Here is a 115,343-nt window from a genome sequence, read left to right on the forward strand (position 1 = left end):
ACTCCCCTGATATACATCGCGCTTCTTACACAAAAAAATGCCTCGTTACTGATAACGAGGCATTGCAAATATTACGCTTCGTAACCAAATGGGTCATCGATTGAGTGCGCAGGCTTGGTGAACCATACTGGGCCTGTTTCACTCATATAGAAGTGGTCTTCATGGCGCACACCGAACTCGCCCGGTACACATAACATAGGTTCATTACTGAAACACATACCCGCAGCAAGAGGAGTATGGTCGTTAAGTACTAAATACGGCCATTCATGGATATCAAGGCCGACACCGTGACCTGTGCGATGTGGAAGACCCGGTACATCATAGCCTGGACCAAAACCTGCTGCTTCCAGTACATCACGGGCAGCGCGATCAACGCTGGCACACGTAGCGCCAATTTGCGCCGCTTCAAAACCTGCGATTTGCGATGCTTGCTCAAACTGCCATAATTCACGTTGACGTGGGCTAGGCTCACCATAAACGTAAGTACGGGTAATATCCGAGTTATAACCGTATAACTGACAACCGGTATCAATCAATACGGTGTCATTTAGCTCTAGTGCTTTAGGTGATTTAACCCCATGCGGGTAGGCACTGTCCTCACCAAACAGCACGATACAGAAATATGAGCCTGCAGGAATACCCACTTTAATGTGCGCAGCATTGATAAAGGCTTCCACTTCACTGGTGGTAATGCCTTCATGCAAAATACGCGCAACGGCTTTGTGTACTTCCATGGTCATATCTTTAGCGCGCTGCAACAAACTCAGCTCAACCGCAGATTTAATCATGCGGCAACCAGCTGTTACTGGCTTAGCGTTAACATAGTTATACTGCGGGTGCGCTTGACGCATGCCATCAAAGATAAAGAAAGCAGCAGATTCGTCGATGCCTATATCACCGGCTGTAATTCCCATGTTGGCTAATACATTGCCAAAAAGTGCAAATGGGCTTTCATCTTCTTGCCAAGTATTAACTTTACCGCCAATGACCATGTAACCGTTTAACGTATCAACTTCAAATGCTGGAGCGATATATTCAACGTCACCTGTTGCAGGAAGGATCGCTCCCACCATGCGCTCGCTAGCGTACCAGCGCGTGCCAGTGTAATAGTAAAGGTTAGTGCCTGCGTTTAGGTAAATGGCAGCAATTCCCTGCTCGCTCATGATGGCTTGCGCCTTGGCGATACGAGCTTGGTACTCTTCACGACTAATAGGATCTGCACCTTGAGTCATGTCTGTTAACTTTGCTAATTCCTGCTCTGCGGTAGAACCGCCAACACCTATGGTCATATACTTACCTTTCAAATTTGATTATTTATATTGTCATGCAGCCACTACTTAAAAGTAGTTTTCACAAGCGCCATATTTACAATGGCTCACGGTATGCCACACTTTCTAGCATAAAATATACAATCAGTCAGTAACTAATAGGGAAAAGTGCAAATAATTGTCGATGGTCGCGAGTTATATGTTGAGTAAAAGTGGCTTATTAGGCGATAAAAAACACCTGAATTAGCAATCAGAGCTTTTACATTGAGGCAATAAAAAGAGCAACGTCCTTGATGAAGGTTGCCCTTTTTATTTAATGGCTTACTATTTTAAAATTACTTATTCAGCATCACTTTAAGACCGCGGCAAACCATGGTTTCACGGTCATCAACACGGTTAACCTTTACCTTTGCCATAGGAATGGGTAATGCCATCTCTTTAATTGCAGCAACACACGCTTGGTAATAATGCGGGTTATCCATCAAACTACCCGCTAAGTAGATATGGGATGGGTTAAACAGATTAACCACCCAAGCTAAACTTTGGCCGATGTAACTGCCTGCACGTGCAATATCTTCATTGCGGGTCCAATTACGACGCTTAATCGCAGCGCCACTGGCTAGTTGCTCAAGACTAAACTCGCCAGACTCAGTCATCATACGACAATGCCCTAACTCGCCGGCCATACCTGATGCACCAGTGAATGGAATACCGTTTACCGCGATAGACATACCAATACCCATATCGCACATAACAAGTAACTCACAATCTTGCTTAGTGTCCATTAATGCTTGCAGGCCAGCATCGCTGTCATTAGCAATAATGACCTGCTTAGCTTTAGTCAATAGGTCATCAACACTCAATCCTTTTAGCCCCTGTAGCGATTGGCAGGACACCAATTGCTGCGCTTGCACTAACCCCGGAACGGCTATGCCTAACCCGTAACCTTCTAAGCCGTAGTCTTGTTCTAATTCAGCGATCTGCGTATTTAAATTATTAATATTAAATCCGTCTGTTATCGCTATTTTATATTGCTCTACTCGCCCTTGTGTTTCTATTTCAAATAAGGCTTTTGAACCACTAATATCGATTGTTAATGTTTGCACTTAGCACTCCCATGAGCATGGCTACACCACGACTAATCGCATCCTAACGACAAACAAAATTCTAACATAATAGAGACTTACACCATATAGCTGCTTAGATATTAACGACCTATAGAATATCGATTAACTGTAAACAATTCGATTAATTGAAATTTAAAACCAAGCTTTATCGCATTAATCACTCGACTTTGGCTAAAACGCTGACTAAACAACATTGTTGATTTAAGGAACTGCAAACCTTTTTGTCCAGTTTGGTTCACACTAGCGACCAGCTAACTACACGGTTAATCCTATAGGGTGACTGCCATGCACCGGGCATTTATGCTAACCTCCGCCCTAAATTCGTACAAAAAGAAATAGCCTCGAGCTCAGTAACTTTCTAGCTTGAACGCTAATAATGGAGTTTGAATGTCAAATACTATTGCAGCACGCTTAACAGCCATCCGCAGCGAAATGGCTAAATTAAACCTAGACGCATTTATTATTCCAAGAGCTGATGAATATCTAGGTGAGTATGTTCCTGAACATAACGAGCGTATGTTATGGGCCAGTGGATTTACCGGTTCTGCTGGCGCGATTATTGTCCTTAAGGAAAGCGCGGCAATCTTTGTCGATGGTCGTTACACAGTACAGGTTCGCCAACAAGTCGATGGCAGTTTATTCGAATACTTAAGCTTACATGATACCCCGCAAGCTCAATGGCTAATTGAACAGCTTGGTGCCAATGCTCAAGTGGGTTTTGACGCCCGTTTGCATACCTTAGCTTGGTTTAATCAAACTCAAGCTGAGCTTGCTAAAGCGCAAATCACGCTAACTACAGTTGCGCACAACCCTATCGATGTAAATTGGACCGACAGACCTGCGCCAACATCCGATCCTATTATGCTATTTAGCGAGCAAAGCGCCGGACGCAGCAGCTTAGAGAAACGCACTACAATTGGTGCGGATATCAAAGCCCAGGGCGCTGATGTGGCAATTATTTCAGCATTAGACTCATTTTGCTGGCTGCTCAACATACGCGGTAAAGACATTCCTTGTTTGCCAGTTGTACTTGGCACAGCATTGCTGCACGCCAATGGCGACATGGTGCTGTTCACCGACACCAAAAAGCTACCTGAAAATATCAACGAGCATGTTGGCACTGGCGTTAGCTTTAAAAATGAAGCAGAACTTGCTGCAGAGCTCGCCAAACTAGAAGGCAGAAAAGTGCTTGCTAGCCCAGATAACAGTAATGCATGGCTACAACTTACAGCGCAAGAAGCTGGCGCGCAGCTTATTGCTGGTAGTGACCCTGTGGCATTACCAAAAGCACAAAAGAATGCAGCTGAGCTTGCAGGTATCAAGGCGTGCCATATTCGTGATGGCGTTGCTGTTAGTCGCTTTCTTGCTTGGTTAGACCGCGAAGTTGATGCTAATCGGCTTTACGATGAAGCTGTACTGGCAGATAAGCTAGAAAGCTTCCGTTTAAGCGATCCTATGTACCAAGAGCCAAGCTTCGATACTATTTCGGCGACAGGCGGTAACGCAGCGATGTGCCACTACAATCATAACAATGGCACGCCAGCGCAGATGCAGATGAACAGCATCTATCTGGTTGACTCTGGCGCCCAGTATTTAGACGGCACAACCGACGTTACCCGCACTATCGCTATCGGTGATGTCACCGATGAGCAGAGAAAAATGGTGACTTTGGTACTAAAAGGCCATATTGCTATCGATCAAGCTAAGTTCCCTAAAGGCACCAGCGGTATGCAACTTGACGCGTTCGCGCGCCAGTACTTATGGCAACATGGCTATGACTTTGACCATGGCACTGGCCACGGCGTTGGTCATTACCTCAGTGTGCATGAGGGTCCGCAGGGCATAGCTAAGGGGCGTTCAAATGTGCCATTACTCGACGGTATGGTGTTGTCTAATGAGCCTGGCTACTACCGCGCTGAAGAATTTGGTATTCGACTAGAGAACTTAGTTGCCGTACGTCCATGCGCTGCACTTGCCAACATTGAGCGTGAAATGTTTGAGTTTGAAGCACTCACTTTCATTCCAATGGATGCACGCCTAATCGATAAACAATATCTAACCGAGCCTGAGATTAATTGGTTTAACCAATATCACCAGCAAGTTAAAGACAAGCTAACGCCGTTTATGCAAGGTGAAGATCTAGATTGGTTAAATAAGGTCACTGCGGCCATTTAATTGCGTGTTTTGTTCCATAATTAAAGCAGCGCTTAAGCGCTGCTTTTTATTGCGTACTCGTTAGGCACAAAATTGCCAAAGTACAGGTTTTAATCTAATACCAGTCAGTATAAAAGTTTGCTATACTCCGCGGCCGCCATTTTAATGGTATTAGAAAATGCTAGCGTACCTGTTAGCAATTGAATTGTTGAACATAGGACTCCTCAATCATGAGATTTGAATCATTTAGTTTTGCTCCTGAGATTTTGCGTGCAATCTCTGAATGTGGTTATGAAAAAATGACACCAATTCAGCAGCAAGCCATCCCTGCCGTACGCCGCGGCCAAGATGTACTTGCTAGTGCGCAAACAGGTACGGGTAAAACGGCTGCGTTTGCATTGCCAATTTTACAAAAGATGCTTGATAACCCAAGCACTACCGGCCGCTCAAATGCACGGGCGTTGATCTTAACCCCAACCCGCGAGCTTGCAGCGCAAATTGCCGATAACGTTAATGATTACGCTAAGTACTTAGACATCTCTGTAGTCACCATTTTTGGTGGCGTTAAAATGGATACTCAGGCAACTAAGCTAAAGCGTGGCGCGGATATCATTATCGCCACTCCGGGCCGACTGCTTGAGCACATTGTGGCTTGTAACTTAAGCCTGTCTAACGTCGAGTCTTTAGTCCTAGACGAAGCCGACCGTATGCTAGATATGGGCTTTAGTGCCGATATTCAAAAGATTCTGCAAGCCGTTAATAAGAAACGTCAGAATCTATTGTTCTCGGCAACCTTCTCAACTGCGGTTAAGCAACTAGCTAACACGATGATGGTTAAACCAAACGTGATCACTGCTGATAAGCAAAACACTACTGCGATTACTGTTAGCCAAGTGGTTTACCCAGTTGAACAGCGCCGTAAGCGTGAGCTACTGTCAGAGCTTATTGGTAAGAAAAACTGGCGCCAAGTGCTAGTGTTTACCGCGACACGTGATGCGGCAGATAAGCTTGAAAAAGAGCTTAATCTAGATGGTATTCCAACTGCTGTTGTTCATGGTGAGAAGGCACAAGGTAGCCGTCGCCGTGCTCTACGTGAGTTTAAAGAAGGTAAAATGCGCGTGTTAGTGGCAACCGAAGTTGCTGCACGTGGTCTGGATATTCAAGGCTTAGAGTACGTAGTTAACTACGACTTACCTTTCCTTGCTGAAGATTATGTTCACCGTATTGGTCGTACTGGCCGTGCAGGTAAATCAGGCGTTGCTATCTCATTTGTAAGTCGTGAAGAAGAGCGCACACTTGCTGATATCGAGAAGTTAATTGGTCAGCAACTGCGCCGTATTAGCATTCCTGGTTATGAAGTGGGTAGCCGCGATCTATTGATCAAACAGCTACAAAAACGCCGTAGTTTTGCTAAGAAACAGCAGCGTGTAGACAATGCTGGCGCGCAGGTTATTGCAGAGAAGAACATGCAAGGCCGCCGTGTTAAAGTGAAAAATGCCTCACCAGCAAAAATTAAGAAGATAAAATAATCGCTGTACGGACACCGAATTATTTTATAAACAAAAAAGGCACCTAATGGTGCCTTTTTTGAACGCAACGTTTATTCCTTAAGCGACGAAAGCAAATTGCGGCTTACGCGGTCTTGTCAAACACAAGCTCATTTTGCTTTTAAAAAGGAATAATAATGCTAAGAAATACCTTTGCAGTACTAGCGCTAATAATCAGCAGTGCTGCGCTAAGTCATGCAGCGAATGCTAAACCCATCGCCAGTGATGAACTCAATGTGATGCCGCTAATGAACGGCCAAACGATCCCTTCTACCAACCTAAAAGATCTTAACGATCGCACTATTGATATTGCCAAGATCACCCAAGGCAAACCAAGCGTGATCTTTTTCTACCGTGGTGGTTGGTGCCCCTTTTGTAATTCGCAAATGGGACAACTTAAAGCCATCGAGCCGAAACTCATTGAAATGGGGTTTCAGCTAATCGGCATATCGCCCGACACGCCTGCCAAACTTAAACAGTCTATGACCGAACAAGAACTCTCATACACCTTACTATCTGACGCTAACCTTGATGTGAGTAAAGCGTTCGGTTTGGCCTACTTTACCAGTGAAAAAGTCACCAATCGCTACCTAAGTAAAATAAAGCTTGAAAACAAGCTTTGGCAAACACCCGAGGGCGAACAACGCTTAGTGTTACCAGTGCCTGCAGTCTACATTATTGATGGCAATGGCTTAGTGCATTTTCAATATGTTAACCCTAACTTTAGAGTACGCCCTGCACCGGAGTTGATAATGACAGCTGCCCGCCTAGTCAAACAATAGCGGCTTCTTTGTTCGTTATAAGCTCTGGTAACCAACATAATCCCTGTTATCGGCAGACTTATAACGAACAACTCAATTTAGACTTACTACGCCACTATTTTTATACTGATTGGTATTAGGTATAATCCCCTCAGCCGTCACCTTTTATTACTTCCACGCGGCGGAGAATCAATGTCAGATATCACTTATAATCAAGCCGTTTTAGCGTTCGCTATTGCGGGTCTCGATGCTCTTGCAGAAGCCAGTGCTAAAAGTAGCAGCGTCAGAACTCCTGCAGCAGAAAGCCACTTTCTATGTAGTTGGATGGTCACAGCATTAAAGCAGCGTACTTTCTCAAAGTTAGTCGCCGAAGACCTAACCATGTGGATCCGCCAAGGTCGCAGTATGGGGGCAGGTGCAGAGCTAAAAACACTGCTTGAGAAGATTAAGGCGCAATATAGTTATATTAGCGACAAGCAAACAGGCTTAGGCGCTTCGATAAATAACATGATTGCAGAGCTTGAGTCACAAGAGTGGCTAATCATTACCGATCAAGAAGTGACTAAAAAACTCAAACTTGATAGCGATGGCTGCAATAGCTTAATCATTTCAGATGATCAGTTCACTCAGCGTATCGTCGGTGATGAGTTAATTAAACCTATCACTATTTTTGTTCGTGCCGATGAAGCTTTACTGGCTAAAATAGCATACCAGCATAATTTGCTACTTAGCCCAGGTAATAAAAAAGCTTCTTTGATTAAGCACCATAAAGCTTACCAAGTTTGGCCTAGGAATGAGCAGCCAGCGTTGACAATATTGCAAGCCCTGCAAGCGTAAAGCCATAACAGCTAATCACAACTTAAATAAAAAGGCCTGCTAATGCAGGCCTTTTTATGATTCTTATAAAAGTTATTTAAACTAACCATCTATCGGTGTTGCTTGCCAAACTCGACCTTTGCGTTTAACCAATACAACAAGGGTGCCTTCAGTAAATTCAACTTCAGTGTTCACTGGCTCAACAAATACATGATGTTCTTGCTGGTTTTTATCTACCACGATGGCAGCTCCTGGATAACCCAGCATTGCTCTTCCAAACTCAAGCTTTGCTACGCTACCGTTAAGATCTTCAATAGAGATAACATTAGAGATATTGCGCTGCAATCTATCAGCAATCGCAGCACCAAAGTAGTGACAAGATAGTGCCATCAGAAACAATGCGAAAGGCAGGGAAACGAGCTGAGGTTGCAATACGAGCAGCCAACGCATAGACACAGCATTTATCACAAAACCCGCCATGCTAAAACTGAGTAAAGCTAACGCAAACCAAAGTAATACAGGCAAACGATTCATGCTAAGCCAACTAGCAAAACTCAGCATAACGCTAGAGTTCTTATTACTGAGCTCTATATTATCGACCACTTCTGCAGGGTGTAATAACCCGACAAGACTAGCGCCTATGACTAAAGATAATGTTTCAAGTAAACCAAAGAGCAGCACTAACCCTAACGAGATTGCGTAAGGTAAATTCTCTTGGCTCAACAAAAAGTCGACCATTAATCCTCCATGAATAAGTCAGTTGCACATCCCATACAACTTCATATAAGCCAAGCTTATATTTAACATTATGCTAACACAAAGAGGTGCGATAACAAGTAACAATACTTTTGATTATTAATGATTAACAGGCACTGTATCAAACACGACTTAATAACTCATTAAGTGTAGCCAATCCCCTCACTTTCTAAACTGATTAACATTGAGCCCCATTCGGATATTTAGCTGCTAGCACTTAGCTGCACTGTACTTACGTGCTAGCATAAAGCATATTTATCTTTTTATAGCCGATTACATTATGAGCGCTAACAATAACCAGCACTACCTTACCCTTGCGAAACACTTTCAAAGCATTAGTCATTTTGAGCATTTAAGTGCCTTAGGAGATTGGGATCAAGCTACTATGATGCCAACTGGTGGTGGAGAAGCTCGTGGTGCTGCAATGGCTGAACTCGCAAAGCATATTCACAGCCTTAAAACGTCTCCTATGCTTGCAGAGACAATAGCCAAGGCTCAAGAGCTCACATTAACAGCCCAGCAGCAAGCCAATTTACGTGAAATCAATTATCAATATTTGCAAGCTAATGCTGTGCCAGCAGCTTTAGTCGAAGCCAAAACAAAAGCGGCCTACCATTGCGAACAAGCTTGGCGAGACCAGCGAAAAAACAATGATTGGCAAGGGTTTAAGCCAAACCTTGAACAGCTAATGAACCTAGTAAAAGAAGAAGCTGGTATTCGTGCAGAAGTGCTTAACGTTAGCCCTTATGACGCCTTACTCGATAAGTTTGAACCGGGTATGACGACTGCTAGTATTGAAGCTATTTTTAACCAGGTGAAAAGCTGGTTACCCGATCTAATACAACAAGTTCAAAATAAACAGGCATCAGAGCCAAGCTATGCAATTCCAGAGACAAGCGCAGAAAGCCAAGCTAAGTTAGGTCAACAGGTGATGCAAATTTTAGGGTTTGATTTTAATCATGGCCGCCTCGATATCAGCAGTCATCCTTTCTGCGGTGGTGTTGCCAGCGATGTTCGCCTAACCACCCGTTATGATGAAACTGACTTCACTAGTGGATTAATGGGAATTGTTCATGAAACAGGTCATGCTAAATATGAACAAGGCTTGCCGCTTGCTTGGCGTGGACAACCTGCAGGCCTTGCACGCTCAATGGCGCTGCATGAGAGTCAAAGCCTGTTTTGTGAAATGCAGGTTGGCCGTGGCAGTGGCTTTTTAAAACTAATTCAACCTCACCTAAAAACCTTACTAGGTTGCGAGTTATCGCATCAGCAACTCACTAATATATACACTCGAGTCAAGCCTGGTCATATTCGAGTTGATGCCGATGAAGTAACCTACCCTTGCCACATTTTACTGCGTTTTGAAGCCGAAAAAGCCCTAGTGTCTGGTGAACTTGCAGTTGCGGATCTACCAGACTTCTGGTCTAGTCAGATGCAATCTTTATTAAGCATAAATACCGACGGCGATTACAAAAATGGCTGTATGCAAGACATACATTGGGCGGTAGGCGAGCTAGGTTATTTCCCCAGCTATACTCTAGGTGCAATGTACGCTGCCCAGTTTAAAAGCGCTATGGAAAGCCAAATTGGCAATGTGGAAAGCCTTATTGAGGCCGGCCGTCTTAATGATGTGATGCATTGGCTACAAACTCATGTTTGGTCGCAAGGTAGTCTATTAGAAATCAACGAGCTTATGCGTCAAGCAACAGGTGAGCCCCTTAATCCGGCTCATTTCAAGCATCATTTGGAAAGTCGTTACTTATAGCTGTTATACTATTATCAGCCCTGCTGTAGTTAGGCTTAGCAGGGCTAGAGAGACCCCTTTACTACAAGAGTAAAAATGATGACGCTACGATCCATTCAACCGTCTGACTGGCCATATATTCTCGATATTCAAATAGAATGCTATCCACAAATTGAACCCGAATCGCTCGAGGTTTTACAAAGCAAATGGCTCACGTCGCCAGAAAGCTGCTTTGCCCTAACTTCTGAAGGTAGTGTTATTGGCTATTGTCTAGCCCACCCTTGGCATATAGATATGCCACCATCGCTCGAACAAGTATTGGGTACAATAGACCAAGCTAATACCCTTTATTTACATGATATAGCTCTATCAGCAAAGGCGCAGGGCAAGGGGTTGGGTAGCCTCGCATTAAAAGCACTTATCGAGTTTGCAGAGACGAATAACCTCAACACGATTTCTTTAGTCGCTGTGCAAGGCGCGCACCACTACTGGGGTAAACAAGGGTTTATTGCCAAGGCGATTAGTAAAGATCTTAGCGCCTATCCTGAAGATGCTCGCTATATGGTTTATACCTTATAGCCGAGATTTGGTATCATAGACCGACTTACATTAGAGATGCTAAAAATGGCAACCAGAATTACTTACAAATTTAAAAACCAAGCAAAAGAAATTAACTTTGCTTATGACAAGTTTCACGATATTTACGAAGCGGTTGCCGCAGCGGAAGGCGTTGATTTAACTCGATACCTGATGATGGAGCAACAAATTGCAATGACCTCAAAAGGCTCGTCGGCAGTTAAAGATTTTCGCGCTAAAGAGTTCGCTCGCTTTGGCTTTAGCGACATCTACTACCATAAAGATGAACCGAAAAAGTCATAATCAATAAGCCTGCAGCAGTTATCACCATCCAATAAACCTAATAAAAAGTGATATAAATGACGACTTCATATTTACCAAATAACGAACATGCCAACTTTCCTCGTGCCGGTTTTTTTAAACGATGCGGTGCGATAATTTATGATCTATTACTTGCCGTAGCTGTATATATGGTTGCTGGCGCAATTGGTTTTGGCATATTCATAGCGTTAACGTACAGCGGCTTAATCGATATGGCAGGGTTTGAGCATGTTTCTGACTTGCTTAATAATACTCCGCTTTATAAAGGCATTTATCAGTTCTGGATTGCCCTATGTGTCGGTCTATTTTATATCAGTTTTTGGAGCTATGGCGGACAAACCTTAGGAATGCGAGCATGGCGCCTTAAAATCCAACATCCAAACGGTCAAAACCTAAGTATGGTGACTGCAGCTGCAAGACTTGTATGGTCATTACTGGGAATAGGTAATTTGTGGATTTTGATTAACGGCGACAAGCTAGCGCTGCAAGATATGATGACTCGCTCAGAAGTGGTTGAACTATCTAAAGAAGCGAATCAGATGCGTAACTGGCGCGGTGTATAATCAAATTTAACTTTTTGACGCTCAATAAAGAGTGAATTAAAAGTATTAAAAAAGCCAATAAGCAACGGCCTTAACCTCGTACTTATTGGCTTTTTTGTACCTTTAATTTAATGCAATTGGTATTATTTTCTTATGTAATACAAAGCACCAACACTAAAGATAAACGCTGGCATACCGGCACTAATAAAGGCAGGTAAACCATATACGATACTCAATGGACCAAAGATTTCGCTACAAATATAGAAGCTAAAACCAGCGACTACACCCAATAAAACCCTTGCGCCCATAGTCACAGTTCTAAGCGGACCAAACACAAATGACAAAGCCACCAACATCATCACTGCGACAGTAACAGGCTGCATTAGCTTACGCCACAGCGCTAACTCATATCGTTCAGCGGCCTGATTATTGCTCTTGAGGTAATCTAAATAATCTAATAGTCCCTCAATGGATAGCGCTTCTGGTTTAACAGAAACTACACTGAGCTTTTCAGGAGTCAGAGATGAGATCCATCGGTCTTCTTCAAGATTGACCAGTACAACTTGCTCATTCTTGAGGGTCGTTCTGCGTACATCTTTGAGTAACCAATAGGTATCTTTGTATTCTGCAGAGTTAGCGTGCACCGTACTGGTTAGATTAGTCGTGTCATCAAACTCATAAAGAGTAATATCACGCAGATTATTAATGTCGGCAGCGCCACCGATATTGACGAATAAGGCACCATCTTTAGCCCAAATGCCGCGGTTAGAGTCAATTAAACTGCCACCTGATACATTGGTTCTCTTGATCTCTTTTGCCCGCAATTCTGCAACTGGGGCAACCCACTCCGTTAGCATCATCACCAAAATCATCAAGGGAATGGCAGTTTTCATCGCTGACATAGTAATTTGTAAACGTGATAAACCCGCCGACTGCATTACAACTAGTTCAGAGTTAGATGCCAGCATCCCCATACCAATCAAGGCGCCAAGCAACACCGCCATAGGGAAAAAAAGTTCAATGTCACGCGGAATTAAAAACAGTACATATACTGCAGCATCCATCATGGTATAAGTGCCACGACCAACCACACGCAGTTGGTCAACCCACTTAATAATGCCTGACAAGCCTGTTAATACTAATAGCGCTAATGAAGAGGTGCTAATCAGTACTTTAGCGATATAAATGTCTAATATTTTCATGCTTTAGCCGCCTTGTTACGCTTGAACAAGCCTGACAATTTAGCGCCAAACGGACGCTCTTTACCTAATAGCAATATCCCTATGGCAAGCGCGGACGCATGGATCCACCACATCCCTAGATACTGAGGAATGACACCATCTTCGAGCGATTTACGCCCAGCAACCATCAGACCAAAATAGCCTAAGTAAAGTAAAATAGCTGGGAACATCTTAGCAAACTTACCCTGGCGGTTATTCACTCGCGCCATAGGTACCGCAATCAAGGTCATCAATGGAATCGCTAAAGGAATTGCTAAACGCCAATGGAACTCAGCAGTTGCTTCTGGACTATCGATTTTCATCAACTCGCCAATCGGCATTGCGGACAATTTACGACGGCGCTCATCAACAGCCTGCTCTTTAATCTGCATTTGATAGCCACCAAACTCTACAACTTGGTAGTCAACACGCTTAGGGTTACCTTGATATTGCACACCGTCTTCAAGCTGTAATCGCTGACCACCAGTTCCGTCTTCAACCACTTTACCTGAACGTGCTACAACCACATTGGCAACACCAGTTTCGTCATCTGGTTCAGGTAACTGTGCCACAAAGACTTTATCTAATTTATTGTCACGTCCAATACGCTCGACAAATAACACTGCGCGGCCATTAGGACTGGTCTGGAATCGACCTTGGGTAAGTGCAGCAAGCCCCGCCTCAGACTTAGCATGCTCAAGCACTTGGTTTTGCTGTTCTTCTGCCCATGGCGCTACATACACCGACAAAAACAGTGTAAACACCATATTAATGACAGCAAGCAGTAAGGTCACTCGCGTGATATACCATTCACTAATGCCTACACCGTGAAAAATAACCATCTCATTTTCGGCATACATACGCCCATGGGCTAATAAAATACCCAAAAATAGACTTAGCGGTAAAACCAGGACGGTAAGAAACGGCATGTTAAGACCGAGCAAGGTCATAACAAGAGAGGCTGGAAACTCGCCATCAGAGGCATCAGCAAGCACACGCACAAAATGTTGGCTAATAAAAATAGCTAACAGCACTAAAAGTACCGCTATTTGCGCTTTCAAAACTTCTCGAATCAGGTATCTAAATACAATCACAGTGAGGATCCGGTCTCCAAACGTTCATTTATGCTGGTATCAATACAACTTTCATGTAGACTGTCTACTTTTAGTAGTTTTGTTACCAACAAGTACATAACATGGCCAGGGAAAACACCTGAAAAGAAAATTATAGGGTGCGCCATATTTTGGCCCTTTTTGGGCACAAGCAGACATTATCTAATAAATAATAAAATTTGTCTTTAAGAATCTAGGAGAGCTCATGGAGTTTAGCGTAAAGAGCGGCAGTCCAGAGAAACAACGCTCAGCTTGTATCGTCGTAGGTGTATACGAACCAAGACGCTTGTCCGGTATCGCCGAACAGTTAGATAAAATCAGTGAAGGCTATATCAGCAATTTACTTCGCCGTGGTGATTTAGAAGGTAAGCCAGGCCAAATGTTGTTGCTTCACCATGTACCTAATGTACTAAGCGAACGTGTTTTGCTAGTCGGTTGTGGTAAAGAGCGTGAGCTTGATGAACGTCAATACAAACAAATCATCACAAAAACCATCAACACTCTAAATGAAACTGGTTCAATGGAAGCTGTCTGCTTCCTAACTGAGTTACATGTTAAAGGTCGCGACACATACTGGAAAGTACGTGAAGCTGTTGAAACAACACAAAACAGCCTATACAGCTTCGACGCATTAAAAACCCGTAAAGGTGAAACTCGTCGTCCACTGCGTAAACTGGTATTTAATGTACCGACTCGACGTGAGCTAACTGTTGGTGAGCGTGCTATTGAGCACGGCATGGCAGTTTCTTCAGGCATGCATCTTTGCCGCGACGTGGCCAATATGCCACCAAATATTTGTAATCCAGCTTACCTAGCATCACAAGCACGCCAAATTGCTGAAAACACTGAAAACCTAACCGTTACAACGATTGGTGAAGAGCAGATGGAAGCCTTAGGTATGAATTCATACCTTGCGGTTGGACGTGGTAGTGATAATGAGTCTGTGATGACCATTATGGAATACAAAGGTGCAGTGGATAACACTGAAAAGCCAATTGTATTAATTGGTAAAGGCCTAACATTTGACTCTGGTGGTATTTCACTTAAGCCTGGCGAAGCCATGGACGAAATGAAGTATGACATGGGCGGCGCAGCCGGTGTTATAGGTGCGATGAAAGCATTATGCGAAATGCAACTGCCTATTAATGTAATTGGTATTTTAGCTGGTTGTGAAAACATGCCATCGAGCAATGCTTATCGCCCGGGTGATATTCTAACCACTATGTCAGGCCAAACTGTTGAAGTACTAAATACCGACGCAGAAGGTCGCTTAGTACTATGCGATGTACTCACTTACGTTGAGCGCTTTGATCCTGAATTAGTTGTTGATACAGCCACTTTAACTGGGGCTTGTGTTATTGCCCTTGGTAAGCACGCATCTGGCTTATTCTCTGGTCATAATCCTCTTGCACACGAGCTACTAAATGCTGGTGAGCAAAGTGGCGACCGAGCGTGGCGCATGCCGCTATGGGACGAATATCAAGAGCACTTGGAAAGCCCATTTGCCGATATGACTAATCTAGGTGGTCGTGCAGCAGGCTCTATCACTGCGGCTTGCTTCTTATCGCGCTTTGCTAAAAAGTATAACTGGGCACATTTAGATGTGGCGGGGACAGCTTGGAATAGTGGTGCAAACAAAGGCTCAACAGGACGCCCTGTACCTTTGTTAACGCAATTCCTAATTAATAGAGCGGGTGTTGAACAAGGTGAATAAGCCTTAATTCAAACCCTGTTGTAAAAGGCTAAACCTTTAGGTTTAGCCTTTTTTATATCTGAATCACTAACAACCTTGTAGCCGTTAAATAACCTAACTTGCTCGACAAACCCAAAACTTCAATTGATGTCAAAAAAAGATCAAAATTGAGATCTAGTTGACATTTTATCTGTGGCTAATTATCGACAGATATTTATTTACGTTTACAATACGCAGCATTCTCGCCGCAGCTGTTTCAACATCTCTCACCCGATAGAAAACAACGACCTCAGTAGCACTAGGACATCAACGGTTGTCTCTTTCTAAGAGTCCAACCTGATAACTTCTGCCTGTGCGGATCACTTCTGAACACTCTTATGACTATAGAATCCAATTTAGGCTGCAATATGCGTCAGGCACTCCTGCTATTAATTTTGTTTGTTTTTCCATTGTCTGGTAATGCGAATAGCGATACTGAAGGTACTTCGATACTAGATAACCAAGTAATCAACACCAACAAGGTTATTAAGGTGGGATACCCCGCACCCGACTGGCAGCCTTTCACCTATGTCAGTAAAGACCAAAAGGCTATTGGCTTATTACCTTCGTTGTTACAGGAAATTACTAAAAATGCTGGCTATGATATTGAAGTAGTGATCTACCCGAGCTACAAGCAAGTACTAGATGCTGTCAAACAGGGTAAGATTGATATTGTAATGGGCGCATCAAAAACCCCAGAGAGATCAACTTGGCTCAGCTTTAGTTCTTCGTTAATGCTTGTACCTAAAGCAGGCATAACCTATCAGCAAGACGACTTTAGCCTACTTAATTTACAAGGCAAGATAATCGCGACCGAAAAAGGTTTTGCGATCAATGAGCTGCTTAGAACCCACACTAACCAAGTTGAAATTGCCAACTTCCTTGATAGTCAACAAGCTTACAAATCAGTGTTAAATGGCACCTCAGACGCTTATATCGGTAATGCCATCACCCTGGACTATATACACACACATCAAGATGAATCGAATAACCTCAATATCCATCTTATTAGTAATATGCCTTATGAAAGTCTCCACTTTGCAGGACTGCACAGTAATGAATTATTGATCAATGAGCTCGATGATGCTTTAAAGGCAATTCCAGATGAGACTTTTGACAAACTATATGATGCTTGGTTAACCAGCTCACAAGTTAAGTACATATATCAAAGACAAGGTTTAAATCTTACTGAGTCAGAACTAAATAGCATCAGACAAAAAGACACAATAAAAGTCCTTTACTCAGCTGACAACTACCCATTCGCTTTCACCAATAGTGACGGTGAAATGGACGGTATGAGTGCAGACCTATTAAAAGTCATCAGTACTAAGCTGGGGATAAAAATTGATGCAACTGAATTTCATGGCCAAGACATTGAAAAGTATTTAATTGAAAATGGTTTTGAACTGATCCCCGCCTATACCTGTGAATCTAATTCAATCAGCGAAGTACAGTGCAGCTCCGCTTATACGGAAGATCCTTGGATTGCGGTTGCAGCAACCAATTTATCTAAAATGCAGCTAAAGAGCAGCAAAAAAATCGGTATATTGAGTAAACATGCACAGCAAGTCCAGGTTGAAACAAACTTCCCTAGCGCTGATATAACCGTTTATAACTCAACTAAGCATCTCTTAAATGCCGTTATCGCGGGTAAAGTTAACGTAGGGATTTTGCCGCTATCAATGTCCAGCAGTGTTATCAGCGAACGCTATTTCGGTCTGTTAAAAGTAATACCGGATCCGCTCGAACAACAAAAACGTTTGGTTAGCTTTGCCATAAATCAAAATAATCCTGTTTTATTATCTATTTTAAATAAAGCGAAAAACTCAATTGATGATGATGAGTTACAAGCGATCGCTCATAAATGGAATGATATAAGTATTAACTCTGACTTTTCATTCGAGAAAATCCCTACTTGGTTATTTCTAATCTTAGGTGGTGTTCTTACGGTTTTTTTCGTAATAGTCTATTCAAATAGAAAGCTAAAAAGTGAAATATCGCAAAGACATAGCGTTGAAAAAGAGCTGAGGCTTGTTAATAGTAACTTTGGTGGTATCGTTGCGCAACTTGTCCGCTATGGCGATGACATTGACGATATCTCTTGGAGCTATGTTAGTAGCAACATTGAAAAGTACCTTGGTCTTACACCTGAGCAACTCTATAAGAATCCGTCAATATTATTGGACTTCCTACGTCAACATGCCGACAACTACGAGTTTTTAAAGGATATTGATGTATCAAGATTCTCAGACTCCTTGTATACAACCCTCAAGCTAACAATCTCGGGTAAAACCTCTTGGTTCCAAGTAACAGGTGTCTGCACAAAAGTCAGTGCTAACAAACACTGGACCTACACGTTAGTCGATATCACCTTAATCAAAGAAAAGCAGGCTGAACTTGATGAGGCTAGACTGTTAGCAGAATCAGCCACCGAGGCTAAATCACGCTTTTTAGCTATGATGAGTCATGAGATCCGTACTCCAATTAGTGGGATCTTAAGTTTGTTAGAGCTAATGGTTCCCCATCTCAATAGTAAAGATCTAGACGGGATCCATAAAAACCTTACCCATTCAGGCAACAACCTGCTTAACATCGTCAATGATGTATTGGACTTTTCAAAAATTGAAGCGGGTAAGCTAGAACTCAGTTTAGAGATCTGCCAGCTCAACAACTTCATATGTGAGTTAATACAACCTCATATTGCTCAAGTTGAAGCCAAAGGCCTTAAGTTTAAACTTTGGCTTGACCCCAAACTGGCGTATTCATTTACGTTAGATAACTTGCGACTCAAACAAATCTTAAACAACCTACTCAATAATGCGGCCAAGTTTACTACTGAGGGGGAGATTTGGTTATCGGTCGATCTTTTATCTGAAACCAACAGTGAACAAACCATAGGTTTTGCAGTAACCGATACAGGCATTGGTATTAGCGACGATGATATTGCAAAGTTATTCCTTCCCTTTGAACAAGTAGATCTCAGTAGCGAACGCCGCTTTAGCGGTACCGGATTAGGTCTATCTATTTGCGAGCAACTCGTTAAATTAATGGGCGGCGAAATTGTTGTCACTAGCACTTATGGTCAAGGCAGTACTTTCCGCTTAAGCCTGACTTGCCCTATCGCGGCAGTTGCGGTCCCTACCCTAGTTAACAAACGCTACGGACTAATGCTAACCGATGAAAGCTGTTCTGATGTTCTAAATGCGTATCTCAAAAGCTGGCACTGTACACCTTATAACCTATCAGGTATTGAAAATAAGGCTGCACTGGCTAATTACGTTGCCAAAGCCGATATTGAACTATTGTTACTTCCTGAAAGTTGGTGCGAACAACAAGCACTTACTGCTAGTTGGGCTAAGCGTTGCCTACCTGACGTACAAATTATTCTACTTAAAAATCAGAGCTTATTGTCACCTGCACCAACAGACTTGGGCTGGAAGCTATCGATTAATCCCATACTTCCAGAACACTTATTACACTTAATCACCAATCCGGAGTTTTTTGAATCTAAATATGCGAAAGTCGCTAACGACCAAAAGCCTTTGGTCACTCGTGAACAAGCCATTGCCGCTAACAAGCTCATTTTAGTTGCTGAAGACCACCCCATTAACCAAGATGTTATTCGGATGCAGCTTAGTAAGCTGGGGTATTTTGCCGATATTTATGACAATGGCCAACAAGCCCTGAATGCCTATCAGCAACGAGATTACAGCCTGCTACTTACTGATTGCCATATGCCTGAGCTCGATGGCTACGGCTTAGTTAGTGCTATTCGTAAACAAGAAAAACAGCAGGGTAAACGCCTTCCTGTTATAGCACTAACAGCCAATGCAATGTCGAGTGAAAAAGAGCGCTGCCATCAGTACGGCTTTGATGACTATTTAATTAAACCTGTCACCTTGATCCAATTGCAAAAAATACTCGATTGCCACCTAGTGCAAACCGCCCCGGTACTAATACAGCAATCTGATATTTATCGCGAAGCATCTTTAAGCGGCGAAACAAAAACAGGGTCAAAACAAATTATTGATATCGAAGCCTTAGAGGCTAATTTTGGTGATTTTGACCTATGCATTAACTTGCTTAAAAAGTTCATCACAACAAGCATGCAAGATATTGAACTGCTAGATACTGCAATCTCAAAGCAAGATTTTACCGCCACGGCTCTCAACGCCCACAAACTGAAAGGCGCGGCAGGTGTGATTGAGTGCGAACGTTTAGTCAAAAACTGTACAGAATTAGAAACCGCTGCCTCCGAACGTAAAGGCGCAGTGGTTCAGCAGCTATTTACTGAATTGAAATACCTAATGAGCCAGATCTCAGAACAGGTTGAGCAACTAAAATGAAAATCCTCCTGATTGAAGATCACCCGTTTCAACGAGACGCTATGATGATGCAACTTGAGCTCATCAATTTACCTAAACCTGCACAAATAAAAACTGCAGCTTCTGGTGTCGAAGCTCTGCACATAATGACAAGCTTTGCACCCGATGTACTTATCTGTGACTTGAAAATGCCGGAAATGGACGGGGTAACATTTTTAAGTCATATCAGTGAGCTAGCATTTAAAGGTTCAATTATCATCACCAGTGCCAGTAACCAGATAGTGCTCGATACCGTACAAAAAATGTGTATGAGTTATCATTTAAAAGTTATCGGGGCTATTAGTAAACCGGTTAAGATAAATATACTGAGAGAGCTGCTGCATCTTGCTTGGATTGAAAGCACCAATCCGACTAAATTTGTTTCTTCTCCATCAGAAAAAAGCAAAGTTTTTACAGAGCATGAACTAGAGCATGCACTTAAACAGGGGTGGATAAAGCCCTTTTTTCAGCCTTTAGTGGCACTAGATTCAACCAAATGGTTGTACTGTGAAGCTCTGATTCGATTTGTCCATCCAGTTTTAGGCGTATTACCACCAGCAAGCTTTCTTCCTTTACTGAGAAAAATGCAAAAAGACGCTGAGCTAGCATTGATTAGCATCGAATATATATTGGCGCATCAACAACAACTTGCAGGGCGTCCAGTGGCCGTAAATATTACGCCAACCACATTGATGCATAACCACTTTGTTGATGATGTGCTCGCAATTGCAGACAAACATCCGCAACTAAGCCAGAAAATTTATTTTGAAATAACTGAATCAGACGCGTTAGAAAATACCGGCAGAGCATTAGAATCGGCTTCTCGCCTCGCCATGCATGGTTTCAATCTATCTATCGATGATTTTGGTACAGGCTACTCTTCATTATCGCTTTTAGATACGCTGCCATTTGATACGTTAAAAATTGATATGAGCTTCATACGAGCAATAGAAACCAGTAATACTGCAGCTGCTATTGTAGAAGCCTGTTTACTCTTAAGCCGTCGCCTAAAGCTTGAGTCTGTGGCTGAAGGCGTCGAAACATTGGCTCTCTGGCATAGGTTACAATCCTTTGGCTGCACCTTAGCACAGGGTTACTATATTGCGGCGCCGATGCCTGTCGAAGCCTTGGTTCAGTGGCATCAAGAGTGGGAAATGAAAGCGGCAAAGAATCTACTTGCCATAGTCAGTAAGTAATATCTCGTCCTAACAATGAGGTACGCAACAGGCATACCTCATTCAGTTCTATGTGTAGCTCAATCCTACCCTGTAAGTCAGACAGCTCACAACTTCATTACTATGCTGCTGAATCTGTATATATTGTAATTTTCTACTAAAGTTAACTAATACATAGTTTTATTAACTTGTTGAAAATGGACTTTGTACACGCGGTTTTATCAAGTTCTGTATTCATTGATGACTAAAGGAATAGCAAGTTGTGAATCAAATATGCCTTAAAGCCCTACAAGCAAGCCAATACACAGAAGTGATAGACTTACTGTCAAATCCTATTGCGATTGTTGACTATAACGGCGTGATCCAGCTGGTGAACAATAGTTGGAAAAACTTTGCATGCTTCAAGCGCTACAATGTTAATAATTGGGTTGGCTTAGACTATCTAAAATTTCACCAGCAAAATGAGCAAACCGCCTCCTCACAAACCAGTATTACTCAAACCTTAGGGAAAATACTCAGCAAAGATGTCGATTATGTTCAAGTTGAATATAAATGTGAAGAAAAGGGTTGCAGTCACTTTTTTCAACTCTCGGCTAATAAGGTAAGAATTAATCATACAGATTACCTAATGGTGAGCCATGAACAAGTATTGGCAAAAGAAGAACTAATAAAAAGCCAACAGCGCTTAAAAATCGCTGCCAATGCTGCCCAAATCGGTATTTGGGACTACGACTTAAAACAACAAGCTCTGCATTGGGATAACTGGATGTTCAAACTTTACGGTTTAAGCCCCGATAAAACCCAAGCTACCTACCAGATTTGGAAAAATAGTGTTCATCCCGAAGACTTAGCACATGCAGTCAGAGACTTTAATAAAGCTGTCAGTACTGGAGAAAACTTTGATAGTGAATTTAGAATTATTAGAGGCGATGGCGAGATTAGGCATATTCAAGCATCTGCCAAGGTTATTACCGATAAACAGAAGCTTGCGATACGGCTTATCGGATCAAATATCGATATCACCCAAAGTAAAAAATCTGAGAATAAAATTTATGAGTTAGCTAATTTTGACCACCTAACCAAACTTCCTAATACACGCTTACTTAAAGATAGGCTCAGCCAGTCATTGGTGCTGAACCGTAAATTAAGGTCCTTTAGTTCTCTATTATTTGTCGATTGCGACCATTTCAAAACCGTGAATGACCTCTACGATCATAATATTGGTGACCATGTGTTAGTCAAGCTTGCTGATAGAATTAAAGATAGCTTAAATGCAGAAGCCACCATTTGCCGACAAGCTGGCGATAAGTTCATCGTGTTTTTGCCTCATGTTTCTAATGAAAAAGTTGATGCTATGGGACTAGTCAAATCTATCGGCAGAAAATTACTACACAAAATACAGCAGCCGTTAAAAGTTAAGGGGATCAACTTTAAATTGACAGCAAGTATCGGGATAACACTATTTAATGGAGCTAATCCTTCAACGGAAGAACTATTAAAACAAGCCGAGCTCGCGATGTACAAAGTGAAAGAGTCGGGGCGTAATAACATGAGCTTTTATGACCCGCAAATGCAGACTGAAATTATACAACGTAAGCAGATGGAGACTGATTTAGAACAAGCCATTATCAATGATGAGTTTAATGTCTTCTATCAAGCGCAGGTATCAGCGGAGTATGGAGTTACTGGTGCTGAAGCCCTATTGCGTTGGTTCCACCCCAAAAAAGGATTAATCTACCCAGATAGCTTTATCCCTTTATTAGAAGAAACAGGACTTATCATTACTGTAGGTGAAAAAGTCCTCCATGATGGATGTAAAAAACTGCAGCAATGGTCGAGAACCCCAGAGTTCAAAGCATTAACCTTATCAATTAACGTTAGTGCTGTGCAATTACGCCACGAAGGATTTAGCGACTATATCAAGCAACTTGTGACTCAATTTCAAGTGCAGCCAGGAAAACTAAAACTCGAAATAACTGAAAGTATTTTCATTGAAAATATCAATGCGACCTGCGCCATAATGAATGACTTAGCGAGCTATGGAGTGCTATTTTCTCTTGATGATTTTGGTACCGGGTTTTCGTCACTTTGCTATTTAAAATCACTTCCCTTAGCCCAGCTAAAAATCGATAAATCTTTTATTAAAGATCTTTCAATCAATAACAGTGACATTGCTATATCACAAACAATTGTCAATCTTGCTAATAGCTTACAATTCGACGTTATTGCTGAAGGGGTTGAATTTGCAGAGCAAAAGGAGCTTTTACAACAAATTGGTTGTAATAACTATCAAGGTTATTACTTTCACCGCCCTGCCGAAGAAGATAAGTTTGAAGCATTCACACTCGCTTACAACAGTAACTCTATTGCAAACAAGAGTGCTCAGGGTAACCTAGAAATAGATAATAAAAACGCCCGATTAAGGGCGTAATTAAAATTGGCTAGTGCAGTATTTTTCCGCTTGATACTAGCTTTTAACTTCTAATACTTCTGGTACTTGTTGCTCATCAATACGAGTAACCAACAGCTGATCAACCTTATAGCTGTCGACATCAACAACTTCAAACTTGTAACCAGCGTGTACCACTGAATCTGTACATTTAGGGATTTTTCGCAGCATAAACATCATAAAACCGGCTATGGTTTCATAGTTATGATTTTGCGGAAACTCTTCAATATCGAGAGCACGCATCACATCAATAATTGGCGTAACACCATCCATTAACCAAGAGCGTTCATCACGAGCGATAATTTGCTCTTCACTTTCAGGTAAAGACCAAGCCCCCATCACCGCATCTTGCAGATCTTTAGCGGTAACGACACCAACAACAAGCGAGTACTCATTCATAACAATAGCAAAATCGGCACGACTGTTTTTGAAGTAGTCCATAGATTCCGACAAGCTCAAGGTGTCTGGAATAATAAAGCAATTAGTTACTAAGTTTTTATCTTTAAGACTGATGGTTTCACCATTAATAAGATAAATCAGTAATTTTTTGGCATTCACAATCCCCACAACGGTGTCTAACTGTTCATCACAAACAAGAAAGTTTGAGTGAGGCTGCTCTGCAATCTTAACCTTGATCTCTTCTTCACTATCTTGCAGTAAAAAATAAGCCAAACTTTCGCGAGCTGTCATTGCAGCAGTGACTGGAATGGTTTGCATCTCAAACACTTTTTCCATCATCAGCTGATCGCCTTTATCAAGTACGCCAGCCTCAGCGCCTGCATCCATCACTGCATAAATATCATCTGAGGTAACAGCATCATTGCGCGCAGTTTGCACTTGAAACACACGAAACACAAAGTTAGCTGAACCATTAAAGAACCACACCAGCGGCTTTAATACTACAATGCAAACCATCATAGGGCCGACAAAGGTCATGGCGACTTTTTCAGGAAATGCCATTGCTAAACGCTTAGGAATAAGGTCAGCAATTAAAATAAATAAGCTAGTCACTAAAGCAAATGATAATAAGAAACTAGTTTTATCCAGCCAAGGGCCGTCTAGCCATGAAGATAAAAAGGCATGAATATGTGGTGTAAATGCTGATTCACCTACGATACCGCCCATAATCGCTACGGCGTTTAAACCTATTTGCACCACAGTAAAGAAGTTACCTGGCTGCTCTTGCAATAACAGCACTTTATCGGCGCGAATATCGCCTTCGGCCGACAATTGACGCAAACGAATTTTACGACCAGCCGCGAGCGCAATTTCTGACATAGAAAAGAAACAACTGACTCCGATGAGGAGTAATATAATGACAGCATTATCAAAGAAGCTCATTTAGCACCTATCCTAAAACTAAAAACACACCTAACTTATTACTGCATTTAATTATTTCGACTTCGGTGATAACAAACCCACCTAAGCAAATTTAAGTATAATGACCAAGCACTATTTGCGCGAGCGCGGAGTATATCCGCAATGCAGATAACGCACCAGCTAATAAATTAGACAATGTGAGCGATTAATTTTTTATCTATTTAACTAAAGTTTACAGTGTTAACTAAGCCGCTGATTGTATAGAGAACAGCCAAGCACACCAGCCGAAAACTAACGCTCACTAAGACTGTTAGCAGTCATTTATCGCGGTAAATCTCTCTATGAATAAAGTAACAAAACGCCTAATAATCACGCTTGTTGATTTATTTTGACTTACTAACAGGCTTTTTAGAAACAAAGTCTTTAGCACTGCGCTTATTTTGGCTGCGGCGGTTGGCCTTTTTATCCCGCGGTGCGCGCTTACTTGCACCTGATGACGGTTTATCGGTGACTTCAAACCCAGTTAACGCTTCAAGCTTAAATGTGCGCTGCGTTAATGCTTCAATTGCCGCCAGAGTATCCGATTCACCATGGCACACGAGTGAAATGGCAATGCCATTGGCTCCCGCTCGCGCTGTACGGCCAATTCTGTGTACATACACAGGAGCACTAGTTGGCAGTTCAAGGTTTATCACCACAGGCAAGGCATCAATATGGATCCCTCGCGACAACAGATCTGTGGTCACCAATACTTGTAACTCGCCGGCTTTAAAATCGCTAAGGGTTTGCTCTCTTTGCTGATGGTCTTTATCACCATGCAGCGCTGATGCATTAATCCCAGCTTTAACCAATCGCTTAGTGAGTTTATCAGCCTCATCTTTGGCATTAATAAACACTAATACCTGCGACCATTTATGGGCTAATACAAGGGCTATTAACGCCCTCGCCTTATCACCTTTATTGACTAAATAGAGCAACTCCTTAATGTCGCTCACCACACTGTTAGCCGCTTGCGCACTCACCTTTACTGGCTGGCGTAGCAAGTTAACCGCTTTATCATTTAACTCTGCTGCCAAAGTGGCTGAAAACAACAAGGTCTGTCTACTCCGGGGAACAAAGCTCAGAATACGTTCAACATCAGGCCAAAAGCCCATATCCATTAGTCTATCAGCTTCATCTAACACCAGTTGTTTAACAGCGTTCAGAGAAAGGCTTTGCTGTTGCAATAAGTCGAGTAATCTGCCCGGCGTTGCCACCACAAGTTGCGGCTTATTCAATGATTGGGCTTGCTGTAACGCGCTTATTTGCGCCGTTTTATCAATGCCACCACATAAAACTGTCACTGCAATACTGCCAGAAAGCAAGCTTATTGCAGTCGCGACTTGCTGCGCTAACTCGCGCGTTGGCACTATCACTAGCCCTTCAATCTCACTGTGATTATTGTTAATCAGGGTTTGCACTATAGGTAAACCAAAGGCATAGGTCTTACCGCTACCCGTTTGCGCTAACGCCAGTAGGTCTTTTCCGGCGAGGACTGCTGGGATGGCAAGCTTTTGAATATCAGTAGCTGCAAGCAGATTATTGGGTAAATTAGATAAGATTTCGGTGCAAAGGTTTAGCTCGGAGAATTTCATAATATGGACTAATATCGACAATTAAGTGGAGTGTAGCGACAGCCAGACTATTAGTAAAATTAAGCGTTTATTTTAGGTCAAAATCCCCGTAAATCATCAAGCCTGAGATCCGTAGTTCAATCAATCGTCTTTAGCATTAAAGAAAACCAAGATTAGAGGCTGATCTCTGAGCGACTTTTAGTGTAAAATCCTCTCTTTCGTCAGCCAAAAGCCGAAGCTATAGCAAACTATCTCTTCGAGCAGGTCTTCAAGCAGGTTTTAAGCATGTCGCCAAGTCAGACTCAAGCTCAGTTTTATCTGTTGCCTAAGGATGTACAGCACGCACCAGCCGCGTCTAAATCAGCGCTGGAGCAAGTGTATTTTCTTGCCTGCCAACTAGCGCAGCGAGCCTTTACTCAACAAGAGCTAGTCTACATTCATTGCCAAGATCAACAGCAAGCTTATGCGATTGATGAATTACTTTGGCAATTTGAACCACAATCTTTCGTGCCGCATAACCTTAAAGGTGAAGGTTCGTTAGGCGGTGCACCAGTAGAAATTGGTTTTGATAGACTTGGTGCCAACAAAAAACGTCATCTTCTGATTAATCTTGCAGACCAAGTGCCGCAATTTGCGGTAAACTTTAACCAGATTATCGATTTCGTTGCTAACGACGATAGCCATAAAGCGATTGCTCGCGATCGCTACAGACAGTATCGCGCACTTGGGATAGCTCTAACGACCCAAGATATAGCAACACAACCTATTAATTTTTAGTTTGAGATAAACACGCTCCCATGGAAAAAACATATAACCCGCAGTCTATAGAACAGTCTCTTTACCAAAACTGGGAAGAGAAAGGTTACTTCAAGCCACACGGCGATGAGTCTCAAGGCAACTATTGCATCATGATCCCGCCACCAAACGTGACGGGTAGCTTGCACATGGGTCACGCCTTCCAAGACACCATCATGGATACGTTAACCCGTTACCAACGTATGAAGGGTAAAAACACCCTTTGGCAGGTCGGTACTGACCACGCAGGTATCGCCACACAGATGTTGGTTGAGCGTAAAGTCGCCGCTGAAGAAGGTTTAAGCCGCCACGATCTTGGCCGTGAAAACTTTATCGACCGTATCTGGGACTGGAAAGCGCAGTCGGGTGGCACTATCACTAAACAGCTACGTCGTCTTGGCGCATCTGTAGATTGGGATCGTGAACGTTTCACTATGGACGAAGGCATGTCTGACGCCGTACAAGAAGTGTTTGTACGCCTATATGAAGATGACCTAATCTACCGTGGTAAGCGCCTTGTGAACTGGGACCCAACCCTGCACACTGCTATCTCTGACTTAGAAGTTGAGAACAAAGAAAAGCAAGGCAGCATGTGGCATTTCCGCTATCCGTTAGCCGATGGCGCTTTAACAGCTGACGGTAAAGACTACCTAGAAGTCGCAACGACTCGTCCAGAAACCATGCTTGGTGACAGCGCAGTTGCGGTTCACCCAGAGGATGAGCGTTATCAATCACTTATTGGTAAGTTTATTCTGCTACCCATCGTAAACCGTCTTATCCCAATCGTTGCTGATGACTATGTGGATATGGAGTTCGGTACAGGCTGTGTGAAAATCACTCCTGCCCACGACTTTAACGACTATGAAGTCGGTAAGCGTCACGAATTACCTATGTACAACATCCTAACTATCGACGCATCGATTCGTTCAAGCGCTGAAGTAGTGAATACCGACGGCACTGCAAACAACGATTTAGATAACAGTTTACCAGAGCGCTATGCTGGTCTTGATCGCTTTAAAGCACGTACCGCTATCGTTGAAGAATTTGAAACACTAGGTTTACTAGGCAAAATCGATCCACACGCATTGAAGGTACCTTACGGTGACCGCTCTGGCGTTGTTATCGAGCCACTATTAACAGACCAGTGGTATGTTGCTGTTGCACCTATGGCTAAGACTGCAATGGAAGCCGTTGAAAACGGTGACATCAAGTTTGTACCACAGCAATATGAGAACATGTACAACTCTTGGATGCGTGACATTCAAGACTGGTGTATTTCACGTCAGCTTTGGTGGGGTCACCGTATCCCTGCATGGTACGACGAAGCCGGTAAGGTTTACGTTGGCCGTGATGAAGCTGAAGTTCGTGCTAAGCACAAGCTTGACGATTCAGTGGTTCTTCGCCAAGATGCCGACGTACTAGATACTTGGTTCAGTTCTGCATTGTGGACATTCTCGACACTAGGCTGGCCTGAAGATACCGCTGAGCTTAAAGCTTTCCACCCAACAGATGTGTTGGTAACGGGCTTTGACATCATCTTCTTCTGGGTTGCCCGTATGATCATGATGACCATGCACTTCATCAAAGATGAAAACGGCAAGCCACAAGTTCCGTTTAAGACGGTTTATGTAACGGGTCTTATCCGTGATGAAGCCGGTAACAAGATGTCTAAGTCTAAGGGGAACGTACTTGACCCATTAGACATGATTGACGGTATTGATCTTGAGTCTTTAGTTGAAAAGCGCACTGGCAACATGATGCAGCCACAGCTTGCCGCTAAGATTGAAAAGAGCACTCGTAAAGAGTTTGCTGATGGTATTGAGCCGCACGGAACTGACGCACTGCGCTTTACTCTAGCGTCTATGGCATCAACTGGTCGTGATATCAACTGGGACATGAAGCGCCTTGATGGTTACCGCAGCTTCTGTAACAAGATCTGGAACGCATCACGTTACGTGCTGATGAACACTGAAGTACAAGCGGATGATGCAAGCGATGATGCAATTGGTGAAGCACTAGATTGTGGTCAACTTCTTGTTGATGGCAAGCCGGGCGAGATGGAACTATCTCTTGCTGATCGCTGGATCATTGGTCTATTCAATGAAACCGTTAAATCTTTTGACGAGCACATGGCGAACTACCGTTTCGACTTAGCTGCCAACACGATTTATGAGTTCACTTGGAACCAATTCTGTGACTGGTACTTAGAGCTAACCAAGCCAGTAATGCAAAGCGGCACAGATGCGCAGCTTCGTGGTACTCGCCATACTTTGGTTACTGTACTTGAGCAGATGCAGCGTCTAATGCACCCAATCATGCCATACCTAACTGAAACTATCTGGCAGCGTGTTAAGCCACTTGCAGCAGTTGAAGGCGATAGCCTGATGCTAGCTCCATTCCCTGAGTATCAAGCCGATAAAGTTGATGCTGCTGCGATGGAAGATCTTGAGTGGGTTAAGCAAGTGATTGTTGCGGTTCGTAACATCCGCGCCGAGCTAAACATCGCACCTTCTAAGCCGCTAAACGCTCTATTACGTGGTGTGAGCGAGCAAGATAAGGCACGCCTTGAAGCTAACCAAACTTTCTTCAAGACGCTAGCTAAGCTTGAGTCTATGACGATTCTAAGCGACGGTGAAACTGCGCCAATGTCAACTACACAGTTAGTGGGCAACATGGAGCTATTGATCCCAATGGCTGGCTTAATCGATGTGGCTAAAGAAGTAGCACGTATCGACAAGTTACTTGAGAAAGCTGCTGGCGAATACAAACGTATCGAAGGTAAGCTATCTAACCAAGGTTTCGTTGCTAAAGCCCCTGCTGCCGTGATTGAAAAAGAACGTGCTAAGCAAGCTGAATATCAACGTGATATGGATAAGCTAACTGAACAGAAAGCTGAACTTGCTAAGCTAGAAGGCTAACTCTAACTAGTTTAACACTGGCTTCCATCACAGAAACTAGACATTAAAAAAGGGCTGTCATCGACAGCCCTTTTTGTTATTTCAATTTTATATTTCAGTCTAACTGCACCGAAACCTAATTAAACCCGGTAATAAGCAACTTCTTGCTGCATTGATTCAGCAAGGCTAGCAAGCTCGAGAGTCGCAGCTTGGGTTTGCTCTGCGCCAGCTGCGGTTTGATCTGAAATATCACTAATATTAGTAATGTTACGATTTATCTCCTCAGTCACTAAGCTTTGCTCTTCAGACGCCGTCGCAATTTGAGTATTAAGTGCATTAATTTGCTCGATACTACTCATTATCTGCGATAGAGCATCACCAGCTTGCTGAGACTTACCTACGCTTAACTTTGCTTGCTCTGTGCCACGCTGCATCATCAACATTGAATCACGTGCCCCGTGCTGCAAACGTTGGATCATTATCTGGATCTCTTCAGTCGAATCTTGAGTACGTTTAGCTAACGAGCGCACTTCATCAGCCACTACCGCGAACCCACGTCCTTGTTCACCCGCTCGAGCTGCTTCAATTGCTGCGTTAAGCGCAAGCAGATTAGTTTGCTCAGAAATCCCTTGAATAACATCCACCACAGAGCCAATTTCATCAGATGACTTAGACAAAGATTGCATAGCCACGGTTGCACCATCCATCTCTGTAGATAAAGTGTCTATCACAGAGATACTTTCATTTACAACCATTTGGCCATGCTGGGCAGCTGTATTGGCTTCTGTTGATGCCGTTGCGGCAGCTTCTGCACTTTGTGCGACATCCCGTACTGTTGCGGTGAACTGATGAATAGCCGCAGCAATCTGTTGAGTCTGTTGTTGCTGGTCTAAAACATTACGCTGTGTTTGGGTTGATACAACTGAGTTCTCTTCCGCAGCGCTAGCTAAGCGAGAAGTCGACACATGAGTATTTTGCACCGCTTGTTGGAAACGAGAAGCTATTTGGTTAACGTAAGAGGCAATATGCGAAAACTCATCGTCACCACCAATTTCAATTCGGCGCGTTAAATCACCACCAGCAATATTATCAGCAGTCTTTTCAAGCTCGGTAACCGACGTACCTACTCTGCGAACAATAAGGGTTAGGCTAATAGTGATAACTAACATGCTGATACTAGAAAACAGCGCAACTAATACCATATACACCTGCATATTTTGATTAAATAGCGCAAATGTTTGCTCCCCCTCTTCAATCTGCAAAGCAAGAAACGACTGCGCTTCTGCAGTAATTGTTTTAAATAGGGGGTTAATTTCGCTTAATAAAACCTGATTGGCAGCCTGATACTTTTCTTGTTGTAATGCTGAAATCGTAGGGGTAAAACCTACCATAACCACTTTATCTAACAAGCTTTTTAACTCATTAGCTTGTTGGCGCTCGCCAGCATCTAAATCTGCACTTAAAATCTTATTTTCAACAATATCTCTTAGAGTCTTAATAGCAGCTTGTGCCTGCGCAATATGCAATGACAAAGGGTGATTGTGCATCTCAGCAAACTCACTACTTGGGTCATGTTGAAATGCCAATAATAGCTCGCTGCGAGCCCTTGCTAACTCACTTAATAAATGGCCAGCACTAATACTATGCTGCATACCTTGGGTATGCAGCTGTTCTATCGAATCACCAGCATCTTGCATGCCTGTAATCCCTTTGTATCCTAAAAATAGGAATGAGATCACCGTTAGAAACACAATAAACTTAAGTTGAAATCTCACTGATTTACACAACGAAGCAAAGCCTGCTTCTGGTTGCTGACTACGACGGATCTCATCGTGCCCCAACTGATCGATTGATACAGACATTATAATCTCTGTTCCTTACATGTACTGGTGGTATCAAAAAATCAACTAAATAAATAAAGGCTTAAGTATCTAGTGACCATTTTTTGCTAGAGCATAGACAAATTGGCCTAATTTGATACACAAAGATAAAGACAGCGTAAGAATTATTGAGGTTGCTCACAGGGTTCCTAAAAATCCTATTCACCCAAATCGTCATTACATAGCTAAAGCTCAGTATTTAAGCAGGCTTAGACTTAATGATGACAGCGCAAATAGTTCGTACCAAGGAGACCTTAATGAACAGAAGAAGCTAAAAAATAAATACTGAGTCAATTTGATGACAACGTCAACAAAATGACTTAACCATTGTTTTTTAACGATATTTAATACATTTAATTGCTTTAAGTATAAAAAATACTCAGAATGTAACCAAATTGCATGGAGTGTTAAAAAAATGAAGCAATGGCTTTTATCGAGTTTTATATTATTAGGCCTATCAGCATGTGGTGGTTCAGATGATCCATCTACTGATGGCAACGAAGGAAATATCACGCCACCTACGGCTCAAGCACCGACAGTGGAATTAGGTGATCCTATTACCGCATGGAATGACAATCAGTTTACGGTGTCGGCCGATGTAGCAACTTATGCTACTGGAACGCCTAGCTTTGAATGGCAACAACTTTCAGGCCCTGAGGTCGTATTATCCAACTTCAGCATAGATAACGTGACTATCGATGCCACTGCATTAGAGAACAACGCTCAGATAACACTCAGTTTAAGTGTTACCGACAGCATTAATCAGACGGCCACCGATAGCATCACCCTGCAATTAAACGATAAAATCAGCACTGCAATGCTTAGTGGAGATGCCGCTATCGCACAAGGCCAATCTCCCAAAATAATAAAACGGGCGATAAAGCATATTGAACAATACCGGGCTGATGGTGCTTCACTGTTAAATGAAATCTACCAAAAAGACGCTGTTGTATACGATCAGGGGCGCCATTCACAGATGATTAGCTTATCTGGTGCAGAACATGCTTATCCACAAAGTAAGGCCTACGCCATTGTTACCGGCAATAAGGGACTAACCTTTGCCGCGACTAACGATATTGAGGGTCAGCGAAATGCTGCCTTCGGAACCGATATTATTTCGAGCATGGAGCAAGGTAACAACTCAGCGTTTGAAGCCAGCTTCAAACGTTTATTAGCCTGGATGTTGGCTCAAGATGAAGCCTCGGCAACAGAAGTGCAGCAAGTAAGACTGTTTTTGATGAGTGGTAATACTGTCACTCGTATTAATAATTGGATTGGCAAGCACTACCCAAATTGGCAGGTAGAAGCCTGTAGTGATGCCGACAGTTTAAGCCGCTGCTTGAGTGAAGCGCAACTCGTTATCACAGGCTCTTCAGAACTATTTACTACCGACACAGTAAAGCCCCTTATTGCTCAAATCCAGAATAATAAGCAACCCTTACTCTATGTGCACTTGCATAGTTGGAATAGTAAGCCTCTAACTCAAACTGTACTTAATCCTATGGGCTTTGGCATGCAAGGGCCTGGTGGCCCAGGCAACTACTTCGCCCAAGATAAAGCCGATTGGTCGTCAGTCACAGCGATGCTCAAAAACTTCAGTGCCTTGGAAAAAGAGCAGTTGTGGTTAGCTATGTTTGATTCTCAGCAAGTCGATTTTAACTTAGCCAACTGCGCAAGTAGTTGTGACGACCTATTTAGTAGTGCTTATCGTTCCGCGTTATCAAGAATACGCAGCAATATTCAAACCATAGAAAGCAATAAAATCGATATATTCAGTCAGCCAGATTACTCGCTGTATAAGTTACTAATCCTTTTAGGAGACAACTACCGCCAAGATATTCAGTATCCGATGGATGTCATCACAACTGACTCTTTGAACTACCTAAAAGCTTATTACGCCAACCATAGCGTATATAACTACCGTGATATCAATGCCGTACCAAAAGATTTAGGTAACTTTAGCCGCACCGACTTTAGCCATGTAACGCCAACAAACAAAGACGTAAGCTTAACAAGCAAGAAAGGCTTTCGCTCAGCTGGTGTGTATGCTTTACCAGGGCAAACCGTCAGCATAACGCGTAACGATAATAGTCCTGTCCGTACTTGGATATTTATTAATACACTGCGTTCAGGCTCGACCCATGAGTTTGCAACAAATGGTTATAACCGCCCTAAACTACTACAATCGACTCATATCGAAGTAAAAGCAGGTGAAACCATTAAGTTCACCAGTCCCTATGGTGGCCCAATGCAAGTTAACTTCGACGTCGGAGACTTTGCTACCGAGTTTACTTTTAAACAAGTTGGGCTACACCCATATTGGCGTAACGGCATTGATGGCAACCAATTTATGCAAGCATTGGCAGCTAACCAATATGACTGGGCAGAGCTCGCAACTGATCACTTCGAGGTTCACTCAAAACTCGATAAAATGCAACAAACTATGGACCATGAGCCACTTTGGAATACACCAGAAAAGATGGCCGATGCAATTATGACTCAGGTACATAATTACCCACATTTACTCGCTGGCTTTAAAGGACCATTTATCGATGAAGTCTCAGAAATCACCGATTTTGCCGCCAGCAAAGGTTGGCAAATAGATACCATTGATACCGTTAAACATATGAATGCCGACCAACCAACTTGCGGCGCAGGTTGTTCAGGTAATCCTTACGATGCTAGCTGGTCATTTAGCCCTACTGGCCATGGCGATATCCATGAACTTGGCCACGGCCTCGAGAAAGGTCGTTTGCGCTTTGATGGTCATGATGGTCATGCTTCAACTAACCCTTACTCTTACTACACAAAGTCACGCGCTTACACTGAACTTGGAAAGCTGCCTTCATGCCAAGGGTTAAATATTGATGATGAGTTTGCAGTGTTACAGGCTAGCGTTAATCAAGCAGATCCCTTTGCTTACATGCAGGCAGCTAAACTAACCAGTTGGTCAAATGGCATGGCAACCATGTTACAAATGATGGTTGCAGCCCAAAAGCACGGCGCGCTAGAAAATGGCTGGCACCTACTTGCTAGAGTGCATATTTTGCTACGAGAGTTTGAAAGGGCAAAAGCCGATGAGCAGACATGGCAGCAAAAGCGAGCCCAACTTGGCTTTGATCAATTTAGCTTAGATGCCGCCCAAAAAATCTCTAATAATGATTTCTTAATGGTTGCAATGAGTTATTCAACTCAGCTCGATTATCGACAGCTGTATCAGATGTGGGGACTGGCAACGACTCAAGCCGCACAATCTCAAGTCAGCTCATTTGGATATACTGCCGTTGCTAAACAGGTTTATATTTATGCGCCCGGTGATTACTGTAAGAGCCTAGACTTGCAGCCTGTTGCTGTTGACGGTGTTTCACCTTGGCCACTATAACTATCACCTAGAGTCCACCAGACAAAGCCATCTGATTTTTAGATGGCTTTTTATTTGCTTGAATACTACGTTTACAACATCAACAATATAGATTAAGTTTTAAACAGAGATATTTAACTTGAGTCTTGAAATAGGTAGATTTTTTAGCAAAAAACTTAATTGTTTTAAGGCCAAGATTTGTAATGAAGACAAAAAGGACATCAATTTATGGATACCAACAAGCTGTTACTCATCATCATCGCGATTTTACTACCGCCAGTGGCAGTCTTTCTCAAAAGCGGTGTAGGTAAAGACTTACTGATCAATATTATTTTATGTCTACTGTTCTTTATTCCTGGTTTACTGCATGCGCTCTGGGTCGTGACTAAATAATCCAAAGTTAATCTGTTAATAACTGAAATGTAAAAGCCTAACTCAAAGTCAGGCTTTTATCTTTTATATAATTAAAACCTACTCAAAGAAGCGCTCTGTTCAAGCTGTTGTTTCACTAACTCAATCATTGCTTGGGCTGCAAAAGAAAGGCTTTGCTGCTTGCGCCAAAACAGCGATAACTCCCAGCGTAAGTCTTCACTAGCAAGAGGTACATTTACTACAGCATCAACCCGATAACGTTCAGCAATAATTTGTGGTAACACCATTATCCCCGTGCCCGCAGCCACCAGCGCAATACCAAAATCAGCATGGCTAACTCGAGTAATTTCAGCCGGGACAAAGCCTACGTTATCACAGGCATCTAAAATCAACTCATAAAGGGCATATTCCGGCTCAAACATTACCTGAGCCAGAGAGGCTAAATCTTTAAGCTGTAGTTGTTTAAAGCTTGCCAATGGATGCGTCTTGGGCACAACCACCACCATAGGGTCGTTACGAATACGTAACCCATCAAACTCACCATCAAATGCAATGATCCCAGTTGCGAGCTCTATCTCATTCTTTTTCAGTGCTATCGTCTGTTCAACGCCACCACGCACTAATAACTGCATATCCACTTTAGGGTAAAGCTGCCTAAACTTGGCGATAACCGGGGCAAAGAGCTCTGCACTACCTAATGGTGCTAAACCTAGCTTTAAGCTGCCCCCCGTTAAATGCCGTAAACTATCAAGCTCCAGCAACATATCTTTGCGACCTGCAAGCAACAACTGTGCATGACGATAAACCACTTCACCTGCTGCTGTTAGCTTTATCTGAGTACCGCGCTTTCCTCGCTCTAGCAGCACCATATCGAGTTCTTCTTCAAGCATTTTTATCGCTTTTGAAAGTGCTGGCTGAGTCAAGAATGCAATGCGACTTGCCTTAGCAAAACCACCCGCATCAACTATCTGCGTAAAATACTGTAGCGCTTTAAGATCCATTTAGATAACCATAATTTATAGATTGCATCATTAATATTCATTTTTTCTATTAATTAAGCAAGCGTAAACTAACCTCAACCTATCTAGACTGTTAACGTTGAAATTACCATGACTTTTTTTGGCAGACTCGCCCCCTCTATAATAAAACGCAGCGCTTTAGCAGCAATTCAGGTTTGTGGATTCTGTTTATTCGCATGGGCTTGTCAGAGCGTAGCGACAAAAGTGTCTTCTCCTATACCTGGTAGCGTTATAGGGCTAGCAATTTTATTGCTATTACTCTGCCTAAAGTTAGTACCGGAAAAAAGCGTTAATTTAGGTGCATCTTGGTTGATAGCAGAACTACTACTGTTTTTTATCCCCCCCGTTGTTGGCGCAATAAAGTATCAGCCCTTACTCGCAAATTATGGCGTAGAACTCATTGCCGCAATGCTTGCAGCCAGTACCTTAGTCCTTATTGGAACAGCGTATACAGTAGACAAACTTTTTAAGTTTGAGCATCAACAAAACCTTAAACGACAGCAGAAAAAAGTGAATGCACAGATCATTCACCTTCCTAGCACCGATTCAACCTCTAACTTGGCTACTAAAGAGCAAAAAGCAGCATGAACCACATCAATATTGGCTTGTTTTGTTTAGCGCTGACACTAGTCAGTTACTATGCCAGCAAGGCACTATACAAAAAGCAGCACAAAACTTGGTTTGCCCCCATCATTATTGCTCCAGCACTGATTTTGATTGTTGTCGTCACATTGAAAATAGATGTCGCAGATTACTTCAGCTATAGCCACTGGCTAGCGGCAATGCTAGCACCTGCAACCATCGCTTTTGCGGTACCTATCTACCGTGAGCGTCTGCTAATAAAACAATATCCACTGACATTAAGCTTAGGAGTGATAACAGGTTTATTTCTCGGCCTTGCATCATCCTGGTTACTCGTAAAATGGACTCACTTACCACCCGAGCTTTCCCACAGTTTAATGGTTCGTTCGGTTTCAACCCCTTTTGCGGTCGAAGCCACAACGGCCTTTGGCGGTGTCCCTGAACTTACCGCTATGCTAGTACTGCTTACCGGTATTATTGGAATGTTGATTTGCGAGCCTTTGTTTAAAATCGCTAAGATAAATAGCGCTATAGCAAAGGGCGTAGCGTTGGGTGCTTCTGCCCATGGTGCAGGGGCAGCGAAAGCGACAGAGATTGGCCGACAAGAAGGCGTAATTGCCAGCCTCACCATGATTTTTACTGGTATTGTTATGGTAATTGCAGCACCACTGTTTGCAACGTTAATCAACTAATGGCCATCAGTTTAGACTTTTACCTATTGTTATATAAGCAACTCGCTATTCATTATGCGTCACTAATTCATAATTAACTTATTACAACATGCTATACAGCTATCGATTACCAAGCCTATTTCTAGGCTTTTTCATTATGATATTTCCAACTAAGTAACTTCCATCAATACATCGCTTTACTGGTACCAATAACTGCAGCAGAGTGCGTTTAATACTGGCTGTATCACCAAAGCAACAATTAACACTTTGGCGTTTAACAACAAATTAGGTAAAGTGTCTGCTGCAATTACAAGCTTGCAGCGTTTTGGTAAAGAATCACACGTTCTACGAACCCAAAACCAACACAATAAAAACATACAAAATAACTATAAATAATTAGAAAATTTGAAGGGAAAGTTATGAGCGATTCGAAAGATACTTATGCAGATAACGACCTACGGGAAGTTAAGCAGCTGGGTATGTGGGCCTCTATTGCCAGCTTAAGCTATATATTCTGGATTGTAGGCGGCATGGAGCTGGTTGAGCGAATAGCCTATTACGGCGTAAAAGCCAGTGCAGGTCTTTATGCTAAAGCCCCAACCTCTGAAGGTGGCCTTGGTATTAGCCTAAGCGATTATGGTGTCATTATCGCGATCTGGGCATTTATGCAGACCTTTATTCCTGTTTTTACAGGCGGGATCTCTGACCGTGTCGGTTATAAAGAAACTATTTTTGCATCCACCCTCATTAAGATTGCTGGCTATCTAGTGATGGCATTTTTCCCAAGTTTTTATGGATTCCTATTCGGTGCCATATTACTTGCCGGTGGTACAGGTATATTTAAACCGGGGATCCAAGGAACTTTAGTCCTATCAACAGGTAGACAAAATACCTCGATGGCTTGGGGTATTTTTTACCAAGTCGTTAATATTGGTGGCTTCCTTGGTCCGCTAGTCGCAGTGCATATGCGCCAGCTTTCTTGGGACAATGTGTTCTACGCTTGTGCAGCAATAATCTCTCTCAACTTCTTGTTCTTGCTTGCCTATAAAGAGCCAGGTAAAGAAGAGCGTATGGAACGCAACCGCAAAATTAAAGCCGGTGAAATCCATCAAGAAGCACTTTGGAAAGATGCATGGCATGAGCTAAAAAAACCTGTGGTTATCTACTACATGCTTGTATTTGCGGGCTTTTGGTTCCTGTTCAACTCGCTATTTGACGTATTACCTATTCATATTGCGGAGTGGGTCGATACCAGTGTTATTGTGACTTCACTTTTTGGTCCTGAAGGTACTTCTAATGGTTTCTTCCAGTTCTGGTTAGGCCTTGATAATACTGGTACAAAAGTAATGCCTGAAGGCATGCTTAACCTAAACGCAGGTATGATCATGACGACCTGCTTCCTAGTCGCAGCCTTAACTGCAAAATACCGAATTACTACAGCTATGCTTGGCGGTTGTTTACTGAGTATCTTGGCATTTGTGCTAATAGGTGCAACTAATGCAGCTTGGATGATCGTATTAGCTATTGCCATGTTCTCTTTCGGCGAGATGATGATCAGCCCAAAGAAAAATGAGTTTATGGGCAACATTGCTCCAGAAGGCAAAAAAGCTATGTACCTGGGTTTTGTGATGTTACCTCAAGGTATCGGCTGGACATTAGAAGGCTACTTTGGTCCTAAACTATATGAAATGTACGCATCTAAAGAGATCTTCTCATTAGAGTTGCTTGCTCAGCGTGGCATGAACCCAAGTGAAATTAGTGCAATCCCACAAGGTGAAGCTTTTAGTACTTTGGTAGCCTATACAGGTGAGCCAGCTCAAGAGCTCACAACGCTGCTGTATAACACCCATAATATTGGTATGGCTTGGTACATTATTGCTGCTATTGGTTCTATCTCAGCAGTCGGTATTTTCCTTTACGGTAAATGGCTATTCAAATTGCAGCAACGTTAATCTCTAGCGAGTTAAGCTATAAATTGCAGATACAAAAAAGCTGACCAATAGGTCAGCTTTTTTTATCGCTTTTAACTATGCATTATCGGAGATAAATGATAATTGGTGGTTAGCTTAAGCGGCTTGTTTTTCTGCAGCAGGCTCGTATGCAGCGACTGCAACTGGGCCTACTGGTAAAATTACGCGGCCAAACTCAGCATTTAATACTTGAGCCATGGCAAAGTAAATCGCACTTAAACCACAGAAGATACCTTCGTAGCCAGCGATAGTGCCGATTAACTCGCTACCGGTGAAATCACGAGCTGCAAGTAGGAAGAACAAAATCGTTAATGAAGCAAATACAACTTGCTTAGCACGTGGGTAACGTAGAGAACCTACAAATAGCGCAGCAGTAAACATGCCCCACAATAGTAAGTACCAACCCATAAATGCTGCTGGGCTAGCGGCTAGACCCATCTTTGGCATAACAATTAAGCCAACCAAAGTTAGCCAAAATAGACCGTAAGATGTGAATGCAGTAGTACCAAAAGTATCACCGCGCTTAAAGCACATAATACCAACGATAACTTGAGCGATACCGCCGTAGAAAATCCCCATTGCTAGAATCATAGAGTCAATTGGGAAAAAACCTGCGTTATGGATGTTTAATAGGACGGTAGTCATACCGAAGCCCATTAGACCAAGTGGAGCAGGATTAGCTAGTTGTGTAGACATTGAGTTCCCCTACAGGAAGTATTCACTAACAAATGCACCTCACTTAAAAGGCACATTATTAAATTAAGTTAATTTGAGCGCGCGCATTCTAGTTGAAAGCGATAACGGTGGGCAAATCTTCAGTTAAGCGAAGCGAAGGGTAAACTCATAGCAGTAAAAGACATTTAAACAATAATATTCAACAACTTAATTAAAAAACAGCCATTAATAGCCATCACCCCAGCCGCAGCCCAACCAAGATCACACAACAAGCAATAACCAGACGTGAATCACATATAAGCTTTGAGGGCACATTAGTAATTGATGAAATTCATTAAGCTAAACTGACGAAAAATTGCACCAGATCACAAACTAACAAAATGGTTCTTTATTTATCGATTTAAGCTTAATTTAAGAAAAACTTTCAGTTTTCAGCTATAAAAACTGAAAGTTCACCTACATAAATGGCTAAACTAAAAAGGCTAAGTTGATTTATATAGGGTTAGAAGGGCCAATTTAAGTATCAAAACATTCCTTTAGTCGATGGCTATTTCATCGTAAGATAGCTCACGACTAGCACCAACGACTAATTCAGGATCAAGCTCTATATCACCCACCGATAAACGATGTAAGCCCACTACTGGATTACGAAAGCGACCAAACATACGTTTTATTTGATGATAGCGCCCTTCCATTAGCGTCACTAGCGCAGTGTGTTCATCAACAATCTCAAGCTTTGCCGGTAACGTGGTGATGTCTTCATACTCAAAGTACATACCATTCGCAAAAGCCGCGATATAAGATTCATCAATCGGGTTTTGTAGTGTGACTCGATACACCTTGCCAACTTTATGCTGCGGTGACATCAATTTTTTCGACCAGCGTCCATCATTAGTGAGTAGCAATAACCCAGAAGTATTTAAATCAAGCCGACCTACAATATGCAGGCTGTGCTTATCGTCTCTATCTAGCAGATCGATAACTGTTTTATGTTTATCATCTACTGTGGCACTGACGACACCAACGGGTTTATGCAGCATGACGTAACTAGGCTGACAAGCTTGCAGGATCTGCCCATCTAAGGTGACATGAGAGAACTCATCAATAATTAAATCAATGTCACGGGCAATTTCTCCGTCCACCAGTACTTGGCCTTTTGCTAAAAGTACTCTGACGTTTTTTTTACTGACACCAGTTTTAACGCTAATAAATCTATCTAAGCGTGCACGTTTCGATTCCATAAGATATTAGCTACTCTTGCACTGGTGCGACTTTGTAGGCACAGCGACGTGCACCTTCAATAATATGCTCTTCACGGCTGATAACTGCATGCTCCGCTAACAAACTTTGGAACAGCTGCAATTCAGAACGACAAAAATTAAAACACTTGCTTGCAGCTGCACAGATAGGGCAATGATTTTCTAGTAACCAATAAACGTCATCTTGTTGTTCAACGCTAGCCATATAACCTTCTTCGATACGTAATTGAGCTAAAATTTGCAATTTAGCCGATAAGGTATCCGCGTCTTTTAGTGCCTCGCGATAAAGCACTAAAGAAGCTTGCTCTCGGTGAGCAATAAGTTGCTCTAAACCACCATCACCAAAAACGGTCTTAACAGAATCAATTAACTGAACCGTTAGCTCTTCATGTCTATCAGAAAAGTGGCTATTGCTTTCTGGCGTCAGAGCCCAGTAACGTGTTGGTCGCCCTCGAGTTGCTTTTCTATCCTCAAAAACTACATCTCGACTTTCTTCCAGACTTTGTAAATGCTGGCGCACCCCCATTGTGGTTAAACCCAGTTCACTGGCAATCACTTTGGCGGTTAATTCACCTTGAGTTTTGAGCATCTGCAAAATTTTGTCACTGGTCTTCATTATTATCTCTTTTAGTTGCATCGCTTATCAGCCGATACAAAACATCCTAGTTGCCATTATTGCTCAATCACCGATTAAGTAAACTTTTTTCTTTACTTTATTTTGTAAAGATATTACTTTACTTAAAACTTAAATAAACAAAAAGGTTTACTTAAATGGAGTTAGCTATTGTAAGTGCAAGTCAAAGAAGTCCATCACAGAGTGCTAAAGTTGCTCGCTATCTAAGCGAAAAATCATCCGCTTTCACCAAAGCGCATCACATTGAACTATGTCAGTACCAACTGCCATTTTGGGATGGTGAAGCTAATTCTAAAGCGGCAGACGGCAGCCGTTGGCCCTTAATCGCCCAACAAATAAAAAATGCGGATGCCTTAGTACTAATCACTCCCGAATGGGGCGGCATGGCATCACCCATTATGAAAAATTTCTTATTAATGGCAGACAACCAAGATACAGCTCACAAGCCCGCTCTACTTGTCGGTGTTGTTAGTGGAATAAGTGGTGCCTACCCGATTGCAGAGTTAAGAATGAATGCTTTGAAAAACAATAAATTAGTGGCGACTCCCGACCATTTAATCATTCGCAATGTAGAGGAGGTACTTAACAGTCAAAAGGCAAGTTCTGAGCGTGATTTACATTTACGTGAGCGCATAGACTACAGTTTGCATATGTTAGCTCAGTACAGCGAAGCTTTAAAAATAGTGCGTATAAACCATCAACAGCACGCCTACCCTAAACAACAGGAATACACTTACGGCATGTAGTACCCACAATGGAAACTAAAGGAGCAAGATATGATTCATTTAGAACACTTAAACTTAGTAGTAAGAAATATTCCAACAGCCCTCAACTTCTACCAAGCAATATTCCCTCACTGGCAAGTTCGCGGCGGCGGAAAATCGACTTGGCATGGTGTAGAACGCAACTGGATGCATTTTGGCGACGACTATCAGTATTTAACTTTTAATGACGATGGTAATGCGGATAATCGAGACTTAAGCGGCCATCAGGTAGGTCTGGCTCATTTTGCTTATGCTACCGACGATCTAGATGGTGTTATCAGTCGTCTCAAAGCTGCTGGTTTTGAGATTGCTAAACCCGGAATAGATGACCCTTATAGACGTAATGTGTACTTTATCGATCCAGATGGCTATGAAGTTGAGTTCGTCGAATACTTAACTGACGTCCCAAGCTTACGTAATCGTTACGAATAATCTCTATAAAGCTCCAATCAATGAGCTTTGTGTTTGCACAATGAGCTTGATCAACTCATTTTCCGTATCCATCGACTTGGCAAAACCTTTAAAGGCCAGCGAATAAGAGCCCACGGCCAGCTCGGGACAAAACTATTGGCTTTCTCAGCCTCAATAGCCTTAACAATGGCTCGGCAGCCCACGTCAGTATCAACAATAAAAGGTACTTTTTCGACCGGTACGTTAATTTCACTATGAATAAACCCTGGGTGAATACAGCTCACCTTGATTGGTGTATTCATCACGTCAATACGCATCCCTTCCGATAATGAACTAACCGCCGCTTTCGTTGCAGCATAAACCGTCATGGCTCGTCTAAAACCTCTTAACGCACTCACAGAAGATATAGTGACTAAATGACCAGCATTTTGGTCTCTGAAAATTGCCATAGCCGCTTCAGCCTGAGCCAACAAAGCAATAAAATTGGTCTCTGCTGTTTGTTTATTTGCTTCAAAATGCCCGGTTCCAATTGCAGCTCCTTTGCCCAGCCCTGCATTTAAAATAATTCTGTCGAGAGTGCCAAATTCAAGCTTAAACTCATCAAAAACCTTAAACACGGCTTGATGTTGATTAACATCAAGTACTTTAATCGACACCTTAATGCTTGAGTTAATCTGCAAAAGCTCATGTTTTAAAGCCTCTAAACGCTCAAATCTTCTAGCGCACAAAGCTAGGTTTCGCCCCTTCTTAGCGAATTCGATGGCCATGCCTTTTCCCAAGCCTGAGCTCGCACCTGTAATCAGTATTGTTTTTCGTGGTATCGCCATTTTAGTCACCCATAGCTAACGTGCTCAATAAACACCCAAACCACTAATACAAACAGTGAATGTAAACCTCTGCGGCAGCGAGCTAAGTAAAGGCTAAATGTTGTCTGGTTTAACTTAACCAAACTGCCAATACAAACAATCCAATATAAAAGGCGAAACCGAGTAGAAAAGGTTTATCAAATTCTGAGCGCCCCCTGATTTTTGGTGCCGCTAAAAATCTTGTCACAGATAGAGGGTAATTAATTTTGCCTAAGCTAAACACATAAACTAGCATTGCACCGGTAAAATAAAATAGATAAGAAAATACAAAGTCCCATAAAAACCAAAACATTAATTCAGCTACTAATGCCAACATCACGCTCTCCTTAGCGATTCCTTAATAATGTATTTACCCGGCCACTTTTAGTAAAAAAAATATAAAGCCAGCGTAAGCAACTGCGCCAATGACAACCATCATAGTTAATAATCTAGATCGCCTCATTGATTGTATTAATGCCACCTCTGTCGGCATCAACTCTGAAGCTGTAGAGACAACAGTATCGTTTGCAATACCAGAGTTTATGTTAGTAAAAACCAACTTGCTCTTTGGCGGCAATGACAGCTTTCCTCGCTTAAAATCCGCTATACGTCGCTCAACTAACAGTACTTGCCCGAGCTTATTATCAGTAGAATTCATTTAACTTCTCCTTGTTAAGATCACCCTAAACAAGGAGCGAGTTAATGTCAGGTTAAACATTGTTAACAACTAAGTGATAAATTATATTTTGAATTTTCTTGAAATTAGATAAAAGCCAGTAAATGACATAGTCAAAATCAAATACTTAAAAACTGTAGACTGAAAAGCACTTACAAATAGCCGTTTAAGCGTGATTTGATCTTAGCAAACCCACGTATTTACTAGGCCATAGACTAAAGTAGATGCAGTGGAGAAAAAGGAGACGGAGTGTTCCTATGATTAGGTACCACCATACATTAACCTTAATAGACAATAATTCTGCAGCACAAGCCGCTTTAAGTAAGTCACTACAATTGGCTAAAAAAACTAAAGCTAAAGTCACCGCTTTAAAAATAGATCGCCCCTGTAGCAATCTATTAAGTCGTCTTGGGCTAATCCCAAAAAACGCATTGGATCCCATGCTATTCGTAAAAAAACTGCTCACTCAATATCAGCGTCAAGGTGTAGAAGTTGAAATTAAGACCATCAAAAATGTCAAAGATCATGTCGCCATTCTTAACGAAACTAATAATAGCAATTATGATTTAGTGGTAATTAACAATAATCATCACAATGCACTATTGAATGAATGGGTACCTAGTTGTGAGGACCATTTGCTTAGAGATTGCCTGCAACCTGTGATGATAGTGGGTAATAAGTCTTGGCAGAGCCAAGGGCATATTTTAACAGCATTAGATACCAGCGGCTCTAATTTAGAACATAAGCAACTCAATCAGTGCTTACTTGACGATAGTCAGCAATTAGCCAACTTATTAGATAACGACATTCACTTATTAAATTGCTATCAGTTGGATAACTGGAGTATGTCGGTTACCCCAGAAAAACACTATTCATCAGAATCAGATCAAAAACAGCTACTTTGGCAACGATTACTCGATAGCGCCAAAGGTCGACAATTCGCTCAAGATCACTTGCATCTAGAGCAAGGATTACCAGACTACGTGATTCCCCATATTGCTCACCAATGTAATGCCAATCTGTTAATTATTGGTGCTGGTGAGCATCATGGTTTAATCAGTGAACTTAAAGGTCACACTTCATCTGTGATTGTTGAACAGTTAAAGTGCGATATTCTAGCGATAAAGCCACAGCTACATTAATCGACAACAACGAGCGCTAATCGCGCTCAGACTGGCTTTCAGCCACGATATCAGAGTCTTTATGCGCCCAAAAATCGACTCTAAAGCAGGTGTCATCAGTTAAAAATTCAACTTTATGCCAATATTGCGGCGGCGAAACTCCAACATCCCCTACTTTAATCACTAACTCTTGTTCTATTTCACCGCGCCTATCGGCAAAGCCGTAAAATTTAAGCTCTCCATTTAACACATGGATCTGCCCATACACCCCGGCTTTAGTGTTATGTAAGTGCAGAAACATTTTCGGTACCGTTGCCTTTTCAAAAACGGCAGTGGACTTATAATTAACGTAATCAACAGGAATTGCAGCCATACTGAGTCCTTAGTTTATTATTTAATTTGTTAAAGCGTAATTAATGCAATTTAAGCTCAAGTTAAGCTCAAGTTAAGCGACTATAAGCAAACTAAACATTATAATCCCCAAATATACCGACTTTAAGCGTCACGCGATAACGAGAACCGATGAATCAAGAATATAGTTACACAACCCAATATACGCTAGATAAGAGTCACTTTAGCGAATGCTATGACGAATCTGTCGTTATTGACGCATCAATACGTGCTTATCGCAAAGCCATTTTGTTCGCTGTCGTGGGAGTAGCATTAATGCTAACCAATATTAACGGGTACGCTTCGTGGTTTCTTATTGCTTTAGGCGCACTAGAAGCATTAAGTGTTCGGTTTAGAAAACCTTGGTGGCTAATGCGTCAAATGATGAGTAAAGCGGCCAACAACGAAGTGACATTGACCATAGATAGCTCAGGGATCAGCAATGACTCTTTTTATGTTCAAGGCAAAATTTTATGGCAAGACATCAACCAATTTACAGAAACTAAACAAGGCTTTCTATTGAAGCAATCTAAAGCAGTAAGCTACCTATCGAAACGCAGCTTGGATGAAGATGCATTGCAATTTGTCATCGCTCAAGGTAGAGATAAAGGCTTAGAATCCCTAGCCGAAGAAGATTAATCTCTGACATAGGCCATTAGAAATGCGTCAATATATTCGCCATCCCGAAAAGCATATTCACGCATTTCACCTTCAATCACAAAACCATGCTTTTTATATAAGCTAATCGCTAAATGATTGTCGGTATAAACCTCTAGTTCTATCCGCTTTACAGCCAGCCAATTTTGCGCCAACGATACTATAGCCTCAAGCAGCGCAGAGCCTAAACCAATACCACGATAAGACTCGTCGACAGCCATTCCTATATTGGCCACATGCTTCCGCCGTGGGTTGCTAAAGACTTCCATCCCTATCTGCCCAACAACCTCATCACCTCTCATTGCGACTAAGCTATAACAATTTTCAGGTAGGTCTATTAAACGCTTCTGCCAACGACTAAGTGATGGAAAAGGATGCTGCAGTGTTGAGCTATAGCAACTTTTTTGGCTATAAAGTTGGCAAATACCATTTATATCAGTATCTAAGCTGTGACGAATATCTATATCTATCAAAATACTTAAGCCTACTTCTTGGGGCATTTGCTCATTTTTCACTTATCAGTCTGCCTTATAAAAAACGTTTCTGTTTAATTAACTTTAAATAAAAGCGCTTTAGTGTCAACAACTAAGCCAATAATAACGTTTATTTTTAGCGAATCATCACCAAGAATAACAGCTGCGCTTTGATTGGTTTTCAACCTGTATCAGTTTGCAACATGTTTATTATCTCGCATGATGCTTTTTGGAATAGATGATACTCTATGGGTCCATTTGTTAATTTTGTAACTGCGAGTCAATGTTTTAGATGCCATATTTATTAGCACTACTGCTCAGTTTAAGCCTGTTTTCCGGAGCCACTTTTGCCGATGCTCCAGCAAGCTGTGATAACAATACCGACTGTATTGAAGTTGGTCGCTGGGATCTGGGTATAGCACTCGGATACGGACAAAAATCTAACCCACTAAAAGATTTTGAAGATATCCCACTATATGTTGTGCCAACTATTGCATACTATGGCGAGAGCTGGTTTTTTGATAATGGTAACCTTGGCTACACCTTAGCTGAAGGTGAAAACTACACCGTTAACCTAATTACGACTTTTAGTAATGACAGCGCCTTTTTCCACCGTTGGGATCCCTCCAACATCTTTCTATTAAATACAGGTAACAGCCAAGCAGCGATCGCTCCTATGGCCAGCTCCCTCTCAAGGCTCACTCCTGATGAGCGCACTATTGGTGAACTAGAGAATCGAAACTTTACATATCTTGGCGGAGCCGAGGCTTTTATTTACACCCGATTTGGTATAGTGCATGCTAGCCTAGCCCATGACATATTAGATGTGCATGGCGGCTTAGAGTCTAAGCTAAAGTGGTTTTATAATATTCCATTAGATAAATGGAATTTTGAATTTGCCGCCGTATTAGACTGGAAAAGTGAAGAAGTGGTGGACTATTACTACGGTATTAGACCAAGTGAAAGCCTCTATTGGAACCAAGTATATCAAGCGGAGTCGGCATTGAATAAGAGTCTTGAGTTTACCGGACAGTATGTATTAACTGAAAACTGGAATTTACTCTTCGTTGCTCGCTATACCGATATCGGTGATGCTATAGCCGAAAGTCCTTTGCTAGATAAAGATTACACTACGACCTACTTTGTTAGTGCAGCATATAGGTTCTAACACTCGTGTTTTTAAAATCTATACGCCTTTCAATATGTCTGCTTCTTGGCTCGCTTCTGAGCTCAAATGCTATGGCGCAAAACACTCTAGAAGAGTTAGAGCCTAACTTTAAACTCTCCCCAGAGATTTGTATCACTTCTGCTGATGCAAAAGCTTGCGATATTGAAGTGACGTTGCAATGGGATTCAGTAACAAATAAAACAATTTGCATAATCTCTGATTACAAAGACTTAAAGAAGTGGTGTGGTTCGTCACCAGACATTCACTCATTAACCGTTAATATCAGCGCTAACCGTGATATTCAGTTTGTGATGATAGACAAAGATACCCACGAGACAATTGCAGGTGTAAAATTAAAAATAACACCAGCTTCTCCGCCTCAAGTTAGGCGACGATACCGCAACCCATGGAGTTTATTTTAATGACCAACTCTCAATCTACGCATAGAGTATTATTAGTCGAAGATGATATTCGCTTAGCTAATTTGATTGTCGACTTTTTAAAGTCGCATGGCATGCACGTAGAAGTAGAAAGACGAGGCGATACGGTACTGACTCGTTTAATCAACTATAAACCAGACATCATTTTGCTCGATATCATGTTACCTGGGATGGATGGGTTAACTCTGTGTGAAAAACTACCAGATTACTTTGCCGGCCCTATTTTATTGATGAGTGCACTAGGCTCAAATGAAGATCAAATTAAAGGCTTAGAATTAGGTGCCGACGACTACGTTGTTAAACCTGTAGACCCAGCGCTGCTGGTAGCACGTATAAATAACCTACTTCGCCGCCAAGCCAAGCCAGCACAAGTTGAGTCACACTGCTTAAGCTTTGGTAAATTAAGCATTGACCCACATACTCAAGCGATTCGTTTAGGTGACACTGAAGTTGATTTAACCAGTCACGAATTTGAACTGCTTTGGTTATTGGCCTCTCAAGCAGGTCAGGTTATGAGCCGCCAGTATATCTATCAATACCTGCTCAATATCGATTTTGACGGTAAAGACCGAAAAATTGATGTACGTATATCTCGTCTAAGAAAGAAGTTAGGCGATAATATTGAAACGCCTTTCAGAATTAAAACGGTTTGGGGCCAAGGTTATCTATTCGCTCCTGAAGCATGGAACAACTAAACCTGCTAATTTAATAAGATGAAACGTCTTTTTATTAGCCTTTATCTTTTGCTCAGCCTTGGTTTTTTAGGCATTGGCTGGGCACTAGATAACTTATGGCAAAGCAACGTAGATGATAAAGGTGCACTCGATGCACCTTTAGTTGCTTTAGCACAAGTGTTAGCAGCGTTACCTGTTGACGAGCGCCAACCTATGCTTGATTCAATTGAGCTTGCGCCAAACTTTCCACTGACTCTACTCGATGCAGAACAAGTTGCCTTTTCTAGTAACCAATTAGTCCATTCAAATAAAGTTATTGCAACGCCTTATGATATTAATCATGAGCTACATTTCGTGGCAGTAGGCGAGCAGGTATTAATGGCTGGCCCAATAGAACTCGATCCACGAGCAAGCCTACGTAACCTCTATAATATCTTTTTCTATTTCTTACTGGGCTTTATCGTACTACTTTGGGTATGGCCACTATCAAAAGACTTAAAAGTACTAGGTAAAGCAACCAAAGAGTTTGGCCAAGCAAAGTGGGACACTCGCATTCGTTTAACCCAGCGCTCACAGGTATTGCCTCTTGCCACTACCTTTAATGATATGGCAGCCCATATTAGTGCGCTTATTGAAAACCAAAAACACTTATCAAACGCTGTTTCTCATGAAATTAGAACCCCTTTAGCGCGTCTAAAATTCGCCTTAGCTTTATTACCCCAATATTGCTTACCTGACTCAGATGAAGACAAACGACAACGTTTCTTAGATGAAATGAAGCTCGATATTAAAGAAATGGAAAACCTGTTACAAGAGCTGCTGACCTATGCCAGCTTAGAAACTCAGCGAGAATCACTTAACTTTGAGCGCTGTGATTTGAATAGTTTAGCACTGCAAACTATCAAACGTTTGCAGACACATCACCCAATACCTATTACGCTTGTCGCTCCTGAAGAGACTATATATCTGATAGCAGAGCCTTCTTTAGTTGAACGTGCACTGCAGAACCTCATAACCAATGCGCAACGATTCGCCGTAAATGGCGTAGTGGTTAAAATTAGTCAAACCAATGACTCAATCATGCTATCTGTTACCGATGATGGTGAAGGGATTTTAGCGGAAGATCAAGGCAAAATATTTGAACCATTTTACCGCAGCGCAAGCTGCAAAAATGGTAATAAAGGCCATGGTTTAGGATTAGCGATTATTAAACGAATTATGGAAAGACACCACGGTGATGTGCAATTGATAAGCCAGCCGGGCTTTACTCAATTTAACCTGATATGGTCATTAGCCCAAACAAGCAATCGCACTAAAAGCTAATTAAGCACTAATGCTATACAGGCGAATAAACAGATTTTACTTGTGATGTAATTATCCCCTTAGTCGTCATGCCTATTAGGATCTGGCATTAACTCTGTTTCTAACTCAAGACCAAAATCTAAATGGCTATTCACTTTAGATCTTTCATCGAGTATTTGCGCTTTTTTCGCTTTTAAGAAAGCCAGCTGACGCCTGCGCTTACGTTGTTTACACAAACGAATCACATCAAACTTCTGCGCATCGCTAAACTCAAGCCAATTAAAGCGCTCATTACGATTACGCAAACACCCCTTACAATAGCCACGCGCGTCACTTTGGCATACACCAATGCAAGGACTTGGGATCTCAAAAAACTCTAACTGCTCCATTCCTTAAACATATACTATCTTGACAATAAAAGGCTAAAATAAATACAGTAAATAACGTTTGTATTTGTATACCTAACTGATAATTTACTTACATACTGGCTAACGGGCTTTAATAGACTTATTCAATAAGAGAGCAAAAAATAATGAAAAAACCAATGCAGAGCGTATTTGTTGCCTTAGTGTCTATCCCTTTACTACTGCTGGCAGCTTGTAGCTCAACGCCAAAAAATGATTACGATGTTGATTACGATTTTTCTAATCTGAAAAGCTTTTCCCAGCTACCGCCGTCAGCTAACAGTGACCCATTGAGCGCCAATAGGATCCAGCAAGCTATCGCTACAGCGCTAATAAACCAAGGCTTCAATACTCAAGAAAAAGCTGCCGACTTTAATGTTGCCTACAGCTTTAAAGTAGAAGATAAGCCGAAAGACTCAGGCTTCTCAATTGGACTAGGAACAGGGTCTTGGGGCAGTTCAGGAGGTGCAAGCATTGGCACTAGCGTTGATGTGCCCGTAGGCAGTGATACCGCAAAAATTCAAACCATTCAAATTGACATTATAGATCCAAACAGCAATCAACTTATTTGGCGCGGTATGGACAAATTTACCTTTGATGAAGGGGGAGCAGCAAAGGCTGACGAAACCAATGCTACGGTAAGCAAGATTCTGGCTCAATTCCCCCCAAAAAAACAGGCTGATTAAGGCCATATAATAACCGTGCATTTTGCTTGCACGGTTTGCTTTTCCGCAGAAATACCAGTGATACAAGTAAATCTAAAGTGATTGATGGGCATTAACAGTGCGACCTTCAGCCCATATTCTTATTGATTCCAGCTTTTCTCGCATCACGACAGACAAAGGTCGAGTTTTCATCAGTTCGGCCACTAACACCTGTTGATAGACCTCAATCTCTGACGCTTTCGCGGTATAAATCGCTGAAATAACCGCTTGTTCAATTTCGGCTCCAGAGAAGCCATGACTAAGCTTTGCCAACTGACTTAAATCAAACCGGCTTGGCTCAAGCATACGCCGCTTAAGATGAATTAAAAATATCGCCTTTCGAATCGTCTCATCAGGTAAATCGACAAAAAATATCTCATCCATACGCCCCTTGCGCATCAATTCTGGCGGCAATGCACTAATATCATTAGCTGTTGCGACTAGAAACACGTCAGATGTTCGTTCTGCCATCCAGGTGAGAATCGCCCCTAGAATACGTTTTGAGGTACCGTCATCACTGCTACCGCTGCTTAAGCCTTTTTCTATCTCATCAATCCACAAGACACAGGGGGACATTAAGTCAGCTAACTCTAGGGCTTTACGTAGGTTTTTCTCTGTCTCACCGATATATTTATTATATAGGGCCGACATATCCATTTTAAGCAATGGTCGCTGCCACATACCAGCAACCGCTTTAGCAGCAAGGCTTTTACCACTACCTTGAACTCCGAGCAATAAAATGCCTTTAGGTTTATCGACAAGATCTTGTGTACCTAACGAAGGCATTCTATAACTAAGCCATTGCTTGAGATTATGTAATCCTGCAACTTGAGAAAAATTGCAAGTATCGTACTCATAATGCAACACACCGTGCATATCAAGCAGCTCGAATTTGCCCCGATTAATACTATCGACATCTGAATGTGTAATTGCACCATCATCAACAATCGCTTTATGGGCAAGCCGGCGCGCATCATCAAAAGTCATACCACGAAGATTATCAGCGAGTTTAACAACTGCGCTATCATCTACGTTCAACATTACCCCTTCAGCTCTAACTTTATCGACCTGCTCATAAATGATATTAAGCAGCTGCGACACATCCGGAAGTGATAGCCTAAAGTGAGCGCAATAATGTTTAATTTCTGCAGGGATGGTAAATTCGTGACTAACTAACACCAAGGTGTGGTTTAACGACTCGTATTCCAGAGCGATCTCTTTTAATAAGCGAACATTCTTTGGTGCGCCTTCGACAAATGGATGGAAATCGCAAAGAACATAAATTCCTTTTTGAGTGGTTGCTTTTATTTGCCCCAAAATATCTTCCGGCTCACAATTGAATTTTTGCCGCCCAAGTCCGCTGTCTACTCGCATTAGTCCTTGGGTAATACTCCAGCTAAACAGCGGCTGATATAAGATATTTGATACCTTCCTCAGCAGATCGATCACCCTATACTCTTCATAAGTTTCGATAACTACAATAGGGGTATTTGAGCGTAAAATAGCGGTGAGATCTCGGATATCCTGCATGTTAATCCTTGAGCATATAATGACAAAGGTAACAAAACAAAAGGGACTCAAAAGTCCCTTTTGTTCACACTTTTAAAACGGTCCATCTTTTATTAGTGAGCAGCACTAATAAACTAAATCTTAGTGAAACAAATAGTTGAGCCAACCCTGCATTCTCAATAAAACCTTACGCATAATCGATACATGAGCAAAATGCTCGGTATAGATTGCAGCATGACCTGATACACCAGCAGGGAAACGAGTTCTAACCTCATGATCTTCTAGCTTTATCAACACTAAAGCACGACCACGGGTCATTAAACGATTTGACGATACCAATGCTCCTGAAGATTGAATTTCACCTTCGGCCATAGCAGGTAAAACCTTGGCAACCTTGCCCTTAAAGACTTGACCGGGTGCACCATCTAAAATCACCTCTGCTTCATCCCCCTCTTTTAAACGGAGTAAGGAGTTTTGCCAAAATGCGCCTACAAAAACTCGTTCCTCGTCAGGAATAAAGCTTAGCAAAGGTCTTAACGGCATAGGCACTGCGACAATGCCTGGGCGAAGAGCCATTTGCGTCACCATACCATCAGCAGGTGCTTTAACCACTGTTTGCTCTAAATCAAATTGTGCTTTTTCAAGCTCACCTTGAATACCGGCAACTTTGGTATTCACACCATCAACATTAGATTCATAAGCTAAACGTACTCTTAATTCTTCAGCTCTCACTGCGGTGAGCTGTGCTTCAGAAGCTAAATAGAGCTGACGTTTATTGTCTAGTTCTAGCTCAGTAAACGGAGAGTTAGCGCCACCGCGCTTACGACCTTTTTCGTAGCGGTCAAATGCAGACTTAGTTCTATCCCTATCAGCTGTCGCTCTAGATACTGAGGCCAGTGCCGTTTCCCAAGCAGCTTTAAGCTGTGGCACTTCAAGTTCTGCAGCCACTAAAGCAGCACGTTTTTGCTTAACAATGGCTTGAAAGGGCGTCGGATCTATTTTAAATAACACATCACCTTTTTTAATTGGCGTATTCGGTTCGACATCAACCGAGATAACGACACCTCTTACAGCTGGATTAATTGGCGTTGTAACAAAATACTCTTTTGCGAAAGGCGTATAAGGATGGTTGTAATTCATTAATAAAATTAGAGCGCCAACAATGAAGATACCACCAAGTATTGCTGTAGGCACCGTCCACTTAGTCAATGGTATTTTGAATATTTTAAAAATAGCAATACAGACTGCGGTATAGGTTAATACAAGTAGTAAATCCATATTACACCTCTACCTTATCAGCTTGATTATTGGAAGATTGATTCGATATATCTGTTTGGTCTAACTTTTCACTCGTAGCAGGAACATCGGCTGCCGTAGCTATTACGTTATGATTAGTAGCTTCCATTGCCACTATTTTTTGTTCTAGCTTTCTAACCGATTCGGTTAAGCCCTTAACTTCACTCTCCAGTAATTGCTCTTTCTCCACAACCTCTTGAAAGCCCCATCCCCTATCTTCTCGATAAAGCGTTGCCCAGATCCACAGAAATGGCCAAATAGCATGCAAAGTAAATAAGCTTACCCAGCCAGCAATGTGCAGTGCATCTTGCTGTGGATGGTTACGTTTTTTAGCTATTTCATAAGGAATATCATGAATCGCTATCACCCCATAAAAGATAAAAATCGCAACGAAAAATATTATGCCTAATGCAAAATAATCTAAAAACACAGCGCTCTCCTTATTAAACCGTTATTTACGGTGATGGAACCTGCCAACATCCTAGCAACATCTTGACAATATTAACCCAATAAATCTATTTTTTTCGATTTAAAACCGCACATTAGCAATAAGCGGATTAGTAAAGCCAAGTGATCTTGCGCACACTTGGCAGCAAATCTAACCTCAATAAATAAGCTGCACGTTACACTAGAGGCAAATAAAAATTGAAAGCCAAAGATGCTTTCAAATATTGCTCGGCCTATGACCTTTTGCTTAGCAATAAATAACGATTCCCTACAATCTAAAAGGTAACCCAAATGATAGGTACTGCTTTATCTGCCAATGCTAAACGCGCTATGTTGCTCGGCTGTGGTGAACTAGGAAAAGAAGTCGCAATCGAATTACAACGCTACGGTATCGAAGTGATTGGTGTAGACCGCTACCCCAATGCACCAGCAATGCAAATTGCACACCGCTCCCATGTAATTAATATGCTTAATGCAGATGCACTCAAAGGAGTAATTGAACTCGAAAAACCCGATTTGGTGATCCCTGAGCTAGAAGCCATTGCCACCCAAACTTTAGTTGAAATGGAAGCTAAAGGCGTGAATATTGTGCCAACAGCTAAAGCGACTCAGCTCACTATGGACCGCGAAGGCATTCGCCGTTTAGCCGCTGAAACTTTAGATATCCCAACTTCTCCATATTTTTTCTGTGATACAGAAACTGAGTTTAATGATGCTGTTGCCACAATCGGCATCCCTTGCGTTGTCAAACCGGTAATGAGTTCGTCAGGTAAAGGCCAAAGCGTTATTCGCCGCCAAGAGCAAGTGCAACAGGCCTGGCAATATGCCCAAGAAGGCGGACGAGCAGGTAGAGGTCGCGTTATTGTGGAAGGCTTTGTAGCCTTTGATTATGAAATTACTTTGCTCACTATTAGCGCTGTTAATGGCGTCCATTTTTGCGATGCTATTGGCCATCGCCAAGAGGATGGTGATTATAGAGAATCTTGGCAACCACAAGCTATGTCAGAGGTAGTACTGAGCAAGTCACGTGCTATTGGCAAGAAAGTAGTGGAAGCACTCGGTGGTTATGGTTTATTTGGGATTGAATTGTTTATCAAAGGCGATGAAGTTTACTTCTCAGAGGTTTCTCCTCGTCCGCATGATACAGGTATGGTGACTCTAATCAGTCAGGATCTGTCAGAGTTTGCACTGCATGTACGTGCTATTTTAGGCTTACCTATTAGTAACATTGCCCAACATGGTCCAAGCGCATCAGCAGTGATTTTAGCTAATGGCACTTCAACGAATATTCAATTCTCTGGTGTGGCCGATGCGCTAACCCAACCTGATACACAAATAAGACTATTCGCCAAGCCAGAAATTGATGGCGCTAGGCGGCTAGGTGTGACTCTTGCTAGAGGCCCCAATATTGACTCTGCAGTTGATAAAGCCCTCACAGCTGCCAGTAAAGTGACTGTGATCCTCTAGTGAAAGTTTAGTCCGTCGATAAATGCAGCAGATTATCGTTACTATTGACTGTGCATCATAAAAATAGCCTCAAACTTAAGAAGTTGAGGCTATTTTGTATTTAAATACTTCAAGCACTAGATGTGTAGCTAATTAACCCGATTTTGAACCTTCCCTTGAACAAAACTCTGTAAATTGGCTATAGCAATATTTAGCAAGCTCTGCCTTGCTTCTATGGTCGCCCAAGCATTGTGTGGCGAAATGCTAATATTGCTAACATGAAGCAATGGGTTATCAGCACTTGGTGGTTCACTAGATAAAACATCCACCCCAGCAAATGCCAATTGTTTCGACTCTAGAGCCAACGCCAAAGCTGCTTCATCAATTAAGCCACCTCTTGCTGTATTGATTAACATTGCAGTTTGCTTCATCAATTTAAGTGTTGCGCTATTGATAAGCTTGTCGGTTGCAGGTGTGAGTGGGCAATGCAGTGACACAATATCTGCTTGGGTAAATAATTGTTGTTGCTCTACCCATGCGCAGCCTTCGGGTAACTCAATACTAGAATGACGAGTATTCACCATGACCGTCATACCAAAAGCTAACGCTATCTGCGCCACAGCTTTACCAATATCACCAAAACCGACTAAACCGAGTGTTTTGCCTTTTAAAGATTGCAACGGGCTTAAGGTAAAACAAAAGTCTTGCGACGTGCTCCAAACTCCAGCTTTTACGGCGTCGGAATGTCGACTAACTTGTTGAGTAGAATGTAAGATATGGGCAAACACCATTTGCGCAACAGCATCAGGGCCGTAACCGGGCACGTTGGTAACGACAATCCCTCGTGCTCTAGCCGCGTCCAGATCAACCACATTGGTGCCAGTTGCTAGCACACCAATATATTTAAGCTTGGGTAGTTTGGCTAATAGCTTTGCGTCTAGCGCTGTTTTATTGGTTAAAATGACCTCTGCTGCTTCACTACGTGCCAGTACCTCATTAGATGCACTGCGCTCGTAACAGCTAAAACCACCAAATTGTTTTAACGGTTGCCAGCTAAGATCTCCAGGGTTTAAGGTAAAACCATCCAGTACTACGATTTTCATAACAAACAACCTTAAGCTTGGTGATAATTAGCAATACAGAGTTCAAAGATTAAAACGTTAGTTTAGCGCCTATATTAGCTTGGCCTTGCCACATAATGTCCGCCTGAATATTCCAAAGACAGCCTTCAACACCACAAAACAACGCATTATCTGCGTTAATAAAGGTCGCATAACCTTTTACCTCTGCAAACAATGAGAAAGCATCAGTTGCTTGGTACTCAACTCCACCACCAATGGCCATAGAAAAGCGTGTCTCGTTAGAATAATTTCCACCGGGACGCATATTTGTCACACCAATACTGGTTGTCACATAAGGCTGAATACTTTGATTTGGAAAGTACAAGGTGCCACCGACATGAAAATAATCAACATCCATAGATGTCAGTACGTTAGGACTAAAATTATCCCCACCTCTTAAGTCAGTAGCTTGATGACTATACAATAGATAAACATTGCCGGGGTCCTTAGTACTAAGTCCTACCATTAGGCCATAGTTTTCCGACTCCCCGATCTTACCTTTACCAGATTCCTCCGATGCAGCTATTGAGATATCAAATTCACTGGCACCAAAGCTATAGCCACCAAAAGGAGCAACATAGATGTCAGCCGTAGCAGGAAACGCACACAATGAACCCAGCAATAACGCCAATTTAGTTTTCATAATATGTCCCTATTTTATTATAATAATCCTGCGACTTAGCTGATGCTAGCGCATACCTCTTTCACCTTTGACTCTATCATAAGCTGCTTGAATATCTTGCGCCTTTGTCTTAGCAAGCTCCATCATTTCAGCCGGTAACCCCTTAGCAACTAATTTATCTGGGTGATGCTCATTCATCAGCTTTCGATAGGCTCGTTTGATATCTTGATCAGACATTGATTCTGCGACCCCTAATAAATCATAAGCATCTTTAATCGATGTTTGATTACCACCACTGCGATGAAAATTAAACTCAGCTTGCCAGCGTGCCAATAGGTCATCGAGTTGTTGCTGGCTAAAACCAAGCTCATTGGCTACAACACTTAAAATAACTCGCTCTTTCTGATCGAGCTGTGCATCAGAGAGTGCAGTCTGAATTTGGATCTCCAAAAACATCTGCAAAACCTCTTTGCGCCCCATAGAAATAAGTCTAAAGGTCTTGAGGCAAGCATTAAGATCAAAGTCAGACTCTTTACCTTCTCTAAATGCTGCCTGAGCATCAGCGCGAGTTTGACCGCTTAAATTCAGCTGGTCCATTAAAGAACTCGCCATACGAATATCATTTTCAGTGACATGACCAGATGCTTTGGCTACATGGCCCATCACTGCAAAGGTGGTATTAAAGAACAGCGCTTGCCTTTTCCCGCTCCCGCCTAAACCAGCTTTTTTGCTTTGATGACGGTCATACATATGGCCAAGCCATAAACCAAAGATTGCTCCACCTAGTCGGCCAAACATAAAGCCAAGAATGAAGCCAAAAACCTTACCCCAAATACGCATTATCTAACCTTTTTTGTTTCACGTTTTTCAATTTGTTCAAGTCGAGCGATTGTGCCTACATCACACCAATAGTGGTCAAAGTAAGCACCTGTCACTTTTTGGTTTTTCATGGCCAATCGCAGCAAAGGAGCAAGTGCAAACGCACCATCAGGAGTATCATTAAATAACTTTGCTTGGTAAATTCCCATACCTGAAAACGTCAACTTATTTGGCCCAATATCATTGACATATTCACCTGATAAACCAAAATCCCCCTCCGGGTGTTGCACCGGATTATCCACTAGCCAAAGATGCGCTAATGCATCGCCCTTAAGTGGCTTAATATTTGGAAGTTTATCAATAAAAATATCACCATTAATGACAAAAAACGGCTCTTCACCCAATAAAGAAAGCGCTTGCTTAATTCCGCCTCCAGTCTCTAATGCAGTGAGCTCTTCGCTGTAACGAAGCTTCACTTGCCACTGGCTACCATCGCCAAGATGCTGAACTAATTTATGACCTAGCCATGCATGATTGATCACAATCTCAGTAAACCCTGCCGCCGCTAGTTTTTCGATGTGATAAACGATTAATGGTTTGCCAGCCACCTTAACTAAAGGTTTAGGCACTGAATCGGTTAACGGCCGCAAACGCTCACCGCGCCCAGCCGCTAATATCATCGCTTTCATAATTTGCCTTTCTCGTCGACTTTGCTATTCATTGACTTTCTACTTTTGTAGTTCTTTCTTAGCGTTAAAAGCTGGGATAATAACTTTATCAATCCAGTCAGAAAACGGTTTAAGTTCAGCGTAGCGTGCAGCAATATCACGGATATACTCCAGAGTAAGTGGAATATCCGCCATATAAGCAGGTTTATTATCACGATAATTTAGCCGAGCAAAAATACCTGCCGCTTTGACGTGTCTTTGGATCCCCATAAGATCAAACCAATAGCGATATTGCTCAATGCGGGTATCGGCTGCAATGATTTGATTATCGATACATTGTTTATAATGCTGACGCATCAACAACTCAACGTCACTATCAGGCCAACGAATGTAGCAGTCTCGCAATAATGAAACCGCATCATAGGTCACAGGCCCAATGACAGCATCTTGGAAATCGATCACTTTAAGTTGGCCATCTTGAAGCATCAGATTACGGCTATGATAGTCGCGGTGCATACCAACCTGAGGCTGGGCTAAAGCATTTTCAGTTAACAATTGAAACGCAGAGCGAGTGGCACGATTAACATCTTCAACGGCAAGCCCTAGGTGATGCACCGCTAACCATTCAGTAAATATGGCAAGTTCACGCTCAACAAAAGCGACATCATATCTGGGTAACCCACCAGCCTCAGTGTGAGTGACTTTAACAATATCAGTTAGTAGCTGTAAGGCTTCTGAATAGTATTGTTGCAAAGTTTGCTCACTTAATACCGACAAAAGCTGTACATCTCCTAAATCACTAAGCAACATAATGCCTTGCTCAACATCGCTCGCAATAACTTTGGGCACAGCAATACCTTGACGTGAATAACTGTCAGCCAATTGAATAAACGGTGTAATATCGATAAGGTTAGGCGGTGAATCAACTACAATATAAGACTGGTTATCGACGATAATTCGGAAATAACGCCTGAAACTAGCGTCACCTGATATTAACTGTGGCGAAACTTTTACATTAAAATACTGGTTTAGCCATGCATTTAACTGAAGAAATCTAAGATCTGACAAGGGCACCTCATGGCTCTTAAGAAGAAATTGCTTTATTATAACGACAAAATGGAATCAGCTAACCGATTGAAACAAAAATTATTTGGCTGGGTTGCCCAGGAAAGGGTCAACTTTTCTCCTCTTTTCACCGTCCAGACTAAGAAATCATAATTAATTGACCTAAGATGCAGATCCGTTATTTTCTGGCCTTGAGCCTGCTTCCCCAATTAGTCTTAGCAGACGAAACCGAAACTGTGGACACAACAAGTTCACAGTGTGTTGTTGTGCCTCCTGTAAAGCCTTATGTACCGCTTTATGAGCTCAACACCCCCGCTGACTTAGCCCGTATTTATATTAGCTCCGATCGTTCCGATGCCCAAATGGGTCAAAAAGCGACTTTTAGTGGCGATGTTAATTTCAGTCAAGGTGGGCGTAATATTGCAGCTGATGAAGCCATCTTAAATCAACAAGCTGAAGAGTTACATGCCAACGGTAATCTTGTCTTTCAGGATGAAATGTTTACCGTAACCGCAGATTCGCTTGTGGCGAAAATGCGCAGTAATAGCGCGGTACTTAGTGGTGCACAGTATTGGCTACACGGGCAACAGATCCATGGTGATGCAGAAACTTTAGAGATCACCAAAGAGAACAACCTACTCTTAGCTGGCACTAATTTTACCACCTGTCCAGGCGATGATCCTGCCTGGTTGTTAGAAGCTGACCGGATTAAAATAGACAGCACTGAAGAGTGGGGAGAGATTTGGGACGCTAAGATTAAGATTGCTGGCGTGCCTGTGATGTATGTGCCATACATGACGATTCCGGTATCCGATAAACGTAAATCAGGCTTCTTATTCCCTACATTTAGCACTAGCACCACTAACGGTGTTGAAGTCGCAACGCCTTATTATTGGAACATTGCACCTGAATACGATTTAACTTTCACACCCAACTATATGTCTGCTCGCGGCCTCTATACTAAGACTGAATTTAGATATTTAGCTGGTGAAAAACAGCAAGGTCAATTAAACCTAGAATACTTGGCAGATGATGACAAACTCGTTGGCAGCCCAGACCGATATTTGTATCACTGGGAACATCAAGGTGCGATTAATAAAAATTGGCGCGTCTTAGCTAACTACACTGATGTATCAGATAATAACTACTTTAATGATTTAAGCTCTGATGTACAGCGAGCGACAGATAATCAATTAACCCGTATTGGTGAGATTGCCTATTTTGAACAAAATTGGGATATCAGCGCCCGCGTCCAAGATATAAAAGTGCTGGGTGAGGAAGAGAAGCCTTATCAAGTGATGCCACAGTTTGTCTTTAACTACCGCTCACCAGACTATTGGAAAGGGTTAGATCTTAACTTTAATAGCGAACTAACCAATTTTGAGCATCAAGACAGCGAGTACTCGACGGCAACTCGTTTGCATCTTGAGCCGAGTATTTCGTACCCAATTCATGGTCCTGCGGGCTCGTTGACCAGTGAAGTAAAGCTTTTACAAACTAACTACTGGCAAGACGATCGCTCAGACTTAATGACTTCAGAGTTGAGTGACACAGTAAACCGTACATTGCCGCAAGTTCGTATTCATGGACAAGTCAATTTTGAGCGTTTTACCGATTATTTTGATACTAACTATCGTCAAACATTAGAGCCTCAGTTCCAGTACCTATATGTAGGTTATGAAGATCAATCTGATATTGGTATTTATGACACTGCGCTGCTTCAAGAAGATTACAACGGTCTATTTAGAGATCGCCGCTTCTCGGGTCTAGATCGTATTGCCGATGCAAATCAGTTTACCTTGGGCTTAACCACTAAACTGTTCAATGAGCAAAATCGAGAAGTGTTCAAGTTTAGCTTGGGCCAAATCATCTATATCGAAGACAGTCGTGTCGGTATTAACGATATAAAAGGTAGCAATGATACTTTTGTTCAAGAAAATACATCTAACTCAGCTGTTGCCGCCGAACTTAGTACTCAGCTTTACTCTGATTGGTTCTTAAGTGGTTCTATCCAATATGATGTAAAAGAAAGCGAAAACAAAAAAAGCGAAGTGACTGTTGATTACCGACCTGGTGAGAACAAACTTTTACAAGCGAGCTATCGCTATGTACCTGATTTGCTTAATACCAACACCAATGAGTCGGTTGATATTAAACAGCTTGGTTTTCGCGGCGCTTGGCCGCTTAACGATAGCATATACCTAGTCGGTAATTGGTATTACGACTTAAACGAGAGCCGCGCAGTGGAGACCTATACTGGTTTTCAATATGAATCATGTTGCTGGGCAGTGCGTTTGAGTTATCATTACCGCATCAAGACCAATTATATTGACGAAGATAATCCGGTACAGGATACTCGAGAGCTATTTGAAAGTGGGGTCTACCTAAACTTTGTCGTCAAAGGACTTGGTGGTTCAGGCCCATTAGGCGTGTCAGATATGTTGGATGACGGTCTATTTAACTACCGTAAACCACTTTATTTGAAGAATTAGCAAATAAATAACTTTAAAAAATGCTGAACCTAGCTGAAGACATGCAGTCAAAGCAGGACTATAGAATCATTAACTCGGCAATAAAATGCCGTAGATGACACTCAATAAAAGCCAAGGATTTTAGTGGATGAAACGCTGTAACCAATTAATTTTTGCCCTTATGACTTTGGCTATGAGCCAGTCAATTCAAGCTGCGCCAACGCCACTCGATCGCGTAACAGTGCAGATAAATGAAGGGATTATTTTAGAAAGTGAAGTTAGCGGCATGGTTAAAACCATTAAAGCTAATGCTCAAAGCGCCGGCCAAAAACTGCCTTCAGATACAGCACTGCGCACTCAGGTTATCGAACGTTTAATCTTAACTCGCTTGCAAATGCAAACTGCAGACAGAATTGGTTTGCATATTGGTGATTTACAGTTAGATCAAACTATTGAGAATATCGCTAAAGAGCAAAATGTTACTGTTGCACAAATGAAAGCTCAAATTGAAAGTGAAGGCTCTACTTTTGCAGAATACCGTGAACAACTTCGCGAAGAGATCACTTTAGGTGAAATTCAACGCATCCAAGTTCAGCGCCGTATTCAAGTTTCTCCACAAGAAGTTAATAACCTAGTGAAGCTTATTAATGAACAAGGGCTTAAGGATGTTGAATTCCAAATTGGTCATATCTTAATTGATGTGCCAAGCGATGCTAATAGCCAACAGTTAGATGCTGCAAGTAAACGTGCAGCGACTGTAATGAAGCGATTACAGGATGGTGACGATTTTAGAAGTATCGCTATTGCTGCGTCATCAGGCCCAAAGGCACTAGAAGGTGGTATTTGGGATTATATGAACATCAATGAGATGCCAACCTTATTCGCGGAAGTAGTAGGCGATGCTAAAACTGGTGATATAATAGGCCCAATTAAGAGCGCATCTGGTTTTCATATTATTAAGATTATGGATGCCCGAGGCTTGCAGACTAAAGAAGTTGACGAAGTAAAGTCTCGCCACATTCTGCTCAAGCCATCACCGATTCTGTCTGAAGAACGTGCTAAAAACATGATGGACCGATTCCTTACACAAGTAAGAACTGGTGAAGCTAAGTTTGAAGATCTTGCTCGTCAATATTCAGAAGATCCAGGTTCGGCGGTTAAAGGCGGTGAATTAGGTTGGGCGGATCCTAATATCTACGTACCTGCTTTCTCACAAGAACTGAATAGCTTAGAAATTGGTGAATACAGTGAGCCTTTCCGTTCAACTCACGGCTGGCACATTGTTCAACTAGAAGATAAACGCACGACTGATGCAACCGACCAATTTAATACTAATCGTGCGCACCAACTAATTTTCCGTCGTAAGTTTAATGAAGAGTTACAAAACTGGTTAGATGAAATGCGTGCAGAAGCATTCATCGATATTTTTGAGCCGGAAACTAACCGAGGTTAATACTATTGTCGACTAAACGAATTGCCATCACGCCGGGTGAACCGGCGGGGATCGGCCCCGATTTAGTGATACAACTAGCTCAGCAGGCTTGGCCTGCTGAGCTAGTTGTTTGTGCTGATCCACAACTATTACAGTCTCGCGCTAAGAAACTTGGCTTACCTATTCAGCTACGTCCATATCAGCCGAATCAACCAGCCAAGGCGCAAGAAGCCGGCACACTAACAATAGTCCCCTTTGCTCTTGAAACTGAAGCTATATGCGGCAAGTTAAACGAAGCCAATAGTGCTTATGTTGTTGAAACGCTAAGATTCGCTGGTGAAAAAAATATGAGCGGAGAGTTTGATGCCGTCGTAACTGGACCAGTGCATAAAGGTATTATTAACGAAGCGGGCATTCCATTTAGCGGACATACAGAGTTTTTTGCTAACCAAGCAAACTGTCAGGATGTTGTTATGATGCTGGCGGCACCAGGGCTTCAAGTTGCACTTGTGACCACCCATATCCCGCTTGCTTATGTATCAAAAGCTATTACTCGCGATCGCCTACATCAAATCATTAAAATCTTACATAAAGATTTAGTTGATAAGTTTGCAATTGAAGCACCGAGAATTTATGTCTGTGGTTTAAATCCACATGCTGGTGAAGATGGTCATCTTGGCAGAGAAGAAATAGATACAATTATTCCTGCGCTAAATGAACTACGCGAGCTTGATATGGATATCGTTGGTCCATTGCCAGCAGATACCCTATTCCAACCAAAATACTTAGAAGATGCTGACGTTGTACTTGCTATGTACCACGATCAGGGGCTTCCAGTACTAAAATCTAGAGGGTTTGGCAGTTCAGTCAATATCACTCTAGGATTACCCTATATAAGAACGTCGGTCGACCATGGTACGGCCCTAGAGCTTGCAGGCACTGGTACTGCAGATATCGGCAGTTTCGTCTGCGCATTAAATAAAGCCATTGATTTGGCTGCAAAGAATTAGTGATAAAAGTTACCTCATGAGCAATAAAGTACATTTAGGCCATACGGCCAGAAAGCGTTTTGGACAAAACTTCTTAACCGACGAAAATGTGATTAATCGCATCGTGGGTGCAATTTCTCCAGATAACGATCATGTTATGGTTGAGATTGGCCCTGGTTTAGCGGCATTGACCGAGCCTGTAGCAAGTGGCATTGATAAGTTAACAGTAGTTGAACTAGATAAAGATCTGGTTGAACGTTTACAACAGCACCCTGTATTGAAAGATAAGTTAGAAATACACCAAGGTGATGCGCTTAAGTTCGACTTCAATCAGTTAGTACGTGAAGACAAGCAGATGAAAGTATTTGGTAATTTACCATACAACATCTCTACACCGCTTATGTTCCACTTGTTTGAGTTTGCTCAGCATATTGAAAACATGCACTTCATGCTGCAAAAAGAAGTGGTATTAAGACTGTCTGCATCGCCAGGAACTAAAGCATACGGCCGCTTAACCGTAATGGCGCAATACCATTGCCAAGTTATGCCCGTACTTGAAGTGCCGCCAGGGTGCTTTACACCACCACCAAAGGTTGATTCAGCCGTTGTACGTTTAGTGCCATACAAAACTAAACCTTGGCCATGTAAAGACGTCGACTTATTAAGAAACTTAACGACGACTGCATTTAACATGCGTCGTAAAACGTTAAGAAATAACCTTAAGCAAATGTTATCAGATGAAGACTTTGCAACGCTTGGTATTGACCCAACGTTACGACCAGAGCAAATTCGCGTCGACCAATATGTTGCTATGGCTAACCACGTATTTGATAAAAAGTAACTTTCTTCTTTACCAACAAATAAAAGGGCATTAACAGCCCTTTTTTTATACCTTTTTAATAGATAATGACCTATTAATTAAAGAAAACTCCCTTTAAGATGAAGTACGCACATAGCATTAAATATAAGATTAACTTCAGCTTTCTAGAGGTCTATATGAGCCATTCAGTTCCATCTGTCAGAGTCGACGTAAAAACAGAATATATAGAAACACAATCCTCCCCAGATGAAGATAAATATCTATTTAGCTACACTATTACCATACATAACCTTGGATATGACGATGTCACGTTGAAAAGTCGTCATTGGTGTATTACCGACTCTAATGGCCGAAAAAGCGAAGTCCATGGCGCAGGGGTAGTTGGGGAAACACCGACAATAAAGCCCAATAGCAGTTACCAATATACCAGCGGCACCGTATTAGATACTCCGCTTGGAGTAATGGAAGGTAGCTACACTATGGTCGATAACCTAGGTGCAGAATTCAAAGCACCAATTTCAGCTTTTCGTCTATCAATTCCAGGTTTACTTCATTAATTATAAATACAGGCAAAAATGGCAAATTATTTTGTAGGTGATATACAAGGTTGCTTTGAAGAACTCACCTTACTGCTTAAAAAAGTAGACTTTAACCCTTCTAAAGACTGTTTATGGGCAGTCGGCGATCTCGTCGCTAGAGGCCCTGGCTCGCTAGAGACGTTACGTTTTTTCAAGTCACTTTCAGGTTCCGCTAAAATCGTATTAGGTAACCATGACCTGCATCTAATGGCCATACACGGTAAGCTGAAACGTGCTAACCCAAAGGACCACTTAGGTGCCCTTCTCGCCGCTAATGATATTGAGAATATTATCGACTGGCTTCGGCTGCAGCCTTTGTATCAGGAATTACCAGAAAAAAATATCATTATGACCCACGCAGGCGTTCCGCCAGAGTGGGACTTAACAACCCTGCGCCAACAAGCAAATTTAGTTAGCCACGCATTGCAATCAAAAGATTATTTACAAGATTTAATCAGCCAAATGTATGGTAATGATATTGACCAATTCAGTTTTGCACTTAGTCCACTAGAAAAACAGATTTATTGTATAAACGCCCTGACCCGCATGCGTTATTTAACCCTAGATGGCCGCTTAAATTTTAACTGTAAATCACCGCTACAGGATTGTAACCACGCAGATCTGCAACCTTGGTTTAGTCAAACCTCAAAATTACCAGATAACTATAGGGTGGTTTTTGGACACTGGGCAGCCATCATGGGACAAACTCACGTAGCCAATAGATTAGCTCTCGATACTGGCTGTTGCTGGGGGGAGTATATGACTTTATGGCACCTAGAGTCGGATCAAAAAATTCTTCAACCCAAATTAAAAGACGTTAAAACTAGTTAGAAAAAAGTTAAACTATTATAACATTTGGCCGATACATAGATCAGTAGCTGTCAGACTAACGCTGTGACTTAACTAAAAATAATAATAATGGAGCACTTATGAAGTTAAATGTAGCCACCAGGGTGATAGCTGGATTTACGGTAGTCACCTTGCTACTACTGGTACTTGGAGCGGCGTCTTGGTTCACCAATAGCCAACTAAAAACAAGTACTCAGGTACTACAAGAACTTAGCCTGCCAGCTTTAGAATCAAGTGGACTCCTGTCACAAACCGTTTCTCAGCAAGAGAAGCAAATTATACGAGCATATTACAGCCCGAATGCTAGTGAAATGCCTGCAGTAAACGCTCAATTTACAGCCAACAGCAAAGTATTTAGTGCAGAGCTAAAAAAGCTGAGTGCACTGCTTAATAAGCAAGCCGAATTTAGTTCAATAATCCAAACACTCGAAAGTAACTACACCCAATTTACCAACACCAGCAAAGACTTAATGGTCACCCATGAAAATGCGCTACTGACTAGTAAAAAAATTAGTGCTAAATATGATGATATTGAAATGGGAGCAGACGATACATCGTCTTTATTACTCGACCTAATTGACTTAGAAATGAGTGATGACCCAGTCGAACAAGGCATAGCTGCTACAGCCAGCAATTTAGAGCTAAGTTTCAGTAGTATTGTTAGTACCAGTTTTGATTTAAAAGCTAGCACCGACAAAGCAAAGTTTGACGTCATTTCTAAAGAGCTCGATTACATCGTTAGCGACGCCCAGAGTAAAGTAGACTATGTCATCCATAACTGGGAAGATATCGTAGACGCAGATCAAATTAATGAGATAGAAGCCGAAGCTCGTAAAGTCTTCAATATGATAAATGGAGATAATTCATTAATCGCATTTAAGCGCAATGAGATAACGTTAAATAATCGCGCGCAAACCTTACTATCAGATGTAGAAGTGACGGCCAGTAATGTCAACAAGCAGATGAAAGCATTAACAGCAAACATCGAATCTGTTTCGAATACAATTAGCAGCGACGCTATTACCAATATCGATACTGCTAGCGTTCGTACCCTGTTATTAATGTTAATTGCAATTGTCGTTGCAGTGGTTGTAAGCGTAGCGGTAGTGCGCCCATTAACTCGCTCTCTTGATAAAATAAACCACGCGTTAAACGTATTAGCTTCTGGCGATTTAACTCATAAACTCGATGATAGCGGCCATGATGAATTTGCAAAACTGTCAGCTAACTGCAATAAGCTCGTCGATAGTCTACGCAGTCTCATTCAAGGTATTTTAGAGCGTTCAGATCAGCTTGCTGCTGCTGCAGAAGAAACCTCGGCAATTACCGCGCAAACCACTGTCGGCATTCAAGAGCAAAAAAGCCAAGTAGACCAGGTTGCTACAGCGACAACTCAGCTTAGCTCTAGTGCGCAACAAGTCACTGCTAGCGCAGATGATGCATTAAGCCAGATTAAAGCTGCAGATGATGAAAGTCAGCATATGCGCTTAATCGCCGACGAAAACAAGCGTACTATTTTAGCCCTAGCAGATGAAGTATCTAAAGCGAGCGTAGTGATTAATAAGGTCCACGCTGACAGCGCATCAATCGGCTCAATTCTTGATGTTATTCGCGGTATCGCGGAGCAAACAAACTTACTAGCGCTAAATGCTGCGATTGAAGCTGCGCGCGCAGGCGAGCAAGGCCGAGGTTTTGCCGTAGTCGCTGACGAAGTCAGAAGCCTTGCATCAAGAACACAAGACTCAACTCAAGAGATCCAACAGATGATTGAAGTCCTACAACAAGGTACTCAAGAAGCTGTAGCAGTTATGGACTTAGGACGCACTCAGGCTAACTCTTGCGTGGATAAAACAGAGCAAGCTAACAATGCACTTGAAAGTATTAGTGACGCAGTACATCGCGCTCACGACTCAGGAACTCATATTGCTCATGCTGCTCAAGAGCAAAATTTAGTAAGCCAACAAGTATCTGAAAAGCTTGAACACATTGCAGCTATTTCAGAGGAGACTTCAACTGGCGCAGATCAAACAGCACAGTCGAGCCATCAGGTTGCTCAGCTAGCAGAAGAACTACAAGCCTCAGTTAAAGAGTTCAAGGTATAACCAATACTTATTAGAGTTAAGTAGTAAAAGAAAAAGGTGCTAAATGCACCTTTTTTACTGTCTGTAACTAGAATGATTAAACCAAGCTGTAATCGACAGGCATAAAAATACCGGGATAAACCCGGTATTTTTTATATATACAATTAACCGCCAGCAATACGCGACTTAATCGCCGTGGTTATTTCACTGCCACTATGGCCATTACTCTCGGCCCAAGCAACAATCGTCTGTCCATCGGCTTCAGCAGAACCTAACTCCGATGCAGGTAGGCGTTTAGCCACAAAAGTTCCTACTTTATTAGAGCCACTTTTAAGCGCAGTTCTAAGCAGGCTATCACCATTACAAGATACACCATTGTAAATATTACGTAGCTTTACACGGCTTTCTTTTAGTTTTTTACGCAAACGGTTTTTATCATCTGCCTGAACATAATTACAAATGTTAGCGGCTAATTGATCTTGATTTGCGGTAGCAGTAGATGAAACGGAAATTGAAGATGCCACGATTAGTGCAGCGATGCTCAAAGGCAACAAGCGCATCAGTCACTCCTTATTTTTTTAGTTTTTATTTATTTGAAAAGTAGCGCTATCGAGTAGGCTATCTTTATCGTTATACAGGGTACTAAACAACCCTTCAAATTTAACATTTTTTTACCAATTTGATAAAGCTATATTCAACTTCTTTATCGTTTTTAGCTACATCTCGAGATATTTCAAGCCAGCTTCCATCGTTCCATTCAGGAAAATGAGTATCGCCTTCTACATCTAACGCGATCTCAGTGAGATATAAAATATTAGCCTGAGGTAATAACATTTGATACAACTGACCACCACCTATCACGACAAGTTCTTCGCACGCACCTGCAACCAATTTGGCAGCCTCAAAACTTGTCACGGTAGTCACACCGTCAATCAACAGATCTGCCTGACGGCTAATCACAATATTATGTCGACCTGGTAGTGGACGCCCAATCGATTCATAGGTCTTTCGCCCCATAACCACAGGTTTTCCTAGTGTCATCGCTTTAAAGTGGCGTAGGTCTTCAGGAAGGTGCCATGGCATTTGATTATCTTTACCAATAACGCGGTTATTCGCCATTGCGGCAATCATAGCTATTTTCATTTTAACTTCCTTTTATGTGATCATTTGGCTCAATAAGGCAGACGCTACTGCAAAATTTGGGCAGTTTAATCATCTGCAAATAGCACTCTGAAACTTACTACTTTATGACAGGACGCGAGCGAAAATATAGTAAGCTAGGCATAGCAAGCCCCACAGATAATGCCCCTAAAATAAATACAGTTTTAAGACCGTTACTCACCACTTCGTAAATGAGTTCAGGGCTCATTTCCGCCTGCGCCGTTAACTGCACTAAACCAATAACGGTATTAAATGCGTAAGTGCCAGGGATCATGGGGATAATAGCAGCAACCGCGTACATCAAAGGCGGCGCAAGATGCTTTCTAGCAAAAGCAATAGTTACCACACCAACGAGCGCAGCGGCTAAAAAAGTCGCCCACTCTATCGGTAACCCAAAGCTCAACCACATAGTACGACTACCATGCCCCAAAGCTGCAGCAAGTGCACAATAAGGCAAGTAACGACGCGGGACGTTAAATACCATAGCAAAACCAATTGCTGGTATCGCTGAAAATATTGCGTCATTAAGCATGGTGAAGATAAGCGACATCATAAAAATAGACCGCCTATTTGCATCGCTATCGTGATGCCAATAACAGAAGCAACTGTCAATAGCGTCGCATGACCCCAGCGCGAGATCCCCACGTTAAGGTGGCCTTTAACCATATCTGATATTGAGTTAATCATCGGAAAGCCGGGGACTAACATCAACACACTTGCAGCCATTGGCAATTTTGGTGTTTCAGTTAAATCAAATTGGTATCCGGTCTGGGCGATTAAAGTTGTCACAAAGGCTGTAACACTAAAATTAAGCAATAAATTGTAGTGCCGCTTAGCAATAGAAAGACGCACAAACATACCCGCTGCAGAGGCGACAAAAGTTATCAAACAGGCAATGAGATCGCCACCAAATAGGTGACAAAAACTAGCACAGGATAGGCCTATCATAGGTACTAAAAATTTAGCGGGGTAGGTTTTTGGTTGTATGCGTGCAACACGTTTGCGAACTTCGGTTAAGCCATAAATGCCTTTTTCCGTTAGAAGACAAATACGTTGTAGCTCGCAAACTACGGCCATATTAATGCCATGTTCGCGGATACGCCGGGTAGTTGTAATACAACGTCCGACTGAAAGACTGGTTAACACTAATGAGTTTGACGAGATTGATATCTCGACACTTTCTAAGCCTAAGGCATGGCCTAGGCGCTGAGTGATCTCTTCGATAAGTTCGGATTCAGCGCCATAAGCTAAAAGAAGTTGAGCAACCCTAACGACTTGACGAGTAATGTCATTTTGCGTTGTAGCGTACACCTTTTCTCAACTTCCTCTTTTGCAAACAATTATCTTTGGTAGATAATTTCTACATCATAATCATCTTCATCGAAGTCATCATCAAAATCATCGTCAAAATCTTCGTTAATGGAATCATTTGCATCTTGATGGTAGTTGTCCCACTTAAACTCAACTTCGGCATCAGCATCAACTTCTTCTTCTGGAGGAAGTGAATCGATGAAGTCTAATAGCTTAAGGGCTAACTCTGCTGTACCTTCGCGGTTATAAGCAGAAATAGTATAAACGTCACCTTCCCACTCTAACTCTTTAACAATGCGGTCGATACGTTCTTGTAGCTCTTCCTGCAGCATCAAATCAGCTTTGTTGATCACTAACCAGCGCGGCTTACCAGCAAGCTTTGGAGAGTGTTTCTCTAACTCACCAACAATTGCACGTGCAGATTCCACTGGATCGCTACCATCGATAGGCTCAACGTCTAATATGTGCAGTAATACGCGGCAACGTTCTAGATGCTTTAAGAACTGAACACCTAAGCCTGCACCGTCTGCAGCCCCTTCGATAAGTCCTGGAATATCTGCAATTACAAAGCTCTGACCAGGTCTTGGGTTAACCACACCAAGGTTAGGAACCAAAGTTGTAAATGGATAATCAGCAACCTTCGGCTTAGCCTTAGAAACAGAACGGATAAAGGTTGATTTACCAGCATTTGGCATGCCCAGCAAACCAACATCGGCAAGCAGCAATAGCTCTAGCTTAAGGCTACGAACTTCACCGTCTGTACCTAGTGTTTTCTGTCTTGGCGCGCGGTTAGTACTGCTCTTAAAGCGTGTATTACCTAAACCATGGAAACCACCTTTAGCCACAAGCAATTTTTGCCCATGGGTGGTTAAGTCACCGAGTGACTCTTCAGTATCGTTATCGATAGCGCGAGTACCAACTGGTACTTTAAGGATAAGATCTGCACCGCCGTGACCAGTACAATCACGTCCGCGACCATTCTTACCGCGCTCGGCGATATGGAAGCGTTCAAACTGAAAAGTGATCAGTGTATTTAGGTTTTCATCAGCTTGCAGGTAAACACTGCCGCCGTCACCACCGTCACCACCGTCTGGACCACCATCCGGAACATATTTTTCGCGTCTAAAGCTAACGCAACCACTGCCACCATTTCCGGCTTCAACACGGATAATAGCTTCATCGACAAACTTCATACCAACTCCTGGCACCACAGAATGAAAGAATTATACTCTTAACGATTCTAGTCGCCAAAACACAATTTACTTAATTTAAAAAAAACAAAGCCCCACCAATGGCGGGGCTTATATTAATTATTAGCTTAAGCTAAAAATTAATCTTCGATGCTGATGAACTTACGGTTCTGTGGACCTTTAACTTCAAACTTCACTTTACCATCGGTAAGAGCGAATAAAGTGTGGTCACGACCGATACCAACATTAACACCAGCGTGGAATTTAGTACCACGTTGACGAACGATGATGTTACCAGCTAGAACTGATTCACCGCCGAAGCGCTTTACACCAAGACGTTTACTTTCTGAATCGCGGCCGTTACGAGTAGAACCGCCAGCTTTTTTATGTGCCATGAGTTATTCTCCTAATTAAGCGTTGATAGCTGTAATTTTAACTTCGGTGAACCACTGACGGTGGCCCATTTTCTTATCGTGGTGCTTACGACGACGGAACTTAACAATAGTTACCTTGTCTGCACGGCCGTGGCTGATTACTTCAGCAACAACCTTACCACCTTCAACTAAAGGTGCACCTACGTGTACAGTTTCACCATCAGCAACCAAAAGAACTTGGTCAAATTCGATAGTTTCGCCTGTAGCAACTTCTAATTTCTCTAAACGAACTGTATGGCCGGCTTCAACGCGATGTTGCTTGCCGCCACTTTGAAAAACAGCGTACATAGCTATTTTACTCCGATATTCTAACACGCCGCTCAAAACATATTAGTTTGATGCAGGGGTGCTATAAAAGCTTTAATGACAATGGTCGCGGAGTTTACGCTAAGAACTGGCAGCTGACAAGTCTTAATTAACATAGAATAAAAAAAGACCCAAATAACTCTCACAATTACTTACAACTACTGTCTTGTACCGTAAATTTAGGTAGAATCCATTTATTATAACATTTAAGCCTTAATTGAGCTGCAATGTTAATCTGCAGCCAACAAAGAACTAGAGCCTACTTATGGATTTAAACGCCATTCGTCAATTGACTGATAGCGATATGCAAGCTGTCAATCAACTGATCTATAAACAACTAGAATCAGATGTTGCCCTAATTAATCAACTTGGGTTCTACATTATCAACGGTGGCGGTAAACGCTTGCGACCTCTGCTATCTATTCTAGCAGCACGCGCCATTGACTATAAAGGGGATTCTCACCTTAAATTAGCAGCAATTATTGAATTTATTCATACAGCGTCACTTTTACACGATGATGTGGTTGATGAATCAATGTTGCGAAGAGGCAGAGAAACCGCCAATGCATTGTTTGGTAACAGTGCAAGCGTATTAGTGGGTGACTTCTTATATACCCGTTCATTCCAAATGATGACAGAACTACGCAGCTTAGACGTTTTGGAAATTCTTGCAGACGCAACCAACGTGCTCGCTGAAGGTGAAGTCCTACAATTAATGAATTGTAACGACCCTGACACCACTGAAGACAGCTATATGCGGGTTATCTATTGTAAGACAGCTAAACTATTTGAAGCGGCAACACGTCTTGCAGGATTACTTGCAGACAGCCCTATCGAAGTACAGACCGCACTGGCTGATTATGGTAAATACTTGGGCACAGCTTTCCAGTTAACCGATGACCTCCTCGACTACACTGCAGAAACAGAAGAGCTTGGTAAGAATATCGGCGACGACCTTGCAGAAGGTAAGCCTACCCTGCCACTTATCTTTGCAATGGCAAACGGTAACGATACTGAAAAAGCGCTTATCCGCGAAGCCATCGAAAAAGGTGACGGCACTGAGCATATAGAAGTCATTCTTGCAGCTCTTAAAAACTGCGGAGCATTAGAGTACACAGAGCAACGTGCAATTGAAGAATCAGAAAAGGCCATTGCAGCCCTGTCAATTATTCCTGATTCTGATTATAAAACAGCACTTATCTCTTTGGCGAAGATTGCGACTCAACGTAGCAATTAATCTGCTAGATTAAATCAAAAAAGGGAGCCTAATGGCTCCCTTTTAAATTGTGGCAAATTAACCACAACTCAACATTAACTACTTAACGAATTCAATACCTAGCTGGATATCAGCTTGAAGCGTATCTAGCATTGCATCACGAGCTGATGCTTCAAATGCACTCACTTCGCCGTAAGCTAATACTTCTTCTACGCCATTTTTACCTAGTACAACAGGTTGTGCGAAGAATTCAGCATGTTCACTACCACCGTCAACGTAAGCGCACTCAACAACGTTTGCTTCACCTTGCAAGCCACGAACCAAAGACAGACCAAAACGACATGCAGCTTGCCCCATAGATAGAGTCGCGCTACCGCCACCGGCTTTAGCTTCAACAACTTCTGTCCCCGCATTCTGGATACGAGTCGTCAATGCAGCAACTTCTGCGTCAGTAAAGCTTACGCCTTCGACTTGAGAAAGTAGCGGCAAGATAGTCACACCGCTGTGACCACCAATAACAGGTACTTTAACATCAGCAACGTTCAAACCTTTAGCTTCAGCAACAAAGGTTTCAGAACGAATCACATCAAGAGTCGTGACACCGAATAAACGGTTTTTGTCATAAACACCTGCTTTTTTAAGCACTTCAGCAGCAATCGCTACCGTTGTGTTTACAGGGTTCGTAATAATACCGATCAGTGCCTTAGGGCTAGTCGCAGCACACTTTTCAACAAGGTTACGTACGATACCAGCATTAATATTAAATAGATCTGAGCGGTCCATGCCAGGTTTACGCGCAACACCTGCAGAGATAAGCACAACATCAGCACCTTCTAGTGCAGCAGTAGGATCTTCACCAGCAAAACCTTTCACTTCAACTGCCGTTGGGATGTGGCTAAGGTCTACCGCTACGCCAGGTGTAACTGGTGCGATATCGTATAGCGACAATTTAGAACCCGCAGGTAATTGAGTTTTTAACAGTAGGGCAAGCGCCTGGCCAATGCCACCAGCAGCTCCAAGTACAGCAACTTTCATAATTATCTCCGTCAATTCTCGGATTTTTGTGATTTAGATCTGTTTTTCCAATGCCGCAACAGTACTGGATTCACAATTAAATTTCAATTATCCCTTAGTCGTGTTCAATATAATCTAGAACCCTAATATAAAATGGAAATTGTAAAACCGAGTGGCTATAAGACCTGCAGCCCATTTTGACCTGTAGTTTAGCAGTTAAAAAATTAGAACAATCATTCTAACTTATATACACCACAGCCCCAAACAAGACTTTTCAATGAATTTTTATTCAGAAAAACGAATAATATTTGACAAAAAAAGCGAAAATAATCATCATGAAGCAGATCTTATTGAATAAAGAATAATAAAATATGCAAGCAAGTAAAAACCAAGATGATTTAGTTAGAACCTTCAAATCTATTTTGAAAGAAGAGCGATTTGGCTCTCAAAGCGAAATTGTTATCGCCCTACAAGCAGAGGGTTTTAGCAACATAAACCAATCTAAAGTCTCGCGTATGCTAAGCAAGTTCGGAGCCGTAAGAACCCGTAATGCTAAGCAAGAGATGGTTTATTGCTTACCTGCTGAATTAGGCGTCCCAACAGCTGGGAGCCCATTAAAGAATTTAGTACTCGATGTTGATCACAACCAAGCCATGATTGTCGTCAGAACAAGCCCCGGTGCAGCACAGCTTATTGCTCGCTTACTTGATTCAATAGGCAAACCAGAAGGTATTTTAGGAACTATTGCTGGAGATGATACTATTTTCATCTGCCCTTCAAGCATTCACAACGTTGAAGACACTCTAGAAACGGTTAAGTCACTATTTAATTACGCTGACTAAAGTACAATGACTCGATTGTGGGTTTAGCTTACAAATGCCGCGCTCATTCAGCACGGCATTTTTGTTTTAGTTGTTATCTATCCAGTTAAATCAAGACGAAGTCCGAGTAATCAGGAGCATTTGATTTATAATCACCAATAGTCACAATGTCAGTGAAAGTCGCACGACTAAAGAATAAATGCCGCACAATTAATGAGTTACCAACTATAAACAGTTAACTTCTATTGATTAATATCTCGTCCATATACAAAGTCTTACTACCAGTGATGACTCTTGAAGCTCCATTAGCTTCTACATGCTAATTCAGACAGATTAACTACCCACTTGCCTAGAACGAAAGCAAACTCTTCGCCGCCGCCAAACAGGTTTAAGACGCTAAAATTGTTCTGTAGCCATCTTACTCAAAACAATCTTTATACAATATATTGCATAGGATCTTTTTTCTTAAGCCGCAATAGTGATAACCTTGAAGCACAGTATTGTGAGTCGAGGGTGGATGATGAACAAAAGCAAAATAATAAATATCAATGATATATGCTGGGAATCTTGGCAGCACGAAGAGCGATATGCCAGCGAACAAAAACATATAGGTGACACTGCAGGTGGTGAAAAAATTGGCGTTACTATGGAGCGCTTAGCACCAGGTAAGTCTTCATCTGTTGCCCATTACCATACTAAAGAAGAAGAGCATATCTATGCTATGCATGGTGAAGCGACTCTTTACATCGATGGTGAAGCTCACCCTTTTAGCCAAGGAGAGTATATTTGTTTCAATGCTGATACAGGGATCTCACATAATCTAGTCAATCATAGTGAGCAAGATTTCGTATTCCTTGTAGTAGGTAATAGAGACATACACGATGTTGTTGTGTACCCAGAAAATAACAAGGTTCTGGTAAAATCAGTCAATGAAGTTTATGCCAAACGCCCAACTAACTACTGGGATAAAGATGGCGTAGAAAACCAGTAATGACTCTTTCAAAGCTATAAAAAAACGCACTCTAGGTGCGTTTTTTAGTTTAACTCAATTGAATTAAGCGGTGATCATAAAATCTAAAGACGGCGCAAAGAATGAAGAGCCGGTTAACGCTTGTGTAAAGTGCATTAAATGATCATGGTTACCTTCACCGTCGCCGTGCACCATACTTTCAAGCATTTTTTCAAAGTTCACTGAATTGTGACAGATTGAAATAAACATCAATCCCTGCTCTTTAACTGATCCGTAAGGCATACTCTGCCTTAAAATCTCCATAGACTTACCGTCGCTATCTTTTAAATTAACGCGCTTAATATGGCTAGTCAGCGGCTTATCTGCTGAGGCATATTCAATATTGTCAGCTTTAGTTCGGCCAATAACATCTTCTTGTTTCTTAACCGGTAAGCGATTCCACTTACTCAGATTATGAGCAAACTTTTGCACATGAATATAACTGCCACCTTTAAAACGGCTATCTTCTTCGCCGATTAATGCCACTTCTTGACGACTACGACCTTTAGGGTTCTCAGTGCCATCGACAAAACCTGTTAAGTCACGGGCATCCATAAATCTAAAGCCGCGTTCTTCATCAACTAGCTCAACTAGGCCTTCAAACATTTGGTTAACTTCGTTTGCTACCAAATGCAGAATATCAAAACGGTCACAACGGATGTGTACAAACAGATCATACTCGATAGCCGGTGCATCTCGGTTATCGCGATTCATCGCAGGAAAAGGCTTTAGCTGCTCAGGTCGAGCACTAGGATATAAAGTGTCCCAATAGTTTGCGCCAATGGCAACAAAACCATTAAATGCACTATCAGAATATTGATCAGCCAACTCATAAATATACTGAGCAACGTTCGCCACACAAGGGCGCATATCAGACTCAACATTGTCGTTAGCATTAAACATTAAATAGACACTGTGCAAGTTCCCTTCTGCACATACTCCAAGCTGTTCACGCGGCATAACCTGACTATCCATTATTATAAGTAACCCTTTTGCTGAATTTAATTTCGGCAACATTATGTACAACTTTAGTCATTAATATCATTAACTGACGCACAATAACTAGAATTAAAACAGAAATGTTGGTTATCGCGCAGGTTTAGATCACGAACAAATTGCGTTACATCTCACAATATTTGCCGCATCAGGTATATTCGCTAGCAAATAACACCTTTGAAGCTGTCGTCATTAGTTAAAGCCTGCCGCCTTTTGGCTAGTTTATACCCTTTAGCTAAACCTAAACTTAAACAAAACCTTCGTTTTACACTTTCACTAGAACAAAACTAGATTTTGATTTTGATAAGTTATCGCTACCCGCTGCCCTTGTACAAAATCAAGGTTAGTGCTGTGAACCTCTAATGTGCTTTCAGCTACCTTAATCTTATATTGACAAACATTGCCCAAAAAACGACGTTCAAGCACCTCACCGGCTCCGCTATCTTCACTCGCTAAATGCAGATGTTGTGGTCTTAATAAGATCTCTGTGTCTGTGCCTATGCTTAATGACAACGCCTGCTTGCTCGCAATAAGTCCGATCGAGGTTTCTACATGGTTGCTGTCTACAACGCGGGCTTTTAAATAGTTGCCAGTACCAAGAAAGTCCGCCACGTACTTATCAGACGGTGTAGCATAAAGGCTCTCTGCATCGCCACATTGCACTATTCGCCCTTCATTAAATAACGCCAGTTTATCAGCAAATACAAACGCTTCATCTTTACTGTGAGTTACAAACACTGCACTGACATTGTGCTTTTTAAGAATATCACGGATCTCTAGCATCATTTCTCGGCGCACTTTGGCATCGATATTCGAAAATGGCTCATCGAGCAACAGCACTTCAGGCTCATAGGCCAAAGCTCTGGCAATCGATACCCTTTGCTGCTGACCGCCTGATAACTCATGAGGATAACGCTTAGCTAACCCCTCTAGCTTAACAAGGGCAAGCATCTCTTCTAATCGAGCTTTACGTAGCTGTTTATTACGAGTTTGGACGCCAAATAAAATATTTTCGGCAACAGTAAGATGCGGAAATAACGCATAATCTTGAAAGATCATCCCGACACCACGCTTCTCACTGGCAATAAACTGATGCTTATCGGCAACCACTCTATTATTGATAGTAATTGAGCCTTGGCTGATAGCCTGTAAACCGGCAATAGCCCGTAATAAAGTTGTTTTACCACAGCCACTTGGGCCTAGCAGTGCCACGATTTCGCCTTTTTCAACAGTAAGATCTAAGCCTTTTAAAATCACTTGCCCTTGGTAATCACTAAACACTTGTTGTATTGCTAATGTCGCCATATTAATTATCTTGCTCCAAGGAACGATTCAGATAGATAAGCGGAATTAGGCCAACTAGCACAATAACAATTGCTGCTAACGCCCCGTGCTCAAGTTGCTCATCCGATACAAACTGATATACATAAGTCGCTAAATTTTCAAAGCCTATAGGCCTGAGTAATAATGCTGCGGGTAACTCTTTCATGCATTCGATGAAGACCAACAATAACCCAGCAAAAATACCTTTTCGAAGCAGTGGAATATGCACTAAACGCAACAAATTCATCGGCTTTAACCCCATGGTTATGCCAGCCATATCAAGCGATGGCGAAATGCGTTTATAACTATTTTCGATACTGCCGATGGCTATTGCCGCAAAGCGAATGCAAAATGCGCACACTATAATAAAACTACTTCCAGTAAAGATTAAACCGGGTCCCTGAACACCAAAGTACACGGCTATGTCGTCAATCGCGAAATCAATTACGGTAAAAGGCACTAATATACCTATCGCTAGCACAGTACCAGGTAATGCGTACCCCGTTGAAGCTAACCGTGAAGGCAAAATATCTGCTCGCCGCGGGCTAATTCGGCGAATAAACATCAGCAAAATACCGATAGCAACACAAACAACACTCGCCACCATGGCTATCCACAAACTATTAAAACTGTATTCAAAAAACTCATCATTCCAGCTTTCAGCGAAATAGCCATAAGCGTATTGCAATAAAATGATGAAAGGCAGTAAAAACGCCAACACCAGCAAGATACTGCAATAACCCAGAGCCACCATAGCTTTGGCACCTTTCAAAGGGTAAATATCCAACTCACCGGGAGTTGATTGTTTTTGAAATAGCTTTTGTTTGCGACGGGCAAATCGCTCAAAACCCACCATGGCAAAAATCACCAACAACATTATGGTTGATAACTTAGCTGCTGCCGTCAAACTGCCGTATTCAAACCAAGTATCGTATACAGCCGTGGTTAACGTAGGCACTGCAAAATAGCTAACGGTAGCAAAGTCTGCTGCAGTTTCCATAGCAACTAACGCCGCGCCGACAGCAAATGCGGGCCGAGCCATAGGGAGGCTTAAACGCCAAAAGCTTTTCCAAGGCCCACAGCCCATCACTCGAGTCGCTTGGCTTAAACTGGCTGATTGCTCCATAAAGGCGGTTCTTGCCAGTAGGTAGATATAGGGAAATAACACTAACGCTAACATAATAGCAGCGCCGCCCAGCGAGCGAACTTCAGGAAAATGATAATCTTGCGGCGATTGCCAAGCAAAAAAAGCCCGTAAGCTTCGTTGAATAGGACCAGCATAATCAAGCAAGTCGGTATACACATAAGCGACAACATAAGCAGGCATCGCTAATGGAAGTAATAAAGCCCATTGAAAAATACGTCTACCGGGAAAATCACATTTAGCCACCAGCCAAGCGGCAGGGATAGCGATAATTAACGAGCCTAGCACCACCCAAAACATCAGCCATAAGCTGTTACTAATATAGGTAGGCAACACGGTATTAAAAAGGTGGGGAAACACAGATTCGTCAGGCATAAGTGCCTGACCAATGAGTGCGATAAGTGGCATTATAATTAACAATGCCAAGGTGTAGCTCGTGACAGACCAGCCCTTGGCTAAGCCTAAAACCATAATTTTAACTACCTAAGTAAACGAAACAATGCGTTGTTAGAAACAAGAAAACCTATCTTATTGCCATCAGCATAAGATAGGTTCAATGAGGTGTTTCATTGGCGCCCACATATTACTAGCTTATAGCCAGTTTGGCGTAGTCTACGCCTAACGTGTTAGCTCAACCTTAAACAACTTTATCACTAAGTTACAGATCAAATTTTACTTCATCGAGCAATTTAATCGCAGCGCTGTGATATTCAGCTAGCTTGTAAATAGGCAAGTCGTCTGCTTTAAACTCACCCCAAGAAGCAACTAGCTTAGACGGTGCAACATCGACCTTAACTGGGTATTCGAAGTTAACTTCAGCATAAGTTTGCTGAGCTTTATCGCCTGATAAAAACTCCATCAACTTAAGCGCTGCAGCTTGGTTCTTTGAATGTTTTGCCATTGCCATGCCAGAAACGTTGATATGTGAACCACGGTTGTCTTGGTTAGGAAAATTAATCTCTATCGCATCAGCCCAAACCTTTTGTTTTGGATCTTGCAACATCTTACCTAAGTAATAACTGTTACCAATTGCCAAATCACATAAACCTTCACTTACTGCTTTGACCTGCGCTCTATCATTACCTTGTGGCTTACGCGCTAAGTTTGCTTTCCAGCCTTCTAACCATGTTTTGGTTTCTTGCTCGCCATGATGAGCAATCATAGACGCAACCAATGACACATTATATGGGTGCTTACCGCTGCGAGTACAAATCTTACCTTTGTACTTAGGATCGGCTAAATCTTCATAGTTAATATCAAGCTTACCAAGTCTGTCTTTTGAAGAGTAAATATTACGAACCCGCATAGTCAATGCATACCACTCATCATCTGGAGAGCGATATTTAGCTGGAATATTTTGTTTTAGAGTGTCGCTTTTAGCTGGTACAACTAAGTCTTTTTCAACCAGTTCCATTAGACGGTAAAAGTCTGACGTCAACACAATATCAGCCTTAGACAAGCGACCTTCGCGCATCATACGCTCAGCAATACCTTTTTTTGAAAACACCACATCAACACCGATGCCAGTCTCTTTGGTAAAGTCAGCTAAGATAGGTTCGATAAGAAAAGCTTGGCGATAGGAGTATACGGTTAAGTTTTCTGCAGCATTGGCTATTGATGCAAAACAGGCAAACCCCATTACAGCTAAACTCTTTATTACTTTCATTACTTCTCTCCCTTGAACAATATCTGACACATCATTGATTGATAGTGATAACAATTCTCAATTGCACAAAGGGTAATCAAAACTGACCTTAACAGCAAGTGTTTGTGCTCAAATTTAGCAAACAATTTACCCTTGATTAACATCAGCAAACGCTTAACTTATAAATGTTTATATCCAATTTATAGCCACATGCTTATAACTCTAACACCAACAACTCTTAGTGAGGTGAAGTCATGGTGAAGATTGGTTTTATTGCTATCTTCTTATGCCATATCTCCAAGGCTGGCACTAGATTGCGCCATAATAATTGCGGATGACGAAAATCTAAGTAATCCAATAAGCAAACTAATATCACTTGTTGCGCAGTAAGCTTTTGATAATTGACTAAACCTAATTGCTCAACTTGCTTTAGCCCTCTGAGCAATGCTTGCTCAAACCTTGCCGTCCAAAAATCAGAACGCAGACCTTCTTCAGCTCGCAGTTGTTCTTGCCTAAGGGCTACAGCGCTGTCTAACATGCCTTTTAATAACGAGAAGTGGCATTGATTTGTCCAATCGTCGTATTGCTCACCAAACAACTCAGCATCGCCATATTTTGCATCTACAAACCTCATTATTACTTCACTGTCATACAATGAAGAACCGTCATTTAGGCTTAAACAAGGAACCTTGCCAAGGGGGTTGCTACGTAAAAATACTTCTTCATTAGCAAAGGGGTCAACGACCACTTCGTCAATTTCAGTCACCTTATAATATTGAATAAAAATACGCACACAACGAGCATAAGGTGAAGCGTCTGAATAGAACAATTTCATGCTTAAACAACTCCTTTAAACAATCTTACCAATACTTCTCTACTGTTATCTGCCCAGGTGCACGGCGTAAGTTCTTCGTTAACCCCAATTCTTTTAGCACTTGCTGCGCATGGGTGATCATCTCAGGATTACCGCACAGCATCACTTGTGAATCAGTAGCATTAAGCGTTAATCCAACTCGACTTTCTAATTCACCCGTTAAAATTGCGTCTGGGATCCGTTTATCCATTGCGCCTTCAAAGGGCTCTCTAGTCACCGAAAGCACAAGTTTGAATTGTTCAGGATAAGTTTGTTGAAACTGTTTGAGGTGTTCAAGATAAGCGAGATCTTCAGCGTAACGAACGCCATAAACCAATATGACCTTCTCATAAGATTGCCACGGAGCAGGCGTATCCATGATAGAAACAAAAGGACCAACTGCTGTACCTGTTGCTAAAAACCACAAGTGGTTTCCTTTTTGCTCATCTTGCGGCAATTCATCTAGTGTCATAAAGCCGGTAGCTTTAGTTGCAACATCGATAACATCGCCTATATTAAGCTGTTGCAGGTTAGGCGACAGTTGACCATCATCAACCGCTACGGCTAGCACCTCAATGTAATCGGTACCAGGAGGGTTTACCAATGAATAGGCTCGCCCTATTCTTTTGTCATCAATAACTCGGCTGAGTTTAATAAACTGGCCAGCAATAAAGTCACCAATATCGACTTTAATTTTCAGAGAGAATAACTTATCGCTCCAGTCTACTCTTTCAATTACCTTACCTTCTATCCACATAGCATGCCCCTAATCAGTTTGTTTTGGCTTACAGCTAGATACTGGCAGCTCACTTTGTAAAAACCAAATAAGATAGTTAATCGCAGCCATAATCGCTCATATTGAAGTAGAGACAAATCGCAACTAACCGTTACCTAAGGATAAATCAGCATAAGCTTTTATTTCACTTACAGAAAGACTAATCTAACTAATTAATGCTCAAGTCAGCTTAATAGCTATTGATTAAGTATATCTAGGATTTCGGTTCTAATTTGAGATAAGTGGAATTAACACAAGGAAGGTTTTTATGCGTTCAGTTAGACCAAGCATCACTAAAATCCGCTTATTATTGGTACTAGGTACAAGTTTAATGACCATGGTTTCTATCTCAAGCCAAGCCGAAAGCAATAAGAAAACTGCAGAACGAATCGATAATCAGCTAATGAGAACGGTGGTTTTGGTTCGGCATGCAGAAAAGCATCAAGATGGAACTCGAGATCCACAACTTAGTGCTGCAGGAGAACAAAGAGCTCAAGCACTAGTTAACGCCCTTACAGAAATAGATTTATCTCAACTAATAGCATCTGACTATCAAAGAACCCAATTAACAATAGCCCCTTTGGCAACCCAACTAGGGATACCAATAACCATTGCCACAACAAAAGCTGGTATTGATGCGCATATTAGCGAAATCGTTACATTAGTGAATAAGCATAACGGCAGCAGCCTCATTGCAGGGCATTCCAACACTGTTCCTATGCTGGTTACAGCACTAGGAGGTCCAAGTATTGCGACGATAGTTGAAGATGAATATGGAGCGCTTTATCTGCTTTCTATCACTCAAGATGGCAAGGTAGACTTAAAAATAAGCCACTACGGCAAACCTAGTGCACAGAAAAAAGGTGATTTGTGAAACGCATCACTGTAAAATACCTACTTAAAGTGATGAGTATAGTTTTACGCATTGAGCTTTAAATAATTGAATGTGCGTTTACTAGAAAAATTAATGCTAATCAAAGCTTAATTTAATACCTTTTTCTAGCCAATAACATGCCAATTAATAACCTAATTCAGAATACAAAGCCGATGCTATTTTTCAGTAGTATTGATCGACATCATGCCCATATTATCAGCGCAACAGTAAAAGGAGAGCGAATAAAATGAATGATTTAAACGCTTCGCCTAAGCACAAAGTTTTATCCAGTAGTTGTAATAGTTGTCAGCGTATGACGGTAATCGAAGGGGAGTTTATTTGCTTTAGAGAAGGCAAGATCACCAGTTTAACGCCGATGAAAAAGCCTTCACTAAAATCTAGCTTAATTTGTGATGGCTGGAAAATTGGCAAATTAAACTTCTAAGCGCTCAGCATTCCAGCATAATCTCTAGCGGAAAACTTAGGCTCATGTAATAGTCCTTGCAAAGGTGCTTCTGGAGTTGCTTTTGCAAGGCTTAGACCTCGAGTTGTTACTCGCATACCAGCGCACAATTCAAAATAAACAACCTCAAGCTCATCACGTTCTAGCCCACGCTTTTTAAGTGTCGCCATTATCGCTAGCCAGTCAGTATTCACTTTACTGTCCTGTCCTTCAATATGAGCAAGTATAGGTATATTTTTCATGATGACCTTCTTAGCGTTCGTTTCCCGTTAAATTATGTACAATTATAACCATGTGAAACTGAACCCATGCTGAACCCTAATCCGCCTTTCCTTAATTTAGTCAATATTACATTCGCCATTAATACCAATCAGGGTAAAAATTTGCTCACGCTGCGAGAGCTTAGCGATTCAGAGGCAAGGTCATTAAACGCTCATACTTGAATGACATTTACCTCTTCCTTGTTGTTTGCAATGTCCTAGGTTCAAGCTCGTTTAAACCGAATCTGAACTTCTAAACTTACCTATAAGGAATATTCTTGGCTGCTTAGTTCCACGTTGAATAAACTCATAAGAAAATAACCATTACGTTATTCATTCGCCTTGGATTAGTTTGCAAAATACACTCAGAATAAATCAACGTCTTATACTGATTGGTATGACTGTTATTAATCAGTGATATTCCGAGATTCTTGTTGTACCCGCCAAAGTTTCGCATAAAAGCCATTAGCCGCCAGTAACTCACTATGGCCCCCGGTTTCAACGACTTTGCCCTTCCTGAGCACAACAATGATATCGGCATCAATAACTGTCGATAACCTATGCGCTATTACCAAGCTAGTATGGCCCTTAGCGACCTCTTTTAGGGCTGTTAAAATAGCTTGTTCTGAATGACTATCTAAAGATGAAGTCGCTTCATCAAATACTAAAATAGGCGCTTTTTTCAATATTGCTCTGGCGATGGCCACTCGTTGCTTTTCACCGCCCGATAGCTTTAAGCCACGCTCGCCAACTTTGGTTGATCCACCTTCAGGTAAACTTTCAATAAACTGACTCAAGTGTGCCATCTTAATAGCCGCATCGATTTCATCATTTGTCGCTTCAGGACGACCATAGCGAATATTTTCAATTAAGGTGTCATTAAATAGCACGGTATCTTGAGGCACTATAGCAATAGCCTGCCTTAACGCATCTTGGCTAACATCACGTATATCGTGGCCATCAATACAGATCCGTCCATCAACCACATCATAAAACCGAAACAGTAACTTAACTAAAGTCGATTTACCTGCGCCGCTATCGCCAACAATGGCCACCTTTTGGCCCGCTTCAATATTAAAACTGATATCGTCTAAAATGGATCTTGAGTCATAACTGAAACCAACATGCTCAAATGAAACCCGGCCCTGAGTTAACGGTTTTTCATAGGCGTTATCGGTATCATTTATCATAGGTTTTTTATCGAGTAAGCCAAACATACGTTCGATATTGGCAAAAGCGCCACGGATCTCCCGATACACAAAACCAAGGAAATTAAGAGGGATAAAAAGCTGCATCATAAAGGCGTTAATTAATACAAAGTCACCGATTGTCATCAGGCCACTAGCAACATCATAAGCAGCCATGCCCAGCATTAAGGTCATTGCCACAGAAATAATGCACGCCTGCCCCGCATTTAATGCAAATAACGATAAACGGTTTTTACGCTTAGCATCTTCCCATTTAGCTAACGCTGCATCATATTGCTTTGCTTCATACTGTTCATTATTAAAGTACTTAACCGTTTCATAGTTCAGAAGACTATCTATAGCCCGAGTATTAGACACGGAGTCAGCTTTGGCAGCATCACGCACATACCCGGTGCGCCATTCAGTAGCAATAATGGAGTAGGTTCCATAGGCAATCACAGATAACAAGGTCACCCCAGCAAAGGCATATCCGTAGTTATAAAATAAAATACCAACAACCAGTACAATCTCGATGATAGTCGGCACGATATTGAACACCATAAAGCGCATTAAAAAACTCATGCCACTGGTGCCACGCTCTATATCCCTAGATAAACCGCCAGTGCGACGCTCTAGATGAAAAGCCATATCTAATCGGTGTAGATGCTCAAACACCGCCATACCCAAACGTCTAATAGCCCGCTCGGTAACTCGGCCAAATAGGGTATCTCTCACCTCAGATATAAGCGTGTTTAATAACCTTATACAACCATAGGCAATGACTAACGAAATAGGCACTGAAATGAGCTCAGCCGTCGATGCTCCCGACAAGCCATCAACTAACGCTTTAAGCACAAACGGTAAGCCGACACTAGCGACCTTAGCCACAATCAAGCACAGTAGAGCTAAGCCAACCCTTTGTTTAAACTCAATAAGGTAGGGCCAAAGCATACGCAAAACGTGCCAATTTAACTTACCCACAGGTCCGTCGAAGTATAATGAGGGGCGCATGCTCGCTTCCAAAAAAGTTTTAAAGTGAAAATGGAATCATTTTTAGTTAAATGACAATAATTTAGCTCTACCCCAACATAAATCAGAACAAACACCTGTAACTAAAAAGTTAACAAACACTTGCGAGCAACCATGTTATCGTACTACTTTAGGCTTAAAGTTGATGGTTAAAACTCTTAAATTGGGTTGGTTTACACAATTTTTGGCAATTTTGTACTAACAAATGCAAATACTGTTAACCCAAAGAAAAGAATTTGATACTCTCTGCGATACAAAATTAAAAGTGAACGGGCTAGAAGGGTGTAAAACACTCTTTTCGAGTTAACTATAAAAGGTGAAAACATGCTTGATTCATCCAAGCCAAAATACCCCCCCTTACCACTCATCCAAACATGGATATGGATGATGACCCAATCTGGAAATCCTGAAATTCAGGAGAAGGGACAAAATAATCTAATTACTTCTTTTGGCAGCTTAGCTAAGGCTAATGAGTACTTACTTGAACAAGAAAGAAAGTAAATACAAATGATTCAAGCATTTGATCAAAAAAGGAGGCTTTTGCCTCCTTTTTGTTTTTACGCAACAGTAGCTCTGCGGTTAACAACACTATCATTTAGTGTTTTAAGTAGCTTTTCAGTGTCAGCCCACCCAATACAAGCATCAGTCACGCTTTGTCCGTAACATAGTGATTGGCCTTCAACATGATCTTGACGACCTTCAATCAAGTTACTTTCAACCATCACACCAAAAATTGCCTGTTCACCGGCAGCCATTTGCTCAGCAACATCTTCACAAACAAGTATTTGACGAGCAAATTGCTTACTGCTATTCGCATGACTGAAATCAATCATTATATTTCGAGCAAGTCCTGCTTTATCCAGCTGCTGATTAATATCTGCTACATGCGCAGCACTATAGTTAGGTTCTTTACCGCCACGTAAAATAATATGGCAATCAGGGTTACCTTTAGTCTCTACAATTGCAGAATGGCCAAACTTGGTGACAGACAAGAAATGATGCGGGGCACTCGCCGCTCCAATTGCATCAATTGCCACTTTAATTGTGCCGTCAGTGCCGTTTTTAAACCCTACAGGGCTTGATAAACCAGAAGCCAGTTCACGATGCACTTGTGACTCAGTAGTACGAGCACCAATAGCGCCCCAGCACATTAAATCAGCAACGTACTGTGGGGTGATCATATCTAAAAACTCACCCGCTGTTGGCAAGCCAGAATCATTTAGATCAAGTAATAACTTACGCGCAGTGCGTAAACCGTCATTGAGCTTAAAGCTATTATCCATGTATGGATCGTTAATTAAGCCTTTCCAGCCAACGGTTGTGCGTGGCTTTTCAAAATAAACTCGCATAACAATCTCTAGCTGGTCTTTATACTTGTCTCTTAAGTCAACTAGACGCTTACCGTACTCAAGCGCCGCGACGGGGTCATGGATAGAACATGGACCAATAACCACCAGCAGACGATCGTCTTTCTTAGCGAGAATATTATGGATACTTTCACGGGCATTGAATACGGTCGCAGATGCGTTCTCTGTTGCAGGAAATCGCTCCAAAATAGCAATTGGAGGTAACAACTCTTTAATCTTATTAATTCGAACATCATCATTTTGGTAATACATGGTAATACTTAGCTCCGTCTAGCCTATGAATACAGATCTCTCAATTGCGATACTGCATTCAATTTATCCAGTATGAAGCCTAATTGCAATCAAGTTATGATTATTAAACAGCAATATTTATAAACTACTGTTTAATAAATATATAAAAATAAATTTTATGTATAAAACTCTCATTTAAAGCCGGAGCTAAAGCGATATAACAATAGATTTTATTTCGTATATACAAATTTACTCACGTAAACTCCCTCTAATACATTAGACTAAAACTAAACTTGAATTTATTTCATCAAGATTGGATAAGCAGAACCGCTTATCCATTAAAAGATAAGCCTGTTTTAATGTGAGCAATCCGCAATTATTTAGATCGGATAGCCCCACGTATGTTTATATTAATAACTACACAACCTCAAAAGCGATAAACGTGCTCCACTAGTGACTTGCCATGGCATTTAACTTAGCTTGATAACGTTGCTTATTCTTACTGTCCTTAGTCAGTGAAAGCGCTTTTTTTAAATTTTTCTCCGCAAGCCGCTCATCACCAATAACCCAGTACGTACGTGAAAGACCAAAATAGAATTCATGGCGATAATCAGCCTTATCAATCGCACGTTTATACCAGCTTAGTGCGTCTTGATACTCTCGTTCCAAAAAAGCTTGTTGTGCCATTCCGTAGTAGTAATAAGGATTTCGTATACGTGCAAGCTCAAGCACTTTGTGCACTTCAGCCCATTCATCAATTCTGTCCTGCTCTGCCAATATGATGGCGTAATTATATAGAGCATTCATATCGTCAGGACTCACCGTTAAAGCGTAGCGATATAACGCCTCTGCTTCTTCATCCATACCTTTATAGCGATATAGCACAGCTAGAGTGTTCAAGGCTGGTAAAAAATGGCTTTGCTCTACAAGAGCAAGCTTTAACAAACCATAGGCACGGTCATAGTTTCCAGCGATTAACGCTTCAGCCGCAAGATTATTATAAAACATCGAGATTACAGTTGATTTATTAACTCTTTTCTTACTGTAACCTTGCATCGCTCGCTCTGGTAAAAAATCAATTTGAATAGCTGGTGTAGAGATATTAAATACATTACGTTTTTCTTGAGGTAGCAGCTTTAGATTAATATGGCCGTTAACAAGATAAAACCCACCTTGCCTATCCCATATTGGTGGAATACCAATATCCTGGAAGTCCACTTTAACATCAACAGCTTCAGCTAGCGCCGCAGTTAACACCACTAAAGATAAGCAATTACCTTCTCTATCATTAAAGGTTTCACTGGCTGTTCGAGTGACATTATCAGCATAACGAAAGCCACCGTTAGTAGCGTTAATGTAGTCTGCTAACCACTCATGCAGCATTTGGTTTGATAACTGACCGCTGTTTTTGCTGTGCAGTAACTCTCGCCTAAGCTCTGCAATAGCGGCATCTGGCAATGCAAACAACTCGTCTGGACTTGGTAAAGATGGCGGTGAATTAAAAGAAGCATCATGAAAGTAAGCAGTAAGATCAACATCAGCCACAGGCTTTTGGCTGGCACAACCTCCCAGCAGGCTACTTAACAAAAAAATTAAAAGCAAAATGGGTCGTTTCATTACAATCTCAACGCAAAGGCTTCATACACTAAGCATATGCCATTGGAATGAACCTGATTTAAAAAAGCGTTACAAAATGCAAAGTAATAAAGAAACGAATTACAGCTCATTAATAAAGTATTGAAAATGCCTTACTCGTTACCCACAGCTTTTGGATCATCGATTTGAATAAAAACATCTTTATTTTGATGGTTATAAGGTCGGTAATATAAGCCCTGACATGAGAAATATCGGTAAGGAGCAGCAATTGTGATACAGCCAAACGGCAAACTTTGTAATATTTGAATTTGCTGCTGATAACGCAATACCTCTTGCCATTGATGTTGCTTTTGCACTTCATCTCTTACGGCAAAAGCATCGAAAGGCTCACTTGATTTTCGCACCACAACTTGCCCTGCATTAACAGTGCTTACCACGAGTAATAATCCTAAACATCCTAGCCATTTTTGCGCTTTCATCGCATTCCTTATTGGCGCTTACATGTAACGAAAATATCATGTTGTCATCTTAAAATTAAGACGCTTAACTACACTCTAGCGCAAATTAAACACCTAATAAACTTAACACAACCTGTATATTCACCAATAAAAAGCAGAGCTTATGCTCTGCTTTTTAATAATCCCCTTAATACCTTTATGGTATGTCAGTTAGCTTGCGCTTTTAATTGATACAAATTCCGGGTAAGCATCAATGCCGCAATCAGAGGCGTCCATACCGTTATACTCTTCCTCTTCAGTAACACGGATCCCCATGGTCACTTTTAGGAGTAACCATACTGCAGTTGATGCAAAAAATACCCAACCAAAAATCACTGCTGCTCCATATAGCTGAGTTAACAAAGATGCATCTGCATTAGATACTGGCACCAATACTAAGCCCAATAACCCTGCCACACCATGCACTGAAATAGCACCCACTGGGTCATCAATTTTAATACGATCAAAGGCAACAATAGAAAACACAACTAAACCACCTGCAACGATACCAATCACGCCGGCCATCGCTAAAGAAGGAGACAGAGGATCAGCGGTAACCGCCACTAAGCCTGCCAATGCGCCATTTAAAATCATGGTTAAATCAGCCTTGCCCCATATTAAGCGACACACTATTAGCGCCGAGAGCGCACCAAAAGCAGCTGCAGAGTTAGTATTAACAAAAATCTTAGCAACAGCACTGGCATTTTCAGCATCAGATACCAATAACTGCGAACCACCATTAAAGCCAAACCAACCCATCCATAAAATAAACATACCTAATGTCGCCATGGGAAGGTTTGAACCAGGGATAGGATTAACCTGGCCATTTGCACCATATTTACCTTTGCGTGCACCGAGTAATAACACCCCAGATATCGCCGCAGCCGCCCCCGCCATATGCACAATACCGCTACCTGCAAAATCAACAAAACCTGCTTGAGCTAAGAATCCCCCACCCCAAGTCCAATAACCTTCAACAGGATAAATAACCGCAGTCATAAACACCGAAAAGCTCAAAAAGGCCCATAGCTTCATACGTTCTGCAACCGCGCCCGATACAATCGACATTGCCGTTGCCACAAATACGACCTGAAAGAAAAAGTCAGACTCTAGTGCATGATCAGCCCCATCTGCTTGCGATCCTATTAATGCACCTAAAGAGGGTACCCACCCTCCTTCGGTGTTATCTACATACATGATGTTGTAACCCACGATCAGATACATCACGCAGGCAATAGAATATAAACATACGTTCTTAGTTAAGATCTCAGTTGTATTTTTAGATCTTACCAACCCAGCTTCAAGCATAGCGAAACCCGCCGCCATCCACATAACCAATGCACCCGAAATCAAAAAGTAAAACGTATCAAGGGCAAAGCGTAACTCTGTTACTGTGAGTCCTAACTTAGTTAAATCATCCATTTGCTTATCCCCTTAAAGTGCATCGTTGTCGAATTCGCCAGTACGAATACGTATTGCTTGCTCTAAATCCGTCACGAAAATCTTACCGTCACCAATTTTTCCTGTTCGTGCTGCGCCTGTAATTGCTTCTATCAGCATCTCTAAACGTTCTGTTTTAATAGCTATTTCCAGTTTTACTTTCGGTAAAAAGTCGACTTGATACTCAGCCCCACGATAAAGCTCGGTATGGCCCTTTTGGCGACCAAAGCCCTTCACCTCTGTAACCGTCATCCCCTCAATACCGACACCAGCAATGGCTTCTCGTACATCGTCTAATTTAAATGGTTTAATAATTGCGCTAACCAGTTTCATCACCCTCTCCCGAATGTTCTTCTTTATTTAACAGAAGTAATTCAATCATTAGGCCATAATTATTAATTCAATATATTCAAGTAGATAACTAGAACCCATAATTCACAGGTGAATACAAATGCACCATAAAAGTGCATTTAGTCAGTAGCTGCACAAATTTAACGCAAGCGTTATCGACAGTAATGAATAAGCGCGTAAATGAAAGGAGTAAGAGAAAGCCCAGTTACAACTCAAACTATTAGAGCAAATCAAACAACCACAATTTGTCTTATGCGCCTCTGTTACTGTTAGACCTATTTCTAATAGGCGTAAGAGCAACAATGCGCTCTACTTGCATGCTCCTACCTTGATCAAAAAGAAGTCAAGCATGCTAAAAATAGAAGAATGTGTGTTGGTTGTTGTAGACGTGCAAGGACAACTCGCAAAAGTCATGCACCAAAGTGAACTATTGCACCATAAGCTAAAAACATTGATCCAAGGTGCACAGCTATTCGACCTGCCTATTTTGTGGTTAGAGCAGATCCCGCAAAAACTTGGTGGTACTAGCGAATCACTTGCCATTGAGCTAAAAAAAACTACAACACCAATAGCTAAGTATCACTTCAGCGGCTGGCAAACAGATGATTTTCAACAGCAACTGCAAAATTTACGACGAAAGCAGATAATTTTGGCAGGGATAGAAACTCATGTTTGCGTTTACCAAACATGTCGAGACTTACTCGATAATGGCTATCAAGCTCACCTTGTTACCGATGCTTTAGCTTCAAGAACCGAAGCAAATAAAGTTAACGGAATAAAGATGATGCAGCAGCATGGCGCACTAACAACTAATGTAGAGTCGTTATTATTTGAATTACAACATCTAGCACAAGGTGACCGCTTTAAATCCCTGTTAAAACTGATTAAGTAACGAGTATTAAAACAAAAAAGCCCTCAAATGAGGGCTTTTTAATTACACACTGATATTAATAAAAGTGTTTAATCAGGCTTACTTGTAAGTTGCTTCACGCTCTTTAGCTTCAGCATCCCACTTAGGTAAGATAGTCTTCTTAAACTCAGCTTTGTCTGCGTTCATCTTTTTCATATCCATACCTAGAGCCGCTTGTGCTTTAGCTTTAGTAGAGATGTCTGGAAGTGCTACTGGCTGTGGTACACCTTTCTTAGCAAGAAGTTGAGCTAGCTTAACGCGAGCATCAGCAGCCTTGTTTAACGCAGTACCTAGTACACGTAACGCTTCATCTGGAGCGTGAGATGCAACACCGTGAGAAGCGATTGCATAATCCCAACGCCATTGACCGTGACGGATATCTGTTAGGATTGGCTTCATTTCAGCTTCTGTTGCGCCAGCTTTCCAAGCTGCACCAGCTTCGAAGTGAGCTCTAACTAACTGCTCTTCAGCTTGTAGTTGGATTTGCTTAACCTTAGCTTTACGCTCGTTGTCTAGGTTAACCATGAACTCTTTGCTTTGGTCATGACAAGTACCACAAGTTTCTTCGAAACGATCAAATGGGTTACCCACTTTGTGATCGGTAAACTTACGGCCTTCAGCATTCTTAACCTTAGGCATGTGACAGTCAGTACAACTTACGTTGTTCTTACCGTGCATACCTAGCTGCCAAGTTTCATAACCTGGGTGCTGTGCTTTTAGCATTGGCGTTTTAGAAACCGCGTGAGTCCAATCTGCGAAGTCGATAGCATCATAGTATGCTTCCATATCTTCAACAGTTGTGCCCTTGTCCCATGGGAACTTAACAAAACCTTTCTTATCGGCAGTCTTTTCGAAGTAGTACTCTACGTGACACTGACCACAAACCATAGATTGCTTATCTTTACGAGAAGCTTTATCAAATGGTGTGCCTAGTGCTTCCATGCCGCGCTCAGCGTATGGACGAGAGATACGTAACTTAGACTTACCTTTTTCGTGACAATCAGAACAACCGATAGAGTTAACGATTTCTGGACCGCCTTTAGCCCACTTACCTTTGAAGTAACCGTCTTCACCTTGCTCTTCGATCATACGAGGTACGTCTGGGCTCTTACAAGACCAACATGCCATTGGCATTGGACCATCTTCAGCATTTTTTGGTGCGCCAGTACGTAGTGTGTTACGTAAATCAGTTACGGCATAAACATGGCCACGAGCTTTGTTGTAGTCTTTTGCAAAACCGTAACCAGCCCAAAGAATCACAAGATTAGGATCTTGCTCAAGCGCATCAATGATCTCTACGCTTTCAGAAGTATCGTGCCAGCTGTTATATTGCTTAGAGAACTTATCCTTATAAACTTCGTTACGAGGTTCAGTCTTATCACTTGCAAATGCACTACCAGCTATTAAGCTTGCAGCTACGATTGCACTAAGTGCAAAAGTCTTTTTAGTTAATGTTTTCACCATCTCATCTCCATGTTACTTTTATAATCTTTATATAGTCCCACCTATTTCAAGCTCGAAGTTAATCACTTCTGCTTAACAAAAACATACCCCTTATGGGGTATCCGTGGTGAAGTTTGCGTTAGATCAAATTGTGAACGTGTTGTTGCTCACACTTTTGCGTATTTGTTAATGCAATCAATGGATCGCTAATATTCGGTAGCGATAAATAAGTAACAATTCAACCCAATTTATGAGAATTATTAGATGAAAAAAGGCAGACTGACTTCAGCAATTTGGGGCTTCATGTTAACGCTGATTTTACTGTCGAGTGGACTCGCGATCTTCGCTATTATCAACTTGTCTTACAGCCTTGGAGACGCACGAGCGATCAACGCTTCAGGTTCGCTTCGAATGCAAAGTTACCGATTAATGTTTTATGCCAACTCTGGCAGTGAAGCTGCCGCTGAAAAAATAGTAGAATTCGAAAATACACTTCATTCTCAAGCACTTAAACGTTCTCTAACTTGGTATACACCACAAGATTTAAAAGATAAATATCTAACCGTTATCGATAAGTGGCAGGTGATGCGCTATTACATTGAGGCTGAAGAATCTCGATTATATGCTGCGGCGCTAAAAGACTTTGTCGATACTATCGATCTATTTGTACTCGAAACAGAGCAATATGCAGCATTAAAATTAAAGATTCTCGCCATCAGCCAAATAGGCGGTTTAGGGTTAATGTTATTCATTGCCTTCATTACGGTTAGAATAGCCAAACGCAAAGTTGTTAAACCTTTGCAACAATTGATGCAGGCAGCTGATACAATTTCGCAAGGTAATTTTAATGTAGAAATGCCTAAAACAGAGTACCTAGAATTAAGTGCTTTAAGTTGCGCTTTAGATTCTACAGTGAAAAAGCTGGCTACCGTTTACCAAGGTTTAGAAGAACAAGTGCAAGAAAAAACCATAGCACTGACCAGTGCTAACAACGAGCTAACTCTACTTTACGACAGTTTATTGATGCTGCATTCGAGCAAATTGAACAAATCTACACTATCACTCGCTCTTGATGCTCTGCAGTCCCATGAAAAAGCCGTTCAACTTAGGCTGGTTATGGTCGAAGATGGACAAGTTACCGATATTATTAGCGCGACAACAGATACAGAATGGCCGCATCACAACGACAATACTCAGCAGTTTCCACTTGAGTTTGAAGACAATAATTTAGGTTATCTAGAAGTGGTTTCCGCCGAACAGTCCTCCTTCCCACTATTCAACAACTTTGCCATTATGCTAGCGCGCTCAATGGTGATTTACAGTGCAGGTGAACAACGTCAGCAACTCGCACTAATGGAAGAGCGTGGCGTAATTGCCAGAGAATTGCATGACTCTTTAGGTCAGCTTCTCTCATTTTTAAAAATCCAAGTTAACTTATTATCCAAAGAGTTAGATAAAACATCAAAAAGCCCAAGAGCTGCCGAGCAGCTACAAGAAATAAACGAAGGGGTAAATACCGCGTATGTTCAATTACGTGAGCTATTATCAACTTTCCGTCTCACGATTAAAGATCCAAACTTGGGCCATGCTATCGAAGCAATGGTTGAGCAGCTTCGCGGTCAATCTGATGCCAATATCACTTTGGACTATAAATTACCTGCGCAGTTGTTAGGTGCGCATCAACATATTCACATATTGCAGCTTACTCGTGAAGCCACTTTAAACGCGATAAAACACGCTAGCGCAAAACATATCCATATCAGTTGTCAGAAAATTTCTGAGCAAAAAGTCATAATTAGTATCAGTGATGACGGTGTGGGGATTGAGAAACTGAAAGAGAGAGACCAACATTTTGGCTTAGGAATTATGCACGAACGCGCCAGTCGCCTTTCTGGTGTGGTAGAATTTAGCCAAAATAAAAAAGGCGGTGCCACAGTGGCACTAACTTTCTCTCCCCAACAGGAGCCTACAACATAGGGAACACCTGACTTTAGGCACTATTTTTTAGGGGCGCGTTAGATTAACAACAGCTGTTTTTAGTAATTTTACTTAGACCTATATACCTCAGCAGGAGGCCTTAACATGGGAAAGCCCTATTCGGTTTTAGTTATTGATGATCACCCACTATTACGTCGTGGGATCTGTCAGCTTGTCACCTCTGACTCAGACTTCACCCTATTTGGTGAAGCAGGCAGCGGTTTAGATGCGCTTTCAGCCGTTAGCAATAACGAACCAGATATTATATTGCTCGATCTCAATATGAAGGGTATGACAGGCTTAGATACGTTGAATGCACTAAGGCAAGAAGGGGTCACTTCTCGTATTGTTATCTTAACAGTGTCCGACGCTAAGCAAGATGTCATTCGCCTTGTTCGCGCTGGTGCCGATGGTTACTTGTTAAAGGATACTGAGCCAGATTTACTACTTGATATGCTAAAAAATGCCATGCTTGGTCACCGAGTCATTAGTGACAACGTACAAGAATACTTGTCAGAACTGAACAGTTCGGTCAATGAACAAGAATGGATTGAAAACCTAACGCCGCGTGAGCTTGAGATCTTACAGCACTTAGCAGAAGGCCAAAGTAACCGTATCGTCGCAGAGCAACTGCATATCAGTGAAGGCACTGTTAAAGTTCATGTGAAAAATTTACTGCGTAAGGCCAACGCTAAATCTCGTACCGAAATGGCGGTACGTTACCTAAACCAGTAACACTATGGTTTGAGTTAAACGGTTTGAGTTGAGCAAAAAAGGCAGCTAATAGCTGCCTTTTTTGTTTATTGTTGCCTAATACCAATCAGTATAGAGGTTTGGTCGCTCAACGAGAGTTTAGCGCTTAAGGCTGCTAACTTCTGTGTTAAACAATGCCTTATACAGATTGGTATAATAATCAATCTGAAGATCGGCAATCATTTTTCGTCGATAAAACGACGCCAGCTAACAATCACATCATAAAAATCTTCTAAGCCACAAAAAGCCTCTGATTCACCATCATAAAATGACATAGACTCATCAAGTTCTTGGTCATCATTATCTTCAATGTCATTCGCAAAGATGCGTGCTTGCTCGATATCAAGTTCAAGCGATAACGCTTTACCCACTAAACGCCACTCGTTACCTTGACCGCTTTGCAAGCGCTCAATTTGTTGGCAGATCTGACTATATAACTCAGTATTGTCAGCAAGCTCTTCCGATAACCAAAAGCCTAATGCTTCATGATCCATACTAAAGCGAGCAAATACAGTATCAGTAATGGTGTTGCGTAAAAATTCGTATTCCATAGCTTGGCTCAACATTAAAAATCACTCTCATAGCTCATTTTAACCCAATAACACTCTGTACGCCCTGAGATATTCGTTCTCATGCTCAGCGATGCTCACTTAAGCATCATGGCAATCGGATGACTCCGCTTTTGAAACCATTAAACTAGCTCATTGCCATCATATTCAACAGCTCTGCTAACTTTGATCACTCAATAATAAAACTGCAATAAAAAAGGACGCTCATTGCGTCCTTTTTTTCTATTCACCGAAGCTCAACCGAGCTTGGTGATTAATGTGCGTGCGCTGCATCTGCTGTTGGCGCGCCAGCCTTTTCAATATCCAGTAGCTCAACTTCAAATACTAGGGTTGAGTTAGCAGGGATAGTACCAGTATCACGGTCACCGTAAGCTAGGTCTGCAGGAATAACAAACTTATACTTAGAACCAACAGACATCAACTGAACACCTTCAGTCCAGCCAGGGATCACGCGGTTTAGCGGGAATGTAGCTGGCTCGCCACGTGCAACAGAGCTATCAAATTCTGTGCCGTCAGTTAGCGTGCCTACGTAGTGAACTTTAACCGTGTCTTCAGCAACAGGCTTTTCACCCGTACCTTCAGTGATCACTTCGTATTGTAGACCTGAATCCGTTGTCACAACGCCTTCTTTAGCCTTGTTGCTGTCTAGGAAAGCTTTACTTTCAGCTGATGCTTTTTCTGCTAACAATGCAGCTTGTGCTTGACGCTTTTCATTTAGCTTTTCATCAAGAGTTTGCAAGATTGTTTGCATCTCTTCTTGAGTTAGCTTTAATTCGCTATTTAGGCCTTCGCTAAAACCAGTAACAATTAGGTTTCTATCAACGTTTAGACCAAGCTCTTCTTGCTCTTTAATATGGCCAGCCATATAGGTACCGATAGATGCGCCAACGCTGTAAGCTTCTTTTTGCGCTTCAGTTTTTAATTCTACAGGGGCTGCTACAGCTGCTTGCTCTTGATTACAAGCAGTTAGACCAACTACGGCCAAAGCCACTAGTGAATATTTATAAATCGATTTCATTAAAGCTTCCTCAGCATTTACACGTGGTTACATTAACCTAATACTTTTATTTAGGTGAACCACTCTATACTAGTTAAAAAGGTTATTCCAATCAGAATAGCTAAAAGCATCTTGACCATAATCAAGCGTTCTTTTTCCAGACATATTAATCAATTATGTACAGTTCAATCACACTCAATAGCGTTTGGCTTAATAACTTAGCAATGATTATCTTAATAGTCATCTAACAGACACGAGAAAACGGAGCAAGTTCCATAAAGCAGCGACTCAATAGTGAGTTACTTCAGCATTCATACAGCTTTCACCCTGTCGACAGACAAGTTATATACTTGAAAAGTTATCAATCTATATTGAGGTAAGTTTCTATAAACACGGGCAGATGTTGTATACTCAATCCCATTAATTAAGATCCGTATTAGCTGCTATACATTCCAATATATAGCTCATAAATACAGTATTAACGTAGCAGTCCCATTTGAGGGTGCGTTCATCAATGCCCCCTATCCATACAGAGGTTAATTTGGATAATTTAGAACGTCGTGTCGAAGAGCTAGAAATGAAAGTTGCTTTCCAAGATGGCACCATTGAAGAGTTAGACCAACAAGTCATTAAGCTTAATAAGGCCCTCGCCACGCAACAAGATCAACTGAGGCTTCTTGTCAGTAAGTTGCAAGCTGTTGAGCCAAGCAATATGGCCAGCCAAGCAGATGAGACTCCACCACCTCACTATTAATGAAGTATGACCAAGCTAGATGAATAACTTTAATCAAGTAAACACCGTAAAATGCGGGTTAATTAAGCAGGGATTAAAGGTATTCATCTTATGTTCAGCTTAACAAGGCTATAAAAACCTTGATATAACCCTGAAATATTATATGTTTTTATTATTGGCCTACTGTCTGTACCAATCATTTTTATCGTGAACTAATTCAACTCGACAGACTCTATAGGTAACAAGGATGGCGATGCTATTAACGCAAATAAAAGAGATCTGGGAATGAGAAGTCTACTTCTGCTGATAGCCATGATGCTAAGCCTAAGCGGCTGCGCGTTTAACAGCATTTTTATCAATTACCCCTCTCAAATTGCCCCCGTTAAGGCTCAGCTCAATTCTCCTACGCCACAAAATGCCGCCCAAATTGTCGAATCAAAAATAGATGGAGCAGACGGGTTACTCTACGCACAAGAAGCTGGCCGTAGCGCTCAGATAGCCGGTGACTTTGAATCTAGCAAAAAATATTATCAGCAAGCAGCTAACGCTTATCTTGAGTTTGATGACAAAGCAAAAATTAGCTTAAGTGATGCAGGTGCAACCGCAAGTAGCCTGTTTATTAACGACAACGTGATCCCTTATCGCGGCCCAGGCTATGAACGCATTATGCTACATCAGTATCAGGCATTAAATTACCTGTTTGCAGGCGATACTCAAGGAGCATTGGTTGAAGTACGCCGTAGTAATGAACTGCAAAGCCAAGAGCAGCGACGTTACCAAAAATCGAATAAATCCGTACAAGCGATGGCAAATGGCACCATAGATGCCGAGATGAATAAGTTAGGCAAAGCTGCTGGCACCACAACCAGTTCATTCTTAAACGCTTATAGCTACTATACTACAGGCATGTTGCATGAGATTTTAGGTGAGCCCAACGATGCCTTTATCGATTACCGTAAAGCGGCGCAAATTACACCTAATAATCCCTACTTACAAAAAGACTTAGTCAGACTGGCAAAGCAGTTGTCGATGCCGCAATACGATGAATTTAAAAGGCGCTGGGGCGATGCGGTTATGCCAAGTAAAGGTGAAGGCCAAATCATCATAATGCTTGAGCGTGGCTTTGTACCTGAAAAGCAAAGCTTTACAGTGCCATTCACCATAGAAGGCAACTGGCAAACCGCTTCATTAGCAACCTATTACCCTAATAAACAACCTGTACGTCAGGGCCAAATTCAAGGCTTAGGTACCGTTCTTAAAACTGCGCCGATTGCTGATATCGATGCATTGGCAATTACCGCCCTTAAAGAAGAGTTACCCGCCGCCCTTGTGAGGCAAGCCGCCCGTATTTATGCCAAGTCAGAAATGGCGCAAAGCGTCGAAAGTGACACCAAAAGACGCAACAATGATATCGATTACGCTTCTATCGCCATGCAGATTTTTAACGTGGTGACAGAACAAGCCGACAGGCGCAGTTGGCTAACCTTACCAGAACAGGCACAAATAGCCCGTTCATACGTTAAGCCTGGCAGCTATTCACTTATGCTGGACAATAATCCGGCAGACCCCATTGAAGTCAAAAGCGGTCGTACAACCTTAGTCTGGGTAATTGACACTGGTAATTACACCCGTTTTTATTCAATAATCATTTAGCAATCACTTGTATGGAATTAACTATGAAACATTTAAAAGTCGTTTTTATTCTTGCAGCAGTAATCGGTTTATCTGCCTGCCAATCAAAAGTTGAATACGGTGATGCCACAGAAGTGGAAACCGTTAACGAGAACTTCGGTTCTACCGATCTTCAAGCTATAGCGGCTAAGATGGTCGACAGCATGCTGACCTTCCCACCGGTTGTGGCAATGACAGCAAACGATCGCCCTATTATCTTCGTTGATAAAATTAAGAACAAAACCTCTGAACATATCGATACTGAATCTGTAACCGATTCAATCAGCAACAAGTTACTGCGCTCAGGTAAGTTCCGCTTTATTGATATGACCAAGGTTGACTCGGTACGTAAGCAGCTTGATTACCAAAACAACTCAGGCATGGTTGACCCGTCTACAGCGATTAACTTTGGTCGCCAAATTGGTGCTCAATACATGCTATATGGCAACCTATCTAGCATCGTTAAGCAAGATGGCAGTACTAAAGATGTTTACTACAAGATGACTATGCGCTTAATGGACCTAGAAACAGGTTTAATCGAATGGTCTGACGAAAAAGAAATTCGTAAAGTTAAGTCTAAGTCGTTTTTAGGTCTATAACCCAGCAAGCGCTGATTAGACTAAACTCGCCTAGTCAGACGGTTTTAATCGTTAACAAAGCCAGCATTAAGCTGGCTTTTTGCTATACAAAATTAGTCTGGCTGAATACAAAGGAAATAGAGTAACGTATGCGCTTGCTGTAGATCCCCGAATAATGAGAAAAGGATGCTGTTTTGAAGTTGTTGTTTATCGGTTTTACCACTGCCTTATTGTGCGTTGCCACTGCAAGCCATGCCAACACCAATGACGGCAATTTTTTGCGCGACAATAGTGCCTACATTAGCCAGCAAGCAGCTGCACAACGCGCCGCAAGGATAACCGATGTGCACTACCAGCTCGACTTAACCCTAACCGAGCACGACGGCTTTAACGGCGTAACCAAGGTGAGCTTTGACCTCAGTGACAATGACAAAGCCCTGAGCTTAGATCTAAACCAAGCACAGATCCAACGCTTTGTTATCAATGGTAAAAAGGTCTACCCAAATTACAACAACAGCTATATTAAGCTTAACCCTCGACTATTAAATAGTGGCAGCAACACCATTGAAGTCGCCTATAGCCGCGACTACAGCAATAATGGCGAAGGCCTGCATAAATTTGTCGACCCAGTTGATAACAAGGTTTACCTATATTCCCACTTTGAGCCAGCTGCCGCGCAGCAAATGTTTGCGCTATTTGATCAACCCGATCTCAAAGCCACATTTAATTTAACTGTCACCGCCCCTAAAAGCTGGACGGTGATAAGCGCCATGCGAGAAACGGCTATCACCAATGTAGGCAAACAGCGCCGCTGGCAGTTCCCAGAGTCACCCAAACTCAGCCCTTATAACTTTTCAATGCACGCAGGGCCGTATCACCAGTGGCAAGATAACTCTGGTAAGTACCCACTGCGCTTGTTTGCCCGTCAGTCCGTTGCCAAACAAGTTAACCAACAAGACTGGTTTAACTACACCCAAAAAGGACTCAACTTTTTCAACAATTACTTTGGCATCGACTACCCGTTTGCCAAGTATGACCAAGTACTGGTGCCTGACTTCTTGTACGGTGCCATGGAAAACGCCGCCGCAATTACTTACAGCGAAAGTCGTTTTCTCAGCGATAGCGCCATGACCACTGAGCAAAAGCAGCGCCTAGCAGGCGTGATCATGCATGAGATGGCACATCAATGGTTTGGCAATTTAGTCACTATGAAGTGGTGGAACGGGCTGTGGCTCAATGAAAGCTTTGCCTCGTTTATGGCGACTTTGGCCACCAGCGAAACCACCGAATTTTCAGCATGGCGTAGCTTTTACGCTAAAAGCAAACAACATGCCTACGCCCTCGATAGCTCAGCCAGCACTCACCCAATTGAAGTGCCCGTGCCAAGCAGCAAAAATGCTTTCGATAATATCGATGCCATTACTTACTCCAAGGGCGCAGCAACATTAAAGCAGTTAAGTCATTTGCTTGGTGACAAGGTATTTCAACAAGGCGTGCAAAACTATCTCTCTCAATACAGTTACCAAAATGCCGAACTCAGCGACTTTATTGCTAGCCTTGAAAAAACCGCCAAACGTGACTTAAGCCAGTGGAGTCAAGATTGGTTATACAAGGCAGGAGTGAATACCGTTCAAGCTGAGTTTAGCTGCAGTAATGGCCGCATCACTCAATTTAGCCTACAGCAAACGGCACCTAACCCTGAGCAGCCAACGCTGCGTGAACAGAAAGTTCTTGTAGGCTTATTTACTAAAGGCCGTAGACAGCTGCACCACAATATTAGTGTTCCCGTTATTTATAGCGGTGCCAAGACTCACGTTAAGCAGCTTGTTGGTCTGCACTGCCCAGATTTGGTTTACCCTAACTATCAAGACTGGGGCTATGTCAAAGTCAGCCTTGATCCTAAGTCATTTAAGACGGCGCAAACCGAGCTGACAAGAGTGCAAGATCCCTTGCTGCGCTCTATGCTGTGGCAAAGCCTTTGGGACAGTGTAAAAAATGGCAACTTAGCGCTCAATGATTACATGGGCACAGTGCTAATTAACCTGCCGACAGAGCAAGATGAGATTATTTTAAATCAAGTTTTAGCCAGCTTAAGCCAAGCACGGATTTATCTGGATAAGATGAGCCCAAATAATCAACGCTATGCTAAAAAAGCCATCGGCGCGATGGAACAAATGAGCCTAAGAAAGGTGATGGCCAGCAAAGCTAATCGCGATATTCAGCGACGCTGGTTTGCCAGCTATATAGAGTTTGCACGTAGTACCACCGCACTTAACCATATGGATGCGTTACTCAATAGAACCGCACGTATTAACGGCTTAGACATAGACCAAGCATTGCGCTGGAAGATGATTGTGCAGTTAAATCGCCACGACCACCGCAATGCACGTTACTGGCTGAATAAAGAACAAAGTGCTGACAACTCAGATAGCGGTCAGAAAGCTGCGCTAGCGGCCGAGGCTAGCCGCCCTGGAGCCGCTAAAAAACGCCAATGGCTGACGCGTATTCAGCAGCCCACCAATCTGCCTTTTGCCAAAGTGCGCACGGTAATGGAAAACCTCTACCCAAGTGAGCAAAAGCGATTAAGTGCAGCAACCGCAGAGCAGCGGCTGTCGAGTCTAGCCCAGATAGATAGCCAGCAAAGCCCGGTATTTATGCGCAGTTATAGCGCCGCATTAATCCCAACAGATTGCAGTTATGCCAGTATCAGTAACCTTAGCCAAACCTTAGCAGCTGAAAAAGGTTTATCAGTATCGACCCAGCGCGCGCTTAAAGATGCCATACAGCAGGAACGAACCTGCTTACTGATTAAGACCAACATGAAGCATTGATAAAAAATGTTATAGCTGTAAACCTAAACCACACAATATCAGTCGGCATAAGCAATTATGCCGACTGCTGATCCCACCTAAAGCAAAGCTCGCTATCGAACTCAGCCCAATCCGCTTTTTAGCCACTATACTGGATGGGAATACCACTTTTTAAGCGTATTGAGGAGCGATTTATGGGGCCTTTTTCCATTGCGGCTATAGCAATAATTAGCGTATTTTTACTCACGGCATATAAAGAATATAACAAACAAAAAAGCCGCGTCGATGCCGATGAACTAGCAAAGGTAAACGCTGAAATAACTGAGCTTAAACAGCGCATCATTACCCTAGAGCAAATAGTCACAGATAAGTCATATCAGCTTAAAGATGAAATAGACCAGTTATAAAAAAATGCTACCTAGTTACTGAATATTAAGCTAAAAAAAAGCCACCTAATTGGTGGCTTTCATGCAAACGCAAACGCGGCTTAAATAAATAAGTCTTTGATGTTCTTTAAATCGCCCTTGCCTTCAGTAAGCTCTTCAACTGACAAACCAGAGACTTCATGTGGAAACACTAACCACTCATCTGATTCATGAATAAAATAATCAGGCTTTAGCGGTACTGCTGTGTTTTGTGGCTTGTAGTATGGGCAAGCAATACGCACATCTTTTGGCATATTCAAACGCATCAAGTCACTTAAGTTTTCCATCAAAGCATGGATACTACGACCCGAGTCAAATACATCATCAACAATCAATAGACCGTCGCTAGCATTGGCGTTTTCAACAATGTAATGTAAACCGTGAACCTTGATCTGCTTACTTTGCTTATTAATACCGTAATAAGATGAAGTACGTACGGCAATGTGGTCAGTTTCCACTTTTTTGAAATCAAAAAACTCTTGTACTGCGATGCCGATTGGAGCACCACCACGCCAAATACCAACAATAAACTGCGGACGGAAACCGCTTTCATAAACTTGCGCTGCTAAACGAAACGAATCTTCTAGCAATTCTTGTGCGGTAATAAAGCGTTTCTCTGACATCTGACCGTCCCCATCTTGTTATTAATATCTAAATTAGGTCTTACACTCATGGCACTAAAATCTTACCTATTAGTGGCAATGCTGCATTGAATTTATCCACTAAGAATAGATCAAAAAATATAGGCTAAAGAGTATAAAAAGGCAGGTGATGATATCTATTCCAAGATCTGTAATAGGCGCTGATTAATCACTTAAAAGCATTAACCGCTTAACATCTAAACACCCACCGGATTTTGGAGGCGAATTTTATACTAAATCGATAAGTATTGCTGTAAAAAAGCCAAAAACTTACACCAGAATCACTAAAAAAATTGGGCTACCAGCAAAGGTAGCCCAAGATTTATCTTTCACTGACATTATGAGTTAGCAAGTACTAACTTGCAGGTTCAAGCTTATGAGAACCTGCTTTAGTGACCATAGAAAAGTTACGTTCAGTATTTTCAACGAACGCACGAGTATAAATCGTATCAACAAAACGCCAGTCACTACGCACTTCCTCATGCGTGAAGGTCAGCGTCATTAAGCCACGATTCATTAAGTTGGCGTAGGTAAGGTTATCCACTAAACCGACTATCGCTTCCTCGGTTGCTGGAATATCCTTTTCATCAATCCCCAAATAATACTCAAGCCCCGGTGATGATACCGAGCTGGTTGCAAACTCAACCCCTACTGGATCGCCGGCAGCATCAGCTAACACGTTCGCCCAAGCATTATGAGTATCACCCGCTATCACCACGAGGTTTTTAACCTGTGATTTTGCCGTCGCAAGAATCACCTCACGCTCATAGGCGTAACCGTCCCACGCATCTAAGTTATATGGAATAGATGGCAACTGCAGCAGAGCCATCACTTCAGGCGTTAGCTTGTCACCAAAAAAGGCTAAATACTTAAGCTCATCTTCAGTCAAAGTCGGGTCGCCAGCAGCCTGTCTTGCTGCAATCTGCGCCAGCGCAGCTAATTGACCAAACTCTGGAATAGACAACTGTTGAGTCGCAATTGCCGCAGGTAGCATCATTTGCCCCATCAACACTTGCTGACCTAAAACCTGCCAAGTAGCCGTAGATGTTAGCAGCGCGCTTTGCAGCCAAGCTTGCTGCTCTTGCCCAAGCATAGTGCGATTGGTATCTGTCACATCCGCCATAAAACGTGCACTGTCCAAGCCACCTGTCGCAGGATCCATATACTCAGCGTAATCTAATGGCTTATCACGACCAACAAGACGAGTATCCAACATATGTAAATCTAGCAGATCACCATATTGGAACGAACGATAGATCTCCTCATGGTTACCTTCACGCCATGGACGAATTGGCAACCATTCAAAATAAGCTTGCAGCGCCGCCTCTTTACGAGCATCAAAATCACCTTCGCCATCATTATGGTTTTCTGCACCATCACGCCAGCTATCATTCGCCACTTCATGGTCATCCCACACAGTAATAAATGGATTTTTACCATGTAGTTTTTGCAAGCTGATGTCACTGCGATACTGGCCATAGCGAGTACGATAATCCGCAAGGCTGATTAATTCACCTTCAGGCAACACTTCACGTTGCAGTTCGGCTGCGCGTTCACTGGCGTATTCACCGCGGGCATATTCATAAATGTAATCACCAAGATGAATCACTGCATCGAGATCGTCCATTCTTGATGCCATCTCATATACGTTGAAATACCCAGCAGGAAAGTTGGCACAAGATACTACCGCAAACTTAGCTTGCGATAATTCGCCCTGTGGTAAAGTCTTGGTTATTGCTGATTGTGAGGTTTTACTGCCGGCTTTAAAGCGATAGAAATATTGCGTCCCAGCTTCAAGCCCAACAGCATCGACCTTAACGGTATAATCTCTATCACTGTTAGTGATGGTTTCGCCAGTAACGAGCAATTGACTAAAAGCCGCATCGGTTGCCACTTCCCATGACACTTTTATATCACCATCTCGCTCAGGACTAACGCGGGTCCAAATAATCACCGCGTCATGGCTAGGGTCACCACTGGCAAGACCGTGTAAGAATTCGGCATAAATGCCACTGTCGTCATCATCGCTGCTACAGCCCATTAAGCCATACGATACTACTGCAGCGCCTACACCTTTAGCCGACATAGCTAGGAAGTCTCTCCGAGTAAAAGGTCGTTTCATTATTATTATTCCCTTAATTTTCTGTCTAAGTTGCCTTAGTTTTTTCAGTGTTTAGTGGTACGAGGTCTAATCAGATTTAATACTAAAGCACCAGCATTACACGAAGAAGACAATGATGTAAACAGCTTGTTAAAGCTGTAAAAGGTTTACACAACAGCAAAAATTAGTACAAAAAAAATGTGTAAACTTAGTTTTTAAAATCAATTGAGGCATATAGTATGGGCGTTTTTTTATTAAGTTGAATCCAGTGTAATAGGATGAATCGAAGCTAAAAAGTTGTTAGTAAACGGCCTGTAAAAAGGGCGCCCAAAAGGAGTATAAATATGAATCGAGCGATTTTAGTCTTGAGTGTGTTGCTTGCTTTACTCGCAGGCTGTAGTAGCACAGAGCAAACAGTTCTCTATGACGACTTAGAGCAAAAAGGCGATGCTATCTATTATCAAGACGCCCTTTATACTGGAATATTTATACATAAGGACAGTCAGCAAAGAGTAAGAGCTAAAGGGTACCTTAAAGACGGTCTCCTCCAAGGAGAGGTTGTCAGCTATGACATTTATGCCAGAGTAATCAAAACCGAACACTTTAAAGATGGCAAACCCCATGGGCTCTTCACCAAGTTCTATGAAGATGGCAGCATAGAAGAGCAAGGCCAATTTGAAGCGGGCGAAGCGGTCGGCAAATGGCTGCTTTATTATGAAACTGGCGCCCTAGCTCGGGAGTCTTTTCACAAAAATGACCGTCCTGAAGGACAGTGGACATACTTTAATGAAGATGGAACGATTAAAGAAACACGCGTCTATAAAAACGGTCAATGGATAGAATAAAGCCCGCTTTGACGTTAGCGCCTAATACGTAAGGTGCAAATAACCGGAGCGTGATCGCTACTTTGGCTATCGCGCTCAAAGCTTGGATTCACTAGATGCCTATCTTCGGTGTGATAATCACAAACCTCGGCAACGCTATTATCAAAACTTGGATCAAAGTCTGCTGAAAGTAATATGTAATCCAGTACATTACCTTGCGCGCCGTAGTAATGAGTCGGCGCCCGCGATGCCCTTGCTTTAGCAAGCATTCGCTCTTCTTCCACGGCAATTTCATCAGCGCTTGCATCGCTAGCCTTATCGCCAAATAAGTCCTGCAAACCTTGTTGAAACAGCTTATACCCATCGGTTAATGGGTAATTTGCTAACTCACCTAGACCCTCTTTTTCAAAACGCAGCTCACGGTTAGTTAACGGCGATAATACCGAGCTAGTCAGCTCTTCATTAAAGTCACCCATTAATACCATAGGCTGGTTGGTCTCAATCCGTCTTTGCAGCATGGCATGCAGCAGCAACACAGCTTCACTGCCGCGCTGAATACTCGACGCCCATTGGCCGAGACTGTTACGCCCTAATAGCTCACCGAAGTTAACTAAAGGCGCCGCTGTCGCAGACCCTTTTTGCTGTACAAACTTGGGCGGAGGCAATTCATCCAGATGCGGCCGTTTAGATTTAAAGTGCACCACGTAGATATCGCAAAGGCCTATTTGCGGCAACTGCACCGTGACCCGCAGTGGTTTGCGGCTAAATGCAAAGTTAGCATTAAGACCGAGCCCATAAATGTACTCAGGCTCAGCTTCAATCGCGGTAACTTCAGTGAAAGGATATTTTGAGGCAAGAGCAACTACCGGATCGCGACAGATATAATCGTCAATCACAGTTGGCTCACCCACAGTGGCAAAGTGCACATAGCCAGCAGCATGCATCTGTTCAGCGAGTGCCTGCGCAGAAAACACCTCTTGCAAGCCTATGATATCCGGCTGATGCTGCGCTAAAAAATCCGCCAACCAGGTTTGCTTTTTTTGCCACTGCTCTGCGCTATAGATATTTTCAAAATCATAATAGGCTAATGGCGGCTCAATGTAATTAAACAGGTTAAAGCTCGCCAGTTTGACTCTATTGGTTTTAGCGTCTGTATTCGAATTTGCCATGTCAGCCATTACTACCTTTTAACTACCTTTCACATATGGATGCCTAAGCGGGCGCTTTAGTTATAAAAGCAAGCTATGCAGCGCCTTTATTACCTTTTAGTTTGATAAATAATTGCATCAATAACACAGCTAATGCGCCAGCAATCACGCCAAAAATCGCATTCAAAATACTCGGCGTGATAAATGCCACTACGGGGCCGACAAAATCAAACGCCTCAACCCAAGCGGCAGCTGCGCTAATCTTATCGCCAATCCAATGCCAGCCGTGAGTTAAAATGCCGCCGCCGACCATAAACATGGCAATAGTGCCCACCACCGACAACGTCTTCATTAAATAAGGCGCTGAGTTTAATAGCATCATGCCAAAGCGGCGCTTAAATCGCGCCCACAGAGTTTCACCTGGGCGCTGACTCAAATACAGTCCAGCATCATCAAGTTTCACAATGCCAGCCACCAAACCATACACGCCAATGGTCATCACAATCGCGATAACACTTAAAGTAAAAAACTGGGTACTTAGGCTCTTGTCAGCCACAATGCCTAACGTAATAGCAATGATCTCAGCCGATAATACAAAGTCAGTGCGAATAGCGCCTTTGACTTTGTTTTTCTCGTACTCTTTAAGGTCGGTAATCGGCTCTTCACTTACCTCAGCACCCGCTTGCGAATGCTTTTTCGCTGAATAGCTATGATAGATCTTTTCAAAGCCCTCATAGCATAAGAACAAACCGCCAAACATCAGCAGCGGCGTTACCGCCCACGGGATAAAGGCGCTGATGAGCATAGCCGCTGGCACCAAAATGCATTTATTCTTAAAGGAGCCCACAGCAACAGCCCATACCACTGGCAACTCTCTATCGGCACTCACACCCGTGACTTGTTGGGCATTTAAGGCTAAATCGTCTCCTAACACGCCCGCTGTTTTGCGGGCTGCTATTTTACTCATTGCGGCGACATCATCTAAAATCGTCGCGATATCATCTAACAAGGTTAATAAACTGGCCCCTGCCATATCGACTCCTTTATCGCTTAAAGGCGCTTAATACTGCTTGCTATAGCAACTTGCCATAACTGCTCACTATTACCGCGCCGAAAATCCATCTCACAACACCATTAAAAACGGTATATCTGAAAAAGTACCGCACTTATGCTAAATAATCTAATGACAATATAATGTTAGCCGCTTCAAATCCTTTGTCTTCATATTTGCTAGATAAAACTTTTACCTAACCCAAAGCAAAATTCAGCCCCGCTAAGCTGGTTAAGCGAGTATACTGTCGCCAATATTTTTAACCTTGCCTATTACTTTATCTTTAACTTCTATCTTAAATAAGGGATTTCATAATGACTCAAGATGAAATGAAAAAAGCTGCCGGTTGGGCTGCATTGCAGTACGTAGAAGAGAACAGCATTGTTGGTGTAGGAACTGGCTCAACGGTTAATCACTTTATTGATGCGCTAGCAACAATGAAGTTCGATATCCAAGGCGCAGTATCAAGCTCTGAAGCATCAACAGAAAAAATGAAAGCGCTAGGTATTCAAGTTTTCGATTTAAACAGTGTTAATGAGTTATCTGTTTATGTTGATGGCGCCGATGAAATCAACAGCCAAATGGACATGATTAAGGGTGGCGGAGCCGCGCTAACTCGCGAAAAAATCGTTGCCGCTGTCGCTGAAAAATTTGTTTGTATCGTTGATAACACTAAGCAAGTGGATATTCTGGGTGAGTTCCCACTGCCAATCGAAGTGATCCCAATGGCACGATCATACGTGGCACGCCAAATTGTTAAACTTGGCGGCGACCCCGTTTACCGTGAAGGTTGTGTTACCGATAACGGCAACATCATTCTTGACGTGTACAACATGCAGATCATGAAGCCAAAAGAACTTGAAGAGCAGATTGACGGTATTGTTGGTGTTGTGACTAACGGTCTATTTGCTAAGCGCGGCGCAGACGTACTATTAGTCGGTACACCAGAAGGCGTCAAAACCGTTACTTTTTAATGGTTAACAGTTCGCGATAACAGCTACGCCGAAATAGCAAAAAGCCACTCATCGAGTGGCTTTTTTCATTTTGAAATAGACACAACTAGTCACTAAGCGTGACGCTTGCTGCGGTACTTATTTCTTAACGCGGGTAATGCCTCTAACGAGCAAAGCAGTAATCCAGTCCAAATCAATGCAAAGCTCACCGCTTTAACTTGGTCAAAGTGTTCGTTAAACACTAATACCGCCAACAAGAACTGCAAGCTAGGCTCAACATATTGCATTAAGCCTATCATCGACAAACTAGTA

The 115,343-nt window shown here is 42.1% G+C and carries 107 protein-coding genes (1 of these 107 running past the window's edge); 52 read left to right on the forward strand and 55 right to left on the reverse strand.

Going from position 1 to position 115,343, the window contains the following annotated elements:
• Window positions 1-71 precede the first annotated feature (71 nt).
• The gene (locus tag AB4298_RS09060) at window positions 72-1,289 is read right to left on the reverse strand and encodes a M24 family metallopeptidase (RefSeq protein WP_371986414.1); all 1,218 of its coding nucleotides are present in this window, start codon (window positions 1,287-1,289) and stop codon (window positions 72-74) included.
• 314 nt (window positions 1,290-1,603) lie between these two features.
• The gene (locus AB4298_RS09065) at window positions 1,604-2,374 is read right to left on the reverse strand and encodes an ROK family protein (protein ID WP_371986415.1); all 771 of its coding nucleotides are present in this window, start codon (window positions 2,372-2,374) and stop codon (window positions 1,604-1,606) included.
• Between the two features lie 408 nt (window positions 2,375-2,782).
• Between AB4298_RS09065 and AB4298_RS09070 the strand changes: the two genes are divergently transcribed.
• The 4 genes from AB4298_RS09070 (at window position 2,783) to AB4298_RS09085 (ending at window position 7,694) form a co-directional block, all read left to right on the forward strand.
• Window positions 2,783-4,570, forward strand: coding sequence for an aminopeptidase P family protein (locus AB4298_RS09070; protein ID WP_371986416.1), 1,788 nt, complete (start codon window positions 2,783-2,785; stop codon window positions 4,568-4,570).
• A gap of 209 nt (window positions 4,571-4,779) precedes the next feature.
• Window positions 4,780-6,078, forward strand: coding sequence for a DEAD/DEAH box helicase (locus AB4298_RS09075; RefSeq protein ID WP_220779391.1), 1,299 nt, complete (start codon window positions 4,780-4,782; stop codon window positions 6,076-6,078).
• A 155-nt stretch (window positions 6,079-6,233) separates the two neighbouring features.
• Complete coding sequence (locus tag AB4298_RS09080; protein WP_371986417.1) at window positions 6,234-6,878, forward strand: peroxiredoxin-like family protein; 645 nt, start codon at window positions 6,234-6,236, stop codon at window positions 6,876-6,878.
• Between the two features lie 171 nt (window positions 6,879-7,049).
• Window positions 7,050-7,694: a DUF2913 family protein gene (locus tag AB4298_RS09085; RefSeq protein WP_371986418.1), complete on the forward strand. Its 645-nt coding sequence runs from the start codon at window positions 7,050-7,052 to the stop codon at window positions 7,692-7,694.
• Between the two features lie 81 nt (window positions 7,695-7,775).
• Here the strand turns inward: AB4298_RS09085 and AB4298_RS09090 are convergent, their stop codons facing one another.
• Window positions 7,776-8,411, reverse strand: a complete 636-nt coding sequence (locus tag AB4298_RS09090; protein WP_371986419.1) for an OB-fold-containig protein — start codon at window positions 8,409-8,411, stop codon at window positions 7,776-7,778.
• A 298-nt stretch (window positions 8,412-8,709) separates the two neighbouring features.
• On the opposite strand from AB4298_RS09090, the gene AB4298_RS09095 reads away from it, so the two are divergent.
• The 4 genes from AB4298_RS09095 (at window position 8,710) to AB4298_RS09110 (ending at window position 11,633) form a co-directional block, all read left to right on the forward strand.
• Window positions 8,710-10,194 (forward strand): carboxypeptidase M32, encoded by a 1,485-nt coding sequence (locus AB4298_RS09095; protein WP_371986420.1) that lies wholly within the window; start codon window positions 8,710-8,712, stop codon window positions 10,192-10,194.
• Between the two features lie 78 nt (window positions 10,195-10,272).
• Window positions 10,273-10,752 carry a GNAT family N-acetyltransferase gene (locus AB4298_RS09100; protein WP_248997790.1) on the forward strand — a complete coding sequence of 160 codons (480 nt, stop codon included), beginning with the start codon at window positions 10,273-10,275 and terminating at the stop codon, window positions 10,750-10,752.
• Window positions 10,753-10,797: 45 nt separating this feature from the next.
• On the forward strand, window positions 10,798-11,052 hold the full coding sequence (locus AB4298_RS09105; RefSeq protein WP_248997670.1) for a DUF2960 domain-containing protein: 255 nt from the start codon (window positions 10,798-10,800) through the stop codon (window positions 11,050-11,052).
• 56 nt (window positions 11,053-11,108) lie between these two features.
• Entirely contained in the window at window positions 11,109-11,633 is a 525-nt protein-coding gene (locus AB4298_RS09110; protein ID WP_371986421.1) for an RDD family protein, read from the forward strand.
• 122 nt (window positions 11,634-11,755) lie between these two features.
• Here the strand turns inward: AB4298_RS09110 and lptG are convergent, their stop codons facing one another.
• Window positions 11,756-12,814 (reverse strand): LPS export ABC transporter permease LptG, encoded by a 1,059-nt coding sequence (gene lptG / locus AB4298_RS09115; RefSeq protein ID WP_248997671.1) that lies wholly within the window; start codon window positions 12,812-12,814, stop codon window positions 11,756-11,758.
• On the reverse strand, window positions 12,811-13,926 hold the full coding sequence (gene lptF, locus AB4298_RS09120; protein WP_248997672.1) for an LPS export ABC transporter permease LptF: 1,116 nt from the start codon (window positions 13,924-13,926) through the stop codon (window positions 12,811-12,813). The genes lptG and lptF overlap by 4 nt, the downstream gene beginning before the upstream one ends.
• A 223-nt stretch (window positions 13,927-14,149) precedes the next feature.
• Between lptF and pepA the strand changes: the two genes are divergently transcribed.
• From pepA to AB4298_RS09140, 4 genes are all read left to right on the forward strand, one after another.
• The gene (gene pepA / locus AB4298_RS09125) at window positions 14,150-15,658 is read left to right on the forward strand and encodes a leucyl aminopeptidase (protein WP_248997673.1); all 1,509 of its coding nucleotides are present in this window, start codon (window positions 14,150-14,152) and stop codon (window positions 15,656-15,658) included.
• Window positions 15,659-16,044: 386 nt separating this feature from the next.
• Window positions 16,045-20,022, forward strand: a complete 3,978-nt coding sequence (locus tag AB4298_RS09130; protein ID WP_371986422.1) for a transporter substrate-binding domain-containing protein — start codon at window positions 16,045-16,047, stop codon at window positions 20,020-20,022.
• Complete coding sequence (locus tag AB4298_RS09135) at window positions 20,019-21,236, forward strand: EAL domain-containing response regulator (protein ID WP_371986423.1); 1,218 nt, start codon at window positions 20,019-20,021, stop codon at window positions 21,234-21,236. Before AB4298_RS09130 ends, AB4298_RS09135 begins: the two co-directional genes overlap by 4 nt.
• A 241-nt stretch (window positions 21,237-21,477) precedes the next feature.
• The gene (locus AB4298_RS09140) at window positions 21,478-23,646 is read left to right on the forward strand and encodes a putative bifunctional diguanylate cyclase/phosphodiesterase (RefSeq protein WP_371986425.1); all 2,169 of its coding nucleotides are present in this window, start codon (window positions 21,478-21,480) and stop codon (window positions 23,644-23,646) included.
• 36 nt (window positions 23,647-23,682) lie between these two features.
• On the opposite strand, the gene paeA is transcribed toward AB4298_RS09140, so the two are convergent.
• Both paeA and AB4298_RS09150 read right to left on the reverse strand, forming a co-directional pair.
• Window positions 23,683-25,005: a polyamine export protein PaeA gene (gene paeA / locus AB4298_RS09145; protein ID WP_248997677.1), complete on the reverse strand. Its 1,323-nt coding sequence runs from the start codon at window positions 25,003-25,005 to the stop codon at window positions 23,683-23,685.
• A gap of 362 nt (window positions 25,006-25,367) precedes the next feature.
• On the reverse strand, window positions 25,368-26,618 hold the full coding sequence (locus AB4298_RS09150) for a DEAD/DEAH box helicase (RefSeq protein WP_371986427.1): 1,251 nt from the start codon (window positions 26,616-26,618) through the stop codon (window positions 25,368-25,370).
• A 264-nt stretch (window positions 26,619-26,882) separates the two neighbouring features.
• Here AB4298_RS09150 and AB4298_RS09155 point away from each other — a divergent pair, with 264 nt between their 5' ends.
• Together AB4298_RS09155 and AB4298_RS09160 are read left to right on the forward strand one after the other, a co-directional pair.
• Window positions 26,883-27,374, forward strand: coding sequence for a DNA polymerase III subunit chi (locus AB4298_RS09155; protein WP_248997679.1), 492 nt, complete (start codon window positions 26,883-26,885; stop codon window positions 27,372-27,374).
• A gap of 20 nt (window positions 27,375-27,394) precedes the next feature.
• Window positions 27,395-30,310: a valine--tRNA ligase gene (locus AB4298_RS09160; protein ID WP_248997680.1), complete on the forward strand. Its 2,916-nt coding sequence runs from the start codon at window positions 27,395-27,397 to the stop codon at window positions 30,308-30,310.
• Window positions 30,311-30,429: 119 nt separating this feature from the next.
• Here the strand turns inward: AB4298_RS09160 and AB4298_RS09165 are convergent, their stop codons facing one another.
• Window positions 30,430-32,151 (reverse strand): methyl-accepting chemotaxis protein, encoded by a 1,722-nt coding sequence (locus tag AB4298_RS09165; RefSeq protein ID WP_371986429.1) that lies wholly within the window; start codon window positions 32,149-32,151, stop codon window positions 30,430-30,432.
• A gap of 433 nt (window positions 32,152-32,584) precedes the next feature.
• On the opposite strand from AB4298_RS09165, the gene AB4298_RS09170 reads away from it, so the two are divergent.
• Window positions 32,585-35,551, forward strand: a complete 2,967-nt coding sequence (locus tag AB4298_RS09170; protein WP_371986430.1) for an ImpA family metalloprotease — start codon at window positions 32,585-32,587, stop codon at window positions 35,549-35,551.
• A 207-nt stretch (window positions 35,552-35,758) separates the two neighbouring features.
• A complete protein-coding gene (locus AB4298_RS09175; RefSeq protein WP_012144718.1) occupies window positions 35,759-35,923 on the forward strand; it encodes a YqaE/Pmp3 family membrane protein in 165 nt (54 codons plus the stop codon).
• A 71-nt stretch (window positions 35,924-35,994) separates the two neighbouring features.
• On the opposite strand, the gene AB4298_RS09180 is transcribed toward AB4298_RS09175, so the two are convergent.
• Window positions 35,995-36,903: a LysR family transcriptional regulator gene (locus AB4298_RS09180; RefSeq protein WP_371986431.1), complete on the reverse strand. Its 909-nt coding sequence runs from the start codon at window positions 36,901-36,903 to the stop codon at window positions 35,995-35,997.
• A 108-nt stretch (window positions 36,904-37,011) separates the two neighbouring features.
• On the opposite strand from AB4298_RS09180, the gene AB4298_RS09185 reads away from it, so the two are divergent.
• The 3 genes from AB4298_RS09185 to AB4298_RS09195 all read left to right on the forward strand — a co-directional run bounded on the left by AB4298_RS09185 (window position 37,012) and on the right by AB4298_RS09195 (window position 40,126).
• Window positions 37,012-37,509: a CidA/LrgA family protein gene (locus AB4298_RS09185; RefSeq protein ID WP_371986432.1), complete on the forward strand. Its 498-nt coding sequence runs from the start codon at window positions 37,012-37,014 to the stop codon at window positions 37,507-37,509.
• Window positions 37,506-38,195, forward strand: a complete 690-nt coding sequence (locus AB4298_RS09190) for an LrgB family protein (RefSeq protein ID WP_371986433.1) — start codon at window positions 37,506-37,508, stop codon at window positions 38,193-38,195. Before AB4298_RS09185 ends, AB4298_RS09190 begins: the two co-directional genes overlap by 4 nt.
• 398 nt (window positions 38,196-38,593) lie before the next feature.
• Complete coding sequence (locus AB4298_RS09195; RefSeq protein WP_248997686.1) at window positions 38,594-40,126, forward strand: MFS transporter; 1,533 nt, start codon at window positions 38,594-38,596, stop codon at window positions 40,124-40,126.
• Window positions 40,127-40,240: 114 nt separating this feature from the next.
• On the opposite strand, the gene AB4298_RS09200 is transcribed toward AB4298_RS09195, so the two are convergent.
• From AB4298_RS09200 to AB4298_RS09210, 3 genes are all read right to left on the reverse strand, one after another.
• Complete coding sequence (locus tag AB4298_RS09200; protein WP_248997687.1) at window positions 40,241-40,840, reverse strand: acetate uptake transporter; 600 nt, start codon at window positions 40,838-40,840, stop codon at window positions 40,241-40,243.
• Window positions 40,841-41,355: 515 nt separating this feature from the next.
• Complete coding sequence (locus AB4298_RS09205; protein WP_371986435.1) at window positions 41,356-42,060, reverse strand: pseudouridine synthase; 705 nt, start codon at window positions 42,058-42,060, stop codon at window positions 41,356-41,358.
• Between the two features lie 10 nt (window positions 42,061-42,070).
• Entirely contained in the window at window positions 42,071-42,694 is a 624-nt protein-coding gene (locus AB4298_RS09210) for a helix-turn-helix transcriptional regulator (RefSeq protein ID WP_371986437.1), read from the reverse strand.
• A 155-nt stretch (window positions 42,695-42,849) separates the two neighbouring features.
• Between AB4298_RS09210 and AB4298_RS09215 the strand changes: the two genes are divergently transcribed.
• Both AB4298_RS09215 and AB4298_RS09220 read left to right on the forward strand, forming a co-directional pair.
• Window positions 42,850-43,458, forward strand: a complete 609-nt coding sequence (locus AB4298_RS09215) for an NAD(P)H-dependent oxidoreductase (RefSeq protein WP_248997690.1) — start codon at window positions 42,850-42,852, stop codon at window positions 43,456-43,458.
• Between the two features lie 30 nt (window positions 43,459-43,488).
• Window positions 43,489-43,908, forward strand: a complete 420-nt coding sequence (locus tag AB4298_RS09220; RefSeq protein WP_248997691.1) for a VOC family protein — start codon at window positions 43,489-43,491, stop codon at window positions 43,906-43,908.
• 50 nt (window positions 43,909-43,958) lie between these two features.
• Here AB4298_RS09220 and AB4298_RS09225 read toward each other — a convergent pair whose 3' ends face one another.
• From AB4298_RS09225 to AB4298_RS09235, 3 genes are all read right to left on the reverse strand, one after another.
• A complete protein-coding gene (locus AB4298_RS09225) occupies window positions 43,959-44,714 on the reverse strand; it encodes an SDR family oxidoreductase (RefSeq protein ID WP_371986438.1) in 756 nt (251 codons plus the stop codon).
• A 109-nt stretch (window positions 44,715-44,823) separates the two neighbouring features.
• On the reverse strand, window positions 44,824-45,069 hold the full coding sequence (locus AB4298_RS09230; protein ID WP_371986439.1) for a hypothetical protein: 246 nt from the start codon (window positions 45,067-45,069) through the stop codon (window positions 44,824-44,826).
• Between the two features lie 33 nt (window positions 45,070-45,102).
• The gene (locus AB4298_RS09235; RefSeq protein WP_371986441.1) at window positions 45,103-45,390 is read right to left on the reverse strand and encodes a hypothetical protein; all 288 of its coding nucleotides are present in this window, start codon (window positions 45,388-45,390) and stop codon (window positions 45,103-45,105) included.
• A gap of 275 nt (window positions 45,391-45,665) precedes the next feature.
• On the opposite strand from AB4298_RS09235, the gene AB4298_RS09240 reads away from it, so the two are divergent.
• A complete protein-coding gene (locus tag AB4298_RS09240; protein ID WP_248997694.1) occupies window positions 45,666-46,550 on the forward strand; it encodes a universal stress protein in 885 nt (294 codons plus the stop codon).
• A 16-nt stretch (window positions 46,551-46,566) separates the two neighbouring features.
• Here the strand turns inward: AB4298_RS09240 and AB4298_RS09245 are convergent, their stop codons facing one another.
• On the reverse strand, window positions 46,567-46,902 hold the full coding sequence (locus tag AB4298_RS09245) for a TehB family protein (RefSeq protein ID WP_248997695.1): 336 nt from the start codon (window positions 46,900-46,902) through the stop codon (window positions 46,567-46,569).
• 149 nt (window positions 46,903-47,051) lie between these two features.
• Between AB4298_RS09245 and AB4298_RS09250 the strand changes: the two genes are divergently transcribed.
• Entirely contained in the window at window positions 47,052-47,558 is a 507-nt protein-coding gene (locus AB4298_RS09250; protein WP_248997696.1) for a YcxB family protein, read from the forward strand.
• Here the strand turns inward: AB4298_RS09250 and AB4298_RS09255 are convergent.
• Window positions 47,555-48,076, reverse strand: a complete 522-nt coding sequence (locus AB4298_RS09255; RefSeq protein WP_283107164.1) for a GNAT family N-acetyltransferase — start codon at window positions 48,074-48,076, stop codon at window positions 47,555-47,557. The genes AB4298_RS09250 and AB4298_RS09255 overlap by 4 nt on opposite strands.
• A 265-nt stretch (window positions 48,077-48,341) precedes the next feature.
• Between AB4298_RS09255 and AB4298_RS09260 the strand changes: the two genes are divergently transcribed.
• The 4 genes from AB4298_RS09260 to AB4298_RS09275 all read left to right on the forward strand — a co-directional run bounded on the left by AB4298_RS09260 (window position 48,342) and on the right by AB4298_RS09275 (window position 51,654).
• Complete coding sequence (locus tag AB4298_RS09260) at window positions 48,342-49,217, forward strand: MipA/OmpV family protein (RefSeq protein ID WP_248997698.1); 876 nt, start codon at window positions 48,342-48,344, stop codon at window positions 49,215-49,217.
• A 71-nt stretch (window positions 49,218-49,288) separates the two neighbouring features.
• Complete coding sequence (locus AB4298_RS09265) at window positions 49,289-49,639, forward strand: DUF3019 domain-containing protein (protein WP_248997699.1); 351 nt, start codon at window positions 49,289-49,291, stop codon at window positions 49,637-49,639.
• On the forward strand, window positions 49,639-50,352 hold the full coding sequence (locus AB4298_RS09270; protein WP_202720571.1) for a response regulator: 714 nt from the start codon (window positions 49,639-49,641) through the stop codon (window positions 50,350-50,352). The genes AB4298_RS09265 and AB4298_RS09270 overlap by 1 nt, the downstream gene beginning before the upstream one ends.
• A gap of 18 nt (window positions 50,353-50,370) precedes the next feature.
• Window positions 50,371-51,654 carry a sensor histidine kinase gene (locus tag AB4298_RS09275; protein ID WP_248997700.1) on the forward strand — a complete coding sequence of 428 codons (1,284 nt, stop codon included), beginning with the start codon at window positions 50,371-50,373 and terminating at the stop codon, window positions 51,652-51,654.
• Window positions 51,655-51,713: 59 nt separating this feature from the next.
• Here the strand turns inward: AB4298_RS09275 and AB4298_RS09280 are convergent, their stop codons facing one another.
• Window positions 51,714-52,022, reverse strand: coding sequence for a DUF1289 domain-containing protein (locus AB4298_RS09280; RefSeq protein ID WP_248997701.1), 309 nt, complete (start codon window positions 52,020-52,022; stop codon window positions 51,714-51,716).
• Between the two features lie 143 nt (window positions 52,023-52,165).
• Here AB4298_RS09280 and AB4298_RS09285 point away from each other — a divergent pair, with 143 nt between their 5' ends.
• A complete protein-coding gene (locus AB4298_RS09285) occupies window positions 52,166-52,723 on the forward strand; it encodes a DUF4136 domain-containing protein (RefSeq protein ID WP_248997702.1) in 558 nt (185 codons plus the stop codon).
• A gap of 72 nt (window positions 52,724-52,795) precedes the next feature.
• Here the strand turns inward: AB4298_RS09285 and AB4298_RS09290 are convergent, their stop codons facing one another.
• The 3 genes from AB4298_RS09290 to AB4298_RS09300 all read right to left on the reverse strand — a co-directional run bounded on the left by AB4298_RS09290 (window position 52,796) and on the right by AB4298_RS09300 (window position 55,976).
• Window positions 52,796-54,271: an AAA family ATPase gene (locus tag AB4298_RS09290; protein WP_371986442.1), complete on the reverse strand. Its 1,476-nt coding sequence runs from the start codon at window positions 54,269-54,271 to the stop codon at window positions 52,796-52,798.
• A gap of 120 nt (window positions 54,272-54,391) precedes the next feature.
• Window positions 54,392-55,528 (reverse strand): HlyD family secretion protein, encoded by a 1,137-nt coding sequence (locus tag AB4298_RS09295; RefSeq protein WP_371986443.1) that lies wholly within the window; start codon window positions 55,526-55,528, stop codon window positions 54,392-54,394.
• A gap of 1 nt (window position 55,529) precedes the next feature.
• Window positions 55,530-55,976, reverse strand: a complete 447-nt coding sequence (locus AB4298_RS09300; protein WP_248997705.1) for a DUF3302 domain-containing protein — start codon at window positions 55,974-55,976, stop codon at window positions 55,530-55,532.
• A 308-nt stretch (window positions 55,977-56,284) separates the two neighbouring features.
• Here AB4298_RS09300 and purT point away from each other — a divergent pair, with 308 nt between their 5' ends.
• Window positions 56,285-57,460, forward strand: coding sequence for a formate-dependent phosphoribosylglycinamide formyltransferase (purT, locus tag AB4298_RS09305; protein WP_371986445.1), 1,176 nt, complete (start codon window positions 56,285-56,287; stop codon window positions 57,458-57,460).
• A gap of 128 nt (window positions 57,461-57,588) precedes the next feature.
• Here purT and AB4298_RS09310 read toward each other — a convergent pair whose 3' ends face one another.
• From AB4298_RS09310 to AB4298_RS09330, 5 genes are read right to left on the reverse strand one after another with little or no spacing between them, the layout of a single operon-like run.
• Window positions 57,589-58,542, reverse strand: coding sequence for a D-2-hydroxyacid dehydrogenase (locus tag AB4298_RS09310; RefSeq protein WP_371986447.1), 954 nt, complete (start codon window positions 58,540-58,542; stop codon window positions 57,589-57,591).
• A 49-nt stretch (window positions 58,543-58,591) separates the two neighbouring features.
• Window positions 58,592-59,203 (reverse strand): outer membrane beta-barrel protein, encoded by a 612-nt coding sequence (locus AB4298_RS09315; protein WP_248997708.1) that lies wholly within the window; start codon window positions 59,201-59,203, stop codon window positions 58,592-58,594.
• Between the two features lie 45 nt (window positions 59,204-59,248).
• Window positions 59,249-60,022 (reverse strand): co-chaperone DjlA, encoded by a 774-nt coding sequence (djlA, locus tag AB4298_RS09320; RefSeq protein WP_371986448.1) that lies wholly within the window; start codon window positions 60,020-60,022, stop codon window positions 59,249-59,251.
• The gene (gene murU, locus AB4298_RS09325; RefSeq protein ID WP_371986449.1) at window positions 60,022-60,690 is read right to left on the reverse strand and encodes an N-acetylmuramate alpha-1-phosphate uridylyltransferase MurU; all 669 of its coding nucleotides are present in this window, start codon (window positions 60,688-60,690) and stop codon (window positions 60,022-60,024) included. Before murU ends, djlA begins: the two co-directional genes overlap by 1 nt.
• A gap of 39 nt (window positions 60,691-60,729) precedes the next feature.
• A complete protein-coding gene (locus tag AB4298_RS09330; protein WP_248997711.1) occupies window positions 60,730-61,743 on the reverse strand; it encodes an aminoglycoside phosphotransferase family protein in 1,014 nt (337 codons plus the stop codon).
• 158 nt (window positions 61,744-61,901) lie between these two features.
• On the opposite strand from AB4298_RS09330, the gene lptD reads away from it, so the two are divergent.
• The 7 genes from lptD (at window position 61,902) to AB4298_RS09365 (ending at window position 70,975) form a co-directional block, all read left to right on the forward strand.
• Window positions 61,902-64,226, forward strand: a complete 2,325-nt coding sequence (lptD, locus tag AB4298_RS09335; RefSeq protein WP_371986450.1) for an LPS assembly protein LptD — start codon at window positions 61,902-61,904, stop codon at window positions 64,224-64,226.
• A gap of 127 nt (window positions 64,227-64,353) precedes the next feature.
• Entirely contained in the window at window positions 64,354-65,658 is a 1,305-nt protein-coding gene (gene surA / locus AB4298_RS09340) for a peptidylprolyl isomerase SurA (protein WP_248997713.1), read from the forward strand.
• Between the two features lie 5 nt (window positions 65,659-65,663).
• On the forward strand, window positions 65,664-66,647 hold the full coding sequence (gene pdxA / locus AB4298_RS09345; RefSeq protein ID WP_248997714.1) for a 4-hydroxythreonine-4-phosphate dehydrogenase PdxA: 984 nt from the start codon (window positions 65,664-65,666) through the stop codon (window positions 66,645-66,647).
• 16 nt (window positions 66,648-66,663) lie between these two features.
• Window positions 66,664-67,467 (forward strand): 16S rRNA (adenine(1518)-N(6)/adenine(1519)-N(6))-dimethyltransferase RsmA, encoded by an 804-nt coding sequence (gene rsmA, locus AB4298_RS09350; protein WP_248997715.1) that lies wholly within the window; start codon window positions 66,664-66,666, stop codon window positions 67,465-67,467.
• 155 nt (window positions 67,468-67,622) lie between these two features.
• Complete coding sequence (gene apaG / locus AB4298_RS09355; RefSeq protein ID WP_248997716.1) at window positions 67,623-68,003, forward strand: Co2+/Mg2+ efflux facilitator ApaG/CorD; 381 nt, start codon at window positions 67,623-67,625, stop codon at window positions 68,001-68,003.
• 18 nt (window positions 68,004-68,021) lie between these two features.
• Window positions 68,022-68,855 (forward strand): symmetrical bis(5'-nucleosyl)-tetraphosphatase, encoded by an 834-nt coding sequence (locus tag AB4298_RS09360; RefSeq protein ID WP_371986451.1) that lies wholly within the window; start codon window positions 68,022-68,024, stop codon window positions 68,853-68,855.
• 98 nt (window positions 68,856-68,953) lie between these two features.
• The gene (locus AB4298_RS09365) at window positions 68,954-70,975 is read left to right on the forward strand and encodes a methyl-accepting chemotaxis protein (protein WP_371986452.1); all 2,022 of its coding nucleotides are present in this window, start codon (window positions 68,954-68,956) and stop codon (window positions 70,973-70,975) included.
• 143 nt (window positions 70,976-71,118) lie between these two features.
• Here AB4298_RS09365 and AB4298_RS09370 read toward each other — a convergent pair whose 3' ends face one another.
• The 7 genes from AB4298_RS09370 to rplU all read right to left on the reverse strand — a co-directional run bounded on the left by AB4298_RS09370 (window position 71,119) and on the right by rplU (window position 75,338).
• The gene (locus AB4298_RS09370; protein ID WP_248997719.1) at window positions 71,119-71,514 is read right to left on the reverse strand and encodes a DUF3718 domain-containing protein; all 396 of its coding nucleotides are present in this window, start codon (window positions 71,512-71,514) and stop codon (window positions 71,119-71,121) included.
• A 100-nt stretch (window positions 71,515-71,614) separates the two neighbouring features.
• Window positions 71,615-72,097 (reverse strand): type 3 dihydrofolate reductase, encoded by a 483-nt coding sequence (folA, locus tag AB4298_RS09375; protein WP_371986453.1) that lies wholly within the window; start codon window positions 72,095-72,097, stop codon window positions 71,615-71,617.
• Window positions 72,098-72,194: 97 nt separating this feature from the next.
• Window positions 72,195-72,668, reverse strand: a complete 474-nt coding sequence (locus tag AB4298_RS09380; protein WP_248997721.1) for a threonine/serine exporter family protein — start codon at window positions 72,666-72,668, stop codon at window positions 72,195-72,197.
• Window positions 72,665-73,426 carry a threonine/serine exporter family protein gene (locus AB4298_RS09385; RefSeq protein ID WP_371986455.1) on the reverse strand — a complete coding sequence of 254 codons (762 nt, stop codon included), beginning with the start codon at window positions 73,424-73,426 and terminating at the stop codon, window positions 72,665-72,667. The genes AB4298_RS09380 and AB4298_RS09385 overlap by 4 nt, the downstream gene beginning before the upstream one ends.
• Before the next feature lie 29 nt (window positions 73,427-73,455).
• Entirely contained in the window at window positions 73,456-74,619 is a 1,164-nt protein-coding gene (gene cgtA, locus AB4298_RS09390) for an Obg family GTPase CgtA (protein WP_248997723.1), read from the reverse strand.
• Between the two features lie 137 nt (window positions 74,620-74,756).
• Entirely contained in the window at window positions 74,757-75,011 is a 255-nt protein-coding gene (gene rpmA, locus AB4298_RS09395; protein ID WP_012154114.1) for a 50S ribosomal protein L27, read from the reverse strand.
• A 15-nt stretch (window positions 75,012-75,026) separates the two neighbouring features.
• Complete coding sequence (rplU, locus tag AB4298_RS09400; RefSeq protein WP_012154113.1) at window positions 75,027-75,338, reverse strand: 50S ribosomal protein L21; 312 nt, start codon at window positions 75,336-75,338, stop codon at window positions 75,027-75,029.
• A 283-nt stretch (window positions 75,339-75,621) separates the two neighbouring features.
• Between rplU and ispB the strand changes: the two genes are divergently transcribed.
• Complete coding sequence (ispB, locus tag AB4298_RS09405; RefSeq protein ID WP_248997724.1) at window positions 75,622-76,593, forward strand: octaprenyl diphosphate synthase; 972 nt, start codon at window positions 75,622-75,624, stop codon at window positions 76,591-76,593.
• A gap of 78 nt (window positions 76,594-76,671) precedes the next feature.
• Here the strand turns inward: ispB and mdh are convergent, their stop codons facing one another.
• Window positions 76,672-77,607 (reverse strand): malate dehydrogenase, encoded by a 936-nt coding sequence (gene mdh, locus AB4298_RS09410; protein ID WP_371986456.1) that lies wholly within the window; start codon window positions 77,605-77,607, stop codon window positions 76,672-76,674.
• A 350-nt stretch (window positions 77,608-77,957) separates the two neighbouring features.
• Here mdh and argR point away from each other — a divergent pair, with 350 nt between their 5' ends.
• Both argR and AB4298_RS09420 read left to right on the forward strand, forming a co-directional pair.
• The gene (gene argR / locus AB4298_RS09415; protein WP_248997726.1) at window positions 77,958-78,428 is read left to right on the forward strand and encodes a transcriptional regulator ArgR; all 471 of its coding nucleotides are present in this window, start codon (window positions 77,958-77,960) and stop codon (window positions 78,426-78,428) included.
• A gap of 496 nt (window positions 78,429-78,924) precedes the next feature.
• Window positions 78,925-79,398 carry a cupin domain-containing protein gene (locus AB4298_RS09420; RefSeq protein ID WP_371986457.1) on the forward strand — a complete coding sequence of 158 codons (474 nt, stop codon included), beginning with the start codon at window positions 78,925-78,927 and terminating at the stop codon, window positions 79,396-79,398.
• Window positions 79,399-79,461: 63 nt separating this feature from the next.
• On the opposite strand, the gene AB4298_RS09425 is transcribed toward AB4298_RS09420, so the two are convergent.
• From AB4298_RS09425 to AB4298_RS09450, 6 genes are all read right to left on the reverse strand, one after another.
• A complete protein-coding gene (locus AB4298_RS09425; RefSeq protein WP_371986458.1) occupies window positions 79,462-80,391 on the reverse strand; it encodes a Dyp-type peroxidase in 930 nt (309 codons plus the stop codon).
• Window positions 80,392-80,688: 297 nt separating this feature from the next.
• The gene (locus tag AB4298_RS09430; protein ID WP_371986460.1) at window positions 80,689-81,717 is read right to left on the reverse strand and encodes an ABC transporter ATP-binding protein; all 1,029 of its coding nucleotides are present in this window, start codon (window positions 81,715-81,717) and stop codon (window positions 80,689-80,691) included.
• 1 nt (window position 81,718) lies between these two features.
• Window positions 81,719-83,350 (reverse strand): ABC transporter permease, encoded by a 1,632-nt coding sequence (locus AB4298_RS09435; protein WP_371986461.1) that lies wholly within the window; start codon window positions 83,348-83,350, stop codon window positions 81,719-81,721.
• Between the two features lie 187 nt (window positions 83,351-83,537).
• On the reverse strand, window positions 83,538-84,545 hold the full coding sequence (locus AB4298_RS09440) for a Fe(3+) ABC transporter substrate-binding protein (protein ID WP_248997731.1): 1,008 nt from the start codon (window positions 84,543-84,545) through the stop codon (window positions 83,538-83,540).
• Window positions 84,546-84,762: 217 nt separating this feature from the next.
• On the reverse strand, window positions 84,763-85,359 hold the full coding sequence (locus AB4298_RS09445; RefSeq protein ID WP_371986463.1) for a glutathione S-transferase family protein: 597 nt from the start codon (window positions 85,357-85,359) through the stop codon (window positions 84,763-84,765).
• A 25-nt stretch (window positions 85,360-85,384) separates the two neighbouring features.
• Window positions 85,385-86,134: a ferredoxin--NADP reductase gene (locus AB4298_RS09450; protein WP_371986464.1), complete on the reverse strand. Its 750-nt coding sequence runs from the start codon at window positions 86,132-86,134 to the stop codon at window positions 85,385-85,387.
• 286 nt (window positions 86,135-86,420) lie between these two features.
• Here AB4298_RS09450 and AB4298_RS09455 point away from each other — a divergent pair, with 286 nt between their 5' ends.
• Entirely contained in the window at window positions 86,421-87,026 is a 606-nt protein-coding gene (locus AB4298_RS09455) for a SixA phosphatase family protein (protein ID WP_371986465.1), read from the forward strand.
• Between the two features lie 247 nt (window positions 87,027-87,273).
• On the forward strand, window positions 87,274-87,471 hold the full coding sequence (locus tag AB4298_RS09460) for a hypothetical protein (RefSeq protein WP_371986466.1): 198 nt from the start codon (window positions 87,274-87,276) through the stop codon (window positions 87,469-87,471).
• Here the strand turns inward: AB4298_RS09460 and AB4298_RS09465 are convergent.
• Together AB4298_RS09465 and AB4298_RS09470 are read right to left on the reverse strand one after the other, a co-directional pair.
• A complete protein-coding gene (locus AB4298_RS09465; RefSeq protein WP_248997736.1) occupies window positions 87,468-87,731 on the reverse strand; it encodes a hypothetical protein in 264 nt (87 codons plus the stop codon). The two genes, AB4298_RS09460 and AB4298_RS09465, sit on opposite strands and share 4 nt — an antisense overlap.
• Before the next feature lie 425 nt (window positions 87,732-88,156).
• On the reverse strand, window positions 88,157-89,947 hold the full coding sequence (locus AB4298_RS09470) for an ABCB family ABC transporter ATP-binding protein/permease (protein WP_371986467.1): 1,791 nt from the start codon (window positions 89,945-89,947) through the stop codon (window positions 88,157-88,159).
• Between the two features lie 342 nt (window positions 89,948-90,289).
• On the opposite strand from AB4298_RS09470, the gene AB4298_RS09475 reads away from it, so the two are divergent.
• Window positions 90,290-90,466: a hypothetical protein gene (locus AB4298_RS09475; protein ID WP_248997738.1), complete on the forward strand. Its 177-nt coding sequence runs from the start codon at window positions 90,290-90,292 to the stop codon at window positions 90,464-90,466.
• Window positions 90,467-90,522: 56 nt separating this feature from the next.
• Here the strand turns inward: AB4298_RS09475 and aroG are convergent, their stop codons facing one another.
• The 5 genes from aroG to AB4298_RS09500 all read right to left on the reverse strand — a co-directional run bounded on the left by aroG (window position 90,523) and on the right by AB4298_RS09500 (window position 95,429).
• On the reverse strand, window positions 90,523-91,584 hold the full coding sequence (gene aroG / locus AB4298_RS09480) for a 3-deoxy-7-phosphoheptulonate synthase AroG (RefSeq protein ID WP_371986469.1): 1,062 nt from the start codon (window positions 91,582-91,584) through the stop codon (window positions 90,523-90,525).
• 429 nt (window positions 91,585-92,013) lie between these two features.
• Complete coding sequence (locus tag AB4298_RS09485; protein ID WP_371986470.1) at window positions 92,014-93,180, reverse strand: tetratricopeptide repeat protein; 1,167 nt, start codon at window positions 93,178-93,180, stop codon at window positions 92,014-92,016.
• Window positions 93,181-93,311: 131 nt separating this feature from the next.
• Complete coding sequence (locus tag AB4298_RS09490) at window positions 93,312-93,638, reverse strand: hypothetical protein (RefSeq protein WP_248997741.1); 327 nt, start codon at window positions 93,636-93,638, stop codon at window positions 93,312-93,314.
• 189 nt (window positions 93,639-93,827) lie between these two features.
• Window positions 93,828-95,078, reverse strand: coding sequence for an ammonium transporter AmtB (amtB, locus tag AB4298_RS09495; RefSeq protein WP_371986472.1), 1,251 nt, complete (start codon window positions 95,076-95,078; stop codon window positions 93,828-93,830).
• A gap of 12 nt (window positions 95,079-95,090) precedes the next feature.
• Window positions 95,091-95,429 carry a P-II family nitrogen regulator gene (locus AB4298_RS09500; protein ID WP_248997743.1) on the reverse strand — a complete coding sequence of 113 codons (339 nt, stop codon included), beginning with the start codon at window positions 95,427-95,429 and terminating at the stop codon, window positions 95,091-95,093.
• 367 nt (window positions 95,430-95,796) lie between these two features.
• Here AB4298_RS09500 and AB4298_RS09505 point away from each other — a divergent pair, with 367 nt between their 5' ends.
• Window positions 95,797-96,339: an isochorismatase family protein gene (locus AB4298_RS09505; protein WP_248997744.1), complete on the forward strand. Its 543-nt coding sequence runs from the start codon at window positions 95,797-95,799 to the stop codon at window positions 96,337-96,339.
• 78 nt (window positions 96,340-96,417) lie between these two features.
• Here the strand turns inward: AB4298_RS09505 and nrfA are convergent, their stop codons facing one another.
• Window positions 96,418-97,821, reverse strand: coding sequence for an ammonia-forming nitrite reductase cytochrome c552 subunit (gene nrfA / locus AB4298_RS09510; RefSeq protein WP_248997745.1), 1,404 nt, complete (start codon window positions 97,819-97,821; stop codon window positions 96,418-96,420).
• A 243-nt stretch (window positions 97,822-98,064) separates the two neighbouring features.
• Here nrfA and narQ point away from each other — a divergent pair, with 243 nt between their 5' ends.
• Together narQ and AB4298_RS09520 are read left to right on the forward strand one after the other, a co-directional pair.
• Window positions 98,065-99,777: a nitrate/nitrite two-component system sensor histidine kinase NarQ gene (gene narQ / locus AB4298_RS09515; protein WP_248997746.1), complete on the forward strand. Its 1,713-nt coding sequence runs from the start codon at window positions 98,065-98,067 to the stop codon at window positions 99,775-99,777.
• Between the two features lie 105 nt (window positions 99,778-99,882).
• Complete coding sequence (locus AB4298_RS09520; protein ID WP_248997747.1) at window positions 99,883-100,512, forward strand: response regulator; 630 nt, start codon at window positions 99,883-99,885, stop codon at window positions 100,510-100,512.
• 197 nt (window positions 100,513-100,709) lie between these two features.
• Here the strand turns inward: AB4298_RS09520 and AB4298_RS09525 are convergent, their stop codons facing one another.
• Both AB4298_RS09525 and fkpA read right to left on the reverse strand, forming a co-directional pair.
• Window positions 100,710-101,081 carry a YacL family protein gene (locus tag AB4298_RS09525; protein ID WP_248997748.1) on the reverse strand — a complete coding sequence of 124 codons (372 nt, stop codon included), beginning with the start codon at window positions 101,079-101,081 and terminating at the stop codon, window positions 100,710-100,712.
• A 271-nt stretch (window positions 101,082-101,352) separates the two neighbouring features.
• Window positions 101,353-102,117 (reverse strand): FKBP-type peptidyl-prolyl cis-trans isomerase, encoded by a 765-nt coding sequence (gene fkpA / locus AB4298_RS09530; protein WP_248997749.1) that lies wholly within the window; start codon window positions 102,115-102,117, stop codon window positions 101,353-101,355.
• A 493-nt stretch (window positions 102,118-102,610) separates the two neighbouring features.
• On the opposite strand from fkpA, the gene AB4298_RS09535 reads away from it, so the two are divergent.
• From AB4298_RS09535 to AB4298_RS09555, 5 genes are all read left to right on the forward strand, one after another.
• Window positions 102,611-102,850: a SlyX family protein gene (locus AB4298_RS09535; RefSeq protein ID WP_371986475.1), complete on the forward strand. Its 240-nt coding sequence runs from the start codon at window positions 102,611-102,613 to the stop codon at window positions 102,848-102,850.
• A 264-nt stretch (window positions 102,851-103,114) separates the two neighbouring features.
• On the forward strand, window positions 103,115-104,482 hold the full coding sequence (locus AB4298_RS09540) for a COG3014 family protein (protein ID WP_248997751.1): 1,368 nt from the start codon (window positions 103,115-103,117) through the stop codon (window positions 104,480-104,482).
• 23 nt (window positions 104,483-104,505) lie between these two features.
• The gene (gene lpoB, locus AB4298_RS09545; protein ID WP_174208590.1) at window positions 104,506-105,099 is read left to right on the forward strand and encodes a penicillin-binding protein activator LpoB; all 594 of its coding nucleotides are present in this window, start codon (window positions 104,506-104,508) and stop codon (window positions 105,097-105,099) included.
• A gap of 173 nt (window positions 105,100-105,272) precedes the next feature.
• Entirely contained in the window at window positions 105,273-107,909 is a 2,637-nt protein-coding gene (pepN, locus tag AB4298_RS09550) for an aminopeptidase N (protein WP_371986477.1), read from the forward strand.
• A gap of 173 nt (window positions 107,910-108,082) precedes the next feature.
• Window positions 108,083-108,295, forward strand: a complete 213-nt coding sequence (locus AB4298_RS09555) for a hypothetical protein (protein WP_248997752.1) — start codon at window positions 108,083-108,085, stop codon at window positions 108,293-108,295.
• A gap of 80 nt (window positions 108,296-108,375) precedes the next feature.
• Here AB4298_RS09555 and AB4298_RS09560 read toward each other — a convergent pair whose 3' ends face one another.
• Complete coding sequence (locus AB4298_RS09560) at window positions 108,376-108,936, reverse strand: phosphoribosyltransferase (RefSeq protein ID WP_248997753.1); 561 nt, start codon at window positions 108,934-108,936, stop codon at window positions 108,376-108,378.
• A gap of 373 nt (window positions 108,937-109,309) precedes the next feature.
• Window positions 109,310-111,076 (reverse strand): alkaline phosphatase D family protein, encoded by a 1,767-nt coding sequence (locus AB4298_RS09565; protein WP_371986478.1) that lies wholly within the window; start codon window positions 111,074-111,076, stop codon window positions 109,310-109,312.
• Between the two features lie 323 nt (window positions 111,077-111,399).
• Here AB4298_RS09565 and AB4298_RS09570 point away from each other — a divergent pair, with 323 nt between their 5' ends.
• The gene (locus tag AB4298_RS09570; RefSeq protein ID WP_371986479.1) at window positions 111,400-111,900 is read left to right on the forward strand and encodes a toxin-antitoxin system YwqK family antitoxin; all 501 of its coding nucleotides are present in this window, start codon (window positions 111,400-111,402) and stop codon (window positions 111,898-111,900) included.
• A 14-nt stretch (window positions 111,901-111,914) separates the two neighbouring features.
• Here AB4298_RS09570 and AB4298_RS09575 read toward each other — a convergent pair whose 3' ends face one another.
• Window positions 111,915-113,048: an endonuclease/exonuclease/phosphatase family protein gene (locus AB4298_RS09575; RefSeq protein ID WP_371986481.1), complete on the reverse strand. Its 1,134-nt coding sequence runs from the start codon at window positions 113,046-113,048 to the stop codon at window positions 111,915-111,917.
• Between the two features lie 73 nt (window positions 113,049-113,121).
• Window positions 113,122-114,060, reverse strand: coding sequence for a DUF808 domain-containing protein (locus AB4298_RS09580; RefSeq protein WP_371986483.1), 939 nt, complete (start codon window positions 114,058-114,060; stop codon window positions 113,122-113,124).
• Between the two features lie 332 nt (window positions 114,061-114,392).
• On the opposite strand from AB4298_RS09580, the gene rpiA reads away from it, so the two are divergent.
• Window positions 114,393-115,052 (forward strand): ribose-5-phosphate isomerase RpiA, encoded by a 660-nt coding sequence (rpiA, locus tag AB4298_RS09585; RefSeq protein WP_248997758.1) that lies wholly within the window; start codon window positions 114,393-114,395, stop codon window positions 115,050-115,052.
• A gap of 92 nt (window positions 115,053-115,144) precedes the next feature.
• On the opposite strand, the gene rarD is transcribed toward rpiA, so the two are convergent.
• Window positions 115,145-115,343, reverse strand: the 3' portion of a protein-coding gene (rarD, locus tag AB4298_RS09590; protein WP_371986485.1) for an EamA family transporter RarD. The gene runs 740 nt beyond the window's last position; the window shows 199 of its 939 coding nt (coding positions 741-939); its start codon lies beyond the right edge, outside the window; its stop codon occupies window positions 115,145-115,147.

Source organism: Shewanella sp. 10N.261.52.F9, assembly GCF_041471165.1.
GTDB classification, from domain to species: Bacteria; Pseudomonadota; Gammaproteobacteria; order Enterobacterales; family Shewanellaceae; genus Shewanella; species Shewanella marinintestina.

What these genes read in the sequence shown, in the direction of transcription:
- AB4298_RS09430 (WP_371986460.1), bottom strand. Translation starts at nt 81,717, where the DNA reads ATGGCGACATTAGCAATACAACAAGTGTTTAGTGATTACCAAGGGCAA.
- AB4298_RS09240 (WP_248997694.1), top strand. Translation starts at nt 45,666, where the DNA reads ATGATTAGGTACCACCATACATTAACCTTAATAGACAATAATTCTGCA.
- paeA (WP_248997677.1), bottom strand. Translation starts at nt 25,005, where the DNA reads ATGAGCTTCTTTGATAATGCTGTCATTATATTACTCCTCATCGGAGTC.
- AB4298_RS09175 (WP_012144718.1), top strand. Translation starts at nt 35,759, where the DNA reads ATGGATACCAACAAGCTGTTACTCATCATCATCGCGATTTTACTACCG.
- AB4298_RS09255 (WP_283107164.1), bottom strand. Translation starts at nt 48,076, where the DNA reads ATGCCCCAAGAAGTAGGCTTAAGTATTTTGATAGATATAGATATTCGT.
- amtB (WP_371986472.1), bottom strand. Translation starts at nt 95,078, where the DNA reads ATGGATGATTTAACTAAGTTAGGACTCACAGTAACAGAGTTACGCTTT.
- AB4298_RS09090 (WP_371986419.1), bottom strand. Translation starts at nt 8,411, where the DNA reads ATGGTCGACTTTTTGTTGAGCCAAGAGAATTTACCTTACGCAATCTCG.
- argR (WP_248997726.1), top strand. Translation starts at nt 77,958, where the DNA reads ATGCAAGCAAGTAAAAACCAAGATGATTTAGTTAGAACCTTCAAATCT.
- AB4298_RS09095 (WP_371986420.1), top strand. Translation starts at nt 8,710, where the DNA reads ATGAGCGCTAACAATAACCAGCACTACCTTACCCTTGCGAAACACTTT.
- AB4298_RS09315 (WP_248997708.1), bottom strand. Translation starts at nt 59,203, where the DNA reads ATGAAAACTAAATTGGCGTTATTGCTGGGTTCATTGTGTGCGTTTCCT.
- AB4298_RS09565 (WP_371986478.1), bottom strand. Translation starts at nt 111,076, where the DNA reads ATGAAACGACCTTTTACTCGGAGAGACTTCCTAGCTATGTCGGCTAAA.
- AB4298_RS09470 (WP_371986467.1), bottom strand. Translation starts at nt 89,947, where the DNA reads ATGCGCCCCTCATTATACTTCGACGGACCTGTGGGTAAGTTAAATTGG.
- AB4298_RS09575 (WP_371986481.1), bottom strand. Translation starts at nt 113,048, where the DNA reads ATGGCAAATTCGAATACAGACGCTAAAACCAATAGAGTCAAACTGGCG.
- AB4298_RS09250 (WP_248997696.1), top strand. Translation starts at nt 47,052, where the DNA reads ATGAATCAAGAATATAGTTACACAACCCAATATACGCTAGATAAGAGT.
- AB4298_RS09440 (WP_248997731.1), bottom strand. Translation starts at nt 84,545, where the DNA reads ATGAAAGTAATAAAGAGTTTAGCTGTAATGGGGTTTGCCTGTTTTGCA.
- AB4298_RS09570 (WP_371986479.1), top strand. Translation starts at nt 111,400, where the DNA reads ATGAATCGAGCGATTTTAGTCTTGAGTGTGTTGCTTGCTTTACTCGCA.
- rpiA (WP_248997758.1), top strand. Translation starts at nt 114,393, where the DNA reads ATGACTCAAGATGAAATGAAAAAAGCTGCCGGTTGGGCTGCATTGCAG.
- AB4298_RS09180 (WP_371986431.1), bottom strand. Translation starts at nt 36,903, where the DNA reads ATGGATCTTAAAGCGCTACAGTATTTTACGCAGATAGTTGATGCGGGT.
- narQ (WP_248997746.1), top strand. Translation starts at nt 98,065, where the DNA reads ATGAAAAAAGGCAGACTGACTTCAGCAATTTGGGGCTTCATGTTAACG.
- AB4298_RS09475 (WP_248997738.1), top strand. Translation starts at nt 90,290, where the DNA reads ATGCTTGATTCATCCAAGCCAAAATACCCCCCCTTACCACTCATCCAA.
- AB4298_RS09230 (WP_371986439.1), bottom strand. Translation starts at nt 45,069, where the DNA reads ATGTTGGCATTAGTAGCTGAATTAATGTTTTGGTTTTTATGGGACTTT.
- AB4298_RS09505 (WP_248997744.1), top strand. Translation starts at nt 95,797, where the DNA reads ATGCTAAAAATAGAAGAATGTGTGTTGGTTGTTGTAGACGTGCAAGGA.
- AB4298_RS09420 (WP_371986457.1), top strand. Translation starts at nt 78,925, where the DNA reads ATGATGAACAAAAGCAAAATAATAAATATCAATGATATATGCTGGGAA.
- AB4298_RS09380 (WP_248997721.1), bottom strand. Translation starts at nt 72,668, where the DNA reads ATGATGTCGCTTATCTTCACCATGCTTAATGACGCAATATTTTCAGCG.
- AB4298_RS09520 (WP_248997747.1), top strand. Translation starts at nt 99,883, where the DNA reads ATGGGAAAGCCCTATTCGGTTTTAGTTATTGATGATCACCCACTATTA.
- AB4298_RS09155 (WP_248997679.1), top strand. Translation starts at nt 26,883, where the DNA reads ATGTCGCCAAGTCAGACTCAAGCTCAGTTTTATCTGTTGCCTAAGGAT.
- AB4298_RS09235 (WP_371986441.1), bottom strand. Translation starts at nt 45,390, where the DNA reads ATGAATTCTACTGATAATAAGCTCGGGCAAGTACTGTTAGTTGAGCGA.
- AB4298_RS09260 (WP_248997698.1), top strand. Translation starts at nt 48,342, where the DNA reads ATGCCATATTTATTAGCACTACTGCTCAGTTTAAGCCTGTTTTCCGGA.
- AB4298_RS09435 (WP_371986461.1), bottom strand. Translation starts at nt 83,350, where the DNA reads ATGGTTTTAGGCTTAGCCAAGGGCTGGTCTGTCACGAGCTACACCTTG.
- AB4298_RS09525 (WP_248997748.1), bottom strand. Translation starts at nt 101,081, where the DNA reads ATGGAATACGAATTTTTACGCAACACCATTACTGATACTGTATTTGCT.
- AB4298_RS09070 (WP_371986416.1), top strand. Translation starts at nt 2,783, where the DNA reads ATGTCAAATACTATTGCAGCACGCTTAACAGCCATCCGCAGCGAAATG.
- AB4298_RS09370 (WP_248997719.1), bottom strand. Translation starts at nt 71,514, where the DNA reads ATGCGCTTGTTGCCTTTGAGCATCGCTGCACTAATCGTGGCATCTTCA.
- rplU (WP_012154113.1), bottom strand. Translation starts at nt 75,338, where the DNA reads ATGTACGCTGTTTTTCAAAGTGGCGGCAAGCAACATCGCGTTGAAGCC.
- AB4298_RS09540 (WP_248997751.1), top strand. Translation starts at nt 103,115, where the DNA reads ATGAGAAGTCTACTTCTGCTGATAGCCATGATGCTAAGCCTAAGCGGC.
- AB4298_RS09460 (WP_371986466.1), top strand. Translation starts at nt 87,274, where the DNA reads ATGAATGATTTAAACGCTTCGCCTAAGCACAAAGTTTTATCCAGTAGT.
- AB4298_RS09445 (WP_371986463.1), bottom strand. Translation starts at nt 85,359, where the DNA reads ATGAAATTGTTCTATTCAGACGCTTCACCTTATGCTCGTTGTGTGCGT.
- AB4298_RS09195 (WP_248997686.1), top strand. Translation starts at nt 38,594, where the DNA reads ATGAGCGATTCGAAAGATACTTATGCAGATAACGACCTACGGGAAGTT.
- folA (WP_371986453.1), bottom strand. Translation starts at nt 72,097, where the DNA reads ATGAAAATAGCTATGATTGCCGCAATGGCGAATAACCGCGTTATTGGT.
- lpoB (WP_174208590.1), top strand. Translation starts at nt 104,506, where the DNA reads ATGAAACATTTAAAAGTCGTTTTTATTCTTGCAGCAGTAATCGGTTTA.
- apaG (WP_248997716.1), top strand. Translation starts at nt 67,623, where the DNA reads ATGAGCCATTCAGTTCCATCTGTCAGAGTCGACGTAAAAACAGAATAT.
- AB4298_RS09450 (WP_371986464.1), bottom strand. Translation starts at nt 86,134, where the DNA reads ATGTGGATAGAAGGTAAGGTAATTGAAAGAGTAGACTGGAGCGATAAG.
- AB4298_RS09150 (WP_371986427.1), bottom strand. Translation starts at nt 26,618, where the DNA reads ATGAAATTCTCCGAGCTAAACCTTTGCACCGAAATCTTATCTAATTTA.
- AB4298_RS09535 (WP_371986475.1), top strand. Translation starts at nt 102,611, where the DNA reads ATGCCCCCTATCCATACAGAGGTTAATTTGGATAATTTAGAACGTCGT.
- AB4298_RS09280 (WP_248997701.1), bottom strand. Translation starts at nt 52,022, where the DNA reads ATGGAGCAGTTAGAGTTTTTTGAGATCCCAAGTCCTTGCATTGGTGTA.
- AB4298_RS09580 (WP_371986483.1), bottom strand. Translation starts at nt 114,060, where the DNA reads ATGGCAGGGGCCAGTTTATTAACCTTGTTAGATGATATCGCGACGATT.
- nrfA (WP_248997745.1), bottom strand. Translation starts at nt 97,821, where the DNA reads ATGGTGAAAACATTAACTAAAAAGACTTTTGCACTTAGTGCAATCGTA.
- rsmA (WP_248997715.1), top strand. Translation starts at nt 66,664, where the DNA reads ATGAGCAATAAAGTACATTTAGGCCATACGGCCAGAAAGCGTTTTGGA.
- djlA (WP_371986448.1), bottom strand. Translation starts at nt 60,022, where the DNA reads ATGCGTATTTGGGGTAAGGTTTTTGGCTTCATTCTTGGCTTTATGTTT.
- AB4298_RS09185 (WP_371986432.1), top strand. Translation starts at nt 37,012, where the DNA reads ATGACTTTTTTTGGCAGACTCGCCCCCTCTATAATAAAACGCAGCGCT.
- AB4298_RS09225 (WP_371986438.1), bottom strand. Translation starts at nt 44,714, where the DNA reads ATGGCGATACCACGAAAAACAATACTGATTACAGGTGCGAGCTCAGGC.
- murU (WP_371986449.1), bottom strand. Translation starts at nt 60,690, where the DNA reads ATGAAAGCGATGATATTAGCGGCTGGGCGCGGTGAGCGTTTGCGGCCG.
- AB4298_RS09110 (WP_371986421.1), top strand. Translation starts at nt 11,109, where the DNA reads ATGACGACTTCATATTTACCAAATAACGAACATGCCAACTTTCCTCGT.
- AB4298_RS09365 (WP_371986452.1), top strand. Translation starts at nt 68,954, where the DNA reads ATGAAGTTAAATGTAGCCACCAGGGTGATAGCTGGATTTACGGTAGTC.
- lptG (WP_248997671.1), bottom strand. Translation starts at nt 12,814, where the DNA reads ATGAAAATATTAGACATTTATATCGCTAAAGTACTGATTAGCACCTCT.
- AB4298_RS09215 (WP_248997690.1), top strand. Translation starts at nt 42,850, where the DNA reads ATGGAGTTAGCTATTGTAAGTGCAAGTCAAAGAAGTCCATCACAGAGT.
- aroG (WP_371986469.1), bottom strand. Translation starts at nt 91,584, where the DNA reads ATGTATTACCAAAATGATGATGTTCGAATTAATAAGATTAAAGAGTTG.
- AB4298_RS09100 (WP_248997790.1), top strand. Translation starts at nt 10,273, where the DNA reads ATGACGCTACGATCCATTCAACCGTCTGACTGGCCATATATTCTCGAT.
- AB4298_RS09210 (WP_371986437.1), bottom strand. Translation starts at nt 42,694, where the DNA reads ATGAAGACCAGTGACAAAATTTTGCAGATGCTCAAAACTCAAGGTGAA.
- AB4298_RS09270 (WP_202720571.1), top strand. Translation starts at nt 49,639, where the DNA reads ATGACCAACTCTCAATCTACGCATAGAGTATTATTAGTCGAAGATGAT.
- AB4298_RS09245 (WP_248997695.1), bottom strand. Translation starts at nt 46,902, where the DNA reads ATGGCTGCAATTCCTGTTGATTACGTTAATTATAAGTCCACTGCCGTT.
- surA (WP_248997713.1), top strand. Translation starts at nt 64,354, where the DNA reads ATGAAACGCTGTAACCAATTAATTTTTGCCCTTATGACTTTGGCTATG.
- AB4298_RS09485 (WP_371986470.1), bottom strand. Translation starts at nt 93,180, where the DNA reads ATGAAACGACCCATTTTGCTTTTAATTTTTTTGTTAAGTAGCCTGCTG.
- AB4298_RS09105 (WP_248997670.1), top strand. Translation starts at nt 10,798, where the DNA reads ATGGCAACCAGAATTACTTACAAATTTAAAAACCAAGCAAAAGAAATT.
- AB4298_RS09465 (WP_248997736.1), bottom strand. Translation starts at nt 87,731, where the DNA reads ATGAAAAATATACCTATACTTGCTCATATTGAAGGACAGGACAGTAAA.
- mdh (WP_371986456.1), bottom strand. Translation starts at nt 77,607, where the DNA reads ATGAAAGTTGCTGTACTTGGAGCTGCTGGTGGCATTGGCCAGGCGCTT.
- AB4298_RS09190 (WP_371986433.1), top strand. Translation starts at nt 37,506, where the DNA reads ATGAACCACATCAATATTGGCTTGTTTTGTTTAGCGCTGACACTAGTC.
- AB4298_RS09455 (WP_371986465.1), top strand. Translation starts at nt 86,421, where the DNA reads ATGCGTTCAGTTAGACCAAGCATCACTAAAATCCGCTTATTATTGGTA.
- AB4298_RS09285 (WP_248997702.1), top strand. Translation starts at nt 52,166, where the DNA reads ATGAAAAAACCAATGCAGAGCGTATTTGTTGCCTTAGTGTCTATCCCT.
- fkpA (WP_248997749.1), bottom strand. Translation starts at nt 102,117, where the DNA reads ATGAAATCGATTTATAAATATTCACTAGTGGCTTTGGCCGTAGTTGGT.
- AB4298_RS09220 (WP_248997691.1), top strand. Translation starts at nt 43,489, where the DNA reads ATGATTCATTTAGAACACTTAAACTTAGTAGTAAGAAATATTCCAACA.
- AB4298_RS09295 (WP_371986443.1), bottom strand. Translation starts at nt 55,528, where the DNA reads ATGGATTTACTACTTGTATTAACCTATACCGCAGTCTGTATTGCTATT.
- AB4298_RS09135 (WP_371986423.1), top strand. Translation starts at nt 20,019, where the DNA reads ATGAAAATCCTCCTGATTGAAGATCACCCGTTTCAACGAGACGCTATG.
- AB4298_RS09170 (WP_371986430.1), top strand. Translation starts at nt 32,585, where the DNA reads ATGAAGCAATGGCTTTTATCGAGTTTTATATTATTAGGCCTATCAGCA.
- AB4298_RS09490 (WP_248997741.1), bottom strand. Translation starts at nt 93,638, where the DNA reads ATGAAAGCGCAAAAATGGCTAGGATGTTTAGGATTATTACTCGTGGTA.
- AB4298_RS09130 (WP_371986422.1), top strand. Translation starts at nt 16,045, where the DNA reads ATGCGTCAGGCACTCCTGCTATTAATTTTGTTTGTTTTTCCATTGTCT.
- AB4298_RS09500 (WP_248997743.1), bottom strand. Translation starts at nt 95,429, where the DNA reads ATGAAACTGGTTAGCGCAATTATTAAACCATTTAAATTAGACGATGTA.
- AB4298_RS09275 (WP_248997700.1), top strand. Translation starts at nt 50,371, where the DNA reads ATGAAACGTCTTTTTATTAGCCTTTATCTTTTGCTCAGCCTTGGTTTT.
- AB4298_RS09165 (WP_371986429.1), bottom strand. Translation starts at nt 32,151, where the DNA reads ATGTCTGTATCAATCGATCAGTTGGGGCACGATGAGATCCGTCGTAGT.
- rpmA (WP_012154114.1), bottom strand. Translation starts at nt 75,011, where the DNA reads ATGGCACATAAAAAAGCTGGCGGTTCTACTCGTAACGGCCGCGATTCA.
- AB4298_RS09060 (WP_371986414.1), bottom strand. Translation starts at nt 1,289, where the DNA reads ATGACCATAGGTGTTGGCGGTTCTACCGCAGAGCAGGAATTAGCAAAG.
- AB4298_RS09160 (WP_248997680.1), top strand. Translation starts at nt 27,395, where the DNA reads ATGGAAAAAACATATAACCCGCAGTCTATAGAACAGTCTCTTTACCAA.
- AB4298_RS09200 (WP_248997687.1), bottom strand. Translation starts at nt 40,840, where the DNA reads ATGTCTACACAACTAGCTAATCCTGCTCCACTTGGTCTAATGGGCTTC.
- cgtA (WP_248997723.1), bottom strand. Translation starts at nt 74,619, where the DNA reads ATGAAGTTTGTCGATGAAGCTATTATCCGTGTTGAAGCCGGAAATGGT.
- AB4298_RS09560 (WP_248997753.1), bottom strand. Translation starts at nt 108,936, where the DNA reads ATGTCAGAGAAACGCTTTATTACCGCACAAGAATTGCTAGAAGATTCG.
- AB4298_RS09085 (WP_371986418.1), top strand. Translation starts at nt 7,050, where the DNA reads ATGTCAGATATCACTTATAATCAAGCCGTTTTAGCGTTCGCTATTGCG.
- AB4298_RS09080 (WP_371986417.1), top strand. Translation starts at nt 6,234, where the DNA reads ATGCTAAGAAATACCTTTGCAGTACTAGCGCTAATAATCAGCAGTGCT.
- AB4298_RS09290 (WP_371986442.1), bottom strand. Translation starts at nt 54,271, where the DNA reads ATGCAGGATATCCGAGATCTCACCGCTATTTTACGCTCAAATACCCCT.
- pepA (WP_248997673.1), top strand. Translation starts at nt 14,150, where the DNA reads ATGGAGTTTAGCGTAAAGAGCGGCAGTCCAGAGAAACAACGCTCAGCT.
- AB4298_RS09265 (WP_248997699.1), top strand. Translation starts at nt 49,289, where the DNA reads ATGGCGCAAAACACTCTAGAAGAGTTAGAGCCTAACTTTAAACTCTCC.
- AB4298_RS09425 (WP_371986458.1), bottom strand. Translation starts at nt 80,391, where the DNA reads ATGGATAGTCAGGTTATGCCGCGTGAACAGCTTGGAGTATGTGCAGAA.
- AB4298_RS09310 (WP_371986447.1), bottom strand. Translation starts at nt 58,542, where the DNA reads ATGAAAATCGTAGTACTGGATGGTTTTACCTTAAACCCTGGAGATCTT.
- ispB (WP_248997724.1), top strand. Translation starts at nt 75,622, where the DNA reads ATGGATTTAAACGCCATTCGTCAATTGACTGATAGCGATATGCAAGCT.
- AB4298_RS09555 (WP_248997752.1), top strand. Translation starts at nt 108,083, where the DNA reads ATGGGGCCTTTTTCCATTGCGGCTATAGCAATAATTAGCGTATTTTTA.
- AB4298_RS09360 (WP_371986451.1), top strand. Translation starts at nt 68,022, where the DNA reads ATGGCAAATTATTTTGTAGGTGATATACAAGGTTGCTTTGAAGAACTC.
- lptD (WP_371986450.1), top strand. Translation starts at nt 61,902, where the DNA reads ATGCAGATCCGTTATTTTCTGGCCTTGAGCCTGCTTCCCCAATTAGTC.
- AB4298_RS09205 (WP_371986435.1), bottom strand. Translation starts at nt 42,060, where the DNA reads ATGGAATCGAAACGTGCACGCTTAGATAGATTTATTAGCGTTAAAACT.
- purT (WP_371986445.1), top strand. Translation starts at nt 56,285, where the DNA reads ATGATAGGTACTGCTTTATCTGCCAATGCTAAACGCGCTATGTTGCTC.
- AB4298_RS09075 (WP_220779391.1), top strand. Translation starts at nt 4,780, where the DNA reads ATGAGATTTGAATCATTTAGTTTTGCTCCTGAGATTTTGCGTGCAATC.